At 69.2% G+C, this 115,343-nt stretch carries 88 protein-coding genes and 7 pseudogenes (2 of these 95 only partly in view); 45 read left to right on the top strand and 50 right to left on the bottom strand.

Going from position 1 to position 115,343, the window contains the following annotated elements; translation table 11 throughout:
• The 3 genes from ACIQCH_RS03825 to ACIQCH_RS03815 form a co-directional block, all read right to left on the bottom strand.
• Positions 1–1,367, bottom strand: the 5' portion of a protein-coding gene (locus tag ACIQCH_RS03825) for a SulP family inorganic anion transporter (RefSeq protein WP_402577575.1). Its footprint begins 361 nt before the window's first position; 1,367 of the gene's 1,728 nt are visible here — the first part of the coding sequence; its start codon is at positions 1,365–1,367; the stop codon falls past the left edge of the window.
• The gene (locus ACIQCH_RS03820) at positions 1,364–1,705 is read right to left on the bottom strand and encodes an ArsR/SmtB family transcription factor (protein ID WP_402577573.1); all 342 of its coding nucleotides are present in this window, start codon (positions 1,703–1,705) and stop codon (positions 1,364–1,366) included. The genes ACIQCH_RS03825 and ACIQCH_RS03820 overlap by 4 nt, the downstream gene beginning before the upstream one ends.
• Before the next feature lie 200 nt (positions 1,706–1,905).
• Positions 1,906–2,622, bottom strand: a complete 717-nt coding sequence (locus tag ACIQCH_RS03815) for an SDR family oxidoreductase (protein ID WP_402577571.1) — start codon at positions 2,620–2,622, stop codon at positions 1,906–1,908.
• Positions 2,623–2,765: 143 nt separating this feature from the next.
• On the opposite strand from ACIQCH_RS03815, the gene ACIQCH_RS03810 reads away from it, so the two are divergent.
• On the top strand, positions 2,766–3,713 hold the full coding sequence (locus ACIQCH_RS03810) for an AraC family transcriptional regulator (protein WP_402577569.1): 948 nt from the start codon (positions 2,766–2,768) through the stop codon (positions 3,711–3,713).
• Positions 3,714–3,781: 68 nt separating this feature from the next.
• Here ACIQCH_RS03810 and ACIQCH_RS03805 read toward each other — a convergent pair whose 3' ends face one another.
• Positions 3,782–4,177 (bottom strand): hypothetical protein, encoded by a 396-nt coding sequence (locus tag ACIQCH_RS03805; protein WP_402577567.1) that lies wholly within the window; start codon positions 4,175–4,177, stop codon positions 3,782–3,784.
• Positions 4,178–4,250: 73 nt separating this feature from the next.
• Positions 4,251–4,670 carry a hypothetical protein gene (locus ACIQCH_RS03800; RefSeq protein ID WP_402577565.1) on the bottom strand — a complete coding sequence of 140 codons (420 nt, stop codon included), beginning with the start codon at positions 4,668–4,670 and terminating at the stop codon, positions 4,251–4,253.
• A 327-nt stretch (positions 4,671–4,997) separates the two neighbouring features.
• Between ACIQCH_RS03800 and ACIQCH_RS03795 the strand changes: the two genes are divergently transcribed.
• The 3 genes from ACIQCH_RS03795 to ACIQCH_RS03785 all read left to right on the top strand — a co-directional run bounded on the left by ACIQCH_RS03795 (position 4,998) and on the right by ACIQCH_RS03785 (position 6,766).
• Positions 4,998–5,792 (top strand): MarR family transcriptional regulator, encoded by a 795-nt coding sequence (locus ACIQCH_RS03795; protein WP_402577563.1) that lies wholly within the window; start codon positions 4,998–5,000, stop codon positions 5,790–5,792.
• A 126-nt stretch (positions 5,793–5,918) separates the two neighbouring features.
• Positions 5,919–6,329: a roadblock/LC7 domain-containing protein gene (locus ACIQCH_RS03790; RefSeq protein WP_402577561.1), complete on the top strand. Its 411-nt coding sequence runs from the start codon at positions 5,919–5,921 to the stop codon at positions 6,327–6,329.
• A gap of 32 nt (positions 6,330–6,361) precedes the next feature.
• On the top strand, positions 6,362–6,766 hold the full coding sequence (locus ACIQCH_RS03785) for a hypothetical protein (RefSeq protein ID WP_402577664.1): 405 nt from the start codon (positions 6,362–6,364) through the stop codon (positions 6,764–6,766).
• A 435-nt stretch (positions 6,767–7,201) separates the two neighbouring features.
• On the opposite strand, the gene ACIQCH_RS03780 is transcribed toward ACIQCH_RS03785, so the two are convergent.
• The 3 genes from ACIQCH_RS03780 to ACIQCH_RS03770 all read right to left on the bottom strand — a co-directional run bounded on the left by ACIQCH_RS03780 (position 7,202) and on the right by ACIQCH_RS03770 (position 9,350).
• A complete protein-coding gene (locus tag ACIQCH_RS03780) occupies positions 7,202–7,951 on the bottom strand; it encodes an anti-sigma factor (RefSeq protein ID WP_402577559.1) in 750 nt (249 codons plus the stop codon).
• Entirely contained in the window at positions 7,948–8,535 is a 588-nt protein-coding gene (gene sigK, locus ACIQCH_RS03775) for an ECF RNA polymerase sigma factor SigK (RefSeq protein ID WP_402577557.1), read from the bottom strand. The genes ACIQCH_RS03780 and sigK overlap by 4 nt, the downstream gene beginning before the upstream one ends.
• Before the next feature lie 404 nt (positions 8,536–8,939).
• A complete protein-coding gene (locus ACIQCH_RS03770) occupies positions 8,940–9,350 on the bottom strand; it encodes an ATP-binding protein (RefSeq protein ID WP_402577555.1) in 411 nt (136 codons plus the stop codon).
• Between the two features lie 238 nt (positions 9,351–9,588).
• On the opposite strand from ACIQCH_RS03770, the gene ACIQCH_RS03765 reads away from it, so the two are divergent.
• The 4 genes and pseudogenes from ACIQCH_RS03765 to ACIQCH_RS03750 all read left to right on the top strand — a co-directional run.
• A complete protein-coding gene (locus tag ACIQCH_RS03765) occupies positions 9,589–11,169 on the top strand; it encodes a molybdopterin-dependent oxidoreductase (RefSeq protein WP_402577553.1) in 1,581 nt (526 codons plus the stop codon).
• 68 nt (positions 11,170–11,237) lie between these two features.
• Positions 11,238–11,855, top strand: a complete 618-nt coding sequence (locus ACIQCH_RS03760) for a fasciclin domain-containing protein (protein WP_402577551.1) — start codon at positions 11,238–11,240, stop codon at positions 11,853–11,855.
• Between the two features lie 454 nt (positions 11,856–12,309).
• A pseudogene (locus ACIQCH_RS03755) lies at positions 12,310–12,468 on the top strand (molybdopterin-dependent oxidoreductase); the annotation flags it as partial.
• Positions 12,432–12,899: pseudogene (locus ACIQCH_RS03750) on the top strand (hypothetical protein); the annotation flags it as partial. The pseudogenes ACIQCH_RS03755 and ACIQCH_RS03750, both read left to right, overlap by 37 nt.
• 45 nt (positions 12,900–12,944) lie before the next feature.
• On the opposite strand, the gene ACIQCH_RS03745 reads toward ACIQCH_RS03750, so the two are convergent.
• From ACIQCH_RS03745 to ACIQCH_RS03725, 5 genes are all read right to left on the bottom strand, one after another.
• A complete protein-coding gene (locus ACIQCH_RS03745) occupies positions 12,945–13,898 on the bottom strand; it encodes a sigma-70 family RNA polymerase sigma factor (protein WP_402577549.1) in 954 nt (317 codons plus the stop codon).
• Positions 13,899–13,912: 14 nt separating this feature from the next.
• The gene (locus ACIQCH_RS03740; RefSeq protein WP_402577547.1) at positions 13,913–15,127 is read right to left on the bottom strand and encodes an NAD(P)/FAD-dependent oxidoreductase; all 1,215 of its coding nucleotides are present in this window, start codon (positions 15,125–15,127) and stop codon (positions 13,913–13,915) included.
• Between the two features lie 125 nt (positions 15,128–15,252).
• Positions 15,253–16,044 carry a hypothetical protein gene (locus ACIQCH_RS03735; protein WP_402577545.1) on the bottom strand — a complete coding sequence of 264 codons (792 nt, stop codon included), beginning with the start codon at positions 16,042–16,044 and terminating at the stop codon, positions 15,253–15,255.
• Between the two features lie 297 nt (positions 16,045–16,341).
• Entirely contained in the window at positions 16,342–17,286 is a 945-nt protein-coding gene (locus tag ACIQCH_RS03730) for an NAD-dependent epimerase/dehydratase family protein (protein WP_402577543.1), read from the bottom strand.
• Positions 17,287–17,336: 50 nt separating this feature from the next.
• The gene (locus tag ACIQCH_RS03725) at positions 17,337–18,281 is read right to left on the bottom strand and encodes an alpha/beta hydrolase family protein (protein WP_402577541.1); all 945 of its coding nucleotides are present in this window, start codon (positions 18,279–18,281) and stop codon (positions 17,337–17,339) included.
• 291 nt (positions 18,282–18,572) lie between these two features.
• Between ACIQCH_RS03725 and ACIQCH_RS03720 the strand changes: the two genes are divergently transcribed.
• The gene (locus ACIQCH_RS03720) at positions 18,573–19,163 is read left to right on the top strand and encodes a TetR/AcrR family transcriptional regulator (RefSeq protein ID WP_402577539.1); all 591 of its coding nucleotides are present in this window, start codon (positions 18,573–18,575) and stop codon (positions 19,161–19,163) included.
• Positions 19,164–19,418: 255 nt separating this feature from the next.
• On the opposite strand, the gene ACIQCH_RS03715 is transcribed toward ACIQCH_RS03720, so the two are convergent.
• Both ACIQCH_RS03715 and ACIQCH_RS03710 read right to left on the bottom strand, forming a co-directional pair.
• Positions 19,419–20,015, bottom strand: a complete 597-nt coding sequence (locus ACIQCH_RS03715; protein WP_402577537.1) for an NADPH-dependent F420 reductase — start codon at positions 20,013–20,015, stop codon at positions 19,419–19,421.
• 46 nt (positions 20,016–20,061) lie between these two features.
• Positions 20,062–20,880 carry a 3'(2'),5'-bisphosphate nucleotidase CysQ gene (locus tag ACIQCH_RS03710; protein ID WP_402577535.1) on the bottom strand — a complete coding sequence of 273 codons (819 nt, stop codon included), beginning with the start codon at positions 20,878–20,880 and terminating at the stop codon, positions 20,062–20,064.
• Positions 20,881–21,019: 139 nt separating this feature from the next.
• Here ACIQCH_RS03710 and ACIQCH_RS03705 point away from each other — a divergent pair, with 139 nt between their 5' ends.
• Complete coding sequence (locus tag ACIQCH_RS03705; protein WP_402577533.1) at positions 21,020–21,925, top strand: LysR family transcriptional regulator; 906 nt, start codon at positions 21,020–21,022, stop codon at positions 21,923–21,925.
• Between the two features lie 66 nt (positions 21,926–21,991).
• Here ACIQCH_RS03705 and ACIQCH_RS03700 read toward each other — a convergent pair.
• Positions 21,992–22,156: pseudogene (locus tag ACIQCH_RS03700) on the bottom strand (pirin family protein); the annotation flags it as partial.
• A gap of 93 nt (positions 22,157–22,249) precedes the next feature.
• On the opposite strand from ACIQCH_RS03700, the gene ACIQCH_RS03695 reads away from it, so the two are divergent.
• Both ACIQCH_RS03695 and ACIQCH_RS03690 read left to right on the top strand, forming a co-directional pair.
• Positions 22,250–23,404, top strand: a complete 1,155-nt coding sequence (locus tag ACIQCH_RS03695) for a tyrosine-type recombinase/integrase (RefSeq protein ID WP_402577531.1) — start codon at positions 22,250–22,252, stop codon at positions 23,402–23,404.
• Positions 23,405–23,646: 242 nt separating this feature from the next.
• Complete coding sequence (locus ACIQCH_RS03690) at positions 23,647–23,964, top strand: nucleoside triphosphate pyrophosphohydrolase (RefSeq protein ID WP_402577529.1); 318 nt, start codon at positions 23,647–23,649, stop codon at positions 23,962–23,964.
• A 227-nt stretch (positions 23,965–24,191) separates the two neighbouring features.
• On the opposite strand, the gene ACIQCH_RS03685 is transcribed toward ACIQCH_RS03690, so the two are convergent.
• The 3 genes from ACIQCH_RS03685 to ACIQCH_RS03675 are packed head-to-tail and all read right to left on the bottom strand — an operon-like array spanning position 24,192 to position 27,067.
• On the bottom strand, positions 24,192–25,445 hold the full coding sequence (locus ACIQCH_RS03685) for an MFS transporter (protein WP_402577662.1): 1,254 nt from the start codon (positions 25,443–25,445) through the stop codon (positions 24,192–24,194).
• A complete protein-coding gene (locus ACIQCH_RS03680; protein WP_402577527.1) occupies positions 25,442–26,806 on the bottom strand; it encodes an NAD(P)-binding domain-containing protein in 1,365 nt (454 codons plus the stop codon). Before ACIQCH_RS03680 ends, ACIQCH_RS03685 begins: the two co-directional genes overlap by 4 nt.
• Positions 26,807–26,857: 51 nt before the next feature.
• Positions 26,858–27,067 carry a hypothetical protein gene (locus ACIQCH_RS03675; protein ID WP_402577526.1) on the bottom strand — a complete coding sequence of 70 codons (210 nt, stop codon included), beginning with the start codon at positions 27,065–27,067 and terminating at the stop codon, positions 26,858–26,860.
• Positions 27,068–27,172: 105 nt separating this feature from the next.
• On the opposite strand from ACIQCH_RS03675, the gene ACIQCH_RS03670 reads away from it, so the two are divergent.
• The gene (locus tag ACIQCH_RS03670; protein WP_402577525.1) at positions 27,173–28,264 is read left to right on the top strand and encodes a flavin-containing monooxygenase; all 1,092 of its coding nucleotides are present in this window, start codon (positions 27,173–27,175) and stop codon (positions 28,262–28,264) included.
• 4 nt (positions 28,265–28,268) lie between these two features.
• The gene (locus ACIQCH_RS03665; protein ID WP_402577524.1) at positions 28,269–28,634 is read left to right on the top strand and encodes an ArsR/SmtB family transcription factor; all 366 of its coding nucleotides are present in this window, start codon (positions 28,269–28,271) and stop codon (positions 28,632–28,634) included.
• Positions 28,635–28,941: 307 nt separating this feature from the next.
• Here ACIQCH_RS03665 and ACIQCH_RS03660 read toward each other — a convergent pair whose 3' ends face one another.
• From ACIQCH_RS03660 to ACIQCH_RS03650, 3 genes are read right to left on the bottom strand one after another with little or no spacing between them, the layout of a single operon-like run.
• The gene (locus ACIQCH_RS03660) at positions 28,942–30,000 is read right to left on the bottom strand and encodes an ArsO family NAD(P)H-dependent flavin-containing monooxygenase (RefSeq protein ID WP_402577522.1); all 1,059 of its coding nucleotides are present in this window, start codon (positions 29,998–30,000) and stop codon (positions 28,942–28,944) included.
• Positions 29,997–30,791, bottom strand: coding sequence for an aquaporin (locus ACIQCH_RS03655; protein ID WP_402577520.1), 795 nt, complete (start codon positions 30,789–30,791; stop codon positions 29,997–29,999). Before ACIQCH_RS03655 ends, ACIQCH_RS03660 begins: the two co-directional genes overlap by 4 nt.
• Before the next feature lie 34 nt (positions 30,792–30,825).
• A complete protein-coding gene (locus ACIQCH_RS03650; RefSeq protein ID WP_402577518.1) occupies positions 30,826–31,140 on the bottom strand; it encodes an ArsR/SmtB family transcription factor in 315 nt (104 codons plus the stop codon).
• 83 nt (positions 31,141–31,223) lie between these two features.
• Between ACIQCH_RS03650 and ACIQCH_RS03645 the strand changes: the two genes are divergently transcribed.
• From ACIQCH_RS03645 to ACIQCH_RS03630, 4 genes are all read left to right on the top strand, one after another.
• The gene (locus ACIQCH_RS03645; protein WP_402577516.1) at positions 31,224–31,637 is read left to right on the top strand and encodes an arsenate reductase ArsC; all 414 of its coding nucleotides are present in this window, start codon (positions 31,224–31,226) and stop codon (positions 31,635–31,637) included.
• On the top strand, positions 31,634–32,587 hold the full coding sequence (gene trxB, locus ACIQCH_RS03640) for a thioredoxin-disulfide reductase (RefSeq protein ID WP_402577514.1): 954 nt from the start codon (positions 31,634–31,636) through the stop codon (positions 32,585–32,587). Before ACIQCH_RS03645 ends, trxB begins: the two co-directional genes overlap by 4 nt.
• Before the next feature lie 31 nt (positions 32,588–32,618).
• A complete protein-coding gene (gene trxA / locus ACIQCH_RS03635; RefSeq protein WP_402577511.1) occupies positions 32,619–32,945 on the top strand; it encodes a thioredoxin in 327 nt (108 codons plus the stop codon).
• Between the two features lie 191 nt (positions 32,946–33,136).
• Positions 33,137–33,673: a DinB family protein gene (locus ACIQCH_RS03630; RefSeq protein ID WP_402577509.1), complete on the top strand. Its 537-nt coding sequence runs from the start codon at positions 33,137–33,139 to the stop codon at positions 33,671–33,673.
• Between the two features lie 58 nt (positions 33,674–33,731).
• On the opposite strand, the gene arsM is transcribed toward ACIQCH_RS03630, so the two are convergent.
• Positions 33,732–34,535, bottom strand: a complete 804-nt coding sequence (gene arsM, locus ACIQCH_RS03625; protein ID WP_402577507.1) for an arsenite methyltransferase — start codon at positions 34,533–34,535, stop codon at positions 33,732–33,734.
• 138 nt (positions 34,536–34,673) lie between these two features.
• On the opposite strand from arsM, the gene ACIQCH_RS03620 reads away from it, so the two are divergent.
• Both ACIQCH_RS03620 and ACIQCH_RS03615 read left to right on the top strand, forming a co-directional pair.
• Positions 34,674–34,994 carry an ArsR/SmtB family transcription factor gene (locus tag ACIQCH_RS03620; RefSeq protein ID WP_402577505.1) on the top strand — a complete coding sequence of 107 codons (321 nt, stop codon included), beginning with the start codon at positions 34,674–34,676 and terminating at the stop codon, positions 34,992–34,994.
• An 11-nt stretch (positions 34,995–35,005) separates the two neighbouring features.
• Positions 35,006–35,482: a GNAT family N-acetyltransferase gene (locus tag ACIQCH_RS03615; RefSeq protein ID WP_402577503.1), complete on the top strand. Its 477-nt coding sequence runs from the start codon at positions 35,006–35,008 to the stop codon at positions 35,480–35,482.
• 123 nt (positions 35,483–35,605) lie between these two features.
• Here ACIQCH_RS03615 and ACIQCH_RS03610 read toward each other — a convergent pair whose 3' ends face one another.
• From ACIQCH_RS03610 to ACIQCH_RS03575, 8 genes and pseudogenes are all read right to left on the bottom strand, one after another.
• Positions 35,606–37,534: an ABC transporter permease gene (locus ACIQCH_RS03610; RefSeq protein ID WP_402577501.1), complete on the bottom strand. Its 1,929-nt coding sequence runs from the start codon at positions 37,532–37,534 to the stop codon at positions 35,606–35,608.
• Positions 37,535–37,617: 83 nt separating this feature from the next.
• Positions 37,618–38,021 (bottom strand): annotated as a pseudogene (locus ACIQCH_RS03605) (TOBE domain-containing protein).
• A 79-nt stretch (positions 38,022–38,100) separates the two neighbouring features.
• Complete coding sequence (locus ACIQCH_RS03600) at positions 38,101–38,925, bottom strand: sulfite exporter TauE/SafE family protein (RefSeq protein ID WP_402577499.1); 825 nt, start codon at positions 38,923–38,925, stop codon at positions 38,101–38,103.
• Complete coding sequence (locus ACIQCH_RS03595; protein ID WP_402577497.1) at positions 38,922–39,947, bottom strand: substrate-binding domain-containing protein; 1,026 nt, start codon at positions 39,945–39,947, stop codon at positions 38,922–38,924. Before ACIQCH_RS03595 ends, ACIQCH_RS03600 begins: the two co-directional genes overlap by 4 nt.
• Before the next feature lie 702 nt (positions 39,948–40,649).
• The gene (locus ACIQCH_RS03590; protein ID WP_402577495.1) at positions 40,650–41,651 is read right to left on the bottom strand and encodes an arsenic resistance protein; all 1,002 of its coding nucleotides are present in this window, start codon (positions 41,649–41,651) and stop codon (positions 40,650–40,652) included.
• 83 nt (positions 41,652–41,734) lie between these two features.
• Positions 41,735–42,016, bottom strand: a complete 282-nt coding sequence (locus ACIQCH_RS03585; protein ID WP_402577493.1) for a hypothetical protein — start codon at positions 42,014–42,016, stop codon at positions 41,735–41,737.
• Positions 42,013–42,795, bottom strand: a complete 783-nt coding sequence (locus ACIQCH_RS03580; RefSeq protein WP_402577491.1) for a MerR family transcriptional regulator — start codon at positions 42,793–42,795, stop codon at positions 42,013–42,015. Before ACIQCH_RS03580 ends, ACIQCH_RS03585 begins: the two co-directional genes overlap by 4 nt.
• Positions 42,796–43,377: 582 nt before the next feature.
• Positions 43,378–43,542: pseudogene (locus ACIQCH_RS03575) on the bottom strand (pirin family protein); the annotation flags it as partial.
• Positions 43,543–43,635: 93 nt separating this feature from the next.
• On the opposite strand from ACIQCH_RS03575, the gene ACIQCH_RS03570 reads away from it, so the two are divergent.
• A complete protein-coding gene (locus tag ACIQCH_RS03570) occupies positions 43,636–44,790 on the top strand; it encodes a tyrosine-type recombinase/integrase (RefSeq protein ID WP_402577489.1) in 1,155 nt (384 codons plus the stop codon).
• A gap of 467 nt (positions 44,791–45,257) precedes the next feature.
• On the opposite strand, the pseudogene ACIQCH_RS03565 reads toward ACIQCH_RS03570, so the two are convergent.
• Positions 45,258–45,461, bottom strand: a pseudogene (locus ACIQCH_RS03565) (transposase); the annotation flags it as partial.
• Between the two features lie 296 nt (positions 45,462–45,757).
• A complete protein-coding gene (locus ACIQCH_RS03560) occupies positions 45,758–46,894 on the bottom strand; it encodes an SDR family oxidoreductase (RefSeq protein WP_402577487.1) in 1,137 nt (378 codons plus the stop codon).
• A gap of 265 nt (positions 46,895–47,159) precedes the next feature.
• Between ACIQCH_RS03560 and ACIQCH_RS03555 the strand changes: the two genes are divergently transcribed.
• Positions 47,160–54,686 (top strand): SDR family NAD(P)-dependent oxidoreductase, encoded by a 7,527-nt coding sequence (locus ACIQCH_RS03555; protein WP_402577485.1) that lies wholly within the window; start codon positions 47,160–47,162, stop codon positions 54,684–54,686.
• Positions 54,687–54,734: 48 nt separating this feature from the next.
• Here the strand turns inward: ACIQCH_RS03555 and ACIQCH_RS03550 are convergent, their stop codons facing one another.
• The gene (locus tag ACIQCH_RS03550) at positions 54,735–56,930 is read right to left on the bottom strand and encodes an MMPL family transporter (RefSeq protein ID WP_402577483.1); all 2,196 of its coding nucleotides are present in this window, start codon (positions 56,928–56,930) and stop codon (positions 54,735–54,737) included.
• 405 nt (positions 56,931–57,335) lie between these two features.
• Between ACIQCH_RS03550 and ACIQCH_RS03545 the strand changes: the two genes are divergently transcribed.
• Both ACIQCH_RS03545 and ACIQCH_RS03540 read left to right on the top strand, forming a co-directional pair.
• A complete protein-coding gene (locus ACIQCH_RS03545; protein ID WP_402577481.1) occupies positions 57,336–57,743 on the top strand; it encodes a hypothetical protein in 408 nt (135 codons plus the stop codon).
• Positions 57,744–57,999: 256 nt separating this feature from the next.
• The gene (locus ACIQCH_RS03540; RefSeq protein ID WP_402577479.1) at positions 58,000–59,283 is read left to right on the top strand and encodes a WS/DGAT domain-containing protein; all 1,284 of its coding nucleotides are present in this window, start codon (positions 58,000–58,002) and stop codon (positions 59,281–59,283) included.
• Positions 59,284–59,336: 53 nt separating this feature from the next.
• Here ACIQCH_RS03540 and ACIQCH_RS03535 read toward each other — a convergent pair whose 3' ends face one another.
• The 4 genes from ACIQCH_RS03535 to ACIQCH_RS03520 all read right to left on the bottom strand — a co-directional run bounded on the left by ACIQCH_RS03535 (position 59,337) and on the right by ACIQCH_RS03520 (position 71,265).
• Positions 59,337–60,851, bottom strand: coding sequence for a class I adenylate-forming enzyme family protein (locus tag ACIQCH_RS03535; RefSeq protein ID WP_402577477.1), 1,515 nt, complete (start codon positions 60,849–60,851; stop codon positions 59,337–59,339).
• Positions 60,852–61,033: 182 nt separating this feature from the next.
• The gene (locus ACIQCH_RS03530) at positions 61,034–61,582 is read right to left on the bottom strand and encodes a nitroreductase family deazaflavin-dependent oxidoreductase (protein ID WP_402577475.1); all 549 of its coding nucleotides are present in this window, start codon (positions 61,580–61,582) and stop codon (positions 61,034–61,036) included.
• Positions 61,583–61,623: 41 nt separating this feature from the next.
• On the bottom strand, positions 61,624–63,642 hold the full coding sequence (locus ACIQCH_RS03525) for an SDR family NAD(P)-dependent oxidoreductase (RefSeq protein ID WP_402577473.1): 2,019 nt from the start codon (positions 63,640–63,642) through the stop codon (positions 61,624–61,626).
• Positions 63,643–64,059: 417 nt separating this feature from the next.
• Complete coding sequence (locus ACIQCH_RS03520) at positions 64,060–71,265, bottom strand: LamG-like jellyroll fold domain-containing protein (RefSeq protein WP_402577471.1); 7,206 nt, start codon at positions 71,263–71,265, stop codon at positions 64,060–64,062.
• A gap of 384 nt (positions 71,266–71,649) precedes the next feature.
• Between ACIQCH_RS03520 and ACIQCH_RS03515 the strand changes: the two genes are divergently transcribed.
• Positions 71,650–72,786, top strand: a complete 1,137-nt coding sequence (locus ACIQCH_RS03515; RefSeq protein WP_402577469.1) for a cytochrome P450 — start codon at positions 71,650–71,652, stop codon at positions 72,784–72,786.
• A 579-nt stretch (positions 72,787–73,365) separates the two neighbouring features.
• Here ACIQCH_RS03515 and ACIQCH_RS03510 read toward each other — a convergent pair.
• Positions 73,366–73,536, bottom strand: a pseudogene (locus tag ACIQCH_RS03510) (pirin family protein); the annotation flags it as partial.
• Between the two features lie 89 nt (positions 73,537–73,625).
• Here ACIQCH_RS03510 and ACIQCH_RS03505 point away from each other — a divergent pair.
• The 4 genes from ACIQCH_RS03505 (at position 73,626) to ACIQCH_RS03490 (ending at position 77,391) form a co-directional block, all read left to right on the top strand.
• Complete coding sequence (locus ACIQCH_RS03505) at positions 73,626–74,780, top strand: tyrosine-type recombinase/integrase (protein ID WP_402577467.1); 1,155 nt, start codon at positions 73,626–73,628, stop codon at positions 74,778–74,780.
• Positions 74,781–74,874: 94 nt separating this feature from the next.
• On the top strand, positions 74,875–75,063 hold the full coding sequence (locus ACIQCH_RS03500; RefSeq protein WP_402577465.1) for a helix-turn-helix transcriptional regulator: 189 nt from the start codon (positions 74,875–74,877) through the stop codon (positions 75,061–75,063).
• A gap of 412 nt (positions 75,064–75,475) precedes the next feature.
• Positions 75,476–76,258: a tyrosine-type recombinase/integrase gene (locus ACIQCH_RS03495; protein ID WP_402577463.1), complete on the top strand. Its 783-nt coding sequence runs from the start codon at positions 75,476–75,478 to the stop codon at positions 76,256–76,258.
• 359 nt (positions 76,259–76,617) lie between these two features.
• Positions 76,618–77,391: a serine/threonine protein kinase gene (locus tag ACIQCH_RS03490; protein ID WP_402577461.1), complete on the top strand. Its 774-nt coding sequence runs from the start codon at positions 76,618–76,620 to the stop codon at positions 77,389–77,391.
• A 95-nt stretch (positions 77,392–77,486) separates the two neighbouring features.
• Here the strand turns inward: ACIQCH_RS03490 and ACIQCH_RS03485 are convergent, their stop codons facing one another.
• Entirely contained in the window at positions 77,487–78,443 is a 957-nt protein-coding gene (locus ACIQCH_RS03485; protein WP_402577459.1) for a tyrosine-type recombinase/integrase, read from the bottom strand.
• A 920-nt stretch (positions 78,444–79,363) separates the two neighbouring features.
• On the opposite strand from ACIQCH_RS03485, the gene ACIQCH_RS03480 reads away from it, so the two are divergent.
• The 3 genes from ACIQCH_RS03480 to ACIQCH_RS03470 all read left to right on the top strand — a co-directional run bounded on the left by ACIQCH_RS03480 (position 79,364) and on the right by ACIQCH_RS03470 (position 91,248).
• The gene (locus ACIQCH_RS03480; RefSeq protein ID WP_402577457.1) at positions 79,364–82,321 is read left to right on the top strand and encodes a helicase-related protein; all 2,958 of its coding nucleotides are present in this window, start codon (positions 79,364–79,366) and stop codon (positions 82,319–82,321) included.
• Positions 82,315–86,175 carry an Eco57I restriction-modification methylase domain-containing protein gene (locus ACIQCH_RS03475; RefSeq protein WP_402577455.1) on the top strand — a complete coding sequence of 1,287 codons (3,861 nt, stop codon included), beginning with the start codon at positions 82,315–82,317 and terminating at the stop codon, positions 86,173–86,175. The genes ACIQCH_RS03480 and ACIQCH_RS03475 overlap by 7 nt, the downstream gene beginning before the upstream one ends.
• Before the next feature lie 138 nt (positions 86,176–86,313).
• Positions 86,314–91,248, top strand: coding sequence for a DEAD/DEAH box helicase (locus tag ACIQCH_RS03470; protein ID WP_402577453.1), 4,935 nt, complete (start codon positions 86,314–86,316; stop codon positions 91,246–91,248).
• A gap of 37 nt (positions 91,249–91,285) precedes the next feature.
• Here ACIQCH_RS03470 and ACIQCH_RS03465 read toward each other — a convergent pair whose 3' ends face one another.
• Both ACIQCH_RS03465 and ACIQCH_RS03460 read right to left on the bottom strand, forming a co-directional pair.
• A complete protein-coding gene (locus tag ACIQCH_RS03465; RefSeq protein ID WP_402577451.1) occupies positions 91,286–91,723 on the bottom strand; it encodes a hypothetical protein in 438 nt (145 codons plus the stop codon).
• Between the two features lie 597 nt (positions 91,724–92,320).
• Positions 92,321–93,168 (bottom strand): IS5 family transposase gene (locus ACIQCH_RS03460; protein ID WP_402577449.1). Its coding sequence is split into 2 segments (ribosomal slippage): positions 92,321–92,806 and positions 92,809–93,168, totalling 846 coding nucleotides; the frame shifts between segments, so codons are not numbered across the junction.
• A 223-nt stretch (positions 93,169–93,391) separates the two neighbouring features.
• Between ACIQCH_RS03460 and ACIQCH_RS03455 the strand changes: the two genes are divergently transcribed.
• Both ACIQCH_RS03455 and ACIQCH_RS03450 read left to right on the top strand, forming a co-directional pair.
• Positions 93,392–93,859 carry an NUDIX hydrolase gene (locus tag ACIQCH_RS03455; RefSeq protein ID WP_402577447.1) on the top strand — a complete coding sequence of 156 codons (468 nt, stop codon included), beginning with the start codon at positions 93,392–93,394 and terminating at the stop codon, positions 93,857–93,859.
• 537 nt (positions 93,860–94,396) lie between these two features.
• Positions 94,397–95,638, top strand: coding sequence for a hypothetical protein (locus tag ACIQCH_RS03450; protein ID WP_402577445.1), 1,242 nt, complete (start codon positions 94,397–94,399; stop codon positions 95,636–95,638).
• Positions 95,639–95,681: 43 nt separating this feature from the next.
• Here the strand turns inward: ACIQCH_RS03450 and ACIQCH_RS03445 are convergent, their stop codons facing one another.
• Both ACIQCH_RS03445 and aspS read right to left on the bottom strand, forming a co-directional pair.
• Positions 95,682–96,455 (bottom strand): glycosyltransferase family 2 protein, encoded by a 774-nt coding sequence (locus ACIQCH_RS03445; protein ID WP_402577443.1) that lies wholly within the window; start codon positions 96,453–96,455, stop codon positions 95,682–95,684.
• A gap of 261 nt (positions 96,456–96,716) precedes the next feature.
• Positions 96,717–98,033, bottom strand: coding sequence for an aspartate--tRNA(Asn) ligase (gene aspS / locus ACIQCH_RS03440; protein ID WP_402577441.1), 1,317 nt, complete (start codon positions 98,031–98,033; stop codon positions 96,717–96,719).
• Between the two features lie 487 nt (positions 98,034–98,520).
• Here aspS and ACIQCH_RS03435 point away from each other — a divergent pair, with 487 nt between their 5' ends.
• A complete protein-coding gene (locus tag ACIQCH_RS03435; RefSeq protein WP_402577439.1) occupies positions 98,521–99,477 on the top strand; it encodes a hypothetical protein in 957 nt (318 codons plus the stop codon).
• Between the two features lies 1 nt (position 99,478).
• On the opposite strand, the gene ACIQCH_RS03430 is transcribed toward ACIQCH_RS03435, so the two are convergent.
• Positions 99,479–99,988 carry a GNAT family N-acetyltransferase gene (locus ACIQCH_RS03430; RefSeq protein ID WP_402577437.1) on the bottom strand — a complete coding sequence of 170 codons (510 nt, stop codon included), beginning with the start codon at positions 99,986–99,988 and terminating at the stop codon, positions 99,479–99,481.
• 1,224 nt (positions 99,989–101,212) lie between these two features.
• Here ACIQCH_RS03430 and ACIQCH_RS03425 point away from each other — a divergent pair.
• Positions 101,213–102,220: a hypothetical protein gene (locus tag ACIQCH_RS03425; RefSeq protein ID WP_402577435.1), complete on the top strand. Its 1,008-nt coding sequence runs from the start codon at positions 101,213–101,215 to the stop codon at positions 102,218–102,220.
• A 306-nt stretch (positions 102,221–102,526) separates the two neighbouring features.
• Here ACIQCH_RS03425 and ACIQCH_RS03420 read toward each other — a convergent pair whose 3' ends face one another.
• The 5 genes from ACIQCH_RS03420 to ACIQCH_RS03400 all read right to left on the bottom strand — a co-directional run bounded on the left by ACIQCH_RS03420 (position 102,527) and on the right by ACIQCH_RS03400 (position 107,644).
• Positions 102,527–103,090 carry a peptide deformylase gene (locus tag ACIQCH_RS03420; protein WP_402577433.1) on the bottom strand — a complete coding sequence of 188 codons (564 nt, stop codon included), beginning with the start codon at positions 103,088–103,090 and terminating at the stop codon, positions 102,527–102,529.
• 1 nt (position 103,091) lies between these two features.
• Complete coding sequence (locus ACIQCH_RS03415) at positions 103,092–103,943, bottom strand: DUF1932 domain-containing protein (RefSeq protein ID WP_402577431.1); 852 nt, start codon at positions 103,941–103,943, stop codon at positions 103,092–103,094.
• Positions 103,940–105,307 (bottom strand): hypothetical protein, encoded by a 1,368-nt coding sequence (locus ACIQCH_RS03410; protein ID WP_402577429.1) that lies wholly within the window; start codon positions 105,305–105,307, stop codon positions 103,940–103,942. Before ACIQCH_RS03410 ends, ACIQCH_RS03415 begins: the two co-directional genes overlap by 4 nt.
• A gap of 375 nt (positions 105,308–105,682) precedes the next feature.
• Entirely contained in the window at positions 105,683–106,171 is a 489-nt protein-coding gene (locus ACIQCH_RS03405) for an SAM-dependent methyltransferase (protein ID WP_402577427.1), read from the bottom strand.
• Positions 106,172–106,243: 72 nt separating this feature from the next.
• Positions 106,244–107,644 (bottom strand): Tat pathway signal protein, encoded by a 1,401-nt coding sequence (locus tag ACIQCH_RS03400; RefSeq protein ID WP_402577425.1) that lies wholly within the window; start codon positions 107,642–107,644, stop codon positions 106,244–106,246.
• 209 nt (positions 107,645–107,853) lie between these two features.
• Between ACIQCH_RS03400 and ACIQCH_RS03395 the strand changes: the two genes are divergently transcribed.
• The 9 genes from ACIQCH_RS03395 to ACIQCH_RS03355 form a co-directional block, all read left to right on the top strand.
• Complete coding sequence (locus ACIQCH_RS03395) at positions 107,854–109,293, top strand: SAM-dependent methyltransferase (protein WP_402577423.1); 1,440 nt, start codon at positions 107,854–107,856, stop codon at positions 109,291–109,293.
• Positions 109,287–109,877 (top strand): hypothetical protein, encoded by a 591-nt coding sequence (locus tag ACIQCH_RS03390; protein ID WP_402577421.1) that lies wholly within the window; start codon positions 109,287–109,289, stop codon positions 109,875–109,877. Before ACIQCH_RS03395 ends, ACIQCH_RS03390 begins: the two co-directional genes overlap by 7 nt.
• Complete coding sequence (locus tag ACIQCH_RS03385) at positions 109,874–110,203, top strand: hypothetical protein (protein ID WP_402577419.1); 330 nt, start codon at positions 109,874–109,876, stop codon at positions 110,201–110,203. Before ACIQCH_RS03390 ends, ACIQCH_RS03385 begins: the two co-directional genes overlap by 4 nt.
• A gap of 179 nt (positions 110,204–110,382) precedes the next feature.
• Complete coding sequence (locus tag ACIQCH_RS03380; RefSeq protein ID WP_402577417.1) at positions 110,383–110,850, top strand: hypothetical protein; 468 nt, start codon at positions 110,383–110,385, stop codon at positions 110,848–110,850.
• Between the two features lie 35 nt (positions 110,851–110,885).
• Positions 110,886–111,335, top strand: a complete 450-nt coding sequence (locus tag ACIQCH_RS03375) for a GntR family transcriptional regulator (RefSeq protein WP_402577415.1) — start codon at positions 110,886–110,888, stop codon at positions 111,333–111,335.
• Positions 111,332–112,240: an SAM-dependent methyltransferase gene (locus tag ACIQCH_RS03370; protein ID WP_402577413.1), complete on the top strand. Its 909-nt coding sequence runs from the start codon at positions 111,332–111,334 to the stop codon at positions 112,238–112,240. Before ACIQCH_RS03375 ends, ACIQCH_RS03370 begins: the two co-directional genes overlap by 4 nt.
• 278 nt (positions 112,241–112,518) lie before the next feature.
• Positions 112,519–113,535 carry a radical SAM protein gene (locus ACIQCH_RS03365; protein ID WP_402577411.1) on the top strand — a complete coding sequence of 339 codons (1,017 nt, stop codon included), beginning with the start codon at positions 112,519–112,521 and terminating at the stop codon, positions 113,533–113,535.
• Complete coding sequence (locus tag ACIQCH_RS03360) at positions 113,532–114,938, top strand: B12-binding domain-containing radical SAM protein (protein WP_402577409.1); 1,407 nt, start codon at positions 113,532–113,534, stop codon at positions 114,936–114,938. Before ACIQCH_RS03365 ends, ACIQCH_RS03360 begins: the two co-directional genes overlap by 4 nt.
• A gap of 82 nt (positions 114,939–115,020) precedes the next feature.
• On the top strand, positions 115,021–115,343 hold the 5' end (the start) of the coding sequence (locus ACIQCH_RS03355) for an LD-carboxypeptidase (RefSeq protein WP_402577407.1). Its footprint extends 634 nt past the window's final position; only the first 323 of its 957 coding nucleotides appear in the window; it begins with the start codon at positions 115,021–115,023; the stop codon falls past the right edge of the window.

The raw sequence follows: 115,343 nt of genomic DNA, 5'->3' as shown, positions 1-115,343 counted from the left end.
CCGTCGAGGCGGTAGGCGACGATGTGCTCGGCCAGCAGGGCGTGCTCCTCGTCGCCGTGCTCGCCCGGCAGATCCGGGCGGAGGTCGACCTGGTCCATGCGGGCCTGGGCGGCTACGGCGCGCAGGGCGAGGGCGCCGGCGACGGCGAGGCCGACGATCACCGCGTAGACGAGGTCGAGCACGAGGGTGGCCACCGCGGTCAGGACGAGCACGGCCGCGTCGGGACGGGTGGCCCGGGCCATCGCCCGCAGGGATCCCACCTCGACCATCCGGACGGCGGTCGCCAGCAGCACGCCGGCGAGCGCGGCGAGCGGGATCTCCGACACCAGTGGCGCGGCGGCGAACACGATCAGCGCGAGTACCGCGGCGTGCGTCAGCGCGGCCAGCCGCGAAGAGGCTCCGGTGCGGACGTTGACCGCGGTGCGGGCGATCGCCGCGGTGGCCGGGACGCCGCCGAACAGCGGGGCCGCAAGATTCGCGATGCCCTGCCCGAACAGCTCCCTGTCCGGATCGTGCCGCTGCCCGACCGTCATCCCGTCCGCCACCGTCGCGGACAGCAGCGACTCCAGCGCCGCCAGCGCGGCGACCGCCACCGCCGGAGCGAGCAGCGACCCGACCGCCGAGAGGTCGAGGAACGACCATGAGGGCGCGGGCAGGCCGGACGGCAGGTGGCCGATCGACGCCGCCCCCCGCAGGCCGAAGACCTGCACGAGCAGGGTGCCGGCGACGACCGCGACGATCGAGAACGGCACCGTCGGTCGCCAGCGGGCACCCAGCAGCATGACCGCGGCGACACCGGTGGACAGCCCGACGGCGGTCCAGTCGGGCTGCGCCGCCCACTCCACCACGGCCCGCCAGGCCACCAGCAGGACCTTCTCGCCCTCGGGCCTGTCCACCCCCAACGCGTTCGGGACCTGCTGGAGGCCGATGACGCACGCGATGCCGAGGGTGAAGCCCTCCACGACCGGCGCGGGCACGTAGCTCATGTACCGGCCGGCCCGCAGCAGCGCCAGGACGACCAGCAGCACGCCGGCCAGCAACCCGACGGTCAGCACGCCGCCGGGTCCGTACCGCGCCACGATCGGCACCAGGACCACCGTCATCGCCCCGGTCGGCCCCGACACCTGAAGGTTCGACCCGCCCAGCAGCGCCGCCAGCGCACCCGCGACCACCGCGGTGGCCAGACCGGCCCGGGCACCCAGCCCCGAGGAGACGCCGAAGCCGAGGGCCAGCGGCAGGGCGACGATCGCGACCGTCAGCCCCGCCAGCAGGTCCCGCCGCGGATCACGGCCCATCACCGCGAAATCGGCCCGGGTGGGCAGGACCGCCCGGGCCCGGCCCGCCGCCCGGATCAGGAACGGATTCACCGGGCCCGGCCCTCCGGCTCGCGCAGCTCGGTCAGCAACTCGGTCCGACCGGCCAGCACCTCCGTGAGGATCCTGCGCGCCGCGAGCATCAGCGCCGCCACGTCACCACCGGCCAGCTCGTACACGACCGTCGAGCCGTCCCGGGTCGAGACCACGATCCCGGACCGCCGCAGGGCGGCCAGCTGCTGCGACAGCGTGGACGGCCCGACCTCGATCGCCGCGAGCAGCCCACGCACCGGCAGCGGTCCGTCCCGCAGCAGCTCCAACACCCTTATCCGCACCGGATGTCCGAGCATGCGGAAGAAGTCGGCCTTCGCCTGATGCAGCGGAACCGCCACCGTCTCGCACCCTTCAGCTCCCGGAATCGCCAGGCGCCGCACCCACAGGCCACCTGGCACCCGGCACCCGGCCATCTGCGGACACAACAGCAATAGCATCTATTGAATTGCAGATATTTGCAATTCAAGAAGCCATGACCCCTGGACCGGTCGGCCTCGCCTCGCCGACGCCGCGGCAAGGAGCGCGTCGCCCGCGCGCATCACACCAGTGCCGCGCCACCGTCCACCGCGAGCGTGGTGCCGGTGACGTAGGCGTTGGCCAGGACGAACAGGTAGGCCGCCGCGGCTTCCTCTGCGGTGCCGACACGCCGCGTCAGCAGCTCGGACCCGGCACCCTGGAGGAAGGCCTCCGGATCCGGGACACTGCCGTCCCACAGCTCGGTGCGGATCACACCGGGCTGGATCACGTTGACGCGCAGAGGGGCGAGTTCGACGGCGAGCGCACGGGACAGGGCCTCGATGCCGCCGGTGATGCCTGCCGTGAGTGCGGTTCCGGACAGCGGGCGGATCGCGAGGACGCCGGAGCTGAACGTGATCGAGCCGCCGTCGCGCAGTCGCGGTGCGGCGTACCGGGCGGAGAGGAACGCGCCCCAGAACCGGCGCTCGAAGACGGCCCTGGCCTCCTGCGGGGTGGTGTCGACCAACGGCTTGATCAGCAGGGATTCGCCCGCGGTGTAGACGAGGTGGTCGAACTCCCCGACCTGCTCGAAGAACGCGGCGATGGCGTTGCCGTCGGCGACGTCCAGGCGGCGGCCTTCGGCCGGCGCGCCCAACCGCTTCGCCGCGGCGTCCACCCGGTCCTGATTGCTGGAGGCGACCACGACGTCCGCGCCGGCCGCCACGGCCTGTCGGGCTACGGCGAAGCCGATGCCGGAGGTTCCACCGATGATCACGATCTTCTTGCCGGCCAGAGACATGGGATCCGCTCCTTCGTCGATGCGGTGCCGGGGTTCGGCAACCGCCACGCCACGAACGTACGTCTCCGCCTCGAGACGTTGAATGGCCGAAGATCTCGATTCCCTGTCAGATCGTCTCGCCCCGCAAGCCCTAGAGTGGCGCCATGGACATCCTGAGCGACACCCTCGAAGTCCTGCGTACGGGACGCCCGATGGTGACTCGCACCGACGCGCACGCCCCGTGGGCCCTGACGTTCCAACCCGTCTCGGGCGCCGGATTCCACGTGGTCGTGGAAGGGCACTGCCACCTGCTGCCACCGCACGGCCGACCGATCGCGCTCGGACCCGGCGACATCGTGTTCCTCCAGCGCGGCAGCGGACACACCCTGTGCGACGTGCCGGGCCGCGATCCGGTGGACTTCGTACCGGACCGTGTGGACCGTTCCTCGCCGATCGGCCAGGTCACGGTGGACGGACCGGGACCGCACACGGTGCTGGTGTGCGGCGCGTACGCGATCGACGTCGACCGCCCGCATCCGCTGTTCGGCGACCTGCCGGAGGTCGTCCACCTCCCCGCGGTTCCCGGCCGCCACCCGGTGCTGCGCTCGGCGGTCGATCAGCTGTGCGCCGAGTTCCACACGCCGCAGCCGGGCTCGGACGCGGTCGTCACGGCGCTCGTCGATCTGCTGCTGCTGTACATCCTCCGGTCGTGGTACGCCGAACTACCGAAGGAGCGGACCCGGGGCTGGGCGGCCGCGCTGACCGACCCGGCGGTCGCCCCGGCCCTGAAGGCGATCCACGACGATCCCGGCCATCCCTGGACCGTGGAGTCCCTCGGCACCCGCGCCGGGCTGTCCCGCGCCGCGTTCGCCCGCCGCTTCGCCTCGGTGGTGGGCGAGCCGCCGTTGACGTACCTGACCAACTGGCGGATGGCCACCGCGGCGCGGTTGCTGCACCGCTCGCCGACCCCGCTGAGCACCATCGCCCAGCACACGGGGTACGGGTCGGAGTTCGCCTTCGCCAAAGCGTTCAAACGACACTTCGGATCGCCACCGGGGGCCTACCGCAAGCAGGCCAGGACGGCAGGCGACGAACCACGGGGACACGACTGACGGCGAGTCGTCGGTGTCGTCGGTGTCGTCAGTGTCGTCGGCCACCACCCACCCACCGACCGGACGGCTCAGGGCCCGGACGAGTCCTCCGCGCCGGGCCGCTGCGGGCGTTTGACACCGCTGCACGCCAAGAGCTCGGTCCCGGTGGCGTCGAAGTACAGATTGAAGAACCAGACCCCGTCCGCTGGTTTGACGGTCCCGGCACACAGTTGCTCGCCGCGGTGCCGTGCAAGGATCTCGACGGTCTCCTCGAGCCCGACGGTCTCCTGCAGGCCGCGGGCCGACGACCGTCTCAGCCTCGTCGCGGCGATCCCGTGGACCATCCACTGGGGCACCGACTCGTACGAGACCTGCACCTCGGCGCCGGCGGCGACGGCCTCGCGCGCCGGCTTGCACGCGCTCGTCTGGTCGGTGAGCATCGCGGCGATGTCGGGCCGGCTCGGGGGCTCGTCTTCGGTGGCCATGCGGTGACTGTAGGGACTGGGCGTGGGCGTTGCCGCACCGCGGGCAGCGAGACGGCGACCCATCGGACTCCCCCTAGTCGTAATCCGCCTCGAACCGGGCCAGCGCGGGCCAGTCCAGCGGTCGCACGATCTCGGCCAACCGGCCGAAGGGGTCCTCGCCGGGGTGCTGGAACCACACCACCGACAGCTCGGTGTGCCCGTCGTCGATCACGCCGTCGGGCAGCCAGTACGCAGTCAGCCTCGCCTGCACCCTGACCCGCGGCAGCCAGGTGTCCACCCGCGCGGCCGCATCGGCCCGAATGCCGTCCAGGTCGTGGACGTACAGACCCCGCGACGCCGCCAGCCGCTTCTCCAACTGCCTGATCCTGAACCGACGGTGCAGGTAAGGCGTGCCCTCGATCATGCCCTCGAGGTCGTCCTCCATGTGCAGCTCGCGCAACTCGGCGTGGATCTCACCCACCCGAAACGTACGCAGCCCAAGATCCCCGTTCACGGCGCGCAGCCTAACAACGCGGCCGGGCGGCGTACCCGCCGGGAAGGCGCACCCCGCCGGCCCGTGGCGGACACCCCGGGAGGCGCAGGCCCTCCGATCAGAGAAGACAAATCCGAAACCAAGAAGATTTAAACAGATCGCAACAGTTCACTTGCCGCGAATAAACGGACGTCAAGCCGCCCGCCGAGCATTAATCCTTTAGGCTGACTATCTCTTCCCGGGCTGACGCATCAGGATTTTCAGTTACGGGCGTCCATGGAAAGCGCGGCCGATTGCAGGGGAATGTCAGAAATTGATGTACCGGCCTTCAGGAAACCGTCGCACGTGATGGGGCTGGAACTCGCCAGGGCTTTGACCGAGGCGCCGCTGGACCGGATCTCCGGCACACTGCAGGTGGCCGGGGACCCCGGCGGATCCTTCCATCTCAGTGGCGGCGCCATCGTCGAGGTGGTCTCTCCGGGTGCGCCCGGGGCGGAAACCCTGCTCCTGCGATCCGGCCGTCTCAGTGAAGCCGACTGGGCCTCCGCCACGAGGTCCGGTACCGCAGGACATGCCATCGGAGCCGAGCTCATCGCCCGCGAACTGGTCGGTGCCGCGGAATTACAGCTGATATGCGTGGCGGCCGCACTGGACGGAGCCCTCGCCGTCGGAATGGGCAGGATCGACGGTTTCAGCCTGGACCGAGACGCATACGGCTGTCGACTGGCCGCCCCCCGGGCCATCGAAGCCGACTGGCTGGTACTCGAGGCGGAACGGCGGATCCGGGCCCTCGTCTCGCGCCGCCACCCCTTCTCACCGTTCCGCACCCGGCTCTGCCGGACCGAGTCCGGCACCGCGGCGCTGGACACCGCGGCCGCCGGAGAGCGTCGGGAGGTCCTGCTCCGGCTCAACGGCCGGCGCAGCGCCAGGGACATCGCGTTCCTCCTCGGCCGCAGCCTGTACGCCGTCGCGGTGGAGGTGTCCCGGCTGCTGATGGAGGGGCTGGTCGAAGCGGTGGTCCCCGCCCGGCCCGGGCAACACCTCGTCGGACCCGCCACCACCGCGGGCGGCCTGCCGCGCCGCCTCCCGGGGGCGAGCGGCGTCAACGACGTCCTGCCGCTCCGGCCGGCGGCCGGTCACTAGGGCCTCCCGCGGCGCGCCGCGCAGGACGTACCGGTGGCGGGCCCCGAGCGCCATCGGCGGCACACGCACATGAACGAACACGACAGGAGAGCAGTGACAACCAGGAAAGCCCAGCTGGTAGCAGAGGTGAGGACACTGAGGGACCAGGTCGTCGGCGTCACCGACGTCGTGGTGGCCTCGGTCGACGGCCTGCTGATCACCGCGGAGACCGACGACACCGCGGAACCGGAGAGCCTGGCCGCCCTCACCGCGGCGACCCTCAACATCGCCCGCCGGGCGGGTTCCATGACCAGCAGGGGCGTGCTCCACCACACGGTGTCCCGGTTCACCGACGGCTACCTCGTCACCCACGCCCTCGGCGAGATGGCCCTGATCGGGGTGCTCGGGGACGCGGGCATGGACCTCGCCCGCCTGCACATCGAGGCCCAGGCCTCCGCCCAACGCATCACCACCCTGCTCACCGAACCCGAGGTGGACGCGGCCGCTCCGCGGTACCGGGCGGCAGGACAGACCGACGGAACCGGAGAGGGAGCATGATGAGCGGGTCGGAATCGAGAGCACCGCAGACCATGGCGGGGCGGGTCTCGAGCATCGTCAAGGCCTTGCGCGCCGAAGTACCGGACTGCGTGGCCGCGGGAGTCATCGACATGTCCACGGGCATGCTGCTGGCGGTGGAGACGGTCGACTCGCATCCGCCGGAGGTGCTCGACATGCTGGCGGCAGCCACCCTCGACCTGTTCCAGGGCCGCAACGTGCTGATGATCGAGGGCATCTTCAAGGAGCGCCGCGGGGTCGTCAGCGACCGGCACTACTTCCAGGAGATCCTCGTCAACAGCGACAACCTCGCGCACCTCTTCCTCAGGGTGGAGAGCGACGACGAGGTCGTGGCCGTGGTCGTCTGCCGCAAGACGGTGAACGTGGGCATGCTCTTCGCCCAGGCCCGCCGCGTCCTCAAGGACCAGGGACAGCTGTGACCGGCCCCGCGCCCGCGAGCGCGTTCGGCGCGGCCCACCGCCCCTGACGGCACGTCCGTGCAGGGCCTCCCGACGCCCGTCGACGTCCCGTCGACGGGCGTCGGGAGGCCCGCACCCTCCTCCGGACCGCGGCGGGCCCAAGGATCCGCGGTGAGGGACCGGGGTGCCGCGCTGCTCCTCCGCGCCTCCGGTGAGCGGCGGGACCGGGCCCCGGGAGCCGCACGTCCACGCTCGTCCTGCGGACTCGTCCAGGAGGGTACGGCCGACGGCTCAGCGTGGGCAGGCGGGACGGCCTTCCGAGCCGGTCGTCCGCCTCGTACAGCGTGACCCGACACGAGGACGCGAGTACGTACGCGGCGGCCAGGCCCGCCACCCCCGCGTCTACGACGGCCACATTGCGGGGACGCGCGGAGCCTGTCCGGCGGGGCCTGCGTGTCAGGTGGGAAGGGTCATCAGGAGCAGGGGGACGGTGGTGGGCCGGGGTGATCCTCCGGCGGGTTCGAGGGTGAGGCCGACCGCACCCGCGTCGGCCGGGTTCCCGCTGAGGACGACCGTGCCGTCGTGGTCGATGAATCCGGCCGGGCGCATGGTGCCCTCCTGGGCGAGCCACAGCTGGTAGGTCTTGCCGACTCCGGGTGCGGGAAGGTTGCCGGCGGTGAACACGGCCTTGTTCCGGCGGTCGGATGCGACGACGGTGGTCAGGGCCCCGTTGGCGGCCCGTCCGTGGACGGTGCGGGCATCGGGCGCGGCCAGGACGCTGCTGACCTCGTCCAGTTGCTGCTGCGCCTGGCGGGCCTGCCGCCTGAGGTCCTCTCCGTTCTGCGCCTGCCACAGCGCGACACCGCCGAGGGCGGCAGCGGCCACACTGGCCGCCAGCGCCAGCGGCAGGGCCCCGCGGCGCAGCATGCCGCCGACGGCGCGTGCGGAGGCAGTGGAGGGGACGCGCGGGGGCAGCTGGCGTACGCCGTCGATGGCGGCCATGACCTGCGGCTTGACTGCCGCGGGCGGCGGCTGGGAGGCCGCAGCTCCCAGGCGTGCCGCGGTCGCCCCGAACTCCGCGGCCTCCTGCCGGCACGCCTCGCACGCCTCCAGGTGGGCTTCGAAGTCCTTGCGTTCGGCGGGGTCGAGGGCGCCCAGGGCGTAGGCGGCGGCGAGGGTGTGTGCGTCGGACGTGTGGTGGTTCATGTGGTCACCCCCATGCAGTCGCGGAGCCGGATGAGCCCGTCGCGCATGCGTGTCTTGATGGTGGGAAGCGGTGTGCGCAGGGCTTCGGCGACTTCACGGTAGGTGAGCCCCCGGTAGTAGGCCAGGGTCACCGCCTGTCGCTGGAGTTCGGTCAGGCCGCGCAGGCAGCGCCGGACCTGTTCGCTCTCCAGGCGGGTCTCGACCTGCTCGGCCACCTCGTCGAAGGCGGTGGTGTGCTCGCGGGCGGCCTGGGCCTGTTCGCGGTCGGTGGCGGCTTGGGCGGAGCGGACCCGGTCCACCGCCCGCCGGTGGGCGATGGTCGCGGCCCACGTGGTGACGCTGCCCGCGTCGGGCCGGTAGCGGGCGGCCTGCCGCCACAGGTCGATCATGACCTCTTGGGCGACCTCCTCGGACTGGGCCCGGTCGCGTACGACTTTGGTCACGATCCCGAACACCAGGGGCGCGAGGGCGTCGTAGAGGACGGAGAAGGCCTGTTTGTCGCCGTGGGCGACGTCTCGAACGATCTCGACCAGATCACCGCGCCCCGCTGCGGGGCCGGCGCCGAAGGGGACCGGTTGGTTCACCGGCGCTGCTCCGGTCGTGGCGAGAGGGCGAAGGGGCGGCCGGGTGCGGCCGTCGGGGGGCGGGGTGTCCATCGCATGCCGGTCCTTGACTTCTCGCGCTCAGACAGGGCCGGACCGTCCCGAGGGCGTCCCGGCCACCGGAGCAGGTGGGCGTGTCAGCTGTTCTTCGTAGCGGACGGGGGTGCGGACGGGAGGGCATTTCGTCACCCACGACCCGGACGGTTACCCCGTGCGAGGGAACCGTGACGCATCGGCCCAGCCGACGGGCGCGCGGCGGCGAAGGCACGGGGGAGGGAGCCGCAAGGCGTTCGGCGGCTCCCTCACGCGCGGGCAACCACGGGCCAGGGCGGCTGCGGGTGGCTGTCGGCACAGCCACCCGCAGCGCCTTCTGGCCCGTCGCCCCGCTACCAGGTGAGGACCGCGATGACTTGCTTGCCGCGTTCACAGGGGCTGACGAACAGGTCCGCGCCCAGGGCCCGGATGATGTTCAGCCCGCGCCCTCCTTGCCCGGACCGCGCCTTGCCACTGCGTCGCCCGGAGAGTTCGGCTGATCCGTCGCTCACGGCGATTCCCGCCCGCCCCTCCTCCAGGCTGAACGTCAGCGCGTAGGGGCCATCGGCGTGCAGGACCGCATTGGTGACGAGCTCGGAGACGATGAGCACGATGTCCTCGGCGACCGGCCGGGGGCAGGCCGCCGGCCGCAGGGCCATGATCCGTGCCGCCGTTCGACGGGCGTGGAACGCTGCCTGCCCGCCTGGGGGGAGCGGGATGTGCAGCGTTGCCGGACACCCGCAGGATGCGATGGCGGTGTCCATGATGCTTCCTCGTGGTGAGAGCGGCCCCTGTGACAGCAGGCCGAGCGGAGGGGGTGGAACGGGGTTCCGGTGATGCCGGAGGGGCCTCGTACGGAGGATTCGCGCTGGAGCGCCCGACGGATTGCGCTTTCTCACAAAAAGCACCGGCCGTTGGCATCCACTCCCTTGCCCTGGGCACGCGAGGCGAGCGGGTCACTCTTTCGGGTGAGGAACCAATCCGCCGGGCGGATGCCGCCGAATGCCGGGTGTGAGTCCCTTCCGCACCACCCTTCTCCGCGCCGCGGCGGGCGCGCTGGCCGGCCTCCTTGCCGCGTTCACGGCGCTCGCGGTCTCCGAGCTGGTCGCAGGGCTGCTCCGGCCGACGGCGGGTCCGGTGACCGTGGTGGGCGGGGCGGTGATCGACCGGACGCCGGCCGCGGTCAAGGACTTCGCCATCCGTACGTTCGGGGAGAACGACAAGGCCGTCCTGCAGCTCGGGATCCTCGTCGTCCTCGCCGCCATCGCCATGGCTCTGGGCATGCTCGGCCTGCGCCACCGCCGCGCTGCCGCCGCCGGCGCCCTGTTCTTCGGGATCGTCGGCGCGGCCGCGGCCCTGAATCGGCCGGACTCCACCGGTACCGGTGACGCGCTCCCCTCCCTCGCCGGAGGGGTTGCGGGCGCCTTCGCCCTCGGCTTTCTGGTGTCCAGAGCCGCCCCCGTGGCGGCCGGAGGCGAGAGCGGCGGGGCCGGATGGAGCAGGCGGGGCTTCCTGACAGCGGCAGCCGTCACCACCGTCGCGGCCACGTCCGCGGGTGCACTCGGCCGGTTCCTCGTCAATCGGCAGGGCCGGGGCGCAGTTGCCTCCCGTGACGCCCTCGTCCTGCCGGCACCCGCCTCTCCGGCCGCTGCGGTCCCGGCAGGGGCCCAGCTGAAGGTGCCCGGCATCAGCTCCTTCACCACACCGAACCGGGACTTCTACCGCGTCGACACCGCCCTGGTCGTTCCCAGGGTCGACGCGGGCACCTGGCGGCTGAGGATCCACGGAACCGGCGTCGCCCGACCCCGTGCGTACAGCTTCGACCAGCTCCTCGCCCGTCCGCTGATCGAGCGCGACATCACCCTCACGTGTGTGTCCAACGAGGTGGGCGGCCCCTACATCGGCAACGCCCGCTGGCTGGGCGTCCCCCTCGCCGCCCTGCTCGCCGAGTGCGGCGTCAGGCCGCCGTCGAAGGGCGGATCGGCCGACCAGCTGGTGGCCCGCTCCGTGGACGGCATGACCCTCGGCTCACCGGTCGAGGACGTCATGGACGGCCGCGACGCGATGCTCGCCGTCGGCATGAACGGTGAGCCGCTGCCGTTCGAGCACGGCTTTCCCGTCCGGATGCTCGTACCGGGCCTGTACGGCTACGTGTCCGCCTGCAAGTGGATCAGCGACATCGAGGTCACCACCTTCGACGCGTACGACCCGTACTGGGTCAGGCGCAAGTGGGCGCGCCGGGCGCCGATCAAGACCCAGGCCCGCATCGACACCCCCAAGCCCTTCGCCCGCCCCAGCGCCGGCACCGTCGTGATCGCCGGCGTCGCCTGGGCCCAGCACCGCGGTATCACCCGCGTCGAGGTCCGCATCGACGACGGCCCCTGGCAGGACGCCGACCTCGCCGTGCAGGACACCGTCGACACCTGGCGGCAGTGGTCCCGTCCCTGGCGTGCCGCCCCCGGCGGACACACCATCACCGTCCGCGCCACCGACGGCACCGGAACGGTGCAGACGGAAGAGCGCGCCCGCACCATCCCCGACGGGGCGAGCGGCCGGCACAGCGTCTTCGTCACCGTCCCCTGACCACCGGACCTGCCCTCAGGCCGGCCCGTTCGCATCGCCAACAGAAACCACTTCAAGGAGAACTCGCCATGAGCAGCATGAAGATCCGCCGTACCGCGATCGCCGTCGCCGCAGCCGCCCTGCTGCCCTTCACCCTCGCCGCCTGCTCCGACTCCGGCAGCGACACCGAGGCCGCCTCCACCACGGCTGCCGGGGATCGGGCCAAGACCGGTGAGCAGCCCTTCGGCCCGGCCTGTGCCGGCGTGCCCAAGGAGGGCGCCGGTTCCTTCGACGGCATGGCCAAGGACCCCGTCGCCACCGCCGCCTCCAACAACCCGGCCCTGTCCACCCTGGTCGCCGCGGTCAAGCAGGCCGGTCTCGTCGACACCCTCAACAATGCGAAGGACATCACCGTCTTCGCCCCGACCAACGACGCCTTCGCCAAGATCCCGAAGGCCGACCTCGACGAGGTCCTCGCCGACAAGGCCACCCTCACCAAGATCCTGACTTACCACGTCGTCGGCCAGAGGCTCGCCCCCGAGCAGCTGGAGAACGGCTCCTTCGAAACCCTCCAGAAGGGCATGGTCACCGCCGCCGGCTCCGGCGAGGCCTACAAGGTCAACGACACCGCTTCCGTGGTCTGCGGCAACGTGAAGACCGCCAACGCCAACGTCTACATCATCGACACCGTCCTCATGCCGAAGTAACAGCTGTCGGCTTCCGCCCCCGTCGCCACGCTTCGGTCAAGCCTTCTCGCCGGCGTCGCCATACCCGTACGAGCCGATCGAAACGACCTGCTGTCGGCTCGTCGGTATCCGGCACCAGACAGCCGGGGCACCCTCTCCGGTTAGTCCGGGAGAGTTGCCCCGGCGCACGGGTGTCCGTCGAAGAGGGCCGGCGGTCGGCACGGCGGGCAGGATGAGCCCGAGGCGGCGAGCACCGATGGGGCCGCCGCCGGGCTGTGGCCGCCACCTCTTCTCGCGGCCACAGCCCGTCACACACCGCCCGACCACTGCCACCTCGGCAGCCGCCTCTCGGAACCACCCTCCAGGACGCATCTCGGTGCTGCGCATCCGGGCCGCCCGGGCGATCCGACGACCAGCGCACGGTCGTCGCCCAAGGGAAGCGGCGGGTCGTTCAGTTCCGTCGTTCTCGCCTCCCAACCAGGTACGCGACGCCCGCTCCCTGCTGGCGGTGGAGGTCAACGGGGCGGTGCTCTCCCGCGACCACGGCTATCCGGCCCGGATCATCGTCCCCAACGCACCCGGTGTCCACAACACCAAATGGGTGGGCCGCCTCACCTTCGGGGAGCCGGCGTGAACCGCTTCCGTGCCCGCTACGGTGCCTCGCCCCTGCACCTCGCCCTGACCCTGTGCTCCTTCGCCCTCGCCCTCTATGCCGGGGTCCGGCTCCTGGACGGCGACACGTGGGGCGTGGCCATGTGGTTCGTCGGTGCCGCCCTGCTGCACGATCTCGTGCTGCTGCCCCTGTATTCGTTCGCGGACCGCGGACTTCAGCGGCTCTTCCCCCAACGGGGCCCCTCCACGGCCGAGCGCCCGACGGCGCTCGGGATCAACCACGTCCGCGTCCCGGCGTTCGTCTCGGGCCTGCTGCTGCTCGTATGGTGGCCACTGGTCCTCGGCCGGGTGGACCACTTCACCGCGGCGACAGCGCTGCCCGCCGACGTGTTCCTCGGCCGCTGGCTGCTGATCACCGCCACGCTCTTCGCCGGCTCGGTGCGGTCATGGCTACGGATGTGGGATGGCAGCGCACGGAGTGCGCCGGGCTCACGGCCGTCACCACTGGGCGATGAGCGGCGTGTCCGGTCCGTCTTGCCGCCAGGCTTCGGTGAGGCGGACGAGGCGGGCGGGGGCGGCGATGCCGCGCACGGTTGCGATCCTTCCGCCTGCGATGTCGAACGTCACGGAGCCGGCGACCCGGTCGCCGACCACGAAGAGGAGTGCGGGAGCTCCGTTGACGACCGCGTAGTGGAGGGCCGGTGTGCCGCCGGCAAGTCGCCGTTTCGCGGGTGTGGGTGTCAGGCCGGCCCGTACGATCGCGGCGATCCGCTGCGGGGTGTCGTACCGCAGCAGCGTCTTGGCCAGACCGCCGGCGCCGTCGGAGATCGCGGTCGCGTCGTCGGTGAGCAGCGCCACCAGGCGTTCGGTGCGGCCCGAGGAGGCGGCGGCGAGGAATTCCTCGACGATCCTGCGGGCGGACGCCCGGTCGACTTCGCCGCCGCCGCGGCGCGCGGCGGTGATGCGCTGTCGGGCCCGGTGGAGGTGCTGCTGGCTTGCGGACTCGGTGATGTCGAGGATCTCGGCGATCTCGGCGTGGCCGTAGGAGAACGCTTCGCGCAGGACGTAGACGGCCCGCTCGTGGGGTGGCAGGCGTTCCATGAGGGTCAGCACGGCCAGGGAGACCGATTCCCGCTGCTCGAAGGTGTCGGCCGGGCCGAGCATCGGGTCGCCGTCGAGGAGCGGTTCGGGCAGCCAGGCACCGGCGGTGCGTTCGCGGCGTACCTGTGCGGAGCGTAGCCGGTCGAGGCACAGGTTGGTGGCGACCTTGGTCAGCCAGGCTTCCGGCACCTTGATCCGCAGCCGGTCGGCAGCCTGCCAGTGCAGGAACGTGTCCTGCACCACGTCTTCCGCGTCGTTGGCGGAGCCCAGCAGCCGGTAGGCCAACGAGGCCAGCCGGTTGCGGCTGGCCTCGAACCGACTGGTGCCGAAGCGATCGATGGTGCTGTCCACGCGGATCACCCTAGTTATCGCCTACGCGGCCACGCGACCGCGTTCTCGTTCGACGCATCCGGTACGGCGGCAAGGCGGTGCTTGCCCTTGGGGAGGCCGAAGGTCGGGTGCGAGGTGGCCCCCAGCGACATCCTGACGATGCCCGCCTTGATCCGCGCGGCCTTCCGGCCGCCCATGTACCTCGGCTTCGCCTGCGCTTCGCCGTCGACCATCTGCAGGATCCCGTCCCGCCGCCCGAGGCCGATGTGGTTGCCCACGTACTCCAGCTTGGTGTGCGCGATCTCGCGGCCGGTCAGGTGTCCCACGATCGCGTTCACGGCCTGCCGGCCGGTGTAGCCGGCCGATGCGCAGGACATCGGCAGTGGCCGGCCGTTGTCCCCGAGGGCGTAGGCGCTGTCGCCGGCGGCGTAGACGTTGCCGTGGGAGACGGACCGCATGGTGCGGTCGACGACGATCCGACCGTCCCGGGTGACCGCCAGCCCGCTCATGGCGGCGATCGGGGTGACCGTGAACCCGGCCGTCCACACGGTCGCGTCGGACGCCAGGACGGTGCCGTCGGCGCACAGCACCCGTGTGGCTCCGACGGCTTCGACGCTGGTGTGCTCCCGGACGGTGACGCCCAGCCGGTCACAGGCCCGGCGCAGGTGGGCGCGGGCGCCGGTGGAGAGCGGGGCGCCCAGCTCGCCGCGGGCGATCAGTGACACCGACAGGCCGGGCCGGGATTCGGCGACCTCGGTGGCGGTCTCGATGCCGGTCAGCCCGTCGCCGACGACCACGACGCTCCCGCCCTCGTCCCGCTTGCTCAGGTCGTCCAGGCGCTCTCGCAGGCGCAGCGCGGCCGGACGGCCGGCGACGTCGAAGGCGTACTCGGCCACTCCGGGGACGTCGTGGTCGGCGCCGTGGCTGCCGAGAGCGTAGACCAGCGTGTCGTAGCCGAGCTCCCCGCCGCCGTCGGGGTCGGCCACGGCGACGACCTGGCGCTCGGGGTCGACGGCGGTGACGCGGGCCAGGCGCAGCCGTATGCCCGTGCCCGCGAACACGTCGGCGAGCTGGGGGGCCTCGATCTCCTGGCCGGCCGCGAGCTGGTGCAGCCGCAGCCGCTGGACGAACTCCCGTTCGGCGTTGACCACGGTGATCTCCGTGTCCGCCGGGGAGAGTCGGCGGGCCAGGGTTCCGGCCGCGTAGGCCCCGGCGTAGCCGGCGCCGAGGACGACGATGCGGTGCTTCATGTGACGCTCCTGTCGGTCCGTTCACTTGCTCTCGGTGACTTGAGCGGAACAGCACCCCGATTCCTGACAGGAACCGCATGTGACGTGGGTCACGGGATCGCAGGGGGTGTCGCCCCCCCTTCTCCTCAATCGGCTTCGGCGCGCGCCTCGACGTCCTCGATGCCCGAGGGGCGGCCGACCCGGACCCAGCGCGCGTAGAACCCGGCGGCGACGGCGAGGGTGGCGGCCAGGGACAGGACCGGCCAGCCGCGCAGCAGGTTCACCAACAGGGTGAAGGCCACCGCGGCGGCCGCGAGGCCGTTGACCCATGCCAGGGCGGTCTTGCCCTCGGTGCGGGCGAAGCGGGTCATGGCCAGCAGGCCGACGAAGAAGCTGACGAACACCGCCACCGCGTAGAAGAGCACCAGCTCCTGCTCCTCACCTGCGGCCGCCACGATGATCACGGCGGCCGCCCCCAGGTAGACGACGACCGACCAGTACGGGGTGTGGTGCCGGTTCACCCGCCCCAGTGCGTTCGGCAGGACACCGGCTCCGAATTCCGGGCCCGCCAACGCTTTGAGCAGCCCGGGTCCCGCCTGGAAGGAGGAGCTCGCGGCGGCCAGCAGGAGCAGGGAGCGCGGCCCGAAGGCCCGCCCGGCCGCGGCGGCCGCTCCGCCGCCCTTGGGGAAGCGGCGTACGAGCTGCCAGTAGTTGGCGGTGACGACCACGACCAGGCCCACCACCAGCGCCATCGTCGGCAGCAGCAGTGCGAGGTCGCCGTGCAGGGCGCGCAGGGCCGCCTCGATGGCGTACGCGACCGAGGACACGGGGTCGGCGATCACCGCGAAGGCGAAGGCGAAGAAGAGGATCGAGCGGCGCGGTCCGCGCCGGGCGCCGGGCCCCGGAACGGGCGCGGGGGGCTGCTGTATGGCGGTCACGGGGATGCCCTTCAGGCGAGAGCCGGGCTCATGGACCAGCCCATGCGCACCCGGCCGCCGACCAGACTTCCCGGCACACCAGGCGCTAAGAGTACGTCAGAACCACGTCAATGAATATCCGAAATGCACTGCCCTCCAGGGGAGTCAAGGCACGAAACGACGGGGCGCCCAGGAAACATGCACGGATCGCGGCCCACAGCCACCACGATCCCCGGCAGCCCCCTCGCGGACCCCGCACCTCCCAGGCAACCTGCGGCGTGGCCCTGTGGGACGCGGCGGGCCGGCCATCCGCGCCCGTCAGCTGTCGTGGCCTGCGCGGAGCCAGGCGATGTAGTCGGCGGCGGCTCGTTCGGTGTCGTACTCGGGCTGGTAGCCGGTGTCTTCCTCGAGGCGGCTGATGTCGAGGACCAGGTGGGGCGTGGTGCCTCCGGTGGGGAGGTCGACCCGGGCGTCGGGGACCGTCTTCTTGATGGCCCGGCTGATCTGGGCGTTGGTGGTGGCCCGGCCGGATCCGACGTTGTAGGTGCGGTGGTTCAGGGTCTCCGCGAGTTGGAGGAGGGCGATGGCCCGTCCGGTGTCCTTGACGTAGGTGAGGTCGAGCCCGTCCTCGGCCGAGGACGGGTGAACCAGGTGGGTGAGGTCCGGTGTGGTGCCGCGGGCGGCGGCGTGGACCAGGGCGGGCGCGGCGAAGAAGGGGTCCAGGTGGCCGAGCGGGCCCCAGGTGCCGGAGATGCGGTAGTTGACGATGTCGAGGCCGGTGGTGTCGGCGAGGAAGCCGCCGAGCATTTCGCCGACCTTCTTGAAGGTGGGGATGGAGACGGCCGCGGTCATCGACAGCGGGGCGTCCTCCCGCAGCAGTCCGTCGTTCGCGGCACCGAAGTACACGCCGATCGTGCTCGCGACGCCGAGGCGTCGTACGCCCCACTCCTGCGCGGCCTCGGCGATGTTCAGCAGCCCGCCGAGCGCTTGCCGGGTCGCCTCGACGGGCTCGTCGGGGACGGGTGGCCAGGGGTAGGAGCCGGCCAGATGGACGATGCCGGTGATCTCGTGGCGTCGGCCGACGGCGAGCAGGGCCTCACGATCGGTGATGTCCGCCCGCTCGACCTTCACCGGTTCTCCGGCGAGCACGGGCGGGAGTTCGTGGGCGCGTCGCTGAACCACGACGCAGCGTTCGCCCTGGTCGAGCACGGCGCGCACGGTGTGGGATCCGATGAAGCCGAGGCCTCCGGTGACGAGGATCATCAGGCGTCCTTATGCGAATCGGCGTCGATTGTCGGTGGCTGGGCGGTTGTTCACTTGCTCCGCAGCTCCCCCAGCGGCGCGGGGTCTTCCTCCAGGGCGGTGGCTGCCGCCTTCCAGCCGGCGTCGTCGCCCAGCAGGGCCTTGCGCAGGAACGCCGTGGTGAGGTGCTGGATCAGGGCGACGCGGGCCGGGTTCTCGTCGGTGGTCTCGGCGACCTCGTGACCGGGGATGCCGCCGAGCGAGTGCTGCGCGCCGAACAGGGTGAGCAGGCTCTTGTCGGCGGGGCTGTGGGTGTAGGGATCGGTGAACCAGTCCGGTCCGCGGGTGGACAGGTGGGACTGGTCCTGGTCACCGGCGACGATGAGGGCCGGGGCGGCCATGGTGTCGAACGACGGCTTCATGAAGGGGAAGTGCTCGGCGGCGAACGGCGTCAGATCGTCACCCAGGCCGGTCAGCGCCAGCAGCACTCCCGCCGTGACGCGGGGGTCGGACATGTCCTCGCCGGGCGTGCCGTCCGCGTCAAGGACGCGGGCACCCAACAGGGCACTGACCGTCTGGGCTCCCCAGGAGTGTCCCGCGACGGCGATACGGGTCCGGTCGACGCGCCCGGCGAGACCGGGGACGGACGCCTCCAGCACGTCGATGCCGTCCAGCACGCGCACGACGTCCTCGATCCGGTGGCGCCAGATCCGGGGAGTTCGCGGGTCCTCTGCCGGGATGCCGAGCGTCCGGGAGTCGAGGTGGGTGGGCTGGACCACCACGAAGCCGCGTGCGGCCCAGTGGTCGGCCAGCGGGGCGTAGCCGTCCATCGACCAGCCGAAGCCGTGCGAGAAGACGACGACGGGCAGTTCATCGCCGACCGCAGGGGCTGAGGCGCGGACCTGGAGGTCCTCACCCCGTGCGCCCGGGGCGGGCAGGACGAGCGGCTTCACGGACAGCACCGCGGTGGGCGCGCCGGCGGAGTCGTGCGAATCAACATGGATCGAGTCGGACACGAGAAAGCCTTTCGATCAGATTTCGAGGCTTGGTCAAGCGAGTGCCGGCGTGTGGCGGTACCGCCGACGCTGCTGGGGGTGAGAGGGCAACGCGCGGGTTGGGCGGCAGCGTTGACGCCGGGCATGGAGTTCGCGCACTCCCCCGGATTTCCGGCGGAGCACCCGAAGCGACGGCGGCCTGGCCGCCGACCACCCGGTCTGGCATCATGAATGAAACGGAACGTTGTTCCACATACGATACGGAACATGGTTCCGGTTCGCAAGGCCGGTTTCCTTGAACGGAGTGCCAGAGTGACCGCCAGCCAGCAGCCCCCGGGAAGTTCGGCCGGGTCGAAGCGCAAGGACGCCCGCCGCAACCAGCAGACCCTGCTGGAGGCCGCTGCCGAGGTCTTCGCCACCTCGGGCGTGGACGCACCGGTACGCGAGATCGCCACGAAGGCCGGCGTCGGGCTGGGCACCATCTACCGGCACTTCCCCAACCGGGCCGACCTCGTCATCGCCGTCTACCGCCACCAGGTCGACACCTGTGCCGAAGCCGGACCGGCCCTGCTGGCAGCCGGCCCGACACCCTTTGCCGCCCTCGAAGGCTGGGTCGACCTCTTCGTCGACTTCCTGGTCACCAAGCACGGCCTGGCCGCGGCGATGCAGGCCGACAGCACCGGCTTCGAGACGCTGCACGCCTACTTCCTCGACCGCCTGCTGCCGGTGTGCACCCAGCTCCTCGAAGCCGCAGCCACTGCCGGCGAGACCCGCCCCGACCTCGACGCCTACCACCTCATGCGCGGCATCGGAAACCTCTGCATCGGCACCGACACCGACCCCCGCTACGACGCGCGCCGCCTGGTCGCACTCCTCCTCGCAGGCCTGCGGCAACCGCGCTGACCACCACGCCCCCAACCATGGCGGACCAGATCGTCGCCGTCGCATGGACCCCGGTCTGCTGGAGGCGGCCACCACCGCCCGTCCGGAGTGGCTGCGCGGGTACCGGGACCGTTTCGGCATCCCCCGCCTGGTCCTGCGCCGAACATCGCGGCGTGGGTCCTCTGCTGCCGAGCTTTCCGATCTCCTCGGTTTCCGACAGGGTGCGACGATCGTCGAGGGCGTGCGCGCGTCCGATGGGGGATGCCGGGTCCGGGGTCAGCGGGTGATCGAGATCGCGAAGGGGGCGAATCCGCTGGAGCGGATCACGTCGGGAACGAACAGGATCGCGGCCTCCGTTGCGCGGGCGGTCCGGATCCCGCCGAGGTCGGTGATCCATTCGTCGTGCCAGCCGAGGTCGGTGAGGAGTTCGCGGACGGTCTGCTTGGCCCGGGGGTCCTCGCCGGAGAGGAACACGGTGGGCGTCTGGGTGAGTACGGCCGGGGCGGTCATCACCGGGAAGAGCATGGTGTTGAGGGTCTTGACGACGTGTGTTTCGGGAAGTGCCTCCTGGAGTTGCTCGGCGAGGCTCGAGCCGGGGTAGAGCAGGTCGGCGGGTAGGCCGTCCGGTCCGTCCGTGGTGGCGTTGGAGACGTCGACGAGGAGAGTGCCGCGCAGTTCGTCGCGCAGGGCGGCGAGCCGCTCCAGGGAGCCCGCGCCCGGGGTGGCGTTGATGACGATCCGGGCGCGTCGGGCGGCGTCGGAGGCGGCGCCCGGTGTGCGGTCCGCGACGGTCACCTCGTGCCCTGCGCGGGTGAGGGCGGCGGCCAGATTGCCGCCGACGCGGCCGTTTCCGAGTACTGCGATCGTGGTCATGAGGGTGTGGTCCTTCGTCGCGTGTGCGGGGTGGGGCGGTGTTCGGTCAACGTGCGAGGGTGGCGACGGCCTGGGCGTGGACGCCGGGCGCAGCGGCCAGGAAGCCTGCGCTCTGCGGGGTCCAGGGGCGGCCCTCGGCGTCGGAGATCCGTCCGCCGGCCTCGGTGACGAGGAGCGCGCCGGGCAGCAGGTCCGCGCGGGCGCCCGCGAACTGCCAGAAGGCGTCGAGCCGGCCGGCTGCCACGTTCAGCAGGTGCAGGGTCGCGGGCACGGCGACGCGGACGACGAGTGCGTCGAAGAGCATCGCGGTGATCGAGGAGCCGACGCGCCGGACGACGTTCTCGTCCTCGTCGGGCCGGGCCTGGCTGGTGGCCACGACGCTCAGGCCGAGGTCCGCGGTCTGGGAGACGTGCAGGGGCCGGCCGTCGAGGTGGGCGCCCGCGCCGGTGAGCGCGGTGTAGGTCTGGTCGGTCAGCGGCAGGTGGACCGCGGTGAGCACCGGCCGGTTGTCGCGCACCAGGGTGGCGGTCACCGCCCATTCGGGCAGGGCGTGCAGGTGGTTGACGTTGCCCTCGGCCGCATCCACGACCCACCACTCGCCGGACGGCAGCGCGCCGCCGTCCAGCTCGTCCTCCACCCAGCCGGCGTCCGGGCGCAGGCTCGTCAGGCGGGGGCGCAGGATGCCGAGGGCCGTGTCGTCGTTGGCGGCGAGCGCACTCATCAGCTCTTCGCGGGTCTGGTAGGGGACCACCTCGCCGAACCGCTCGCGCAGTGCCGAACCGGCCTCACGCACGGCGGCCGCGGTCTGGTCGAGCAGGTCGGTGTCGGAGACGGCGACGTCAGCGCTCTGCAGCGTTTCGGACATGGCGGAACTCCCGTCCAGGAAAGGGGGGTTGAAGAGGGCTTCGGGCCGGGCGGGCGTTCCGCCCCGGGCCGTGGTGACGACGCTACGCACCCCATCCGTTAACATCAAATGCATGTCAAGCACGCCTGGGATTACTCCCATGCAACTGGATTTGAATCTGCTCACCGCGCTCGACGCGCTGCTGGAAGAAGGCAGCGTGGCCGGGGCGGCCGCACGCCTGCACGTCACCGCCCCCGCGATGAGCCGGAGCCTGGGGCGGATCCGGCGCACGACCGGGGACCAGATCCTGGTGCGCACCGGCCGCACCATGACCCCGACGCCCTACGCGGTCGCCGTCCGGGAACAGGTGCACGAGCTGCTCCACCAGGTCCGGGGCGTACTGGCACCGAGCCGTGAACTCGATCCGGCAACGCTGGAACGCACCTTCACGCTCCGCTGGCACGATTCCCTGGTCGCCCTCGGCGGCCCCGCACTGCTCGCGGCCGTACGCGGACAGGCGCCGGGCGTGCGACTGCGCTTCGTCGCGGAATCGAGCACCGACACCCCCGAACTGCGACGCGGCGAGGTCGACCTGGAGGCGAACGCCAACCGCCCGAGCGCACCCGACATCCGCGCCGAGCAGGTGGGTGAGACCCGCCTCGTCGCCGTCGTGAGGCAGGGACACCCCCTCACCCGCGCCCGAACCGTCACCGCGCAGCAGTACGCCGCCGCTGAACACGTCACCGTCTCGCGACGCGGAAACCTCGGGAACGCCGTCGACGACGCCCTCGCTCGGCTCGGCCTCACCCGCCGCGTGGTGGCGGCCGCCCCCACGGAAGCAGCCGCGCTGGAGTTCGCGCGCGGCACCGACCTCCTGATCACCGTCCCCGAGGTCACCACACGCACCGCGGCCGCCGACCTCGGCCTGGCCGTGCTTCCCGTGCCGCTCGAACTCCCCTCGGCACCGGTGTGCCTGTCATGGCACCAGCGCTACGACACCGACCACGCCCACACCTGGCTGCGCGCGCTGGCGCGAACCGCACTGGCCACCTGCGGAGCGTCGTAGCCGAACCAAGAGCGGAGGGCTGGGCGCAAGCACCGCACCCACCCCCGAGTCCCACAAAACAGCAGGTCAGCGCACCCTTCCTCTGGGCTTCAGGTGAGTCGGAGGCAGCTCGGGGGCAGGAAGCGGAGGGCCGTCGTAGCCCTTCACCTCGCCGAATCGGGTCCCGTTCATCCAGTCGTCGCGGGCCTGCGCGATGTCATCGTGTGACCGTCCAATCCAGTTCCAGAACATTTTTCGACCCGGGCGTGTTTTCGCAGGTCAGAAGGCTACCGGATGGCCGACAGTCAGCAAACTGTCAGCATTGGTCCGAGGAGCTGCACGACGATGGCAACCACGATCCTCCCCCACGGCATGGGCAAGGTCTTCAAGGAGTGCGGGCACTCGGAGTCGTACTGGCCCCGCTGCCAGCATCCGTACAAGATCCGCTACCGCAACGCCAGGGGCCGCCAGCAGGAGGAATCCGGGTTCGCCAACCAGGACGCCGCCATAACTCGCTTGGTGGCCATCTACAACGAGCGAAGGTCGACACCGACGAACCAGCCGAAGGCGGAGCGGATCGCGAAGTACGGCCCCATGACCTTCCGCGCCTACGCCAAGGAGTGGAAGCAGGGACAGCGCCACCTCGCGCCGGCGTCGCTCATCCACCTCGACTCCCTCCTCCACCACCATCTCTTCCCGGCCCTGGGCACCCGCCGCATGGACTCCTTCGACCACAAGGTCGTCGAGTACTTCATCCGCACGATGGAACGCAGTGGCACGGGCCTGGCCACCCAGTCCAACGCGTTCGACAAACTCAAGGCCATCCTCCTCGACGCCAACCGCCTCGGCCTCTACCCCGACAGCCCCCTCCTCGGCGTCCAGGCCCCCGTCTACGACCCCAAACGAGCCGTCATCCCCACCCCCGAGCAGCTCCGCGCGCTGCGGACCGCCGGCGACGACACCTTCGAGTTGGTCGTCGACCTCATGAGCGGCTGCGGACTGCGCAACGGCGAAGCAGCAGCCGTCAACCTCAACAACATCGTGGCCGACGACACCTACCGCGTCACCGAACAGGTCAACCGCACCACCAAGGACTACGACCGCCTCAAGCACCGCAAGAAGGGCGAGTACCGGGACGTCCCCCTCCCTCCCCGCGTGAGGGAGACCATCGAGCGATACGCCGAGACGCACGGGACGGTCGACGGCTACCTCATCCGCCATCCACAGGACCGAAGCCGGCCCTACCCCACGTACCTCCTCAACAACCGGTGGCAGCAGCTCAGGCGGACCCAGACCCTCGACATGCCCGAGGGTTTGGTCCTCTACAGCTTCCGTCACTTCTTCGCCTCCAACTGCCTCGCCCACCACATCCCCATCACCGACGTCGCCGAATGGATGGGCCACAAGACCCTGGAGATCACCTTCAAGATCTACCGCCACCTCATGCCCGGCTCCATCGGACAGGCAGCAGCAATTCTCAACACGACTCTGGCGGCTTGACCGGGATCCGGAGCAGGAGCCGCGCCCTGCACATTCGACTTGATGGTCGTGACGGGAACGAGGCTCTGGGCCGAAGACGCGCTGCGGCAGGTGACCACTGTCGTCGGGAGTGAGCGCCCGGGTGAATGCATCGGGTGGGATTTTGTGGTTCTCACGGCGGCGCACGAGGCGCCGTCTCTAGGCTCCGACAACACGATGGTGGGCAAGCTGCCTGCCACAGGCGAACTGGTGCGGGAGAGAACGTGCTGCTCGAAGGCAAGCTGGTCCGGGACCGAATTCCGGAGATCATCCGCGAAGACGGATTCGAGCCCAAGGTCTACGTGGCGGAGCCGGCGGAATACCGGGCCCGTCTCCACGCGAAGCTGTCCGAGGAGGTCCGCGAAGTCCAGGAGGCGGACGCGACCACAGCGCCGGACGAGCTCGCCGACGTCATGGAGGTCGTCTACGCCCTGGCCGCCGACTACGGCATCGACCAGCAACAGCTGGAGAAGATCCGCCAGGACAAGGCCGACCAGCGCGGAGGCTTCGCCGACCGCATCGTCTGGACAGGCAACCGCTGATCGAGCGGCCGCCGCCCCAGACCGGCATCAGCCCGCCAACGTGCCGAGCAGCACATGGCTCACCCCGAACAGCCAGAGCCTCGGCGCCTCGACCAAGCTCTGCACATCTGCCTCAGCGTCAGCCAACCTCGGTGTGACCTCGCTGACGCCACCTGTCGTGTGGAACAGCTTCAGGCTCGACACCCCCTTGTCTCACGTGCCGGGGTGCAACGACACGAGGCCCAGGGCTATTTCCGCCGCAGTCCGTCCGAAGTACGCCTTCGGGGCTGTTCCGTGCCGGCCCCGAAAGCTGTGACGGCGGCGGTAACGGAGAGGCCGGTCAGCAGGAGGAACAACGCGGGGTATCCGCCGAGCGGCTGCGCGAGGAGGGCGCCGGCGAAGGGGGCGAGGGCGGCAGCTGCGTGGGCCGGCGCGCCGAGGAGGCCGGAGAGCCGCCCGTAGTGGGTGGCGCCCCAGCGATCGGTGACGGCAGTGGCCTGCAGGAGGGTGAGGTTGCCGCGGACCACGCCCGCGACGACTGATACGGCGACGAGTAGGGCGTAGGGGCCGACCACATTTGCGAGTGCGCCAGTGGTGAGGGCACCGAGGGCGATCAGGGTGACGGTGCGGGCGGTGACGCCCAAGTGGCGGGCGAGGGCCGCGTACAGGGTCCGGCCGAGGGTCTGGCCGGCGCCGCCGAGCCCGAGGGCCCATGCGGCTTCGGTGGTGGTGTAGCCGCGCTCCAGGAGGAGGGGGACGAGGCCGATCACGACGGCGTACATCGCGAACGCGGACAGTGTGAAGGTGACGGCCAGCATCCAGAACGCCCGGCTGCGCACGACGTGCTCGTGGCCGCCGGTGACGTGCGGCGGGCTCGGCGGGGCCGGCGGCCACGGGGCTTTCAGGGCGAAAGCGTGGGCCGGGACGGTCAGGGCCGCGAGGATGCCTGCGAGGACCACGTACGTGGCGCGCCAGGACATGTGGTCGGCGAGGATCGCAGTCAGGGGCGCGAAGACCGTGGATGCCAGCCCGCCTGCGAGGGTGACGACGGTCAGTGCGCGGACGTGGTCCGGGGCCCACCAGCGGGTGAGGGCGGCGAAGGCGGGCTGGTAGAGGATCGCGGCCATCGCCATTCCGGCGAGCAGCCAACCAGTGAAGAAGACGGCCAGGTTGGGGGCTGCGGCGATCACGAGCAGGCTCAGCACACCGAGGACGGAACCCGCGGTCATGACGATGCGGGGCCCTCGGTGGTCCAGAACACGCCCGACGTAGATGCCGGCGACGGCGGAAACGACGAGCGCCGCGGAGAACGCGGCGGTTGTCGCTCCGGTGCTCCAGCCGGTGTCGGCGGTAATGGCCGGATTCAGGACGAGGAAGGCGTAGTAGACGATGCCCCAACTGGCTATCTGGGTGAGGCAGAGGGCGGGCAGGACGGCCCGTGGCCGCGACCGGACCCCCGTTCCGGTCGCGGCCACACTGGCCTGGGTGTCGGGCACGTTCAGCAGCCGCCGGAGGCAACGGGCGCGGCGCCGATGGTGAGGGTGGCCGGGGCCGCGCAGCAGCCGCCACCGGTCTCCTCCGCGGCTGCGGGCTCGTCGAAGAGACCCGCACCGCCGCACACGCCCGTCTCGGGAAGGGTGAGTTCGACGCGCTCGGCGGCTTCCTGGTCACCGGCGAGGGCGGCAGCGATGGAGCGGACCTGCTCGTAGCCGGTCATCGCGAGGAAGGTCGGGGCGCGGCCGTAGGACTTCATGCCGACGAGGTAGACGTCCTTCTCCGGGTGGGAGAGCTCGATCACGCCGTGCGGGTAGACCGTGCCGCAGGAGTGCTGGTTCGGGTCGATCAGCGGAGCCAGCTCCACCGGGGCCTGCAGGCGCTCGTCCAGGCCGAGGCGCAGCTCGTCCAGGAAGGACAGGTCGGGGCGGAAGCCCGTGAGGACGATGACCTCGTCCACCGGGTCGAGGCGGCGGCCGTCCTCGCCGATGAGGACCACGCGGCCGTCTTCGGTGCGCTCGAAGGCGTCGGTGCGGAACCCGGTGACCGCGTCGGCATACCCGCCGTCGACCGCCGCCTTGGCCGCCAGGCCGAGGGCGCCGCGGGCGGGCAGCTGGTCGGCTTCGCCGCCGCCGAAGGTCGACCCGGAAATACCGCGGCGCAGGATCCACGTGGCGTGCGTGCCCTTGCCGTCCTCGGACTTGGCGAGGTCGGCGAGGTAGGCGAGCGCGGTGAAGGCGGAGGCGCCGGAGCCGATGACCGCGGTGCGCTTGCCCGCGTACCGGGCCCGGACGGCCTGGTCCTTCAGGTCCGGGACGCGGTAGCTGATCCGGTCCCCGGCGGCCTTCTCGCCGAGGGCGGCCAGGCCGCTGCCGCCGGCGGGGCTGGGGGTGGACCAGGTCCCGGAGGCGTCGATGACCGCGCGGGCGAAGATCCGCTGCTCGTGGCCGTCGGCGTTCTCGTAGTGGACGACGAAGGGCTGGCCCTCGCGGTCGGCGTCGACGATGCGGTCCCGGCCGGTGCGGGAGACGCCGGTGACGCGTGCGTCGTAGCGCACCTGCTCGCCCAGGACGTCGGCCAGCGGCTGGAGGTACTGCTCGGCCCAGTCGCCGCCGGAGGGGTAGGTGTCCTCTTCGGGCTTGACCCAGCCGGTCGGGGCGAGGAGCTTCTCGGCGGCCGGGTCGACGACCTCACCCCAGCGGGAGAACAGCCGCACGTGCGCCCACTCACGGACGGCGGATCCGGCGGTGGTCCCGGCTTCCAGGACGAGGGGCTCCAGGCCGCGGTCGACGAGGTGGGCGGCGGCCGCGAGTCCGGCGGGGCCGGCCCCGATGACGACGACGGGCAGCTCGGTGGTGTTCTCGCTCATGACAGGTCTCCGGGTCTTCTTACAGGCAGGTGGACGGGGGCGGGGAGCGGGTCAGCAGCAGCCGGCACCGGTGGCGACGGCTTCGCGCTTGGCCTTCGGGTCGCAGCAGGCTCCGGCGGCTTCCGCGCCCTCGCTGGTGCCACAACACGGTGAGGACTCGGCGGGAGCCACCTCTGCGGTGGGCGCGGCCGGCGCGGGGCCGCAACAGGAGCCCGCCGCCTCGGCGTGGCTGGGGCCGGTGGGGGTGACCGGCTCGTTCATGACGACTCCCTGGTGTTTCGACGTTCGTCGATGGCTTGCGCGATCAGCATGACACCTGTATCGATAGACGTCAACATAGACATTCATCGAAACGGAAGATCGTTGATGGAACACGCAGATGTTGTCGTAATCGGCGCGGGTCAGGCTGGACTCGCCACGGCACACGCCATGCTGAGACGAGGGCTCAAGCCGGTCGTCCTGGAGGCATCCGACCAGTCGGCGGGGTCATGGCCTCGGTACTACGACAGCCTCACGCTCTTCTCCCCGGCCCGCTTCAGCTCCCTCCCCGGGCTGCCTTTCGGCGGCGGGAACCCAGACCGCTACCCGCACCGGGACGAGGTCGTCGCCTATCTGACCGCCTACGCAGCGCACCTCGATGCCGACATCCGCACGGCCACCCGGGTCACGGAGGTTCGCGAGGACGGCAACGGCTTCGCGGTCGCCCTGGAGAGCGGTGAGAGGCTGGCGACCCAGGCAGTCGTGGCGGCCTCGGGGAGCTTCGGCAGCCCTCACAGGCCCGCACTCCCGGGAATCGGCCGGTACACGGGGCAGGTGCTGCACTCGGCCGACTACCGCAGTCCGGACTCGTTCGCCGGCCGGCGGGTGATCGTGGTGGGGGCCGGGAACACGGCAGTGCAGATCGCCTTCGAGCTGGCCTCTTCGGCCAGGGTGACGCTGGCCAGCCGCAACCCGATCCGATTCGCGCCCCAGCGCATCCTCGGGCGCGACATGCACTTCTGGCTCGTCCGCTCCGGCGTCGACTCGGCACCTGTGGGCCGTCTCCTCCGCACACCTCCCACCCAGCCGGTCTTCGACACCGGCCGCTACAGGGCCGCGGTCACCGCCGGCGCGCCGGACCGCCGCCCCCTCTTCGCCTCGGCAGACGGCAAGGACGTCACATGGACGGACGGAAGCGGGGAGGAGGTGGACACGATCATCCTTGCCACCGGCTACCGACCCCACCTGCCGTACCTCGCCCCGCTCAATGCGCTCGAAGCCAAGACGGCCCGCCCTCTTCACCGCAACGGAATCTCACGCACGACCGCCTTGCGTTCGCAGGCCTGGAATGCCAGCGCACGCTGTCGTCGAACTCCCTGCGCGGCGTCGGACGGGACGCCACACGGATCGCGCATCGCCTGGCCGCTGAGCTCAGGCGCTGAGCGCCTGGGCGCATTGGTTCGACGTGTGTCAACATAGACGTATGTCGAATGTGAACGTGCTGCCGCTGCTGGAGCCGGAGGCCGTCGTGCCGTGCTGCCCGCCGCTGACCGAGCGCCCGCTGACCGCGGCCGAGGCGGAGCGCACGGCCACGATGTTCAAGGCTCTGGGCGACCCGGTGCGCCTGCGCCTGTTCTCGGCCGTTGCCTCCCACGAGGGCGGAGAGGCGTGCGTCTGCGATATCTCCGACGTGGGCGTCTCGCAGCCGACGGTGTCCCATCACCTGAAGAAGCTGAAGGAAGCCGGACTGCTCTCCTCCGAGCGGCGCGGCACCTGGGTGTACTACCGCGTGGAGCCCTCGGTCCTGGCAGCGATGGCCCAGCTGCTGTCCCGCGCAGCAGGTAACTGACGACCCCAGCTTTACCCCGACCCGATCGAACGGGCCCAGCTCCGACACGCGAGCTGGGCCCGTTCCCCTTCCTTCCAGCGTCTGCCGGTCGCATTCGCCCTACGACTGCGGAGCCGCCGTGTGCGTCAACCATGCACGTGTGACCGCACACGCGGTCGGGCGTCGACCTCTTCTCCCGCCGCCGAGCGAGAAGCCCGCGCGAACCGTGCACTGCTTCCAGTGCGCCGCGGCCCGGACCCGCTGACAGGCCCATGTACGTGAACTGCGCCCCGGCGTCTCCCCATGAAGAAGACGCGCGGGGTGCGGTTCACGCGCTCAGCAGCTGGGCGATCTCGCGGGCGGCTTCGCGGGCCGGGCGGCCGACACCGATGAGGGTGGCGGAGGCGGGGCCGGTCCAGTCACCGTAGCCCAGCAGGTGCAGGCGGGGCTCGTCGACCGCGCGGGTGCCGATCGTGGCGATGTGGCCGCGGGTGCCGCGCAGGCGCATCGAGGCGAAGTGGGCCAACGCGGGGCGGAAGCCGGTGCACCAGATGACCGCGTCGGCCGGCGACTCCGTACCGTCGGCCCAGACGACACCCTCGGCGGTGAGGCGGGTGAACATCGGTGAAGCGGCGAGGAGTCCAGCGTCACGGGCCGCGCGCACGGGCGGGACAGCGACGATGTCGCCGAGCGAAGCGACGCCACCGGTGTCTGTGCGGCCGGCGTCCAGCGCCTGGCGGCGGGCGGTTGCGGCGTCGAAGAGGGCGCGGCCGTCGATCTCGTCCGGGAGGTAACGGGGCGGCCGCTGCGTCACCCAGGTCAGGTCGGCCGTACCGGCGAGATCAGCGGCGATCTGGGCCCCTGAGTTGCCGCCACCCACCACGATCACGCGCTGCCCGGCGAACTCGGCCGGGTTGCTGTACTGGACGGTGTGGAGCTGGCGCCCCGCGAACTCGCGGCGCCCGGGCACGGCGGGGAGGAAGGGGCGCGTCCACGTACCCGTGGCGCTGACGACAGCGCGGGCCTGCCAGGCGCCGGAATCCGTCTCGACCCGCAGGAACACAGCGTCACGGTGGACCGCCTCGACCCACACGCCGCGCTGGACCGGGAGCTCGTACCGCTTCTCGTAGTCGGCGAGGTACGACACGACGTGCTGCGCGTCTGGGTAGACCTCGTCGGCCTGGACCGGCATGAGGCGGCCGGGCAGGGACGAGTAGGCAGCCGGGGAGAAGAGGCGCAGGGAGTCCCAAGTGTGCTGCCAGGCTCCTCCGGGCGCCGTCTGGGCGTCCAGGATGACGTGCTCGACGCCCAGGCGGCGCAGGTGGTAACCAGCGGCGAGCCCGGACTGGCCGCCGCCGATCACCACCACATCCGTGCGCTGCGTCATGCGGCGGGCTGATCCTGTTCGGTCTTGCCGCGCATGAAGATGACGGCCACCAGCGCCAGGCCCACCACGACGCCGACCAGCTGCATGCCGATGAAGCCGGCCACCGAGGACGGGGCGATGCCCGCGAAGGTGTCCGTGAACGCGCGGCCGATCGTCACGGCCGGGTTCGCGAAGGACGTGGAGGAGGTGAACCAGTACGCGGCGCCGATGTACGAGGCCACGGCGACCGGGGCGAAGCGCAGGCGGTCCGTCCGCGCCAGGCCGAAGATCAGCAGGATCAGGCCGGCGGTCGCAACGACCTCGCCGAGCAACAGGTTCCCCGCCGAGCGGTCGTGGGTGGACCACTTCACCAGCGGCTCGCCGAACATCGCGTCGGCCAGGATCGCGCCCGCGATCGCGCCGACGATCTGCGAGGGGACGTACACGGCCAGCTCGCGAACGTTCACGCCGGCGCCGCCGCGGCGGGCGGTCCACCACTCGGCCAGCGTGACGGCCGGGTTGAAGTGGGCGCCGGAGACCGGGCCGAGGAGGGCGATCAGAACGCCGAGGCCGAACACCGTCGCGGTGGAGTTGGCCAGCAGCTGGAGGGCCACGTCCTGGGTCAGTTTCGTGGCCTGGATGCCGGAGCCGACCACGATCGCCACCAGGGCGGCGGTGCCGACGATCTCGGCGGCCGCACGGGCGATCAGCGGGGTACGGGGCGGGGTGGCACCAGGCGCAGGCTGGGGCGCGTCGGCGGCTATGACGGTCTCCGCTGCGGGGGCGGTGCCGACGGGCTCGGTGACGGACAACGGTTCTCCTCGGGCAGGTGAGGCTAAAAGCGGGTTATGGGCAGGACCGCTTGAGGTTCGCTTCGGCGGTGGCACGCGCGGTCTGGGCGAGGTCGGCGAACTGACCGGCGATGCCTTCGATGACTTCCGGGCGCAGGCGGTAGTAGATGAATCTCCCGCATGGCTCCGTCTCCACGATCCCGGCCTCTCTCAGCACCTTCAGGTGGTTCGAGAGGTTGGTCTGCTTGGCACCCGTCTCCTCCACGAGGTGGGTGGTGCAGAGCGTCTCCTTGGCGAGGAGGGTCACGATCTGGAACCTGAGCGGGTCTGCCAGTACCCGAATCAGTTCAGTGTCGACTGACGTCATCATGGGCTGATACTCTCACATCAGTGGTGGCTGACACCACCCGGTGCTGATGCGCGCCGCATTTCTGCCTTGAGAAGAGACCTGCCGTGTCCGACAAGCCTTCTGTCCTGTTCGTCTGCGTGCACAACGCCGGCCGCTCCCAGATGGCCGCTGCCTGGCTGTCCCACCTGGCCGGGGACCGTGTCGAGGTCCGCTCGGCCGGCTCCGCCCCCGCCGACTCGGTCAACCCCGCCGCCGTCGAGGCCATGCGCGAGGTCGGCATCGACATGTCCGCAGAGACCCCGAAGATCCTCACCGTCGACGCGGTCAAGGCCTCCGACGTCTGCATCACGATGGGCTGCGGCGACACCTGCCCCGTCTTCCCGGGCAAGCGCTACCTGGACTGGAAGCTCGAGGACCCGGCCGGCCAGGGTGTGGAGGCCGTCCGCCCGATCCGCGACGAGATCAAGAAGCTCGTCGAGGGCCTGATCGCGGAGATCGCCCCGGAGCCGGCGGCGTGAGCGCGGCGGGGGGCATACGCAACGTCATCATCATCGGCTCCGGCCCCGCGGGGTACACCGCCGCCCTCTACACGGCGCGCGCGAACCTGGAGCCGCTGGTCTACGGTGGTGCGATCTTCGTCGGCGGCTCGCTGACGACGACCACCGAGGTCGAGAACTTCCCGGGTTTCCCCGAGGGCGTCGACGGCCCGGTCCTCATGGAGAACATGCGGGCCCAGGCCGAGCGCTTCGGCGCCGAGATGATCGACGACGACATCGTCTCGGTCGACCTGACCGGCGACATCAAGACGGTCACCGACTCCGAGGGCACCGTCCACCGGGCGAAGGCCGTGATCATCGCGACCGGCTCCGGTTACCGCAAGCTCGGCCTACCCAAGGAGGACGAGCTCTCCGGACGCGGCGTCTCCTGGTGCGCGACCTGCGACGGGTTCTTCTTCCGCGACCGCGACATCGTCGTGGTCGGCGGCGGCGACACCGCCATGGAGGAAGCCACCTTCCTCACCCGCTTCGCCCGCTCGGTCACCGTCATCCACCGGCGCTCCATGCTGCGGGCCTCCCAGGTCATGCAGAACCGCGCCTTCACGGACGACAAGATCTCCTTCATCTTCGACAGCGAGATCACCGAGCTGGAGGAGAAGGACGGCAAGCTCTCCGGGCTGACCGTGCGCAACAACATCACCGAGGAGCTCCGGCACCTCGACGTGACGGGCCTGTTCATCGCGATCGGGCACGACCCGCGTTCGGAGCTGTTCACCGGGCAGCTGGACCTGGACTCCGAGGGGTACCTCAAGGTCCAGTCTCCGTCCACGCGGACCAACCTCCCCGGCGTGTTCGCAGCGGGCGACGTGGTCGACCACACCTACCGCCAGGCCATCACCGCAGCCGGATCCGGCTGCTCCGCCGCACTCGACGCCGAGCGGTACCTCGCCGCCCTCGCCGACGCGCGGTAAGTACAACCACCCCACGAGAGGAGGCCGCATCATGGCCCTCAAGAGCGTGACCGACGCGTCCTTCCTCGAGGACGTCCTGCAGAGCGAGACACCCGTACTCGTCGACTTCCGGGCCCCCTGGTGCGGCCCCTGCCGCCAGCTCGCCCCGTCGCTGGAGGCCATCGCCGCCCAGCACGGCGAGAAGATCAAGATCGTCAAGCTCAACATCGACGAGAACCCGGAGACGGCCGCCGCGTACGGCGTCCTGTCCATCCCGACGATGAACGTCTTCGTCGGCGGACAGGTCTCCAAGACCATCGTCGGCGCCAAGCCGAAGGCGGCACTGGAGCGCGAGCTGGACGCCTTCCTCAACGCCTGAGGCGCAGCAAGGCCGCTGCCCCTTGATCCGCGACGGGTCCAGGGGGCAGCGCCGCTCTCGCCCTGCAGAGGAAAGCTCCTGTTCGCCCCCGTCGAGTGCCCGGCATACTCGATGTGGAAGTGATCGCGTCATCCCCTCGGGAGCGGACACCCTGGCGAACGCGCCACGTAGCAGAGGGCAGGAGGGCGATCATGACGGACACCCATGGGATGGACCGGGATTCAGTCCACCGCGACTGCGAGCGCGTCCGCCTAGCCTTCCACCGCCTGCTCGACACCGCGACCGAGGCGGAGCTCGCGAGACGTACCGACGACACTCGCTGGACCAACAAGCAGTTGCTGTGGCACATGCTCTTCGGCTACATGGTCGTCCGAGCGCTGATCGCCCTGACGTACGTCTTCGGGCGGCTCCCCCACAGCTTCAGCAGGGTCTTCGCCCACCTGCTGAACGCAGGCACCGTCCCGTTCGACCTGATCAACTACGCCGGCCCCTGCGGCGCGGCCAAGATGTACAGCCGTCGCCGGATGGGTGCCGCGTTCGACCGCATCATCGCCTCCCTGCACCGGCACCTCGACGGCGAATCCGACGCCGAACTGGCCCGCGGCATGCACTACCCCACCCGCTGGGACCCGTTCTTCAAGGACTGGATGACCCTCGCCGACGTGTACCGCTACCCCGCCCAGCACTTCGACTTCCACTACGACCAGCTCACGTTGGGCGGGAGCTGACCTTCCGGCCGAACAGCGACGGCCGTGGTGCCCGTACCGGCGGACGGGCCCCGCCCGGTCAGCCGCAACAGGATGCCCCAGTCGGGGCGTTCGCCGTGACGATGGGAAGCTCGGCGTGGGCCGGCTTCACCGCGCGCACGATCGCCGAGTGCATGCCGTCGGCAACCGAGTGGGTCGGGGTGATCTCAACACCAGTGAAGCCTGCGTCCTCGAGGCCCTGGCGGTACTCGGCGAACGACAGCGCTCCGGCGATACAGCCGACGTAGTCGCCCCGCTCCGCCCTCTCCGCGGGCGACAGCCGGTCGTCGGCCACGACGTCCGAGATCCCGATCCGGCCACCGGGCACGAGCACCCGGTACGTCTCGGCGAAGACCGCGGGCTTGTCGACCGACAGGTTGATCACGCAGTTGGAGATGACGACGTCGATCGTGCCGGCCGGCAGCGGGATCGCTTCGATGGTTCCCTTGAGGAACTCGACGTTCTTCGCTCCCGCCTTCCGGGCATTGGCCAGTGCGAGGGCGAGCATCTCCTCGGTCATGTCCAGCCCGTAGGCCCTGCCGGTCGCTCCCACCCGGCGGGCGGACAGCAGCACGTCGATCCCGCCGCCTGAACCGAGGTCGAGCACGCGCTCCCCTTCGTGCAGCTCGGCGACCGCGAGCGGGTTCCCGCAGCCCAGGGAAGCCGCGACGGCTTCGGCAGGCAGCGATTCTCGTTCCGACTCGCCGTACAGCCCCGACCCGAAGTTCTCGTCGATCTCCACACCCCCCGAGCCACAACAGGCCGTGGCGCCCTCGCCGACCCGCAGGGCAGCCGCGGCGTAGCCGGCACGGACGGTCTCCCGCAGGTCGGAGTCATTGGTCATGATGCGCCTCCTCGATGAACTGATTCGACATCTACGAAATCAACCCTGCGCCTTAAATCGACGAACGTCAACTTAGAGATCCATCGAAACTATGACTTCCACCCGCTGAGCTCATTCATCGACTATCGTCGACTATCGATGGAAGAGACTGCACAGCACGCGCGCGTGCTGACCGACGACGACGCCACCACATATGCAGGCTGGTTCAAGGCCCTCGGCGATCCCATGCGGGTCCGGCTGCTGCACCTGCTCGCGTCCGAAGGACGCCCGATGGCCGTCGGCGAGATCACCGACCGGCTGCCGATCGGCCAGTCAACGGTGTCACACCACCTCAAGGTGCTGGCCGAGGTACGCTTCGCGCTCCCCGAGCGGAGCGGAACCAGCAACCAGTACGCGGTCAACGCCGCCTGCCTCGACTGCTTCCCGGCAGCCGTACGAGCCATCCTGGGGCAGCCGTGAACATCACCGCTATGACCGCGAACCACGCCCAGCAGGTTCTGGCGATCTACCAAGCCGGCATCGACGAGGGCAACGCAACCTTCGAAACCCGAACGCCCGGCTGGGCGGCGTTCGACACGGCCAAACTCCCCGAGCACCGCTTCGTCGCCACGGACAGCAGCAGGGAGCAAGTCCTCGGCTGGATCGCGGCCAGCCGCGTCTCCGATCGCTGCGCGTACTCGGGTGTCGTCGAGCACTCCGTGTACGTGCATCCAGCGGCCCGCGGCCAGGGCGTCGCCCGCGCACTCCTCGGCGTGCTCATCTCCTCCACCGAGGCAGCCGGCATCTGGACCATCCAGTCCGGCGTCTTCCCCGAGAACACCGCCAGCCTCGCCCTCCACCAGCGCGCCGGCTTCCGCGTCATCGGCACCCGCGAACACATCGGCCTCCACCACGGCCGCTGGCGCGACGTCGTCCTCCTCGAGCGTCGCAGCCGCGCCATCACCTGAGGCCCAAGCCGGAATCTGCATGGATGAGGGCCCGCACCCGATGGCTTACCCAGGTGCGGGCCTCATCCCATCGGCTGCGATCTAGTCGACGAGTCGGGCCGTGTAGTCGCCCGCCGGGCGCGGTCAGAGTTCCACGAGGTTGATCTCGGTGGCCTTGAGGCTTGCCCAGATGTCCGTGCCGTCGGCGAGGTTGAGGTCGGCGGCGGCCTGGGGGGTGATCTCGGCGATGAGGTCGGGGGCCTTCTCTGAGGTGATCAGGATCCGCAGGCGGCTGCCGACGGCGGTGATCTCGCGTACGGTGCCGGGCCAGACGTTGCGGGGGCTGCCGGTGGGCTGGTCGCGGTGCAGGGACACCGATTCCGGGGCGATGATCGCGAGCCCGTCGGCGCCTTTGGGGAGCGCGTCGGCGGCGATCAGGATGCCGCCGTCTTCGAGGCGAAGACCGTCGGGGGTGGCGGTGCAGGGCCAGGCGTTGCGACCGAGCATGCGGGCCACCCACGGCGAGCGCGGGTGACGGGTGACCTCGGAGGGTGGGGCGTCCTGGAGCGTGCGGCCGTCGGCGAGGACGAGGACACGGTCCGTCAGCGAGACTGCCTCGACCGGGTCGTGGGTGACGATCAGGCAGACGCCGCCGAAGCCGGCGAGATGGCGGCGCAGGGTGTGGCGTACGTGGGCGCGGGTGGTCCGGTCGAGGGCGGCGAGGGGTTCGTCGAGGAGCAGCAGGCGGGGCCGGGCTGCGAGGGCGCGGGCGAGGGCGACGCGTTGGGCCTGGCCGCCGGAGAGTTCGGCGGGCTTGCGGTGGGCGAGGTGGCCGACGCCGAGCTGGCCGAGCCAGCGGCGGGCCTCGATCCGTGCCTCGGCCTTCGGCATGCCGTGGGCGCGCAGCCCGTAGGCGGTGTTGGCCAGCGCGTTGAGGTGGGGGAAGAGGGCGCCGTCCTGCGGCACCCAGGCGACCTGGCGCTTGTGCGGGGGCAGGGCGGTGACGTCGAGGTCGCCGAGCTTCAGCGCGGCGTGGGAACGGGGGGTCAGGCCGAGCAGAGCCCGCAGCAGGGTGGTCTTGCCTGCACCGTTCTCGCCGACGACAGCGATGGTGGTGCCCGGCTCGGCATCCAGGGTGAGCTCGTTGAAGCCCGTCACGGTCGCGTGCAGCGGCCAGGGCTCCGTCTTCCGCGCGGGTGCGGGGGGTTCGTCGGTGGTCGCCAGAACCGCGCCGGCGGGTTCGGGCTTGGCCGTGGTGGTGCGGGGGCGGCCGGCCTGGCCGGTCCAGCGGCCCCGCAGGCCGATCAGGACGGCCATGGCGATGGCGAGGAGGAGCAGGGAGACGGAAGTGGCAGCCTCGGGGGCGTCCTGGAGGAGGAGGTAGACCTGGAGAGGGAGGGTCTGGGTGGAGCCGGGCAGGTTCCCGGCGAAGGTGATGGTCGCCCCGAACTCCCCGAGCGCGCGGGCCCACGATAGGGCGGCGCCCGCGGCGAGGCCTGGGGCGACCATGGGCAGGGTGACAGTGAAGAACACCCGCACCGGGGTGGCGCCGAGGGAGGAAGCGGTCTCCTCGTAGGAGCGCTTGAGACCGGCGATGGTGCCTTCGAGGCTGATGACGAGGAACGGCATCGCCACGAACGTCGCCGCGAGGACCGCGCCGGAGATGTGGAAGGGGAACACGATCCCGAAGGTGTCCTCCAGCCACGGCCCCAGCAGTCCGCGCCGTCCGAACCCGAGGAGCAGGGCGACACCGCCGACAGTCGGGGGCAGCACCATCGGCAGCAGCACCAGCGTCCGTACGAACGCCTTCCCAGGGAAATCGACCCGGGCCAGCAGCCACGCCAGCGGGACGCCCATGAGCAACGACAGACCGAGCGCGGCGAAGGAAGTGATCAGCGATAGCTTGAGGGCTTCGACCACACCGGGGCTGCTGAGGTGGGTGCCGAGGTCGCCCCACTGGGTGCGGACCAGGATGCCGACGAGCGGGACCAGCAGGAACGCGACGGCCAGCAGCGCGGGCAGCACCAGGGCTATCGAGGGGCGGGTGCCGCTTGTCGGGCGACCACGGAACATCACAGGCAGTCCTTGGCAGAGATCGGATCGGGTGCGCCAGGGCGCGTAGAGAGTTGAGGTCTGGGGCTTGGGGGTGGCCCGCGTCAGCCGTGGTCGATGTGGACGCTGGTGGACTTGATTCGGGCGGTTGCTTGCATGCCCACCTTCAGTTCCATCTCTTCGACGGCTTCCCGGGTCAGCAGGGAGACCAGGCGGTGGGGGCCTGCCTGGATCTCCACCTGGGCGGTCACGTCGCCGAGCTTGACGGCGGTGATGATGCCCGGGAACGAGTTCCGCACGGAGCTGTGGACCGCTTCATCGTCATCCGGTGCGCGGTTGGCGAGGTCGACGGCGAACGCGGCGAGGTCGCGGCCGTCGATGAGGCGTCGGCCCGCGCCGTCGCCCCCTTCCCGGTGGGCGGGGAACTTCCCCGCGTCGGCCCAGCGCGGGCGGTGTCGGGGCTGACCCCCAGCAGGCGCGCGGCCTGGCTCAACGTGTAGTGCGGCATGTGCCGTTGCCTTTCGCTCCCCGCCGCAGACCAGGGGTGCCCCGCACGGAGGCACCTCTCTTGCTCCTACGGGCTGGGCCTACTTGTGGCGGGCGACCTTGACGGCCGAGATCAGCAGGATCAGCGCGAGGCCGGGGATCAGGACGACGTCCGGGATCACTCCGAGCAGGAGCCCACCGAGAAGCGCTCCGGCGATGGAGCCGCCGGCCATGAGGGCGGCGAAGCGCAGGTTGGAGCCCAGGACGGCGAAGCTGCCGTCGCGGCTGTAGCGGGCGAACGCGACCAGCATGGTGGGCAGCGACACCAGCAGGGACAGGCTCCCGGCGAGCTTGATGTCGGCGCCGAACAGCAGCACGATCGTAGGGATCAGCAGCTCGCCGCCGGCGACGCCCATGATGGCCGCGACCACGCCGATGCCGAACCCGGCCACCACGCCCGCCACGATTTGGACCGGGCCCGGCAGGTCCAGGGTTCCGACGGCGGTGGTGTGGGTGATCACCAGGGCGGCAGCCATGGCGACCATGAGGACGGCGAGGACTTTGTAGAGGGTGGCGGAGCGCATCCGTACCGCCCACGAGGCTCCGGCCCAGGCGCCGAGGAGGCTGCCGGCCAGGAGGTTGACCGCGATCGACCAGTGGGCCCCGAGGTCGGCGAACGAGACGGCGGCGAGCCGCGCGGGCAGGGCGGTGATGACGACGACCAGGCTCATCGCCTTGTTCAGGATGACGGCCGACAGGGCGGCGAAGCCGAACATGCTGATCAGCAGCGGCAGCCGGAACTCGGCACCGCCCAGGCCGATCATGCCGCCGAGCACGCCCACCATGGCGCCGGCCCCGAAGACCAGCGGTGCCGACCGCGACCGCGCGGCCCCGGCCAGTGCCTTGTCTGATGCCACGTCGATCACGCGTTCACCTCTTGTCCGGCGCCGGTGAGCGTGTATCCGCCCAGTCGGCGCAACTGGGCACTCACCCGCGGCGAGCACCACACCTGCAACAGCGTCGACATACCGGGGTGTTCGACGAACCGCCGGTCCACCCACAGCTGCACGACGTGCTCCTCCCACGGGGAGAAGTCCAAACCGACCGACGCCGCGGCGGCGGCCGTGGTGATTCCCGCCGCCACCTGCCCGGCCGCAGTCATCCGCGCCGAGGCCAGGTGCCCCGACACCACGGGCCCGGCTACCTGGTCAGGAGCACCGGCGGCGGCCAGGGTCCGCAGCAGCGCCTGCTCGGAACCGGCCTGCGCGTCACGGTGGGCGACCGGCACGAGGCCGGTACCGATCGCGGACAGGGCAGGCGCGGGCCCGTCATGAGCGAGACCCACCGGCCAACGCGCAAGCTCCCACCGCGCCACGCCCTCAGGCACCGGCGGGAGTTCGCCTGCCGGGCCGTGAACGACCGCAGCGTGCGCCCGGCCGGCGGCGAGCGCGGCCATCGACCGGCCTGAGGAAGCGTGCACCACCACCAGGCGCCCGGGACCGCGGCCGGGAGCCGCAGCAGCGGCCATGCCGAGCGCGGGCTCGCAGCCCGCGACCACGAATCCGTCGACCGACGCACCGTCCAGCAACTGCGGCCCGCGCTCGGCCCAGACGGCGTCGGCCAGTGTGAATCCGTGCCCGTCGCTCTCACCGAGCGGCGCCCATACCTGGTTCTCACCGACCCGGGCCACCGCCAGCGGCGTACCCACCTCCGGCCGGCCTTCGTCGGCCATCACCGGGGCGAAGGTGTCCGGCGCGGACGGGGCGAACAGCTCCTCCACCGTGCAGCCGAACGCCGCAGCAAGCCCGAGCGCAGCCGTTACCGAAGGAACCTGCCGCCCGGACTCCACCGCCGCGACCGACTGCCGCGACACACCCGCAGCAGCCGCCAACTCCTCCTGCGACCAGCGCAAAGCCAGCCGCCGCTCACGTACCCGTTCACCAGCCATGCCAGGAAGATAGCGGCCCGCCACCATCCGAGCACAAGAGGGCAGATCCAAATTCGGCGACTCCCACACAAGCTCCGGAAACACCCGGCCGAGAATTAGGAGGAAAACACCGACGAGGGGGGACACGAGCCGCTGGCCTGCCCATACGCGACGTCACTCCACGCCGAAGGGCTCGCAGACCGCGAGATGCAAATCGTGACCGCCAAATCATTCCCGGTGATTCGCACCGCAGTTGCGCAAGAAATCACCAAAGCAGCTGGCTTATGCGATCGCTAATGCTCAATATGACTAGCAATTGCAGGATGATCTGCGATCTGCCCAGCCAGGTGAGTGAGCAACTCCGCGTGCGCTCCGGGCAACGTCAGGAGGGCGCCGGGGCAGCACCTCGGCGGCCACCCTCGCCGCATCGGCGGGTACGTCCACCTCCCCGAGAGCAGGTATCCGATCCGGATCGCAGAGCCAGCCGTCCGCCCGGGTCACGCAGGCGTGGTCGAGCACTCCGTGTACGTCCGCACCACCGTCAGCAGCTGCGGTTTGGCGCGCCAGCTTTTTGCGGCTCCACTGGAGTCGGCTCGGGCGGCGGATCCAGTCCGGGCTCTTCCCTGAGAACTCCGCCGGCCTCCCTCTTCATGAGCGTGCGGATCGGCGGCCACCACGGCATCTAGCGGGGCGTGGTCCTCCTTGAGCGTCGTAGCCCACGGATCAGCTGACGCCGACGGGCGTGGCGGTGTCCGCGGGCACAAGGCGGGGAACGAGGCGTACGTAGACCACCATGACGATGACCTCGACCAGGGTCTGGGTGACCACGACGACGGCGGCGGCGACCGCAAGGTCGTCGGGCAGCGCGAGGGCCAGGGGCAGGACGACCAGGGAGTTGCGGGTCGCGCCGGTGAAGACGACCGCCCGTGCTGCGGGTGCTTCGAGGCGGAAGAGGCGGGCGACGCCCCGTCCGGCGAAAGCCATGATCGCGAGGAACGCGGCGTAGAAGGGGATGACGGCGGCGACGTCGCCGAGGCTGCCCCCGAGCTTCGGGATCTGGGAGGCGACGACGGTGATGAGGGTGGCGGCCATCAGCGGCACCATCCTCGTCGTGCCCGCGTCCGACACTTTCTGTCCGGCCGGTGCGCGTCCCGCCCAGGCCTGGAGGGCCCAGGCCAGCGCGAGGGGGATCACGATGAGGAAGAGGAAGGCTTCCAGGAACGGGCCTACCTCGACGATGTCGGCGAGGTCCGGGCCCAGGAACAGATACAGCAGGCCGGGCAGGAGCAGCATCTGGGCGACGAGCAGCAGCGGGCTCGCGGCCAGGAGGCGCCAGCTGTCACCGCCGGCCAGGCCGCTGAAGACGATCACGTAGTCCACGCACGGGCAGAGCAGCACCAGCAGGACGCCGATGCGTACGGCCTGGTCGGCGGGGAGGAAGGTGAACATCGCGGCGACGACCAGCGGGACGACGGCGAAGTTCACGACCAAGGCCGCGGACAGGAACCGGCCGTCACGCAGGGAGCGGGACAGGTCGGCGGCCGGAACCTGGAGGAACGTCACTACCAACAGCGCCCCGAGGACGGGGTTGATGGCGTGCTCGAGTCCCGGACCGGCGGAGGGCGCTGCCCAGCCGAGGAGCGCACCCAGGGCCATGGCACCGAGGTAGATCGCAATCTGGTGCTGCTCCATACGTGCGACCAGACCCTGCGGTTCCTGCGGCACCCTGCTGACTCCTTGCGGTACGTCCGTGCTGATCGTGCGACGGCCCTGGCTGGGCCTGGTCATTGTGGCAAGCGGGCGCGCCCTTACCTGGGCGGCGGAGTGGGCAGGCCCAGGTCCACCGGGCCCGGCGCGGTCGTGCACGCGGCAGCCCGGCGGCGCCGACGCAGTACCCACACCGCGGCGGCAACGGCAGCGACGGTGACGGCGGCCAGAGCGGGTACCCACAGGGCGCCGATGGCGGAGAGGACTCCCAGCCCGCCGAGGAAGGCCATGATCGGGCCGATGCAGCAGGCCGCGCAGGCCAGAGCGGCGAGGCCGCCGACTCCGAGGAGGGACTTGCCGGAGGACTTCGTCTCGGGGTTCATACAGTAGCTCCGAACAGCTCGGCGAGCAGGAAACCTGCCGCTTCGGGCGCCCGCACCGTCAGCGTCAGGCGGGCGGGGGCGAGATTCAGGGTGAAGTCGAAGAACGCACAGCAGTCCTGCTCAGCCGCCGCGAGGGCGGCGAGTTCGGCGGCCACCTCCGGGGCGCTGGGGAAGACCAGGCGCACCCCGTCGGTGATCTCCTCTCGGCCGGTGGCCCGCGTGATCAGTGCCTGCCACTGGGCGGTGCGCTCGCCGAGCTCGGCCCCGTCGAGCGTGCAGGCCACTGGTGCCTCGCGCCACGGCTCGTCGGCCGCGTCGGCGTTGGGGCGGGTAGGTGAGAGTTCGACCAGGACGGGCCCCGCTGCCGGGGCCTGCTCGGTGGTGGTGCAGCCGCAGCCCGGGCTGCACCCGCCGGACGGCGCCGGCCCGGACAGCTGCCGGTGAACATCGGCGAGTCGGGCGGAGAACGCGGCCAGCTCGGCCGCACGGCGGTCCGCGTCCGCGATCCGTCCGGCGACCAGGGGCACCATCCGTGCCCGCACCGCGGCGCACACCCCCTCGTCCCGTACATCAAGCAGGTCGCGAATGTCCTCCAGCGCCAGCCCGAGCAGCTTCGCGGAGGAGATGAACGCCAGCCGCTCCACCGCGTCCGGCCCGTACTGTCGGTAGCCGGACGTCGTCCGCTCGGCGGGCAGCAGCCCGGCCGTCTCGTAGAACCGCAGCGTGGAGGCCGGTACGCCGGAGCGTTCGGCCAGCTGCGATATGCGCAGTGTGCTCATGCCTCGAACGTAAACCTTCAACCCGACTCGAAGGTCAAGCCTGCGGCTCACAGCTGTCGACGCCCAGGACCGCGTCCGGGCGCGGTGGGCGCGGTCATGGACAGTTCAGAGGAAGGCGGAGATCTCGCGTGCGGCGTCGCGGGCGGGGCGGCCGACGCCTATGAGGGTGGCGGAGGCCATGCCAACCCCTCACCCGACATCACGCTCCCGCCCTGGCAATTGTGGGAATCCGACAACGGGGCGGGGCGCCTCCCATCCGAGCGTTGCCCGCAGCTCCAGCGGCACAGGAGCCAGCTCACGGCGCCACGCGGGGAAGCCGGGCCACCACCCCGACGGCCACGCGCGGCACGATCGGATCAGCAACTGACAGCCACTGCCACGCGGGGCCAATCTTCAACTGAAAACTCAGCATCGGGTCAGCATCGGTTTCCCCACACTGATCGCGAACTGCCAGAGGCGAGAACGACACGGACGTTCTCTAAGCGCTCGAAGTGCGATTGACCTGCATCGATCGCCCCAACATGCAGAGCCCTCTCCGACTGCGACGAGGTGCCCCACACCGATCCCCGACTCAAAACATGGTCATCGCACACGACCCCGCGGCTTCAAGTGAGTTGGGGGAATCTCGGGGGCCGGGATCGGCGGCCCGTCATAGCCCTTGACCTCGCCGAATCGGGTCCCGTGCATCCAGTCTTCGCGGGCCTGAATGACCTCTTCATGATCTCTCAGGACCCAATTCCAGAACATTTTTCGACTCGGACGTGTTTTCGCAGGTCAGAGGGGTATCGGATGGCCGACAGTCAGCAAACTGTCAGCATTGGTCCGAGGAGCTGCACGACGATGGCAACCACGATCCTCCCCCACGGCATGGGCAAGGTCTTCAAGGAGTGCGGGCACTCGGAGTCGTACTGGCCCCGCTGCCAGCACCCGTACAAGATCCGCTACCGCAACGCCAGGGGCCGCCAGCAGGAGGAATCCGGGTTCGCCAACCAGGACGCCGCCATAACCCGTTTGGTGGCCATCTACAACGAGCGAAGGTCGGCGCCAACCAACCAGCCCAAGGCGGAGCGCATCGCAAAGTACGGCCCCATGACCTTCCGCGCCTACGCCAAGGAGTGGAAGCATGGACAGCGCCACCTCGCGCCGGCCTCACTCATCCACCTCGACTCCCTCCTCCACCACCACCTCTTCCCGGCCCTGGGCACCCGCCGCATGGACTCCTTCGACCACAAGGTCGTCGAGTACTTCATCCGCACCATGGAACGCAGTGGCACGGGCCTGGCCACCGAGTCCAACGCCTTCGACAAACTCAAGGCCATCCTGCTCGACGCCAACCGCCTCGGCCTCTACCCCGACAGCCCCCTCCTCGGCGTCCAGGCACCCGTGTACGACCCCAAACGAGCCGTCATCCCCACCCCCGAACAGCTCCGCGCCCTGCGCACCGCCGGCGACGACACCTTCGAGCTGGTCGTCGACCTCATGAGCGGATGCGGACTGCGCAACGGCGAAGCGGTAGCCGTCAACCTCAACAACATCGTGGCCGACGACACCTACCGCGTCACCGAACAGGTCAACCGCACCACCAAGGACTACGACCGCCTCAAGCACCGCAAGAAGGGCGAGTACCGGGACGTCCCCCTCCCGCCGCGCGTGAGGGAGACCATCGAGCGATACGCCGAGACGCACGGAGCGGTGGACGGCTACCTCATCCGCCATCCACAGGACCGCAGCCGGCCCTACCCCACGTACCTCCTCAACAACCGGTGGCAGCAGCTCAGGCGGACCCAGACCCTCGACATGCCCGACGGCCTGGTCCTCTACAGCTTCCGCCACTTCTTCGCCTCCAACTGCCTCGCCCACCACATCCCCATCACCGACGTCGCCGAATGGATGGGCCACAAGACCCTGGAGATCACCTTCAAGATCTACCGCCACCTCATGCCCGGCTCCATCGGACAGGCAGCGGCCATCCTCAACACCACCCTCGCCGCATGACGAGCCCATGAAGCCGGCGAACGACCGCGTTGGCTGCCGCCCGCCCTTCTGAGTCGGACACCAGTCGATGCCGAATCGTCACACTGAGTATCGACGGGAACTGATCAGCCAGGTCTCCCGGACCAGTGACGGACCAGATTCCGGCGGGTGACACGACCGAACGGGAAGGTCGCCGGGTCAGGCATAGCAGGCTCCGGGCGACAGGGTGGGCGTCGTTGCGGGCGGCCAGCCCCGATACCTGCCAGAGGCGACGCAGGCACGGATCTGTCTCCGCCCGCACCCCGGCGCCGGCCCGCGAACCAGACTGACGGACCCAACGCCATGAACCGCAACTAGCCTTGGCCTAAGGCTGGTTGTGATGCGGAGAATGGATTCGTCGGTTCGCGGGAGCTGGGTGCGGGGAACGGATCAGGTCACGTCCGCTGGAGTGGTGTATCGACGGCCACTCGGTGATCTCGTCTTTGAGGCTATGCGGTGAGTTCGGTCGGGATGGCGGGTTCGTCGGTTTCCGAGTCGATCGGGTGGAGGCGGGTCTTGGCGAGGAGTTCGCGGCCCATGTGGCGGCGGGCCTCGGTCCACTCGTCGTTCTGCTCGGCCAGGACCGCGCCGATCAGCCGGATGACGGCGGTGCGGTCGGGGAAGATGCCGACGACGTCGGTCCGGCGGCGGATGACGGGGATGCCGGCGTGCTTGGCTGCCATGATGGCCGGGATCAGCGGCTTCTCCTCGCGGGGCGACAGGAAGATCAGGTCGACGCTCGCGCGATCATCGACTTCACGTCCGCGACCTGCTTGGCCGCGGAGCCCGGGGCGTCCGTGTACACGAGCTGGTAGCCGAGCTTCGCCCGCCTCATCCAGCATGCTTTCGACAGAACCGCTGGCGTGTAGCGGACAGCCTCGATGTGGCCCCTTGCGGTGCAGCTCCGTCGGCCATACGGACGGTCGGCATGGTGTGCGCCTGGGTGGTGTCATGCATTGACAGCGCCGACGGGTTGCAGGGCGCGTAGGAGGTAGTCCTCGTCGATGGGCTTGGGGTCGGCGAGGCCGTGGGTGGCTTCGAGCAGGTGGGTCCGGTCGTAGGTGCGGCGCTGCGTGAAGTAGCCGAGGAACGGACCCGCCTGCTGGGTAGAGAGTGCCTCCACCCGCGTCGGGTCGGGGATCTCGTCCACCGGCAGCACGGTCATGAAGGGGAAGCGGCGTTCGATGGCGCCCAGGAGAGTCCTCAGGGAAGTGTTCTGAGGATGCGTCAGGTGCAGGGTGCGCACCGGTTGCTCGCCGAGTGGGCCCTCGGCGGCGCGGACCATGGCGTGGGCGGCGAAGTCGGCTTGGAGCAGATTGAGGGATCCATCGGGGTCTGCGAGGAGGCGCACGTGCAGGGTGTCGCCGCGTCCCCGGCCTTGCCCGGTCCCCGTGGTGAAGCCCCTTGTACGGAGCGGCCACGAGTGCGTCTGAACCTCGATGAGGTGGGTGAGGGTGTCGAGGGGCTGGCGGGGCAGCCCCTCAGGCGTGGGACGGTCGGCGGTGAGCAGGCTGGGCCGCAGGATCAGTGCGGTACGCGAACGGATGCGGGCCCAGGCGTGAACAGCGGTCTCGGCAGTGTACTTGGTCTCCTCGTAGGCGCAGTGGAAGCCGTCGTCCTCGCTCAGGTCGTCTTCGAGGATGTGGCCGGTGCGCCGCCGGCCCGCCACGTACGCGGTGCTGACGTGCACCAGGCGGGCACTCGGGGCGTGGTCGGCAAGGTCGAGGACGTGGCGGGTACCCAGAACGTTGGTGCGGTGCAGAGGAACCGGATCGCCGTCGAGGTGGAGCAGGGCGGCGCTGTGCCAGATCTGCGTCAGCCCGTCGGTCACCCGGTCCCGGGTGCCCTGCTTCAGGCCCAAGCCGGGCTTGGTGATGTCACCGCTGACGAATCGCAGTCGTCCCAAGGCGGCCTGCGGCAGGGGCGGTGCGTCGAGCCAGGCGATCGCGGCTTCGGTGCGGGCGCGCAGGTCGGCCTCGGTGCCGCGTCCCAACACCGTCACCGGTTCGGTGCCCGGGCGTGCCAGGAGTTCGCGGACGAGACGGCAGCCGAGGAATCCGGTGGCACCGGTGATCAGGATGGACAAGGTGCCTCCTCGGCACGAGCAGGAGCGAGACGTCGAGAGTGGTGACGCTACGTGCTTGCGGTGGATGAGGCGCCGTTCGATGCCGCGGTAAGTCGGCGTTCACCCGAACGTGCAGTTGGGGTGGCCAGTTCGAGGCGCCACCGGATGGGGTGAAAGGAATCGGCCCGGGCCGAACGATGGGGTTTTCCGTCCTGGACGCACCTCAGGTGTCGTTACGGTGCGTACCGGTTCGTTGGTTTGCCGGTTCTGCCCAGGAAGGCGCTTCATGTACCAGGAAACGGCCGCTCATGACGAGCGTGCGATCGCTGTCGTCGGAGTGTCCTGCCGTCTGCCCGGCGGCATCACCGGGATGGACGAGCTGTGGGGCGCCCTGCAGGAGGGGCGGGACCTGGTCACCGAGATGCCGGCCGACCGGTTCGACACCGATCGGTTCCTGGACACCGAGATGCCCCGTGTGGGCAAGACGTACACGGCGGCGGGCGGCTTCCTGGAGGAGATCGCCACCTTTGACGCCGCTCACTTCGGTATCTCTCCGAAGGAAGCCGCGCACATGGATCCTCAGCACCGGCTGCTGCTGGAACTGGCGGCCGAGGCACTCGACGACGCGGCGGTCGCTCCGCAGCGGCTGGCCGGAACGGACACCGCGGTCTACATCGGCATCTCCGACGCCAGTTACGCGAGCCTCCACCACTCGAACGCGAGGGGCATGAACGCCTACACGATGTCCGGCGGGGCATCGTCCATCGCGGCCAACCGGATCTCGTACACCTTTGACCTGCGCGGCCCGAGCATGGCCGTCGACACCGCCTGCTCATCTTCGCTGGTCGCCCTCGACCGGGCCTGCCGCACGCTGTGGGACGGCAGCAGCCGCACGGCGCTCGCCGGCGGCGCGAACGTGTTGCTCATGCCGCATCACTACGTGGGCTTCTCCCAGGCTTCCCTGCTGTCCCGGCGCGGCAGGTGCGCGTCGTTCTCCGCCGATGCAGACGGGTTCGTCCGGGCCGAGGGCGGTGCCATGGTGCTGCTGAAGCGCCTGGCCGACGCCCGGGCCGACGGCGACCGGATCCTCGGTGTCATCCTGGGCAGCGGCACCAACTGCGACGGGCGGACCATGGGTTTGTCACTGCCCAGCGCCGAAGCGCAGGAAGACCTGCTCCGCCGGGTCTACGCGCAGGCGGGGGTGCATCCCAACGAGCTGGTGTACCTGGAGGCCCACGGCACGGGGACAGCGGTCGGTGACCCGCTGGAGGCCAGGGCGATCGGACAGGCGCTGGGCATGCGCAGGTTCACGGGGCCGCTCCCGATCGGCTCGGTGAAGAGCAACCTGGGGCACCTGGAGCCAGCCTCCGGCATCGCCGGGCTGTGCAAGGCCCTGCTCGTCCTGCGGCACCGGACGATTCCCGCGTCCCTGCACTCCGAGAACCCCAATCCGGCGATCGACTTCACCGGGCTCGGCATCGACCTCGTCACCGAGAACCGGGCCCTCGCCGAGGCAGCGCGGCCCGTCGTGGGGGTCAACTCCTTCGGCTTCGGAGGAGCGAACGCGCACGTCGTCGTCACCGCGCCGCCCCGGCAGCCGGATCCGGGCTCGGCGATCCGCGTGCCGCCGGAAGGCCTGCCGGTCCTCGTCAGCGCCCGTACGAAGACGGCGCTGGCAGAAGCGGCCGTCCGGATGGCGACCCGTTTGCAGGGTGCCGGCGCCGAGGAGCTGTACGACATCGCCTACACCTCCTGTCGGCGGCGAGGACGGCACGAACAGCGGGCCGTCGTCCTGGCCGCGACGGCCGCAGAGGGCGCACGGCGGTTCACCGCGCTCGCCGAGGGCAGCGCAAAGGAGTCAGTGGCGGCCGCGGTGGGTGGGCGGGTCGCTTTCGTGTACTCGGGAAACGGCTCGCAGTGGGCCGGCATGGCCGCGGACCTGATGGCCGGCAATGAGGTCTTCCGCAGCGCTGTGCGAGGTGTCGATGCGGAGCTGGCACCGCTGCTGGGCTGGTCGGTCGCCGACTACCTCACGCTGCCGGCCGGGCAGTGGCGGCTGGCCGCGACCGAGATCGCCCAGCCGCTGCTGTTCGCCGTCCAGGTCGGCCTCACCGAGATGCTCCGTACGCAGGGTGTGGAACCAACCGTCGTGCTGGGCCACAGCGTCGGCGAGGTCGCCGCCGCCCACGCGGCAGGAGCGCTCACCCTCGCGCAGGCGGCCCTGGTCATCTCGGCCCGCAGCCGGGCGCAGGCGGCCACGGCCGGAACTGGACGCATGGCCGCCGTCGGCCTGGCCCCCGACCGGGCCGCCCGACTGCTCACAAGGTTCGACGGGAAGCTGGAGATCGCGGGCGTCAACAGCGCTTCGGACGTCACCGTGGCCGGAGACGCCGAGGCACTGGCCGCTCTCGGCAAGGAGTTGACCGAGCAGGGCGTCTTCTTCCGTGACCTGGGTCTGGACTACGCCTTCCACAGCCGCGCCATGGACGCGCAGCGCGAGCCTTTGACGGCGGCGCTGAAGGACCTCATGCAGCACCCTGCCGACATCGCCTTCTGTTCCACCGTGACCGGGGCCCGCATGCCCGGCGGTGAACTGGACGCGAACCACTGGTGGGACAACATCCGGCGGCCCGTCGCATTCGCGCAGGCCGTCGAGGGGGCGGTCTCCGAGGGCGCGGACATCTTCCTGGAGATCGGCCCTCACCCCGTGCTGCGCACCTACCTGCGGCGGATCACGGACGAACGCCCGGAACTGCCCACGGTCGTCGTACCTACGCTGCACCGGGACGGCAACGGCCCACGGGCCATGACCACCGCCCGGGAGGTCCTCCTGGCCGCGGGCGCGCACACCGACTGGTCCCGCTACTTCCCCCACCCGGGACGGGTGACCGACCTGCCCGCCTACCCCTGGCAGCGGGAGCGGCACTGGACCGTACCCAAGGAGCGGCTCCACCCCCCGCTGCAGCACCCGCTGCTCGGCAGCCGCGTACCGGCGCCGACCCCGCTGTGGTCCGCACGCGTCCAACCCGCCCTCACCCCCTGGTTGGCCGACCACCGGGTGGGCGGCAGCGTCGTCCTACCCGCCGCCGGGTACGTCGAGATGGCACTGGCAGCCGGCCGGCTGCTGTTCGACGCACCGGCCGAGGTCGAGCACCTCGACATCCACACCGCGCTGATCGTGCCCTGGACGGATCCCGGCGCGCTCACGGTACACACGTCCCTCAGCCCGGACGACGGCACTCTTTTGGTCGCCTGCACCGACGACGATGCCGGCGAGCCCCGCACGCACGCCCGGGCCCGAGTGCGTCGACTCCTGGCCTCACGGCCCGGCCCGCTGCCCCTCGACGCATGGCGCACGCGCTGCAGCAGGGAAGTGACCGCCGAGGAGCACTACGTCGCCTGTGAGGACTCGGGCCTGACCTACGGGCCGTCCTTCCGCGTCCTGACCCGGCTGCACGCGGGTGCCGGAGAGGTCCTGGCCCAGTACACGCACCTGGCACCCGCAGGGCCCTACCACGTTCACCCGTCCCTCCTTGACGGCGCCCTGCAGGCCGGTCTCCCCCTGCTGGCCGACCTGGTGGCCGAGGGGCAGGCCTACCTCCCGGCCGCCGTGGACGCGGTCCGCGTATGGTCCACCCCTGCTCCGGACGGCGTCATCGCGGTCCGGGAACGCTCGCGCACCGGCAACGAGGTCTGCTGGGACGTCACCGTGGCCGACCCGGACGGCACCGTCACGATCCGGCTCGACGGCTGCCGCCTGCGCCGTTTCACCGGTTCCCGCTCCCATCCGGTGGCCGTTCAGCACACGGTCCTGCGCGCCGCACCGCACAACGCCGACACATCCCTTTCCCCCATGCCGCTCCCCTCTCGCGTACTCGAGGCCTGCGCCGCGCGGATCGTCCAGGCCCGATCGGCCTGCCGAGAGCTGCGCTACGCGTCGTTCCGCGAAACGACCAGTGATCTGTTCGCCCGCCAGATGGCCGCGGCGGTGGCTTCCCTGCTGCCCGATCCCGCTGCGTCGTTCACGTTCGACGATCTCGTCACACACGGAGCCCTGGATCGGCACCGGCAGCTGTGGGAAATGACGGCGCCGATGATGGAGCGCTACGGCATCCTCGACCGCGGCCTTGACGGCCGTCACACGTTCACACCGGCCCCGCCCACAACAGTGGCTGCACACCTCACCTACACGGACGGATTCCCCCATGACGTGATCTCGCACGCGTGGATCGCCCACAACGGCGCCCACCTGGCCGACGTTCTGCGCGGTGGCTGCGACCCGCTGGAGTTGCTGGTGGACGAGGGCGTGTCCAACGTGGTGGAGCAGTTCTACAACATCGGGCCGATCTCCCGCTTCTACGGCCGCCTCGCCCGGACACTGCTGGAGCAGATCGTGTCCGAATGGCCCGAGGACCGGCCCCTGAGGATCCTCGAAGTCGGCGCCGGCACGGGCAGCCTGACTGCCGCGCTCCTGCCCGTGCTACATCCGGAGCGGACCCGCTACTGCTTCACCGACACCTCGCCGTTCTTCTTCGCGCGGGCCCGCACCCGATTCGCGGCGCACGACTTCCTCGACTACCGGACCTACGACCTCGACCTCGATCCGGCCGAACAGGGCTTCGCCGCCGGTTCGTTCGATCTCGTCGTAGCCGGGTTCTCCCTGCACACCGCCACTGACCTCGCACCGGCCCTGCGGCGGCTGTCCGGTCTGCTCGCCCCCGGCGGAGCCCTGCTCGCCACGGAGATGCACACCCCGGAGGTCTTCGCTCCGCTCTTCGGCACCCTTGAGAGCTACTGGAGCAACACCGACACCGCCCTACGCCCCCACTCCGTGCTGCTGCCCCGCGGGCAGTGGCCCGGTTTGCTGCGCCAGTGCGGCTTCGCCCATGTCGAGCAGACCGGAGACGACCAAGCCCCCGCTCGCGATGACATCTCGGTCCTGCTGGCAACCGTCGCCACCGGACCGGACCGGGTGGCCCCCGAGCCCTCGCGCCCCACGACGCCGGACGCCCTCTTCCTCGTGACCGCGGAATCCGAGACCGAGCTGCCCCTCGCCCAGGCGCTCACCGGCACCCTCACCTCCTGGGGAGGACGTACGGCTCGGCCCGTTCTCGCACCCGACACCGCTCAGGCTTGGGAAGCGCTGCTGGAGACCACCGACGGCAGGACACCGGCGATCGTCCTACTCCTCGCCGAGAAGGCTGCCCGTCACCCTGACGACCTCGTTTCCGACGCCGTTCAGCGAGCGGAGACCCTCCGGGCCTGCGTCGCCGCCCTGGACCGGCGGAACCCCGGTAGCTCGAGGGCCCGGCTGTGGCTGGTCACCCGGCCCAGCGGGGCCGTCGAGTCCGGCTGCGACATCGAGCAGCCGGCCGATGCCGCGGCCTGGGGCTTGGTGCGCTGCCTGGCCAACGAACATCCGCAGACCCAGTACCGGCGCCTGTCCCTCGCCCGCTGCGCCGATACCGGCCAGGACGCCCGCCGTCTGGCCCGGGAACTGTGGACGCCCACGGACGAGGACGAGATCGTGCTGACCCGTCAGGGCCGATTCGTGGTCCGCGAACAGGTACGGCCCTCGACACGACCGGCGTCCGAAGGCCAGTCGTACACCCTTGAAGTCCGCAGTCCAGGCCTGTCCTATGAACTCGTCTGGAAGGAGAGGGCGCGGCCCCGGCCCGGCGCCGGGGAGGTCCTCATCGAGGTCCGAGCAGCCGGCCTCAATTACCGCGACGTCCTGCGGAGCACCGGTCTGATGCCGGCCGAGGACGCCGAGGGCCTCGCATCCCGCGGCTACGGGATGGAGTGCGCGGGCGTGGTCGTAGCCGCGGGCGACGGTGTGACGCGGTTCCAGCCGGGTGACCGGGTCGCCGGGCTGGCGTTCGCGTCCCTGGGCTCCCACACGGTGGCTCCGTGCGAAGGGCTCTTCCCGCTACCGGATCACGTCACCTTCACCGAGGGGGCCACCATGCCGGTGGCCCATTCCACCGTCGCCTACAGTCTGGGCACCCTGGCACGACTCCAGCCCGGCGAGACCGTCCTCGTCCACGGCGCGGCTGGCGGCGTCGGACTCGCCGCCATCCGCTACGCCACCGCCCGCGGCGCCAAGGTCATCGCCACAGCAGGCAGCGAGATCAAGCGCAACTACCTCACCGCACACGGCATCGAGCACGTCCTCGACTCCCGCACGCTCGCCTTCGCCGAGCACGTCCGCTCCCTCACCGAGGGCCTCGGCGTCGATGTCGTTCTCAACTCCCTGGCCGGAGAGGCCATCACACGCGGCCTCGAACTCCTGCGGCCCGGTGGACGCTTCCTCGAGCTGGGAAAGCGCGACTTCTACGAGAACAAGCCCCTCCTGCTGAAGCCGTTCAAGAGTGACATCGCCTTCTTCGGCGTCAACCTCGACAAGGTCGTCTGTGATCCGGTCCGGCTCGCAGAACTGGTCCACCTCCTCAACGACCCCCGACTGCAGGACGCATTCCGACCCCTGCCCCACTCCGTCTTCCCGGCCGCCAGGGTGAAGGACGCCTTCACCCTCCTCCAGCACTCCCGCCACATCGGCAAGGTCGTGGTGTGCTTCGACCCGCTTGACGAACCACCGCTGGTCGAACCGATCGCCCGCACGCCTCGCCTCGACGGCGAGGGCACCTATCTGGTAACGGGCGGCACCGGCGGATTCGGCGCGGCGAGCGCCGCATGGCTCGCCGATCTCGGCGCCCGGCACATCGCCCTGGTCAGCCGGCGCGGGCCGGAGGCTCCCGAAGCCGAGAGGGTGCTGGCCTCATTGCGGGCCAAGGGAGTGGACACCACCGTCCACGCCGCCGATGTCGCCGACCTCGCCGCCATGACCGCGATCGTGGACGGCCTCGACAGGCAAGGGCATCCGCTGCGCGGTGTCGTCCATGCCGCCATGCACCTAGACGACGAACTCCTCGCCGATCTGGACCGCAGTCGCATCGATGCCGTTCTGCGGCCCAAAATCGGCGGCGCGATCGTGCTGGACCGGCTCACCCGCGGCCGTCCGTGCGACCTGTTCCTGATGTACTCGTCCGTAGCCGCAGTGATCGGCAACTACCGGCAGGCCCCCTACGCCGCCGGCAACCTCTACCTGGAGGCACTGGTCCGCAGCCGCCGCCGGCAGGACCTGCCCGGCATGGCGGTGGCCTGGGGGATGCTGGGAGACACCGGATACGTCGCCCGCAACAACCTGGCCGACACCTTCAAGCAACTGGGCACCCGGCCGCTCTCTCCCGCGGAGGCGTTCACCACGAGTCAGGCTCTGCTCCAGGCGGACGCCGACGTGGTGTCGGTGAACCGTGTGGACTGGTCCCGTACGGCCGGGCTGATCAACCTGTCCGCCAGCCCGCGCCTGGCCCCCCTGGTACCGGCTGGAGGCAAGATCGACAGCGGGCGCGAGGCACTGGGTAGCCGTTTGCGTCGGATGTCTTCCAGCGACTCCCTGACCTGCCTCACCGAGAGCGTTTCGACGCTGATCGCCGGTGTCCTCGAGATGGATGCCCGCGAGATCGACGCACACCACAGGATCGACGACTACGGTCTGGACTCGCTCATGAGCACCCAACTCCTCGTCAAGCTCCAGAACACCTACAACATCGAGATCCCTCCCATGGAGATGCTGCGGTACGTCGGTGGAACCATCGCCGACCTCGCCCGAGCGCTCCACCTGCGTCTCGGATTGGAGCACGGCGTGGAAACCACCCTCGCCGCCCGGCAGGACGATCAGCCGGAGAGCTCCGCCCGTCTTCCCCAGCAGACGCAACCCTCCTTCCGGGACACGACACCAGCCGCGTTCTGAACCCGGCTGCTCGGTGCCGTCCTCAGGTGAACGGCACCGAGCACGGGCTCACCCGGCCTTCTCGTCCACAGGGGCCGGCACCTGGCGACCTTCGGCATCCATCCGTGCGAGAGGGAGGAACGTCGCCGGCGCCGGCTCCACCCGGGACACGGCACCGGTGCGGCGCTGGTGCCAGCGGGCCATGGGGGCGGGGGCCCACCAGTTGGCCCTGCCCAGCAGGCACATCACCGCGGGTACCAGGACGCCGCGTACCAGGGTGGCGTCGACGAGGACCGCGAGGGCGAGTCCGAGGCCAAGCATCTTGAGAATGGTGAGCTGGGAGGTGATCAGCGGGAGCAGGGCGAGGGCGACCAGGAGGGCGGCGGCCGTGATGACGCGTGAGGTGGCCGCGACGCCCGTGACGACGGCTTCCTTCAGAGGCCGTCCCTGGGAATGCTCTTCGAGCACACGGGCCAGGAGGAACACCTCGTAGTCGATGCCGAGGCCGAAGGCGACGCAGAACATGAGCAGCGGGACGGGGAGGATGAGTTCACTGGTGGGGGTGCTGCCGCCGATCAGGCTGAGAAGGTGCCCGTCCTGGAAGACCGTGACGAGGGCACCGAAGGTGGCGCCGAGGCTGAGCAGCCCGACGACGACAGTCTTGAGCGGCAGGACCAGTGAGCCGGTGAGCAGGAACAGCAGCAATACCATGCCGACGACGATCCAGGCGGCCGCGAGGGGCAGCCGTTCGGTCAGGGCGGTTTCGGTGTCCGCCTGGCGCGCGGGCTCCCCGGTCACCAGGTGGTTGTCCGGTGAAGGTGTGGCACGGAGCAGGTCGGTGAGCGCGGCGTGCCGGTCTCGCGACTCCGTGGCCACGACGGCGAGCCAGGTGACGCCGGGAGCGGTGTAGAGGGCGGCCGAGGGTCCGGGAGGGGCGAGTTGCCGCCCGTCGCGGTAGCTGCCTGTGGCACAGTCCACCAGGTCGACGTCGGGCAGCCCGGAGAGTCGGCGGGCGTAGGCGTCCACTTGCGCCTCGTGGTCGAACGCGTCCGTACGGGGCAGCAGCACTTGCAGGGTGCGGTTCCAGGGCACGTCGAACTCGCTGCCGATCTGCCGGGACACCTTGTGCGCTGCGGCCTCGGCGGGCAGGACGCGGACGTCCGCCGGCCCGAACCGGATGTGACCGAACGGCAGGAGAAGGCACAGGAGCAGCCCGGCGGCGCAGCACGCGGACAGCGCGGGGCGCCGGGTGGCGGCGCGTGCCAGGCGGGCCCACGGGAGGGCGGGCCGCGGGCGGATACCGGCAGGGCGTGCGGGACGCCGCAGGCGCTCGCCCAGGAGCAGGAGGGCGGGCGGCAGGAGCAGAAGTGTCGCGGCCGCGGAGAAGGCGACGACGAGCATGCCGGCGAGGGCGATGGACCGCAGGAAGGTGAGGGGGAAGAGGAGCAGCGCGGCCAGGCACGTGAAGATGGTCGCGGCGGAGTAGAAGACCGCTCCGCTGGTGGCCCGAACGGCGGCGGCCGCCGCGTCGCGCACGGAGGCGCCGGCGGCCAGTTCGTCGCGGTGCCGGGCGACGACGAGCAGGGCGTAGTCGACGGCCAGGCCGAAGCCCAGGGCAGCTGCGAGGTTGGGGGCGAACACCGAGACCGGGTAGTGGGGGGCGACCAGCCGCAGGGTCGCGAGGGTTCCGGTCACCGCGAAACCCCCGACCAAGGCCGGGAGCAGAGCGCCCGCGAGGGAGCCGAAAACCACGAGCAACACGAGTACGACCAGGGGGAAGCTGACGAGTTCGGCGGTGAGCAGGTCCGACTTGCTGAGCTCGGAGACCTGGACGCTCACCCAGGAGGCGCCGGTGGCGGAAACACTCAGCGGCCCGTGTTGTCCGACGAGTTGGGGCACCAGCGACCGGGCGGTGTCCACGGCCTGTGCTTCGCTGCCCGCCAGGTCGACCATGACAAGCGCCGTGTGGCGATCACGCGAGAGCAACCGGGCGTCCTGCTCGCTCCAGTAGGAGAAGACGTGCTGCACCCCCCGACGGCCCGCCACGTCCTCGGCGAGGCGCAGCCCCGCGTCGGCGACGGACGGGGCGTCGGCGTCCACGGCAGTGCGGACGCGCAGCACCACGTCGGGGAGCCCGGACCCGAAGCGCTGAGCCAGGAGCTCGTCGGCCCGAGTGGCCTCGGTGCCCTGGGCCACGTAACCGCCGGGCGACAGGCCTGGTGGCATCAGCAGCAGCACCGCCCCCATGAGCAGAGCGGCGAGCAATCCCGAAGCAGCGGCGCGACGCGGATGGCGCAGCACGGCGGCCGTCAAGCGAGCGACGGGGCCGCGGGCCCGCGTGCGGCTGTCTGCCGTACGGGGTGACGGGTGCGGAGTAGCGGGCTTCACGTGGCTGTCCATCCCTAGACTGGCATCACTGTTAGCGTTCATTCGACTTCATGGAGTGACGATATGGGCTGGAAGAGCCACCCGGCCAACGGGGGCGTGCGAAGCCGGGGGTGGACTGCTCGGACCCTGCTCCGAGCCGCACGGGCAGCGGCCGCCGGAGGGCTCGCGCTGCTGACTGCCTTGGGCGGCCAGAGCGCGACCGCATCGCCCTCGGCGGCTCCCGTCCGGGCGGCCGCGGCCGCAGATCTGACGTGCGCCGTACGGACGGTGCAGGGCAGCCCGGTGCGCTTCAGTCCCGCCGTCTCCGGACGGGCCCGGTCCGTCCGGGCCGAGGGCACGGTGGCACTGGAACGCTGCTCCTCGCCCAACGGCAGCCGACGGGCGGTGCAGTCGGGGCGGCTGACGTTCCGCGGGACGGGCACCGCCACCTGCACCAGCCTGCGCGACGTACGCGGCTCGGCGACGGTGACCTGGTACGACGACCGGGGCCGAGAGCTCGGCACCTCCACGCTGACTCCGCGGGCCGATCCGGGAACTCCGCTGAACGCACTGGTCTCCGCCTCCATCACCGAGGGCACGATGGCCGGCCGACAGGTCACCGGCCGCATGCAGCCCACCAGTGACGTGCGCAGCTGCGGCACCCGCGGCCTGAGCAGTACCCACAGCCGCGGCAGCCTGACCATCGGCTGACCCCCGCCCGGACGCCCGTGACCGCAGCCCTCGAACGACGTTCACCGGGCATGAAGAGAACCGTGACGCGTAGGGAACCGGGCCTCACGATGCCGGCTCCGGCCGTCCGCATCGCGTTGAACGACCTCGACTGCCGCCGGAATGACGCCCCATGCTGTTGTCGACGCACAGCCGACCGTCACCACGGATTCACCCGGAGGCCGGGCACCCGGCCCGGCGATGACCGCGAGGCCGTCGCACGCGACAGGCGAGGCCGATGACCGGCATGGACCAACGACGGAGAGGTCTTCCCCGTATCTCGCCGCTCGACTGCGCCTTCCTCAACTACGGCCACATCCACGGCGCGAGGCAGACCTCTGCCGGATTCCTGCTGCTGATGGACGGCGAACCCCCAGGGCGGAGCGAGCTGATCCGTCACGTACAAGAACGGGTGGACCGGTATCCCGCGCTCTCCCTGGGGTTCGGCCTTGACCGTCCGCGGCTGCTCCGCCCCCGCTGGCAGCAGATCCGGAACGTGGATGCGTCACGCCTGGTCTTCGAATGCCGCACCACTCCCGCTGTGCCGATGCTGCAGGACCTGGCCGGCCGTTGCATGGGGGAACTGCCGACCGCCTCGGATGTACCTCTGTGGTCTCTGGGACTGCTGCACGGCACGTCCGGGGAATGGGCGTTGCTGTTCAGGTGCCACCACGCCGCCTATGACGCCGCCCATACGCAGCGGGCGCTGCGGTGGCTCCTGGCTCCGGATCCGGTGGCCGAGGAGAGGGGTGGCGTCACCCGTCCGGCCTGGTCGCCCATGGTGCGGCAATCGATCCGGGGACTTGTATCGATGGGGCGGGGCCTGCTGCGGAACACGGCGCCACAAGTGCCAGCCCTGCGGGCAGGAGCCGAAGAGCCGTGCCGGATCACCTGGGCGCACAGTCCGCTGGCCACCTTTCGTGACATCGCCCGCAAGCACGACGTCACCGTCAACACGGTGTTCCTGACCGCCTTGACCCTGGCCCTGCGGCGACACTTGGAGGCCGGGGGCAGTTCCGTACCCGACGCCGTCATCGCCACGGTGCCCATGATGCTGCCGGGGAACACTTCCCGCCTCCCGGTCGGGAACAACATCGCCTGCACACGGCTACGGCTTCCGCTCCGTCTCACCGACGCGCACGAGTGCCTGCGGCACCTGCACGAAATGAGCACCGTCGCCAAGAGGAACGGTCACCGCGAGGGAGGCCGCGCCACGGTCCGGCTCGGCCACATCCTACCGGCACGCGCGGCCGGAGTTCTGCTGACTGCCGCGGTGCATCCCCGATGGAGCAATCTCGTGGCGACGAACGTGGGCATGGTGGAAGGTCCACTGGCCTGTGGGCGCGCCGAAGTCCGAGCGGCGGTCGTCACCACAATCCGCCCACCGGGCGGGGGGCTGACCGCCTCCGTCGCCACTTATAAAGGCACGGTCACCGTCGCCTTCACCGTCGACCGCCGGACCGATCCGCACCTCGACCTCCCGCGCCACTACGCAGCGGCGCTGGAGGAACTGCGTCGATGAAATCGGTCAAGCACCAGCACAGGGGGCGTGAGGAACTGCGGCGCGAGTGGCGGTCATGAGCCGGGCAGTCCTGCGGGGACGGGGCCCGCGGTGGCGCTGGGGCGGACCTCGGCCCGTAGCGCCTTGCGGTCGAGCTTGCCGGTGGGTGAAATCGGCAGACGGTCGGTGAAGTCCACGGTGTGCGGCAGCTTGTAGCGGGCCAGTCGTGTCCGGCAGTGCGCGAGCAGTTCCTCGGCCGAGACCCGGCGATCCTGCCGTACGATCACCAAAGCGTGCGGGACCTCGCCGCGCCCGGGGTCCGGCCGACCGAACACCGCAGCCTCGGCGACCGAGGGGTGGGCCCGCAAGGCTTCCTCGATCTCGCCCGGGTGGACGGTGTAGCCGCGGGTGAGAATGACGTCCTTGCTGCGCCCGGTCAGCGTGACACAGCCGTGTGCGTCACGCCGGGCCAGATCACCGGTGTGCAGCCAGCCGTCCTCATCGCAGAGCGACTCCAGGGCACCGGAACCGGTGCGGCGACCCGGGGTGACCTGGGGGCCGCGGACATGCAGTTCGCCCTCTGCGCCGGGCTCTGCGAGGGTGCCGTCCGCCTGCACCAGGCGCATCTCCAGGCCGGGGACCGCCGCTCCGGCGCTGCCGGGGCAGCTGTCCGGCAGCGGACCCAGGCCCGGGCCCGCCAGCTCGGTCATGCCCCAGCTCTCCCACAGGCGCACACCGGTCCGCTCCTGCCAGGCACGTCGCAGCTCGGCAGGCGCCTGCTGGCCCGAACTCAGACAGTGCCGCAGTCCGACCGGCAGGGCACCCGCGGTCAGGAGCCGGCCGTACACGGTGGGAACTGCCTCCACGACCGTGACCCCGTGGCGGACCATGCGTTCCGTCCAGCGTCCGGCGTCGAACGCCTCGGGCGTGACGACGAGGGTGGCACCGGCCAGCAGTGTGGCGGCGGTGACGAGGTGCCCGTAGGCGTGCGCCATCGGGAGGGGCAGCGCCACCATGTCGTCCCGCGTGCGGTGCAGCGCCTGCCAGTATGCGGTGGTGCGGTGCAGGGCCCGCTCGGTCTGGACGACCGCCTTGGGTGCACCTGTCGTCCCCGAGGTGTGCATGAGCAGGCACGGCGCTCCCGGCGCCCGCTCCGAAGGCGGTGCGAACGGCATCGGACCGGCACCGACCGCGGGCGGGATCGGCCCGACGACATGCACCGCTGGACGTTCGGGACCCAGCCGGGCGGCCAACGCCAGCAGGTCCTCCTCGCGTTCCGGCGAGCACAGCACGGCGCGGGGACGCAACTCGTCCAGGACCCGCGCGATTTCGGTATCGGTGAGGGCGTCGTTCAGAGGCGCCCCGACCAGGCCGGCCTTGAGTACGGCCAGGTGCGCTGCGAGCCAGGGGGCGCCGTTGGGCAGCAACACGACGGTGTTCCCCCGGCCATCCGCGGGAAGAGCCGTGGCAAGGGCCGTCGACCAGCGGTCGAGGAGTGCGTACGACACGGTGGCGAGGTCATCGACGACGGCGGGGCGGTCACCTCCCTCTGCCACGGCTCCGAGCAGGGCTCGGCGAAAGGCACTCACGTGAAACTCCTTTCCCGGCGAATCCCGGCCGGGGCGAGTGGCGGTGGGGACAGGTCCTGCGCAAAGGACACGATCACCCAAAGGTCGCCCTGTGTGATGATGGAGGGACTCTACGTGACCCTTGGGGGGGGCGTGACGGACGTTGGGCCGTTCGAGATGCCACCAGGTCCGGCTGTCCGTGCTCACTCTTCCGGCACATGGCCATCACGCCGACCGGGGTCGAGGCGGAAGACCCGGATCTCGCGATGAGCTGCGCGGGCAGCGTAGTCGCCGTAGACGGGCAGGAGGGCCAGCAGCGTTGGCCACACGGTCTGTTGTTCCTCCGGGTCCAGGAGGCGGGCGGTGACGGGGTGGCGTCGGTCGTTCCAGGTGAGGTGCGCGTGCGCGTGGTGGAGAAGGTTGGTGCTCCAGGCGGGATGGTGCGGACGGCCGAAGTTGGTCGCGGCGACCAGCCAGCCGCCACCGGGGAGGGGGTGCGCGCACACGGGCACGGCACGCGGGCGGCCGCTGTGGCGTCCGGTCGTCGTCAGTAGAACGGTGGGCAGGACGAGTTGGGACGGCAGCCATCGCCCGCCTGTCAGCCGGTGCGCGGCCAGGTCGCATACCGGAAGCCACGGAGCTGCCGCCCGCAGGAAGAGCCCGGAGGCCCCGATGCGGCACACGAGCCGACGGGCCTTGGCCGGGAAGCGGGCGGCGGTCGCATCCGAGTGGGTGTCAGTGGGCGCGGGCAAAGGGGGTGCGATCGCGCGCCGGGACGGGTACGGGCCGGCCATCAGGCGACACGGCCGCGGTGGACGGCGGTCGTGCACAGATCCCGGAGGCCGTCGCGGGCCGGTGTAGCGGGCAGATGGTCTTCGGCCTGCACCCATGCCTCGTTCACCAGGCGGTCGGCTTCACGTACGCACCGGTCGAGCGCCCCGGACGCCTCGATCTCCTTCACCACGCGGGCCGCGCCGGCTTCGTCGAGGCCGGACGTGATCTGCCGCCACAGCGCGATGGCGTCGCGGCGGGGCAGGAGGGCGGCGGCATGCGCGAGGGGGAAGGTCACGCGGGCGTTGTACAGGTCCTCGGCCACCCGCTTGGTCAACACTCCTTCATGGCGCACGCCTTGGAGGTCGGCGATGTCGTCGGTGATCTGATAGCCGACACCGACCGCCTCACCCAACACGGCGAGCGCCTGCCGCTGTGCCGGAGTGCCGCCCGAGACCAGGGCAGCAATCTCGAACATCGCCCCGACAGCCGCGCCGGACTTCAGACGGTGCGTGAGCGTCAGAAGCTCCAACACGACATCGACGTCCCCCTCCCGCAGAGCGTTGTCCATCTCCAGGTGGTGGCCTTGCAGATCGAGGGCCTGCCCAGCGTGCGCGGCCCGCAGCCCGCCCAGGTACACCTCGTAGACCGCAGTGCGCAGCGGCGGGTCGTCGGGCAGGGCCAGCCGGATGGCCCGGTCCATACTGAGGTATGCGGCCGTGCCCGCGTTGATGACCGTGGCGGCGCCGTGAACGAGGTGGGCCGCCCGGCGGCCACGGCGGAGCGGCGCCTCGTCCTGGATGTCATCGATCATCAGCGAACCGGTGTGGATCAGCTCGCACGCCGCCATCAAGGGCCCATACCGGTGGCTGTCCGCGCCCAAGGCCTCGATCACCGCGGCCATGAGACGGGGCCGCCACCGGCGGCCGCCACCGTCCAGCAAATGCCGCACGGGGGCGACCAACGCGGCGTGCAGACGCCGCTCCAGCCGCGCCGCGGCGTACGGCCCGCAGGGCACGGTAGTGGTGGCGAGCAGTTCGGCACTCAGACCCGGCCGGGGGCGGCCCGGGCAAAGTCGCTCGATGTCCTCGGCGAGTGTCGGCACAGCCGTTCCGGCGGAGGGTGCGGGGGCCGGCTGCCGCACCCGGAGGGCGGCTGCGGCGTACTCCGTCAGGTGCTCGCGGTAGGCGGCCCGCTCGTCCTCGGCGGGCGCGTGCCCGATCGCATCGAGGGCGAGGAGGTCGTCGGCGAGGTCCCGCAGCCGCTGCGGGAGCAAGGCGGCACCGGCCAACGCCCATCCCAGCCGGCGCGGCACGACCACCCGCGCCCGCGGCCGATCGACCACCCGCACCACCATCGCGGCCACCTGCTCCGGCTGTACGGCCCGCAGCAGACGGGCGCGCAGTCCGGCGGCCGCGGAGGTGTCCACCAGGTAAGGCAGGACAGCGGACACGTGCACCCCGCCGGCCCGCCCCTCACGGCGCAGCGCCTCGGACAGCGCCAACACCCCCGCCTTCGTCGCGCCGTAGACGGCCAGCCCGGCGAGCGGCTTGAGGGCGCACACGCTGGCGATGTTGACGATGTGCCCACCCCCCTGGGCGTGCATCACCGACCACGCCGCCCGGCACCCCGACACCACACCCCGCAGGTTGACGTCGAGGGTGTGGTCCGAGTCCTGGACCGGCTGCTCGCCGAAGGGCGCATCCGCGATCACCCCGGCGTTGTTCACCCACACGTCGAGACGGCCGAACTCCTCCAGCGCGGTCCGCGCCAGCACATCCGCCGCGTCCGAACCACGCACGTCCGCGACCACCGCCCGTGCGCGCGGGCCCGAGACGGCGACGGTCGCCTCAAGCGCCGCCGCATCGCAGTCGCCGAGCACAAGACCGAACCCTGACGTGGCGAAAGCCCTGGCCACCGCCTGGCCGATGCCGCGGCCCGCGCCGGTGACCACCGCGACCCGCCCTTCGTATCCGACCGCAGACCCGCTGATCGCCCAGCCTCCCCGTCGCCCGTCCCAGCGGCCCACCGCGCCGGTCACATGCCCAACGCGGATCAGGTGCGGGAGGAAACCGGTTGCACCGCCACGTCACCCCAGTGGGGCTCCCACCGCGGGCCGCCGGTCCGAAACCACCATGTCACCCCCTCGCACTGCCGGCGCAGCCGCTCCGGGTACGGGGCACGAAGCAGGGAGTCGGCGGATCGTCCCCGCGGGGCATGGGACATGCGCGCCTGTCTGCGTGGGCAGGGAAAGGCGGGGACGCCAGCCGATGTCTGCGCGGCTCCAAGGGGCCGCACCCCGGCCGGTGGCCGACAGCTGGGACAGCCGGCTGTCCGGCTCTGCGACGGGCCTGCGGTGCGCATGCCGCGCGCGGGCCGCCACGCCCGGTCCGCGAAGGGATTCCGGGCGGGCGGCCCGAGGTCACCTCACCTCAGCCGACGCCGGCCGCGTTCGCGGTCAGTGCACGTTGCGGTAGTCCGCGAACAGGCTGACGATCGTGTCCTTGTGCACCACCAGGTCCGGAAGCGCCTGCCGGATGCCGGCCTCCACCTGCCGCCGCAGCTCCTCACGCTTCACGACCGCCGGGTCCACGTACGGGTCCAGCCGCCGCACCAGCTCGAAGTTGGAGCCGATGTCGGCGCCGCGCATGGCCTTCTCCAGCACCCCAGTGATCTGCTCCTCCTCGGGCGGCAGCTTGCGGCTGACGAAGGTGACCCGGTGCAGCACCCGCCAGCAGGGCGGCTTGTGGTCCGACTGTTGCGCCTGCTTGAGGGCGAGCGCGTTGCGGTCCCCGGAGTCCAGCCACTCGCCATCCACGACCTTGCCGTAGAAGTCTTCGAAGTTGGCCCGGTCCGCGTCCAGGTAGAAGGTCATGAACCGGTACGCGTCCACCCGGCCAGGGATCTCCACCGCGTCACCCGAGGGCTTGAAGACCGGCTCGTAGTCCTCGTCGTACTTCTGCATGTCCCCGGGTGTGTCGAGGGAGACCTCCAGGCTGAAGGAGCGCGTGGACTCCTTGCTCCTGGACCGGCTGCTGCTGATGGAGCCGCCGAACGACGCGTCGTACTGGAAGCCGACGCCCACGCCGAAGATCTCGAAGCTGGTGGACATGCCCACCGAGGCCAGGCCGTTGAAGTGGTACGAGCCGCTGTTCGTCTCCGTCACCACGTCGGTGGTACCGGTGCTCTCCGCGAAGAACCCGCCGTCCGCCGACCACACGTAGGTGTTGACGATGTCCCGGCGGGACAGCCCGGCCGCGTCGCGCCGCTGCTTCTCCTCGTCCTTGCGCGGCCCGGGGATCGGTCCGGTGAACCGGCTCAGCAGTTCCCGGGCCACCGCCGCCGTCGGGTCGGCGTACCCCTTGGTCGGGTCGACGGCCTCGTAGAAGGCCTGCCGGCGCTGCTGGTCCTCCACGATCCGCCGCTTCAGCCGGTAGGCCTCCCTCGGCTTGTAGTAGCTGTACTCGCCGTAGTCGGCGGCGTCCTGGTAGTCGGAGTCCAGCCGCCGGTTCCAGCGCTCCCCGTCCTTGGAGTACCCGGCCTTGCCGTCGAGGGTGCCCTGCTTGACGTACCTCGGGTTGATCTTGAAGGGAATCAAGTTCCAGTCGCGCGGGATGTCTGGGTTCGGCAGCATCCGGTACGAGACCACCGCCCCGCTGTGCGCGACCCGCAGCGCGAACACGTCGGCCGTCTCCGACTGCACGAGCGCGTAGCCGGTGTTGGACGGGGCGAAGCGCCTACCGCCGTTGTCGATGAAGGCCTTCTTCTCCGCCTCGTCCGTCGGCTCGGCCTCCCAGCCCCCGCTGAGCCCGATCATCGTGGCCCGCTCGGTCGACTGCCCCTGGGAGACGGCCGTCTCGTCGCCCCACCCGTCCGAGAACTCCAGGCTGCCGCCGCCCTCGACGTCGAAGTCCGTCTCGACGACGGGCGTGGCCGTGCCGAAGCCGAGCGGCGCGGTGATCATCAGGGTGTCGGGGCCGCCCTGGCTGGAGAACTTGACCGCGTGCGCGTGGTCGAGAGTCTTCTCGCCGCCCGAGGTGAGCGTCTGCACCACCTCGTCGGCCTGCTTGAACTCGACCGTGGCCGCGTTGATGTAGGTCTGCGCCCCCGCCGCCCGGGTGGCGATCAGGTTCTCCGCGGGGATCGGCGGCGCTCCCTCGATGTAGCCCATCAGCTGGGGCGCGAACTGCGCCTGACCGACCCACTCGGAGACCAGGTCGCCCAGCTTGTAGCCGGTGATCAGGTTCCAGGTGCCGTCCTGGAGGTACGCGTACGCCCGCTTGAGCACGCCCCGGGTGGAGCGGTCGGAGAGCCGCTGGAGGTCCGCGTACTCGCTGACGGCCGGGGTGGCGCCGATCGTCTGCACGAACCGGTCCTGCGCGGTCACGAAGACCGGCCGCACCTCGGGCGTCTCGGAGGAGATCGGCGCGGTGGACATCAGCGGATCCGGGCGCCCGTCCGCCCCCGGGGGCAGCGCCAGGTGCAGGGCGCGCGGGCCGTGGTCGCGCAGCTCCGCCGCGTCGGCCGTGGTCGACTCGTCGTCGAACGGGTAGTAGGCGAGCAGGTCCGCTGCCTCGCCCGTCAGCCGGCCGAACATGCTGTCGAGGAGCTGCTCCTCGCTGCGGGCGGTGCGCCAGATGCGCACCTCCTCCAGCACGCCCTGGTAGCGGTCCACGGCCCCGGAGGCGTCGGAGCGGCCGCCGAGGCTCATCTGGGCCGGCCCGTAGTCGCCCGCCGCGGGTGCCTTCGCCGCAGGGGTCGGAGTGGCCTCGGTGGCCCGGCCGTCCACGTACAGCCGGAACCGGCTGCCCTTGGGGTCGGGGTTCTTCGTCCACTTCGCCCCGTGCAGGCGCGCGGGGTGGCTGCCGGATTCGTCCTGGGCCGCGTTGCCCTCGTTCTCCTCGAACCGCCAGTGCGCCACAAGGCCCTCGGGGCGGACAGCCCCGTCGATCGGACCCGGTTCGGCGGAACCGGCACCGGATGCCTCGGGGGTGAACGGGATGTCCACGCCGAGGTCCTCGGCGGCCCGGGCCACGTTCCAGATCCGCACCTCGCTGATCTCGCCCGTGAAGGACTCGACGGCCGAGCCGTGCCGGACGCGGCCGATCTCCAGCGGGCCCGGGTGTGAGAGGTCCGGGGCGTCGTAGTAGCGGGATGTACCGGCGTCCTGCCCGTCGATGCGGAAGGAGATCTCGGTCCAGCGGCTGACGACGATCGATTCGATGACGTCCATCACCACGCTCTGGGACTTACCCCCGACCTTCATGTCCGCATTGCGGGTGCCCTTCTTCTCCTCCCGGGAGTCCCCCAGCCTGCGGACGACCGCGATCCGGTGGAAGGTGTCCTTCGTGACCGCCTTGTCGGAGGTGTGGACGACGCGTGCGCCGTCCCGGCCCTCGAAGGAGAAGACCAGCTTCCCGTCCGTCGCGATGCCGAGTTGGTAGGGCACCTTGCGGCCGCGCCCGTCGTCGATGCGGCCCTTCGACAGGACGCCCTGCGGCTTCGACAGGTCGCCGGTCCGCAGGAACGCCTCCAGGGTGAGGTCACGGCCGATGTTCAGGTCCGATGCGTGCGGGGCCTCGGCGTACACGCCTTTCGCGAACTTCAGCGCCCAGGACTGCTCGTACGCGGCGGCGACATGCGTCCAGCGGTCGACGGGGACGGTGGCGGCGGAGGTGACGAACCGGTCGCCGACGCCCGCGACCAGCACCCTGGCCCCCGACGCCTGCCGGCCCGCGGCTGCGCCGAAGGCCAGCGTGAACTGCGTGTCGGCGCTCGCCGGACCGGTGTTGACGTGGACGATCCGCCGGGTGTCCTCGGCGGTCGTACCGGCGGCCGGCTTCACCCACGCCTCGACGGTGAGGTTGTCGGCCAGGCTGACGGCGGACAGCCCGCTCTCCGTGTCCGCCAGCGCGGGCGGGGTGGTGCCGGCCGCGAAGGTGAGGGCGCGGCCGGGCAGGTCGCTCCACCAGGACGGCAGCCGCGCCGAACCGGCGGCCTGCGCGGTCCCGTCGGCCACGGCGCCGACGGCTGTGCCGGCCTTGTTGGCGAGGGTCGCGGTCACGTAGCGGGAGCCCAAGCGGGCGTGCCCGCCGGGCCGGGTGTGGGAGACCAGCGCCGGGGTGTACGAGACCAGGTGCACGGAGGCGTCGGCCGCGATGGCGGGAGCGGGGACCGGCAGGTGCAGCCGGATCTCGGTCGCGCCGGCCTCCACCTCCATGGCGACGGCGTACGCGGCCTCATCCACGGTCACGAGATCACCGGCGGCGAGCGAGACTGCGGCTCCGGCCTTCACGGTGAGCACGTTCTCCTTGGCGGAGGCCACGGTGCCGACGGCCACCGGCTGGAAGCGGCGGCCGTTGAGGGCTGCGGCGAGGCTCTCGGCCTTGCGGGGCAGCAGCCGCCAGGTCTCGGTGTCGAGCACCTTGCCCGGTACGGCCCCGCCCCCGGTGCCCTTCTCCGGGGCCTCGCCGATCTCCCGGAGGGTCAGGGTCAGGGTGCACAGCCCGGGCACGGGCGGCTCGGAGGCCGTGACCTCGATCGTCACGTCGGCCAGGTCCACGCCCGCGTCCCGGGCGGTGAGCAGGACGTCGGTGTCCTGGGACGCGGTGAGCTTCTTGGTCGAGCGGTCCACGTTGGTGTCGTAGAACAACCCGGTCAGGGCCTGCTTGTCGTCGCGGTAGTAGAGCCCGAGGTGGCCGGTGCCGCCGGAGGCCAGGAAGGGGGACCCGGCGGCGGCGGAGAATCCGAGAAGCGCCCCCGACCAGCCCAGACCGAGCCGGTCCTGGCCCAGGTTCACCATCGGCAGGGACTTGGTGCTGCGGCCCTTCGTCCCCTCGGTGATCTGCCCGAGGCGCGCTTCCTTCTGGGCGATCTCGGTCTGGATGCGCTGGATCTCCCGGTCCCACGCCGCCCGCGCGGTCTCCTCGTCCTCGATGGCGCCGAGACGCTTGAGCGCGGCGTTCACCTTGGCGGCTGCGGCGGTTTCGGAGTCGCCGGTGGGGGTCAGGGGGACGAGGAACAGGGTGGTCCGCGAGGAGGCGTCCCCTACCCGCCTGAGCCGATGGAAGAACGACGTGTCGGCGAGTGTCATCGACGACCCGGTCCAGGTCAGGTGCCGGTCCGTGCCTTCGACCTGCCACGTGTTCTCCCCGATCTTCTTCCGGGGGGTGAACTGCGCTCCGTACAGCGAGAGGCCGTCGGCCGACGTGCTGAATCCGTCCGGGCTGAAGAAGACGGGCGCCTCTCCCCCGAGCGTGACCGTACGGGAGTCCTTCGCGGTTCCGAGGGACTTGGCGGCTTCAACGTTCTTGACGGTGGCCCTGTCGGGGACGCCTTCGCTGTCCGACCACCCCTTATAGGTGATCGTCCACTGGTCCTGTCGGTCCGTGGCATCAGCGGAGCCCGTCACCAGGACCGGGGTGAACCCACCCCCCTTGGCGGCCTGCTTGGCCGTCAGATGGTGGAAGGACGACTCCGATGTCCCGACCTCCGGTTCGTCGGAGTCGTACTCGTACCCACGGGCCTGCCCGCCCTCCGTCACCTCCGCGTACACCAGGCAGTCCGTGGCCTTGTCCGGGCTCAGCGTCAGGCTTGTGGTCTTCTCCAGTGCCTTGCGGAGGTCGTCCCAGACCCGGGACGGTGTGGCGATGTCCGCGTCGAGACCGGCCTTGGCCTCCTCGGCCTCCTTCACCTGCTCGCGGAGCGCGACCAGCTCGGCCTTGAGGCGGTTCTCCTCGGCCGGGTCGACCTGCTCGGCCGTCGCGCCCACGACCGGCAGGTCGAGCACGTCCGGGAGCTGCACGAGCCGCCCGTCGCGGCCGATCGCCAGGTCCAGCGCGGCGATCTGCCCCGCGGCCTCCGCCTCGTCGCCCCCGGCGTTGCTGCGCCAGGTGAGCAGGACCCGAGCCTGCCGCTGCAGGGGGCGGACCGCCCCGCTGCCCGTCGTGCCCCGCTCCTGCTGCTGGTAGACCGCAGCGGACAGCCCGCCCGAGACCGTGCGGCCCGTGACCGCGAAAGAGTCGCGGCGGATGCCGGGGGAATCGGTGATCGGGGCGCCCGAGGTCACCCACTGCGGGGTGCCGCCCTTGAGCGTGGCGTGCGCGGCGTGCGGCCCCTGGTCGTAGGCGGTGGCGCCGGTCGACTCGTCGAAGCGGTAGTAGGCCACGAGCTCCGGTTCGTCGCCGATCAGACGCTGCCACATGGTCTCGGCGATCCGCGTGGTCTGCCGGGCCCTGGACCAGACGCGGACTTCGTCCAGCGTGCCGGAGAACGCCCCTTCCGTGGCGCTCTTCGCGCCGAGGACGAGGGTCGTACCGGCCTTGGCCACGGCGGCGAGGGCCGCGCTGGTGACGGGGTCGCCGTCGACGAAGAAGGCGGCCTTCGCGCCGTCGTACACGGCCGCCACGTGCATGTATTCGCCGGCCGGGACCAGGCCGTCCGGCGTCGTGACCGTGGTGGCGCCGTGGGCCAGGGTGAGCGCGCCCGCCGCGGTGACGGCGAAGGTGATGCCGGTGGCTCCCGTGGACAGCAGGGTGCCGCCGGCCGCGTCCCGCTCAGTCCACGCCTCGACGGTGTAGGCGCCGGTACCGAGCCCCGCGGGCGCCACCGCCTCGCCGCGGAACGCGTTCTCCGAGCCGGGGAAACGCAGCGCGGACTCGGCGAAGTCCGGCTCCGGCACGACGGGGATCAGAGGGTGGTCGGTGAACGGGCACTTGCCGGGCTGCCGTTCGAGGACGGAGTCCTCGTGCTCCGGCTCGGGGCTGGTCCACAGCTGCCCGCCCTGGGTGTCGAAGAGACCGTCGTCCGCCTGCCCGACGTTGACGGCGTCGATCCGCCCCGAGGCCGCGTTGTGGACGAAGAACTGCCAGCGCCGGGTGTCGGCGATGATCGTCGGGAGCAGCAGGACGGAGAACCGTCCCTCCGTCGGCGTGCCGGCGAAGCCCACCTCCTGCGTGGGCTCCTGGAACGGCTTGTCGTCCATGTCCACCGTGCCGAGCGAGTCCTTCGCCGTCGCCGGCCGGGTGCGGTGCCGGCTGCGGCGGTAGCGGACCTCCTTGACGGGCCGCAGTTCGGAGCCCGCGAGGACGAACCGGTCGCACAGCAGGGCACCCGCCGCGACGGCCGCGCTCTGCCCGTCGTCCGTGGCCGGGGCACCGGTCAGACGGCCCTTGGCCGTGCGGTACACGGCGTCCGCGTGCCCGGCAGCCACGGCCTGCCGGAACACGAACACGTGGCGGCCGTCCGAGACCACCTGGAACGGGACGGCGGCGGTGAGGCGGCCCGTCCCCGAGCGGAACGGATCGACCTCGTCGTCCGGAACCACCTCTTCCGGCCCCAGCTCGACCCGGCCGCCGAGACGCACCCGCGGCAGCGGCTCGGCGCCGATGACGGAGGCGCCGGCGCGGGTGATCTCCGTCGGGAACGGCACGGGGCGGGGGTCGTCGGCCCAGTGGCGGACGTCGAGGTCGGCGTGGCCGATGCCGTCGTCGTCATGGGCCGGGGCGACCTTGGAGTCGAGGTCGAGGACGCTGTAGTACAGGCGCCGCTCGTCGTCGAGGGCGAAGGCGATCACGGTGCCCTGGTGCCGCACCATCGTGGTGTGGACATAGGTCCGGTCGCTGTACGTCTTGAGCCTGTTTCCGGCTGGGCGTTCGATCGACACGTGCGGGAATTCCCTCCTGGAGGACCACGCGGCCCTCTCGCCCGCCTCCCTCCCCCATGACACGCGCCCCCACCGGGCCCGGACCGAGGTTGGCGGGAAAGATCCACTGCTTCCGGCGAGAGTGCGCGCCGAACCAGGGGGGACGCTGCAAGGTTGGCCGAAGTGCCTGTCATCCGAACGGGTCACCTCGGGTTTGCGTCACCTTGTCGGCAGGAGGGACGGGGTAGGAGGTCTCGCCGCCGACTTCCCGTACGACGGACGAAGGGCAGGGCCGGTCGGACCATGCCCGCTTGGCTTCGGACATGCGCGCCTGCCTGCGTGGGCAGGGACGGGGCGGGTACGCCGACCGCCGTTCCCGAGGCTCACACAGGGAGAAGCAACCACATGGACAGGACCTTCGCCGACGCCACCTCCGTCGACCCTTCGACACCGCCTCGGAGAAGGCTCGCGGCGGATGGTTCGCCGTTCTGGCTGGTCACACGCTACGCCGATGTCCGGGCCGCGCTCGTCGACAGTCGGCTGACCGTGAACAGGTCGTACGCCGCACACGCCCACGGCGGTTTCCACCTGCCCCGTCCGCTGGACGGCAACTTACTCGGCCGCGACGGTGCCGACCATGCCCGGTTACGCCGCTTCGCCGCCCCGGCCTTCGCCGCTCGCCGTACCAAGGCACGGCACCACCAGGTGGAGGCCGCCACCGGGCGCCTGCTGGCCGGCCTCGCAGGACGGCAAGCCGTCGATCTCGTGGCCGACTTCGCCCTCCCCTTGCCCCTGACCGTCGTGGCCGACCTCCTCGGCATCCCCTCATCGGACCGGCCCACGCTGACGCGATGGACCCAGACCATGCTCACCCACACCCGGCACGAGGAACTCGCCGCCAGTGTCGACGGCGTCCACCACCTACTCGCCACCCTCATGACCCGGTACCGCCACCGGGGAAGCGGCCTCGTCTCACACTGGGCCCGCGCCCGCGAGGCGGACAACTCGGTCAGCGACGGTGAACTCACCGCCCTGGCCTTCCAGGTCTGGTGGGCCGGCATCGAGAACATCACCCACGCCATCAGCCACGGCACTCTCTTGCTGCTCGCCCACCCCGCCCAGACTCAGCCCCTACGTGACCACCCCGAACTCCTGCCTGCGGCGGTGGAAGAGGTATTGCGACTCACCACCCCCACGGCCACGGCCACACCCCGCTACGCCCGCGAGGACCTCACCATCGCGGGCGTGACCGTTCGGGCGGGCGACGCTGTCATGCTCAGCCTCCACACCGCCCATCACGACCCGCACCGCTTCCCCACACCCCAGCACTTCGACCCCACCCGCGCGCCCAACCATCACCTCGCCTTCGGTCACGGCCCCCACCACTGCCTCGGCGCCTCCCTCGCCCGAACCCAGCTCCGCATCGCCTTCACCCACCTGCTCCGCCTGCCCCGCCTCAAGCTCGCCGTCCCCGAACGCGACCTGAAGTGGAGGACATCCCTGCGACTCCACGCACCGCAGGCGCTTCCCGTCACCCTCTGACGGACCAAGATCCGGACCATATCCGGACCAGCTCCCGGTGACAGTCCCCACCGACTGCCATTCCTCCTGGTCAGCATGGGTGCAACTGCTGTACCACCAGGAGACGAAGAATCTGCTGGTCGTCCCGCGAGGCAAGACACCTACGACTCCATCCCCACCGCGCCCACACCCTCCATGCCAAGCCCTCACCCGACATCACGCTCCCGCCCTGCCAATTGTGCGAATCCGACAACGGGGCGGGGCGCCTCCCATCCGAGCGTTGCCTGCAGCTCCAGCGGCACAGGAGCCAGCTCACGGCGCCACGCGGGGAAGCCGGGTCACCACCCCGACGGCCACGCGCGGCACGATCGGATCAGCAACTGACAGCCACTGCCACTCGGGGCCAATCTTCAACTGAGAACTCAGCATCGGGTCAGCATCGGTTTCCCCACACCTGATCGCGAACTGTCACAGGCGAGAACGACCCGGACGTTCTCTAAGCGCTCGAAGTGCGATTGACCTGCATCGATCGCCCCAACAGTCAGGGACCTCTCCGACTGCGACGAGGTGCCCCACACCGATCCCCGACTCAAAACATGGTCATCGCACACGGCCCCGTGGTTTCAGGTGAGTTGGGGGAATCTCGGGGGCCGGGATCGGCGGCCCGTCATAGCCCTTGACCTGGCCGAATCGGGTCCCGTGCATCCAGTCTTCGCGGGCCTGAATGACCTCTTCATGATCTCTCAGGACCCAATTCCAGAACAATGCAATGCTCAGGGGCATCTGCGCAGGTCAGACGGGTCTCGGATAGCTGCCGGTCAGCAAACCGTCAGCATTGTGATCCGAGGAGTCGCGCGGACATGGCAGCTACGACAACCGCCCACGGCATGGGCACCATTTTCAAGGACTGCGGGCACGCGTCCTCCTACTGGCCGAAGTGCCCCCACGGCTGGAAGATCCGATACCGCAACGCGGCCGGGAAGCAGGCCGAGGCATCGGGCTTCGCCTCACGGGACAAGGCCGCGGAGCGCCTGTCGGCTATTCACAACGAGAAGCAAGCGAAGCCGGCCAACCAGGCGAAGGCCGAGCGCATCGCGCGTTACGGTCAGATGCGCTTCGACGAGTACACCGAGGAGTGGAAGCAGGGCCAACGTCACCTTGCGCCGGCTTCGCTCAGCCACCTCGACTCGCTTCTGCAGCACCACATCTTCCCGGCACTCTCCAGTCGGCGCATGAACACGTTCGACCACAAGGTCGTCGACGGCTTCATACGCACGATGGAGCGCAACAGCGTAGGACTGGCGACGCAGTCCAACGCCTTCGACAAACTCAAAGCGGTCCTGCTTGACGCTCATCGGCTCGGCATCTTCGAGGACAACCCGCTTCTTGGTGTGCAGGCGCCCGTCTACGACCCCAAGAAGGCCGTCATCCCATCCGCCGAGCAGCTACGGGGCCTGCGCGCCGCTGGCGACGACACCTTCATGCTCTTGGTCGACGTCATGAGCGGCTGCGGACTCCGCAATGCCGAGGCGGCCGCGGTCAACATCAGGAACATCGTGGCCGACGACGTCTATCGCGTCACCGAGCAGGTCAACCAGACCACGAAGCACTACGACCGCCTGAAGCACCGCAAGCTCGGCGAGTACCGGGACGTACCGCTGCCGGCGCGGGTGAAGCAGACCATCGAGTGGTACGCCGACAAGTATGGCACCGTGGACGGCTACCTCCTGCGCCATCCACACGATCGCGATCGCGCGTACCAGCCCTACTTGCTCCAGAACCACTGGCAAAGACTTAAGCGAGCCGGCGCCCTTGATGTCCCCGAGGGCATGGTGATCTACGGATGCAGGCATTTCTTCGCGTCGAACTGCCTGGCTCATCGCATCCCGATCACCGACGTCGCGGAGTGGATGGGCCACAAGAGCCTGGAGATCACGTTCAAGATCTACCGGCACCTGCTGCCGGGGTCCATCGGACAGGCAGCCAAGATCCTCAACGTGAGCCTAGCCGCTTAACCCAATCCACATACCACGGGATCCCCGGTCAGCCAAACCGGGGATTTCCTCGGACCATGGACACCTGCCATAGCGCTTCACACAAGAGGTCCGGGTGTCGAACGAGTTCATCTCCGCAAAGCAGTTGGCTGCCCAACTGAGCATGTCCGTGTCATGGGTATACAGGGAAGCAAACCGGTCAGGACTGATCAGTTACAGATTCGGGGTCGGGCGTAGCGCAAAAATCCGATTCAAAGTATCCGAGGTGAATTCCTGGATACGACAGCGTAGGCAAATTTCCTAACGCCACTCCACCCCGAATAATTCAGCAAGGCAGGTCAGTGCCCACGAAATCCCTTCCCCGAGGCATGGGGACAGTATTCAAGCGTTGCGACGACCCGAGCGAAAAGTGGTCACGATGTCCGCATGCATACGCGATCAGATACCGCAGTGCGAGCGGACGCCAAACAGAGGAAGGAGGATTCCGCACCCAAACTCAGGCTACGTCACGACTTTCGCAAATTTACGCCTCGAAGACCAAGGCGTCAGCAAGTGCAGGCTTCAGATACGAACGCGCCGAGAAATACGGCCAAATGAATCTCAGCGAGTACGTAGAACTGTGGAGGAAGGGACAGCGCCACCTGGCAGCCTCCTCGGCTCGACATCTAGATTCACTCCTCGAGCATCACATTATCCCAGCCCTGGGCAGTCGTCGCATGAACTCATTCGACCACAAGGTCGTCGACGACTTCATCCGAACCATGGAAACCATGGGCACTGGCACAGCAACGCAATCCAACGCCTTCGATAAACTGGCCACCATTTTGCTCGACGCACAACGGGTAGGAATTTACGACTTCAACCCACTGGACGGCGTCAGATCGCCACAGTACACGCCAATGCGAGCCTCAATCCCCGCACCTGCCCAGTTGCGGGAAATACGGGAAATCGGTGACGAGAAGTTCCAACTCCTCTGCGACCTGATGAGCGGGTGTGGGATGCGGAACGCTGAAGCGGTCGCAGTAAATATCAACAACATCGTTTCCGATAACACCTACAGGATAACCGAGCAGGTTAACCAAACAACGAAGGTGTGCGGGCGTCTCAAACACCGGAAACCAGGCGAGTACCGGGATGTGCCACTTCCTTCACGGATCAAGCAGGCAATCGAATATTACGCTCAAAAACACGGCACGATTGACGGCTACCTCCTAAGGGATCCACGTGACCTATCAAGACCCTTTCAACCCTACTTGCTTCAAAATCAGTGGCAGCGGCTGAAGCGAGATCACCCTTCCATCATTCCGGAAGGGATCGTGCTGTACAGCTTTCGACATTTCTTTGCATCACAATGCCTCCAGCTTCGCATACCGATCACTGATGTTGCGGACTGGATGGGCCATAAGAGCCTGGACGTAACGTTTAAGGTCTACCGGCACCTCATGCCCGGCTCGATTGCAAGCGCAGCATCGTCTCTGGATCTCGCCTTGGCCGCATAGGAGCTGCGCAGAATCGCATTAACGGGTGCCTGCTCACGCTGCCGAATCACTCCCAAAATCCCTTCAAATGGGGAGCCCGGTCACCGCGCACGGCAGTGCGCGGTGACCGGGCTCGACACACTGCGAACGCCTCCGACGTGATGTCGCGGTGGACGTTGTCCTCGATGAATGCCGTCGCCCCTGCGCGGGGCGTCGCGGCTGGCACCGCCTATGGAGGTGTAGGGACAAGGTGTCTGGTACACGGCCGCCAGGTGCCGGGGGCGATCATCAGAAGCATGGGGCAGGCGCGCGTCACCCATATGCCCGGAACCCGTGAATCTGGCTGCGGAGCTGGCGGAGGGGGTGACAGGATTGGGGCAATGACGACCCAGCCGCTCATGGCCGTAACGCACGTTGTGGCGCTCGAGACCTTCCTCAAGGGAGTGGGCGCCGTATTCCGGAAGTTCGACGATCAGGACTCCGGCTCCATCTCATACGGCCTGGAGGTAGCTGGTAGCCGCTGGTTCGTAAAGGCTGCCTCGAAAACGACTGACGTCTGCTCTCTACGCCGCGCAATCTCCGTTCACCAGGCCGTCTCCCATCCCTCCATCGTGCCGTTGGTGCACTCCTTCACCACGGACGAGGGCCTCGCGCTCGTCTACCCATGGGTGAGCGGCGAGGTCCTCTATCACCCGACCCGATCTCGCCAGGGCGGACGGGCCGCTCCCGACAGTCCCATGGCAAGGTTCAGGACTCAGCAGCTCGCCCAAATCAATATCGCCGTCGAAACTCTGCTCAGCGCCCACCTGGCTGTCGAGGATGCCGGATACGTGGCTGTCGACTTGTACGACGGCTGCATGCTCTACGACTTCGACCAGCAACGCATGATGCTCTGCGATCTGGACGAGTACCGCCCCGGCCCCTTCACTCTGGAGGCGGACCGGCTCCCCGGCTCCAGCCGCTACATGGCGCCCGAGGAGTTCGTCCGCGGCTCACTCATCGACATCCCACTACGGTCTTCAACCTGGGCCGGGCACTGCGTCTCCTCCTCGACGCCGGCGACGAGGAGACGCAGTGGCGCGGAACCCCGGCCCAACTGGCTGTCATCGCGCAGGCGACCGCACCTGAGCCGGAGAAACGGCTGCCGTCCGTGAGCGCCCTCGCCGATGCCTGGGCGGCAGCAGGAAACCGACCTGACTGACCGGCGCCCACGCATCGCTGCCTCGGAACCAGACCACTGCCCGCCTGATCACGCCGAGCTGACACCGGGCATTACCGCGCGCGCTGGGACCACCAACTGGGAGTCCAGTCGTTCCCAGGCCCCCATGACCGCCTGGTGAGCACCTGGAGCGAGGTGCGCGTACCGCTGTGTCGTCTGGTAGCTCTCGTGGCCGAGTAGGTGCTGGACGTCGTAGAGCGAGACGCCCCTCTGGACGAGCCACGACGCACATGTGTGGCGGGTGGAGTGCGGCGAGTACTGCGGGACGCGCACAATCGCACCGTCGGCGTCCATGGAGTGCGCCCGCCTCATCGCGGGCCACCATGTCTGGGCCCGCCAGTTGGCGTCGTCAAGGAGCCGGCCCGACCGTCCCTTTGTGACGGTGGTGAAGACGACGCCCTCACGGTCGCGGCCATGCATGTGACGGGCCAGCGCGTCGAGGACGTGATCAGGAATCGGAACCTCGCGGCAGCTCTTGGAGCTCTTCGGATACTCCTTGATCCCCGATTTCGTATTGACTTCCACCACGAACAAGCGGCCGCGCCGCCAGTCGACGCGATGCCCGTGCAAGCCGGCAAGCTCGCCCCACCGGAGGCCGGTATAGAAGGCAAGCAGCACCATCGTCTGCCACGGCTGGTCAAGCTCGTCCAGGATCGCCTGGGCCTGCGCGACCGTGAACCACTGCGGCGGCCTCACTGCCTCCGGTGGCAGAGCGATACGCCGGCATGGCGTCACCGTGATGAGGTCTTCGTCCACCGCCGCTCGCATGATGGAGGACAACAGGTTGTACGCCCGCCGGATGGCCGAAGGACCTTTCCCGCCTACGACAAGCCTCCGGACCCAGGCCTGCACGTCCAGCCTCGAGATCGCACGGACTTCCCAGTCCGACCAGTACGGCGTGATGTGAGTGCGGATGCACGAGGCATCGCCCCTCTGCGTCTGAGGCTCGACCAACCGGGCCTCCCACCAGCGGTCGTGCCACTCCATAAACTTAATCTTGCCTGCCCGGGGATACGGAGATGCGCCCCGCCCGACCTTCTCTTCTTCGTCCAAGCCCCAGCCGCGGGCCTGCGAGCGCGAAGGGAACGTTTGACTGAACCGCTTGCCAGCACGATTCCTGACCGTGGCCTGCCAGTTTCCGGATGGCAGCTTCCGCAAATAGGGCATATCTAGCCTCCGTTGCCTTCGGCGTGTGGAGCCGGCGCGAAGCGCGGGGAGCCGCAATCTCCAACACTCACACCCTCGCCCCTCACCTTTGACACCCAGGAAGTTGCCCACCATCCCAGCCGCCCCATCCCTGGAATAGGACACCGCAGGCCACTGGACGGCCAGGGCACGGCGGGCGGGGCTTACATCGAGGAGGCCAAGGTCACTCCTCCCCTGCCCCTACCTGAGCAAAGGACGAGGCGTGAGATCCGCACAGCATTGCTCCCCGCGCACCCTGATCAAGCCGAAAGGTCCCCGCCCTGGCCTTTCGGGCGATTGGAGTGGTGCCGGACGTAGAGCGCCGATCGAGTCAGGCGCAGCGGAAGCCTGTCAGACGATCACAGCTCCCCGGACCTGAGCCCGTGGCACTGGGCCAAGAAGTTAAGCCCGCCCCAGGCCCTCGCCGACACCGGCGGCACTGAGCAGCTGGCGGCCCACGACCAAGTTGAGTTCACCATCATCGCCGGCCCTCGCTTATAGCAGCTGCGGCCCTGGACACGTCGACAGCACGGTTCATCATGTTAGGTGGTCGATCGGTCGCGGAGTGTAGCCATGCAGAGAGGCTCACGAGCCGACGTCCGGATAACTCGCACCTTCCATCTCCGAGCGGGCAGCTCCACGCAGCTGGATCCGGCCTCAGCTGCGCCAGTCCCCCGGTAGCCTTCCTAGTGTTGATCAGTAGGTAGGGAGACTCCACAATCATGTACGAACGTGGGATGCGGGTCCGGCTCCGAGACCGTTTGTGGGAGGTCGAAGGTGTCCGCGGGGCAGGAAGCGAGGCGTTCCTCGACCTGCGCCGTGCTGACGAGCGTCCCGGCCCGCGGCGCCTGACAGTGTTGCCGAGCCAGGAGCCGACGCTCCGCCCGGAAGCAGCGACTCGACTGCGCTTCGAGCCCGGCAACCCAATCCGCCTCAACGAACTCCATGATGCCCTTGCACTCACCATGGCCCATGGCCGCGGAGACCTGTTGGCGGTCGAGCATGGCCGGATTGACGTCGAGCCCTACCAGCTCGTCCCCGTCTTGATCGCCATGCGCCAGCCCCGAGTGCGCTTGCTCGTCGCGGACGACGTCGGTCTGGGTAAGACCATCGAGGCTGGCCTGGTACTGATGGAGCTGGCCCGCCGCGGGCGTGCCGACCGCGTCCTGATTGCCTGCCCCGCCGGCCTGCAGGACCAGTGGGTCGAGGAGATGCGGTTCCGTTTCAATCTCGACTTCACGAAGGTCGACAGCAAAAAGTGGCTGGAGGTCCGTCGGGACAACCCCACCACTGTCAGCCCGTGGACCGCAGTACCCTACGCGGTGTCGTCCATCGACTACCTAAAGAACAACATCACTGCGATTCAAAGCGCTCCTCCCTTCGACGTGGTGATCATGGATGAAGCGCATCATGTAGCACGCGCCTATGCAGGGGAGGGACGCTCCAGCGCCACCGACCGCAGCCGTCTGGCCCGCGCCCTGGCCGACCACAGTCGGGAGATGCTGCTGCTTTCGGCCACGCCGCACAACGGTTACCAAGAGTCTTTCGCCAGCCTGCTGCAGCTCCTGTCCCCGCACCTAGCCGCCGACGACGGTCGGCTGGACCCTGACCTGGTCCAGCCGTATATCGTGCGGCGCCTCAAGGACGAGGTCACCCGCGGTGAGCCGCCGCAGCCGATCAGCCGCCGCTTGCCGCCGAAGCCCATCGAGGTGCGTCCGACCAGCCGGGAAAAGGAGATCCACCAGCGGCTTCGCGGGCACAGCAAGCGCGTTCTGCACGCCCTGCGCGACACCGACTCCTATTACGTCCAGGCGTTCGCCCTGGAAGTGCTTCGCAAGCGGGCCCTGTCCAGCCCGTACGCCCTGCTGCAGAGTCTGCGTCGCCGGGCAGAGAACCTCGGCATCCCGCCGGTCGAGCACACCGGCCGGCGCCGCATGGATGTCATGCAGCAGTACCGAGGAGACACCGCACTGCCCGAGGAAGACCTGCGGGCCGCTGAGGAACTTGCGCTGGAAGGCGTGGCCGCCCACCTCCCGGAAGACGACCTGCGCGAGGAGCAGCGCCTGGTCAGCAAGCTCCTGGAACAGGTCGAATCCCTCAGCCCTGGCGACGACAGCAAGCTCACTCGCTTGCAAGGATGGCTGGAGGGCTTTCGGGCAGGAAGGCGCGGCGAGCGCGTCATCTTGTTCACCGAGTACCGCGACACCCTGGACTACCTGGAGAAGAACCTGGGCCACGGCCCGCTGCTGCGAGTCGACGGCACCATCCCCCTGGCCAAGCGCCGCGAAGTACTGGATCGCTTCTCCCGCACTCCGGGGGCGATCCTTCTGGCGACCGACGCGGCAGGCGAGGGTTTGAACCTGCAGGACGCCTGCCATGTAGTGGTCCACTACGAATTGCCGTGGAACCCCAACCGGCTCGAGCAGCGCAACGGCCGCGTCGACCGCTACGGCCAAGAGCACGTTGTCGAGATCAGCTACCTCTACCTGGCTGAGACCCGCGACGAGGAGATCCTCCAGCGGCTGCGCGACAAGCTGTCCACCATCACCAAGCAGCTCGGCTCCAGCAGTGACGTCCTGGGCGTGGCGGGCCGCAGCGACGTCATCGACGGCCTCCTCGAAGACGCCTCCGCCCAGGATCTAGAGGAGCGCCTGGAGCGCGCGGTCCAGCAGGTCCGCGACTACCTCGAACGCAGCGGCGCCCTCGTCCTGATGCAGAGCATGCGGAATGAGAAACAAGTCGAGGACGAAACCGTGGCCGCCCGGGAGCAGGCCCGCTGGCTGCTGCCGGACTTCGAGGAATTCCGGAAACTGGTGACCTCCGTGGTCCGCCAATGCGCCGGCCAGGTCACCGGCAACGGCGACATCGTTACCATCGAGCCGGGACCGCTCCTCAAGCAGTACCCTCTCGTGCCTCAAGAGGCATTTCAAGCCACATTCAGCCGTTCCGTCGCCTTGGAGCCGGAACACCGCGGGATCGCCTTCCTCACCCCCGCCCATCCCCTGGTGCGCGCGGTCCTCCAGCGCGTCCGCACCCGCCTGTACGACGACGGAGACGGCGGCCGTGTTGCGGTCCGTCCTGTCGCCGATGGCGGCAGTGGCTGGTTGTTCACCTACGTTGGTCGCATCACCTCCGACGACAACCGCGTCCTGGAAGAGCCCCTGGTTCCTGTCTTCGTCCTGCGCACGGACGCAGGCGCCCCGGCTGCCCCCAGCCAGGACGCATCCGCCGACCTGCGCCGACTGCGACAGCGGCCCGCCCCCACCGGCAGCCTCGACCCGGTCGAGAAAGCCCGCCAGGAACTGTCCGCCGGATTCGAGGCCGCCGTCCTGGCCGGGCAGCAGGAAGCCTCCCGCCGCATCGCCGAACGAGCCGACGAACTACGAGTACAGTTGACCGCCGAATCCCAACGCCTCCACGCCGACCTGGACCGCTGGCACGCCGCCGAACTCGCCGAAGCAGAACGGCGCTTCGCCAGCGGAGCCGGTGAGACCGTTCAGCTCGGCCTCTTCGCCGACACTGGACACGGCGCCTTCCACACCGTCGACGAAGCCCGCGCCGCCGTCGACGCCGAATTCGACCGACGCCGCAGGGCACTCAGCCGGGGCTTCCAAGTCGCCGAGGTCACATCCGGCGAACCGGTGGGCTGCATCGTGTGCGTGGAGGTGCCCGCATGCTGAATATCACCGTCGCCGGCACCACCCTGTCGACGTACTACCTCTCCGATCCTGCCCTTTTCCTCCGCGAACAGCGTGATCGCATCGGGGCAGAGGACGCCACAGATGGCATCCGTCACGCCAAGCGCGAACTGCGCCGTCTGGTCGCCGACATCGACGAAACCAGCACCGCTGGCGATACCCGCAAGCGCATGCTCAGCTGGCTCTCTTGCTTCGGCTGGACTTTCCCCGGCAGTCTCCCTGCCATAGAGGAACCTGTCCTTGGCTGCGCACACAGCGCCGATGGTGACCTTGCGCCAGGGGACCTCGTTTCCGTGCTCATCACCCCGCCTGGTCAGCACCTGGACGCCTCCCCCACTGGCCGCCGGGTCGGCAACCTGCGGCCCCAGCGCCAGGCCGAAGTGTGTGCCCGCGAGCACCGGCTCCCTGCCGTCCTGCTCAGCAATGGCACCGAACTGCGGGTGATCCGCCGCGACCCGGGCCTCGGCGGCGAAGCCAGCTACCTCTCGGTCGATCTGGCCGGCCTGGCCGAACTCGGCGACGAACACGAGTGGCGCGTTCTGTGGGCCCTGCTGCGCCCCGAAGCGTTCATTCCCGATGACGCGGGCGAAATCCTGTGGAAGCGCGTAGAGGATGCCAGCTCCGATGCCGCCACGGCCGTCAGTGAGAATCTCTCCGGCGGTGTACGCACCGCCATCAGTGCCATCGCCAACGGCGCCCTGCACTCCTTGCGTCAACATGACAAGTCAGTACCTGAGCCCCGCCCCCTCTTCGCCGACGCCCTGAAGGTCGCCTACCGCCTCCTGTTCGTCGCGTATGCCGAAGACCGTGGGCTCCTGCCCGTCGGCACGCCTTCATACGACCGTGGCTACTCGCTGCGCGCCCTGCGTAAAGCCATCCTCACCGCCGACGCGGCCTGGGAACCCGACGGAGGCTTCCTTTGGAGCTCTCTGCGCGCCCAGTGGGCACTGCTGCGCGACGGCGTCGACGCGGGCGAGCTCCAGATCACTGGCTTCAACGGCGGCCTCTTTGACCCGGACAAGTGCGAACTCCTCGACGCCGCAGATCTGACCGTCGGCGACACCTTCGTCCGAGAGGCCATCGAAGCCCTCTCTTGGACCGAACCAGACCGCAACACCAGCAAGAGCAAGACCTCCGTCGGACGCCGACCAGTCAATTACCGCGAACTCGGCGTTGAGCAGCTCGGCAGCATCTACGAGGGCCTACTCTCCTTCGAGCCGCAGATCGCCGACACGCCCAAGGCCCTCGCTCGCATCGGCCGCGGCCAATCAGCCTTGGTGCAGGTGCTGGACACCAACCAGCTACCAGAAAACGCCGAAATCGTGGAAGCCTACGAAACTGGCACCTTCTACCTCTTTGAAGCCAGCGGCCAGCGCAAGGGCTCCGGCTCCTACTACACCGCCCGCCCCCTCGCCCACTTCGTCGTCGGCGAAACCCTGCGCCCGCTCGTCCAAGACGCCACGCCCGAAGAGATCCTCAATCTCCGCATCTGTGACCCCGCCATGGGATCGGGAGCCTTTCTCGTCCCCGCCGTTCACCAACTGACCGAGGCGTATGGTGAAGCCCTGGCCCGAGCAGGCGAAATGCTCGACCATAAGCTCGACGACAGCGAGCGCGCCGCCTACCGACGCCTGATTGTCGAACGCTGCATCTACGGCGTAGACCTCAACCCCATGGCCGTCGAACTCGCAAAAGTATCCCTTTGGCTCACCACTGCCGCAGCAGGCAAACCGCTGTCCTTCCTCGACGCCCACATGCGCTGCGGAAACGCCGTCGTGGGCGCCGCTATCGGCAGCTGGGCTGGCGTGCCTGTACCTGCACAAGGAGGCCGCGTTCAACGCAGTGCAGCCGGTATCGACGACCTGCAGGACTCCCTCTTTGCCGTCGAAGAGCCTGATCTTGCTTCTCTGGTCCGAGCGCGCAAGGCCCTCGCCCACGACCCCTCCGAAGATCGCCTGCAAGTCCGCGCCAAGGAAAAGCGCTTCACGCGACTACTCGACAGCGACGACTTCACCCGGCTACAGGACATGGGGGACTGGTGGGTCGCACCCTTCTTCTATACCGATGCGCTCAGAAGCAATAGCGGACAATGGATTGCTGGCCACGACGCACTCAAATGCGGCGAACCACTTCGCCAGCACCTCGCCGACATTCCAGCCCAGGTACGAAGTGAAATCCGCCCATTCCACTGGGAAGTTGAATTCCCCGAGGTATTCTTCGACGTCAAGGGAGAACGTCGAGACGATGCCGGATTCGACGCACTGATCGGAAATCCGCCCTGGGAAGGCATCACATTCAAGGCGGCAGAGTTCTATGGGCGATTCGACCCGTCCTACACCCTACTGAAGAAGAAGGACGAAAAACTCGAGCGGCAAGCCGAGCTGGAGCTTCGCGACGACGTAACTGAAGCAAAGATCGACGCGGACAGATCCCTAGCCGGAGTCAAGGCTTTCATCAAGTCATCCGGCGTGTACCGAATGCTTTACGGCCACGGAATCGCATTTAACTACTATCGAACTTTCCTCGAGCGTGAACTAGCCCTGCTCGCGCCTGGCGGCAGGCTCGGGCTCGTCATCGATTCTGGCGTCGCAAACGGTGCATCCACCGCCGATCACCGCAGAGAGCTCCTGGACCACTGCACCATCGACCATTTTGTCCTCTGTGATAACTCCAACGGAATCTTCCCTATCCACCGAAGCGAGCAATTCCTCCTCCTCGTCGCAGAGGCGGCAGGGTCGACCGATCCACTTCCATTCACCAGTGGCGTCTCGTCACTAGACGACCTTCTGGACCTCGATAGAAGAACTCTACCGATTTCACGCCAGACCCTTGAGGCCCTCGATCCGGATTCGCTAGCGGTCCCCGACGCCCGCGACCCGCAACTACTCTCCCTACTGACTTCCGTCTACAACTCGCGACCCCTGTTCTTGAGCCCAATGCCGGAGGGGGGTTGGCAAATCGAGTGGGGTCGAGAACTCAATATTCACGACGATCGACAGTCATTCTCCCCAACTGGCACCGGAATCCCTTTGCGTGAAGGGAAAAACATTCACCAGTACGTACACGACTTCTCGGAGCCCACATACCATTTGATTGACCCAGACGGGGACAACGCTCTTATCGGGCGTGCGGTAAAGCGGGCCAAGCTGCCTAAGAAGCGCACGTCACCCTGGCCTCGGCATCGAGGGGAAAAGCCCCTACTCCAGGACGGCGCCCGCAAGGAACGCGTAGAGATCCCGGCAGACCAGTATCGTCTTTGTTTCCGCGAGACGGCTCGCGCCACCGATGAACGCACCTTGATCGCCGCAATCATCCCACCAAATACAGCCATCTCCCATAAGCTGCATTTCTTCTACAGGTCGAAATTCGATCACGCAGCAAACGGGTACCGTACTGTGCTGAGCGCTGCCGCCATGACCTACGTCGCCGCCTTGCTCAACAGCCTCGTCATCGACTTCGTTGTACGCAGGAAAGTTTCAAGCTCAGTCAGCAAGACCCTCATGTCCACTCTCCCGATCGCCGACATCCCACTCGATCGAGGCGTCGGCGAGGAGATTGTCCAGCTCTCCGCCCGACTGACTTGCCGCAGTCCCGAGTTCGAGGAGTTGGCGGAAGTGCTTGGGGTAGCATGCGGTCCGCTGACTAAGGACGAGGAACGTAGCCTGCGAGCCGAACTGGACGCCCGGGTAGTTCATTTGTACGGCCTGTCCGCTTCGCAACTAGAGCTTGTCCTAGGCGACTTTCGACAGAGCGCTGACACGGACGGCAGCCCCGTCCGCCCCAATGAGGAGTACAAGCAACTCGTGCGTGAGCACTTCGCACGCCTGGGTGGCTGATCTTCACCGTCACTGGAGGCGGCGTTGTCAGTACCCCCCGCTAGGCTCGCTGTTCGAGTGCTACGCGGGCCTCCACAACACACTGGAGGCCCGCGCACGCACCTAGATGATCGAAGACGGGCGTAGGAGGAGTACGGGATGAACCCGCTGGAGCTGGCTGACCGGTTGCGCGAGGACTACCGGCGGTTCACCTGGACCACCTACCCGATTGCCGATCCGGGCTTGCGCTCCCGTCTGGAGCGGATGGTGGATGAGGATTCCCTGCTGTGGAACGGCCCTTATCTGTCTGTGCAGCCGCGCTACCAGCTGGAAGCGACGCTCGCCGAGCTCGCTGCCAGCGTCGGCCTGCCGACGGAGATCACCGAAGCGTTTCCGCGGGTGGAGCGTTTGTTCAGGCACCAGGTCACGGCGATCACTCGGATCCGCCAGGGCCTGAACACCCTGGTGGCCACGGGTACCGGCTCGGGTAAGACCGAGTCCTTCCTGATCCCGGTCATCGCGCATGCCTTCGACAACCGGCACCGGCCAGGGGTCAAGGCAATCGCCCTGTACCCGATGAACGCCTTGGTCAACGACCAGGAGGACCGCGTGCAGGCCGCCTGCGAGAAGCTCGGCCTGACCTATGGCGTGTACACGGGGGCCACTCCGCAGCACGAACGGACGCGGATGCAGGAGACGCCGCCGGACATCCTGCTCACCAACTACTCGATGCTGGAGTACATCCTCACCCGCCGAGATGACCGGGAGTTGTTCCGCAACGGCATGCTGCGCCATCTGATCCTGGACGAGATCCACACCTACCAGGGGGCGCTGGGTACCGAGATCGCCGGCCTGGTGCGGCGCCTGCGCGGCCACGTCGATGATGACGGCCTGGTGTGCGTGGGGCTGTCCGCGACCGTGAGCGCCGGGGGCGACCACGACGTGGATCTGCAGCGCACCGCGGAGTTCGCCAGCAGCTTGTTCGCCGCTCCGTTCGACGTGGATGCCATCGTCGAGGAGACGGCCATCCCGCAGCCGGAGCCGGACCACAGCGCGATCGGCCCGGCCCCCGACCGCGATCTGCTGCGCCGCGCCCTGGCTGACGGCGGGGACACCCAGAGTCTGCGGGCCGTGCTGGGTGACCCGCAGGCCAGCCCGGTGCTGGACCTGCTACGCGCACACCTGGCCCACCCCAGCACCGTTGCCGAACTTGTGGACACCCTGGCGAGCCTTCCGCGGCGCGCCGATGCCGACCGGGATGCCTTGGAGGATGAGGTCGCCGGATGGCTGCTGCTGGGCGCCGACACCCATACGCCGGACGGCCCGCCCGTCCTGGAGGCCAAGGTCCACCTGTTCCTGCGCAGCTTGCCCACCCCCGTACGCTGCGTCGGCAAGGCCGAGCACCTGCTGCTGGACGGTGCAACGACCTGTCCGCACCCAGAGTGCGGCGCACAGGCCACCATGTCGCTGGGCGTATGCCTGGGCTGCGGCCAGGACTACGACCTGGAACGCGACGACCCCCACGGCCCGGTCACCCGTTACGTTGCTCGCCGCCTGACGGCCGAGGAGCCTTTGGAGGTGCCGCGGACGGGCAACAGGAACTGGTACCCGGCGCGCCGGTGCACGCGCTGTGGCAAGGACGCCAACGGCACGACCTGCCTGGGCTGCGGCACCGCCACCCGCGAGGTTGTCGTCGCGGTTCCCGAGCCCGACCGTCCACTGACACGCTGTCTGGTCTGCGGCTACCAGCGCTCGTCGCACGGCGCCGTTCAGGAGTTCACCGCCCGCACTGCCGCGGCCGTCACCGCCGCCGCGTTCAGCCTGCATACCGGGCTGGCGGCACAGAGCGACGACGAGATGCTGCGCCGGCTTCTGATCTTCGCCGACTCGCGGCAGGACACCGCGTTCCAGGCTGGCTACTTGCGCGATCGCGCCCGCGCTGTGCAGGTGCGCCACCTCGTCGTGGACAGCGTCACCGACCGTGTGCGTGCCGGGGATCCCGCCGCGAGTTTCAACAGCCTTGTCGAGGATGTCTTCCGGCGCGGTCAGGTATCTGGGCTCTACGACGATCCGGCAGGCCAGGACGCCCGTCGGCGCGCCCTGCGCGTTTGTGAATGGGACCTGCTGGGTGAGTTCGCCAGCGATGAGCGGCGTCCCCCGACCCTGGAGCGCCTGGGTCTGATCACGATCGGCTACCCGGGTCTGGAGGCTCTCAGCGAAGAAGCGCTCAAGCCGATCACCGACATCCTCGGCGGGGACGCGGCGGCGGCCCGGTGGCTGCTGGCACGCATGCTCGACTTGGTCCGCACCCGCGGCGGACTCGGCCACGACCTGCTCAACAAGCGTCTGGACGCGAAGACGGAATCCGAGCTCATCGACGCCGGCGCGACCATGGGCATGGGCCACACCGTCACCGGCTACGGAGAGACCACCGTCACGGTGGCCGGAGCCAACCCGTTGGCCTTGAGCTACCGGGGCGCGGCCGCCCGCCTGGTGAAGACGGCGTTCCCACTGGTAACGAATTCCGACGCTCGCGAGCGCGGCGTGCGCAAGGCCGTAGACCTCCTGGCCGAACACAATCTCCTGGCCAGCACCCAGGTCGGCACCGGCAGGTCCCGCATTCAGCTGCGCCAGGTCCCGCCTCAGGCCATGGAGGTGCGGCCTGCTTCCGAGACGATGTACCGGTGTGGCGCGTGCCGTGCCGTACAGCCCGGCACCTCACCGCAGAACAAATGCGCCACCTTCAACTGCAAGGGCACCATGGCGGCCTGGCAGGGCGACCCGGACGACCACGAGCGGCTGCTGGCCGCCAGCGAGGCCCCCCTCATCGTCAAGGCCGAGGAACACTCCGGCCAGGTACCGCTCGAGAACCGGGAAGACATAGAGGAACGGTTCAAGAACGGCGACCTCAACCTGCTGGTGTGCACGATGACGCTGGAACTGGGCGTGGACCTCGGCCAGCTTCTCGCCGTCATCTTGCGCAACGTGCCGCCGCGCCCGAGCAACTACGCCCAGCGCGCTGGCCGCGCCGGCCGCCGCGAGGAGCGGGTCGCGCTGATCGTCACCTTCGCCGGCGGCATGCCGCACGACAGCTACTACTACGCCCGTCCAGTGGAGATGATCCGCGGCGCCATCCGCCCGCCGGCGTTCCTGCTGGATAACCAGCGCGTCCTCCAGCGCCACGCCCGCGCCATGGCCCTCGAACTCTGTGGCCAAAACCTCCCCCAGTGGATGCGTGGCCTGGTCACCGAAGACGCAGACGGACAGCTGCACGGCATCGACGAGGTCAAGGCCGCCCTTGCTGACGGGCGGGATCGCATCTCGGCCCAGATTCATGCGGCCTTCCGCCTCGGCCTGGCTCCTGATGACCTTCCCTGGCTCACCGAAGACTGGGCCCGCGCGGTAGTCGACAACTGGATCACCGACCTCGACGAAGCCGTTGAGTCCTACCGCCTCCGGCAAAAGAGCCTGCTGGAGGAATGGACCCAGGCAACGAGCAAGCCGGGCAACAAGGAAGCCTCCCGCGCCGTCAGCAGTATCAGCGCCAGCCTGGAAGCCATGCGCAGTGGTGACCGTATCCGCGCCTATGTGCTCTCCTATCTCAGCAATGTCGGATTCCTGCCCTCCTACGCCTTCCCCACCGACACCACCACGCTCTCCCTGCAGCGCGAGACGGCCGAGCTGTCCCAGGACTCCGTCCAGGCTCTCAAGGACTACGCCCCCGGCCAGCTCGTCTACGCCCGCGGCGACAAGTGGCTCGTCGACCAAGTCGACTTCCGTCGGGCCAACCTCGTCAACTCCGACGGGGTTGGCGCACTGGACTCCATCAACCTGTGCAACCGCTGCGACACCGTCAACGACTCCACCAGCGCTCACTGCCTGTCCTGCGACAGCGACGACATGACCCCGCAGCACAGTGTCCCGATGCGTGCCATGCGCGCCTCACGTCGCCAGCGGATCTCGGCCGATGAAGAACACCGCTCGCGTTCCCCATTTGAGGTCACCCACCACCTCGGAGCCCCCAACACCTCCGAGACGTACCTGTTCGAGCGCGACGGACTGGTCCTTCAGTGGGAGCGCGGCGCAGAGCTGACCATCCTCAACCGGGGCCGCATCGTCAGGAACCAGAGCAATAGCGAACGGTTCATCGTGTGTACCAGCTGCGGGCTGTGGTTCGACGCCATCCCTGGTCCGACCCCCACTCGCGCGCAGCGGGACCGCCAGAAGTTCCATGACACGATCTGCACCAACCACCAGCTCGTTCCCAGCATCCTCCAGGTCGAACGGCGCGTGGACTGCCTGCAGGTCCTCCCCGACCTGGAAGCACTGGATATCCGCCCGGACAACCTCGAGGAATTCCTGTCCAGCACCCGCGCCGCCCTGGACCTGGGCTGCCGGGTCATCCTGCAGGCTGGCGACGACGAAGTGGCTGGCTTCGACTGGCCCCGACCCGACCCGGAAAGCGAAGACGCCACTTTCCGCCTCGCCGTCCTGTACGAAGAGGTCCCCGGCGGCGCTGGCTATCTTCGCCAACTCGCCGCCCGCTTCGGTGAAGTCGCCGCCGCTCTGGTCCCGGTCCTCGACGACTGCTCCTGCGAGCGCTCTTGCTACGCCTGTCTGCGCTCTTACGGAAACCAGCTCGAAGAGGACCTGCTCGACCGCCGCATCGCCGCCGACTTCCTGCGCCGCTTCATCAAAGCGCCGGAGGTCGAAGGACGTCGGGTGCCCAGCTACGCCGATGCCTTTCATGGCCGTCCTCGCTCCGCCATCGAGCGGCGCCTCGCCATCGCACTCATGACGATTGGAGCTCCGCGCGGCGTGGCCCAGCACTCATGGGGTGACCGTGGATCCACCGATGGCACGCCTCGCCCGGTCACCATCGCCGACTTTGCCTGGCCGGAGCAGAAGGTCGCCGTCTTCTGTGACGGCTGGAAGCACCACCACACTCCCGAACGCCAAGCGTCCGACAAGACCAAGCGGGATGCCATGCGTGCTGCCGGCTGGACCGTCTTGTCATTCTGGGGTGGCCAAATCGTCCGGAACGCCGATCAGTGTGCGCGGGAGATTTTGGCGCACCTCACCGCCGAAGGCTAACGGTTCCAAGCGCCTCCGGGTCGGCCATGCTGGCGGCCTACTCGGAGGCGCCAGGATTGGTGTTGGCAGAGCTCGGAGAGTGGGCGGCGAGAACCAACGGCACCTGCTCTCCGATGTTTTCAACCAGGCCCTGGACGCGAGCGAGGTCGTCGAGAATGTGTGCCACCGCTTTTATAACCGTGCGCACGGCGGAGATCCTCTCGCCAAAGGCGTGCACATAGTACGGATAGCCGTCAGGGCCGAACTTCGCGTCGACGGCCCACACTCGCTCACCCTCCAAGCGCGATAGGAAGTAGGTTACGGGTTCCCCTGTGCTAGCGGCAGCAATTTCCAGACTGACACGCAGCCCTACAGTTGGCCCGAACACAGTAAGTTCGTCTCGCCGGACCATGCTCGTCACCGTCACTGACAGGACGTTCCCTTCACAATCCTCGCCGGAGGTAACGGTGTAGTTCTTGGGGTGGGAGTTGGGCAAGAGTTTCCTCCGTAGGTCATGGGCTGATCGGAGACAAAGGGCGCCAGCAAACGGCAGAACTGCAAGATGTAGTACTTTGACATGCGCGACGCCACCTATCCAGAGTTCTCGACATTAAGGTCCATCTGCCCGCAGCGAACTACCGATCGGCGTTCTCACTCGCGCTGCCCGCTACCGACCCAGATCGTTTTGCAGAAGGCTGCGGGGTGGGCATTTTCCTTATGTGGGGTGTTCTGCGAGTCTCCGACAAACCAGGCTGCCGAGCGGTGCGATCTTTCGCAGCAGTCGACTGGTCAGCGTTATCGCGAGCGAAATGCCATGGCCGTCGACGATCAGGTGATGTTTGCTGCCCGGTCGATCGGGCTGTGGCTTGGGCCACGAGCGGCCCGGCAGCGGGAGGGAGTCGATCGGTGCAACTTTTCCGCGATCCACAGTTGCTTCAGCTGCACCCTGCCGGTTTCTTTTCACGTCACCAGACGCCGCCAACAGGTCATGCCGACACCGAAACCCAGCTCTGGCGGTAGGGCTCCAGGTATGCAGGACGAACGAGGTCCTGCACAAGGCATGTCAGCCGGGAGGCTGGCCCCTCTAAGACTGCTATCGCAATGACTTCAGGCGTCGCCAGCAGATGAGTGAGCACGCGAGGCTGAGGAAGGCTTCGTGGATGTCGTCGCGTACTTCCCAGCGGATCCGCAGGCGGCGGAACCAGTGGAGGTGGGCGAAGGTGCGCTCGACGACCCAGCGGTCGGTGCCGAGGCCGGATCCGTGTGGGACACCGCGTCGCGCGATGACGGGTTTCACGCCCAGGGCCCAGGACAGGCGCCGGTACTTGTCGTGGTCGTAGCCGCGATCTCCGAGCACCGTGTCGGGGCGTCGGCGGGGCCGGCCGCGCTTACCGCGGACCGGCGGGACGGCCTGGAGCAGAGGGATGAACTGCGTGACGTCGTTGCGGTTCCCACCCGTGAGAGTGGCGGCAAGCGGAATGCCTGTGGCGTCGGTGATCAGGTGGTGCTTGCTGCCATTCCTGCCCCGGTCAACGGGGCTTCGCCCTGTTTTGGAGCCCCCTTTAACGCGCGTATGTGGGAGCCGTCGACCACGGCCCGCGAGAAGTCCAGGGCGTCGGCCCCGCGGAGCCGGGCCAGAAGGCTCTCGTGCAGCCGAGGCCAGACGCCGGCATCGGACCACTCCGCCAGACGCCGCCAGCAGGTCATGCCCGATCCGAACCCCAGTTCCTGCGGGAGGTGTTCCCACGAGATCCCGGTGTGCAGAACGAACAGGATGCCCTGGAACACCAGCCTGTCCGGATGTCGCCTCCGACCAGGATGACGAGTCCGACGCTCCACCCGCGGCAGGAGCGGTTCGATCACCGCCCAGAGTTCATCGTCCACTTCCCACGGCTTCCGCCGAGCCACCCCGCACCCCCAGATCCACGTCCTCACGGCCATCCAACCAGCCCAAAGATCATTTCGTTAGGGGTTGTAAGCCAGGGCGCGCCCGACGGTCACTCGTGGACAGAATCCGCTAGCGCCTGTCTCCTTGGAAGACATCTCACGGAGCTCACTCAAGAGGTATGACGGCACAAGGGTGGTTCGAGGACTACGCTCAAGGCTTGGAAGCGTCTGGCCGCCGCACGGCCACGGATTCCTGACCAGGAGGGGACCGCCGCATATGGGCAGGACTGAATACTACAACGACCCCGCCGCACCCAAGGCGAACACCCTCATCCCCGCCAGCAACCTGCTTGTCGTCGACGACAATGGCGCCATCCTCTTCCAGCGCCGCCGCGACACCGGCCAGTGGGCCCTGCCCGGCGGAGCCCAGGATATCGGCGAGACGGCCGCCCAATGCGCGGTACGCGAGTGTCTGGAGGAGACCGGCATCGTGGCCGAGATCACCGGCTTCCTCGGTGTCTATACCAACCCGAAACACATCGTCGCCTACACCGACGGCGAGATCCGGCAGCAGTACGAGAACACATACATCGGCCGCCCCATCGGCGGTACGCCCACGATCAACGACGAAGCCGACGGTGTCCGCTTCGTTCAGCCTGCCGACCTCGACCAGTACGACATCCACCCCAGCATGCGCCAGCAGATCGGCGACTACCTCGCCGGCACCTACCCCTTCCTCGGATAGCGCGGCAGCACCGCCTTCACACGCTCCACAGCGGCAACACAATCTTCGGCGACGCCCTGTGGATGAACCGACCCACCGCGCTGTCAGCGGTACAGCAGCTTCCTCCCGCTGTTCCCCTGGTTCGACCTTGCCAGCCGGCAACTGCCACGAGAGGCTCCCCTCCGCGGCGGAAGGCAGCCCGCTCGGCCGTGCCGCCGTCCAGCAGCTGCCGGGCGGAGCACCGCACCAGAATCTCGATCGGCAACGTCAAAACCCGCTGCAATCGCCCAGCCCCCGACCAGCACGCGCCGAATTCGGCATCGACTGGGCCGACTCTTGAGAGCAGAGTGCGACCTCAGGCACGCCCCGAGCGCGCTGTCGTACCCACGTGCGAGGGTTGCCAACGGCCTTGCCATCGAAGTCACCTGGGAGAGCAGATTGTGGAAAGCGTCAACGATCTGCCAACGGGGCGGTGATCGGACGCAAGGGCGGACATGTTGATCACGCGTATGCAGGCAATCACCACAAGCCAGGCACCCTGGGGGGAATGTGGCAGACGTGAACGTCGACAGCCTTCGCGGAAAGGATCTCGCGGAGTACATCGTGACGACCTACGGCTTCTCGGTCTACCCCGTGCAATCAGACGGGACGCCGCTGCAGAACTGCGAGACGTGCCGTTCCAGAAGCGTACGGTATAGATCCGGTTCGTTGTCATGCACAGCCTGTGTCCAGGGGTTTGGGGAGGCTCCCGAGCCGGTCAAGCACTTTGTCTCGGCCGAGACGATGTGGTGCCACGGCTCTCACTCGGCCACGGCCAGGCCGGACAGAGTCAAGGACTTCTGGCCCACCGACGCGCCCCCGGCTGTCGCTCTTGCTCCCTCCGGGCTGCGAGTTGTCAGGGTGTCGCCGCAGATGGAGGAGCGGGACCTGTCCGAGATCATCGACTACGCAGGCATGGAAAGGACTCTGGTCCTAGGACACCCCGATGGGACAAGATCCATGATCTACATGGGGTACGGTCCAGCGACGACCTCGGGACCGACCGCGTCTTACGTACAGCTGATGCACACCTGTTCGGCATTTTTATGGGATGGAAGGATCGTCGCCGACTATCCCGTCTCGCACATGAAAAAGGCCGTCTATGGGTCCCTGCAAGAGTGCGACAGTCTCCTCGGTCCGTGTAGCTGTTCTGTCGACTACGACGACAGGAATCAGTACCGGTACAGCTGGCAGCACTGCCCCCAGTCAGCGGACACCCATCCAGGGATCACAAACTGCCGGGGCGGCGCCCAGGTGACAGACGATGTACCACGGTTCGAGCGAGAGGCCGACTTAGTCGACTGGCTCGTCCGACAGCTCTCCCCCTATTTCATGATTCATCGTCAGGTCTCAGGTAAGTCCATTCACGGGAAGACTGTCCGCTTGGACCTTCTCCTGACTCCGCGTGACACGACAGGCTGGAAGAAGACCGATGTGGTCTTCGGGCTGGAGGTGAAGCAGCCGAGCAGTGATCCGGCGAAGCTGATAGCCCAGGCCATCGACTACTCCAACTCGACCTGGACCGGGCATGGGCGAATCCCGGTACTGATGTACCCACTCGCATCCGAGTTCCGGAACGAACCGAGCTTCATGCACTTCCTGCGTACCCTGGCGGCGGAGTTCATGGTTGGGGAGCTGTCGCGCGACAACGCGTTGGGCTGGACCATCACCATGGGAGGTGCTCCGGTCTGGCACGCCTCCAGGGGGCCAGCGGCCGTGGGCAGAACCAGCTTGTTCAGGATGAGGGATGGGCACCGATGAGGTCACGGGCACGGCAGCGCAAACGACGACGTAGAGGAAGGGCCTAGATCCGCGAGTTGCGCAGCGACTGCCACACCGCACCGGTCAGCGCCCGCGTCGCCCGGGGGACCGACAGCCCCTCATGCTGGCGGTACAGCTCCCAGTTGTACGGGACCAGCGAGAGCTTGTTGGAGGACAGTGAACCCGCCTGATGGGACCTGTACACCGCAAGCGGCTCGGCCAGGCCCCGGGCGTCAGCGCCATCCCGCATGATCGACAGCCACAGGGCGTAGTCCTGCCGCTTCCGCATCTCCGGCATCAGCCTCGTGCCCAGGACATTGCGGTCGTACATGGCGGTCAGAGCGCCGATGTAGTCCCGCACCAGCATCGCGCGGTAGTCCACGTGTTCCCGCGCGCGGACCACCCGTCCGTTCGGGATGAAGTCGGCGCTCTCGCCGTCGTAGTCGGCGTCCATCTTGTAGTAGGAGGTGAACGGCAAGGGCGCATCGCCCGTAGCAGCGAACTCGATCTGCCGCTCAGTCTTCTTCGGGAGCCACAGGTCGTCGCTGTCGAGAAAGGCGACGTAATCCCCCCGGGCCCGCTCGATAGCGAGGTTGCGTGCCCGGCCGGCACCCCCCTGGTCCGGTGCCGACTCCGGCTTGACGCGCTCGTCCTGCCGGGCGAACTCCATGAGCAGGTCCAAGGAGCCATCAGAAGACTTGTCGTCGGTGACCAGCAGCTCCAGGTCGCTGTGGGTCTGCGAGAGCACCGACCGAACCGCTGCGCCGAGCGTCGCTGCCGAGTTGTACACAGGCATCACGACGGACACCAGGGGCACAGCGCTTCTCCTTGCTCAGTCAAAGACGACATCCCATTCAAGCACTGGAATCGTAGTGGGGGCTGCCATGCATGTTGGGTTGCGTGCCTGGTCCGGGCGGCCAGGCCCACGAACTCGGGCTCCCGGTGCAGGATCGCGTGGTACGACATCGCAGCACGACATCGACCAGCGGCGCCAGCCCGGTGACGCCTGGCACTGAGCCATCCCTGCTGTCCCACCACCAGGCCGGCGGAGGGACAGCAGCATGTGGTACCCCTGCGCTCAGGGGGTGAGGCGGTTCGGGCCGCGGAACAGGAACGCGGCCTCGCGGATCGAGTCCAGGCCGAGCATGACCATCAGGATCCGGCCCAGGCCTGCGCCGAGGCCACCGTGCGGCGGGCACCCGAAGCGGAAGATGTTCATGTAGTCCCGCATCGGCTCGGTGTTCATACTCTTCTCCTCGGCCTGCTTGAGCAGCACGTCGGAGCGGTGCTCACGCTGGGCCCCGGTGGTGATCTCCAGGCCCTTCCAGAGCAGGTCGAAGCTGAGCGTCAGGTCCGGTCGGTCCGCCGGACGCATGTGGTAGAAGGGCCGGATGCTGGCCGGGTAGTGCGTAATGAACACGAACTCGTGGCCCGTGAGCTTCTTCATGTGGGCGGCGATGGCCCGCTCACCCTCCGGGTCCAGGTCCTCCTTCAGCCCTTCCGGGTCCCAGCCTCCGGCCCGCAGGATGTCCCGTGCCTCGGCCATCGTGATCCTGGGGAACGGAGCCTCCGGCACGACGACCTCGACGCCGAAGACCTCCCGGATCGCCTCATCGTGGACCTCGGCGACCTTCGCGATGGCGTGGGCGAGCATCTGCTCCTCGAACGCCATCACGTCCTCGACCTCGTCGATCCACGACAGCTCGACGTCCACGCCGGTGAACTCGGTCGCGTGCCGGGAGGTGAACGACGGCTCTGCGCGGAAGACGGGACCGATCTCGAAGACGCGGTCGATGCCGGCGGCCACCGCCATCTGCTTGTAGAACTGCGGCGACTGCGCGAGGTAGGCCGAGCGGTCGAAGTACCCAAGCTTGAACACCTCCGCGCCGGACTCCGAGGCGGTGCCCATCAGCTTCGGCGTGTGCATCTCCGTGCAGCCGTTCTGCATGGCGTACTCGCGCAGTCCCTGCTCCAGGGTCGTCTGCGCGGTGAACACGAGCTGCGCGGTGGTTCGCTTGCGTACGTCGAGGAAGCGCCAGTCGAGGCGGTGCTCGGGGCCGGTGTTCTCGTCGATCGGCAGGGGCGTCTCCGCCAGGTTCAGCACCTCGACCGTTACGGGGACGATCTCCAGGCCGCCCAGCTTGACCTGGGCCGCGTCCACGACGTGGCCGGTGATCCGGAGGGCGGATTCGGGGGTGAGCGATTCGAGGATGGCTTCGAGCGGTCCGCCGTCGCGCTTGTGGGTCACCTGGACCATTCCGGAGTGGTCCCGCAGGATGACGAACTGCATCTTGCGTTGCAGCCTTAGTGCGTTCGCCCAGCCCGAGACGGTGACGGTCTGGCCGAGGTGTGCGCGTAGGTCAGAAGCCAGAACGCGGCTGGTGGTGTGGATCATCGCAGCCCTCCAGGGGCGTCGTCATGATCCCTTGGGGGCGTGGGCGAGAAGGGTACTCGCGGTGCCACCACGCCTTTGCCACCGCTAGGCAGCGGCGGCCTCGTTCAGCCCGATGACGGGGGCAAACCGGCGGGGCATTGGGCCCGGGGGCCGTTCCTCCCCGCGCTCGGGAGGGTCTTCACCACGGGTGCGAGTCCGCCTTCACAGCTGCCGGCGGCTCTCTCTGCTCGCGTGGTCCGTGGCTACTCGTCTCCGTCGACGCGTTGCCCACGAGAATATGGACCTCGCAAGTCTCCCGCAACGCAATCACGGCAATGGCGCACGACGTGGCCGAAGGACGCCCTCGCCGAGGCCAGGTACGACACGCAACACATTGCGGCCGAGTTGGCCGGCGTCAACCTCTTGCTTGGACTCCGGTGCAGGTGGCAGTGCGAGGTGACGGTAGGAGATTTCTTGCTACCGTCGCGTTCGCCCTCAAGGAGGTCTCATGGCATCGTCTCTGCCCGCTGCGGCTGATGTGGATCTGAGAGTTCAGCCGATTGACGATGTGCTCGAACGTGTGGACCAGGCCTTGGGGGTGCGGCTGGAGCGGAACACGGTGGTGCGTAAGCGCCGCACCATCGGGGGACAGACCGATCACGGTACCTGGGTACGGATCGAGCGTCGCGGGTTCGACAGGATCAGCGAGCAGGGTTGGAACGGTATCGAGGCCGCGGTGGTCCTGCGGGACGTGATCATGCCGCAGTGGTATCGGGGGTTTGCCTGGCGTGAGCGGGAACAGCCGGTGATGTGGCGCGCTGACGAGCTGGAGCTGATCACAGCCGCGCCCGTTGGGAAGGGCGCTCTGGTGCTCGACGACCCCAGTTTGCAGGATTCGTGGTGGGTGTCGTTGAACGCCTCGCTCGATGCCCTCGCCGCGCACCGTACTCCCCGCATTGCCACGCCCGACACCGTGATGATCACGCAGGACGTGGTCACCTCGACGATCAGTGCCGTCTTCCCTGAGGTCACCGACACGACCGTGAGCGACTGGGTGCCGGCACACGCGGACCTGACGTGGGCGAACGTGATGGGGCCCGAGTTCTGCGTGATCGACTGGGAGGACTGGGGGATGGCGCCTCGAGGGCTGGATTCCGCGACCCTGTGGGGCAATGCGCTTGCCGTCCCAGCCCTGTCCAGGCGGGTAGTCCACGAACGACGTCGGGACCTGGAAAGCCGGGACGGCAAGCTAATGGCGCTGTTCTTCTGCGCGAAGATCGCGGGCCCCCACGCGTATGTGGAGGACCCCCTCCTGAACCCCGCCCGCAGAGAAGCGGCGAGGCTTGTAGCGGAGCTTCAGTCGCCAGCGCGGACTATGCAACCGGCTACCTCGGCGACGTCGCCTGAGCACCACGATGGCCAGCGCGTCCTACCCGACCAAATCCGTCCACCCAGAATCACCTAGCTCAGATCGCGTCCGACACCGTGAACCGGTAGCGGACTTCGGACAGCAATGCTCCGCCGTATTCGTCGACTTGAACGGCGCCATCAGTGGAGTAGCCCGCCAGTTCATAGAAGCGCCGCGCCCGAAAGTTGTCGCGAAAGACCCACAAGAGCAACGTGTCGAAACCACGAGCCGCAGCATGGGTGTTCACAGCGTTGAGCAGTGTGCGGCCAACTCCTGTCCCGATGAGCGAAGGCTGGACGTAGAGAGCATAAAGCTCACCCAGAGCATGGTCCGCCTCCGCACCACGGTAGGGCCCGTGGCAAGCCCACCCCACAACTTCTGAATGATCATCAACCGCTACAAGATCCATCACCTGCCCGCCCGACAGCGCAAAACGTCTCCGGCACCGCTCGGCATCCTTCTCGACCCTCATCCCGTCCAGGTAGGGCTGAGGCACCATGCCGGTGTACGCCGCCTGCCAACCGGCCACACGTATTGCCGAGACAGCTGCAATGTCGGCTTCCTTCATGAACCGGACGGACATCATCTCGGCACCATAGGTGACCCTTTGCATGACCGTTTGAAATTTACGGCGAACCATCCGACCTCGATGGGCTTGCAGCAACGAAGACTTCGCCGGGTACCCGCCTGTGTGCGCTGTGCGGTACCGCGCAGGTTCTGTAGCCGCGAAGCTGTTGTAGTGGGCGGGTGCTTGTTGCTGAAGAGAGCCATATGGTCGCCAACCCAGTTGGTCGGCACGTATCGGTACGACTTGGAACGCGGCCTCGACCGCGCTGCCTGAGCATTTGTCCACGGCGCCTGATCTGCGGTCGTGTGTGGAGGGGCTCGGCGGGCGGCACGGGCAGCGGATTCTCCTGGGCCCGGACGGGGCGCCGGATCTGCGGGTGAACGCGTTCTTCGCGTCACCGGCGATGAGGAATCTGTCCGACCTGACCCACCGTGACTACGCGTAATCGCTGGTCTTGTGGCTCAACTTCCTGCTGGTCCTGGGCCGAGGTTGGTGGGAGGCGACTGAGGAAGACGCTGCGGAGTTCCAGTTCTGGCGGCTGACCGACCCGAGGAACGATCGGACCGTTCGAACGTCGTTGTTCTTCCGGAACGTGGCGGGCTGCAAGAAGTTCTACCGCTGGGTGGGGAAGCGTGATCAGGTGGTAGACCCGTTCGACGAGCTGCAGTACAGCCGAGGTAGGCGGCAGTAGAACGTGAAGTGGCTCGATCCGGCGGCGATCCGGCGCTGGGCTTGCGGGTACGCGGCCGCGGCCTGGACGACCGGGTGGATCAGCGGTGGCGCGGCCGCAACGGCCAGCGCGACGCCGCGTTCCTGAACGGTCTGCAGGGCACCGGCTTACGGCCGACGTAGTGGGCGAGCGTCGTGCTGCCCGAGCTGCCCCGCAAAGCGCCGGGCCGCGGGTACTTCACCTGCTCGCTGGCCGATCAGTGCGCCAAGTGCAGATACGGCTACCCCTACTGGATGCCCAGGTCGGTGGCCGCTAGGGTGCCCACCTACCGTGAGGGTGCACGGGCCCGGGCAGTCCGGCGGGCCCGGCTCTCCCAGCGGAGCAAGGGCGCCGAGATCCCGGACGGGAAGGGCGGCTGGAGCGTCCACGCGTGGAGCGAGCGTTCTGGAGGAAGCTCGCGGAATCCCCGTGCAGCCCGTTGCCCGCCGCGCGTAGGCTGGCGGTGCCGCGGGCCTGACCGCATTCCCCGCCCGGCCAACCCTCAAGGACCTCACGTGAGTACGTCATTCCCCTTCCTGCAGGGCTGGATGGACAAGACCCCGCAGGATCACCCGCTGGCCGACCTGATCACCGAGGCCACAGGGAACAACCCCGCAGATAGCTTCGCCTCCACCACCGTCACGGCCTTCGAGAGCATCATCGAGGCCCTGGAGAGGGCGCAGCCCGAGCGTCTTGCCACCGTACGCCGCGACTTCCGCAACGCCCGCACCTTCAACGATGACCTGATGATTGTGCGGGCCGAACTCGTCGCCGGCGCCAAACTCGCGCGTGCCGGGATTCCCTTCGACTTCGGCCGGCGCAACGGCGCCACCGATCCAGACCTGGTGCTCCGCGAGATGAACCTGGGCATCGAGGTCAAGGCCCGCCGCCTGGACGGCCTGCGAGACCTGCACGACGAACTCAAGGCCGCCCTCGCCGACATCGACCCCCCGGTCCTCGTACACCTCATACCCGACTCTCAGCCGCTCACCATCAAGCCCGACAAGCGGGCCGAGGTAATCGCCGAGACCGTTCAGCGGGTGCGCAACGGTAGCCTGGGCACCGCGGTGAAGGAGATAGACCAGCCCTGGTCAGCCCGCACGCGCCTTCTACTTAAGATCGGGATCTACCAGGGGCACGATCTGCCGAGGGGCTCGCTGGTCACCGTCACGAACGCCTTCTGGGGCAGCGAGCCGGGCCCCCACCTGGCGGACGTGGAGGACCAGGTGCGGCTCGTCCTGCAGGACGAGCAGAAGGTCCGGCAGGCCGAGTCCATGCCGACGATCCTCCTGGTCGACGCGGCCCGCACTGGCTCCGCGTATATCCGCTCGCCGAAGGTCTGGGCGCGGCGCCTGGAGATGCTGCTGCCCGACACCACCCCGTTCGTCGGTGCCGCCGTGATGACCCCCACGCTCGACGACCCTGACGTGGGCATCTCCCTGGGCCTCCGCGCGAACCTGTCCGACCAGGACCAGGCTGCCGTAGACGAACTGACCCGCCGCCTCGGACTCACTGTCGCATGACACGACCGACGACCACCCACCGCGCCGTAGCCGGCGACGGCAGGCCGCCGTTGAACCCAGCATCGCGTCGATGCCCCCCGCAGATACGCGAGCGAGCCCGGACCAACGGGTCCGGGCTCACGAGCTGTTCGGGGCACGGCTGCTAACCCTCGGACGGCGCCTCCGGGCCGGGGTCGCGCGCTGGGATCTCGCTACCGCAGTCCTTAAGGATGGGAGATAGCCCACGAGCTGGAACCCCTCCTGCGCGGCTTCGACACCATCGGCGAGGGCGAGCGCCTGGGCTCTCCCGCGTGATCGCCCGCGGACTCAGTAGCTCCACACGGTTCCTGTCTGGCGGTACTCCTCGACCGAGATGGGGGTGACGCCGTCGCGCATCCGGTCTTCGTAGAGATGACCGTCCAGATGATCGATCTCATGGTGGATGAGTCGCGCCATGCCTTGGCGGTACGTGCAGACCGTGGTGCTGCCGTCGAGGCCGGTCTGCTCAACGGTGATGGCCAGGGGCCGGGGGACGAGCCCTCGAACGTCGAAGAACGACAAGCACCCTTCGAACTGCTCGTCCGTCTCGTCGGAACGGCTGATGATGCGCGGGTTGAGCAGGGTGATTGGGGCGGCGCCTGCTTCGGCCGGCTGCACGATGGCGGCGGCCCGGTCGATGCCGATCTGCGGGGCCGCGATCCCCATCCCTTTGGCGAAGGGGTGGACCTCAGCGATCCGGACGGCCGCCGCGAACAGCTGGTCGAGGACCTGCTCGGCGACATCGCGCTCGGCGGGAAGGGCGAAGGGGCGGGTCGGCTGGCGGAGGATCGGGGCGTCCGCCTGGATGACGCCGAGGTCGCGCATGGTCTCGCTGGGGCGGGCGTCGCTCACCTTAGCTCCCCACCTTCGCGCCCTCACCACGCAAGTGAGTCAGGACGGCTGGAACGGGCAGGTCGTATTGATCCTTGTCTTGCTCCCAGCGGGACAACACGGCAGCAGCGGCCTCGGCCATGTCCATTGGAAGGCTGGCCGCCCGGAGGGTTTCGGCAATGTCCTGCATCTCAGGCGCCCAGCGCCAGGCCCGTGCCGCCACGCTCGGAAGGTAGTCCGGGTCGGAGAGGATGTTCGACGCCATCACCTCTGCCTCAGCGGTCAGCTCCGCCCCAACTCCGTGCGCGGCGGCAAGGGCGTGAGCGACGCCCGCGAGGGTCCGAGCTGCCTTCTGGTAGCTAGCGAACGCCATCTTCAACGCGGAGGCGGACCCGATGCCGCCGCTCGCGCGCCGCGGCTGGAGGTGGCTGTCCTTGAAGAGGCCCTCCACTAGGCCGACAGCCTGTTCGTCGCCGGCGAGGTAGAGGCGTGCCGTCCTCCGACCGCCCGGTGGCGGTCCGAAGATGGCGCCATCGAGTACGGCCGCGCCCGGGCGGATCGCCTCTGCGATGTGCTGCATGCGCTGTGGATTGATGGCGTTGGCGTCCACGTAGACCCCGGAGTAGTTGTGGCCGGCAACCTCCGCTGCCACGTCCTCGGCCGCCTGTGGTGGGCACACGGAAAGGACCACAACGCTGCGCTCCAGCGCTTCAGCGAGTGTGTCCACCGCCGTTACTCCTGCTTCAAATGCCCGTTCCCGCGTGGCTTCGCTGCGGCCTTCAGGTACCCAGAGCACCTCGTGACCCGCCGCCGCGGCCTGGGCGGCGACGGCTGCGCCCATGGAGCCTGGGTGCAAGACGGTTACGGTGGTCACGAGCTGCCTCCTGGTGGAAGTTCGGCAATGGGGCGTTCCTGGTGAGCAATGATCGATTCCCGAAGGCCGATCGCAACAGGGGCACCAGCTCCGGGGTGGACGGCGAGCTGTCGGCTGAAGTGCCCGATCCGTCGGTCCACGCTCTCCGTTCGACGGCGTGCGTTGGTCTCGAGGACGGTGTGGATCTGATCCGCGGCGCCGTCGAGGTCGCCTCGGCCCAGACGGGCCATCGCCAGGTCCATGCGGGCGAGGGACATCTCACCGAGCCGCTGTCGTCCGGACTGCGCTGCCTGGAAGATCTCCACGGCCTCGTCGGCCCGGGCCTCCGCGGCCGCCAGGTGCTGGGGTCCCGCCAGCCAGAGGTGGGTGCTGCTGGCGTAGAAGAGCTGTTTCTCCACGGGGAAGGCCATCATGCCGCCGGGCATATCATCCTCGGCCGCAACTCCTTCGCGGAGGTGTTCAGCACCAGCGAGGGTCGCAAGGGCCTCGCTCCCGCGGCCCAACTGTCCGTATGCACGTGCCTTGATGCTCTCAAGCCGGATGAGCGCGGTGCCGGACTCCGGCGTGTACGCCGCCCCCGACTCCGCAAGCCGTACGGCTTCCGCCGGCCGACCATCCCAGTACGAGATCAGCGCCTGGAGTCCGCGTACCCACACCCGGAGGCCGTTGTGGCCGGCAAGCTCGCCGAGGAGGAACGCCGTACGCGCTTGGGTGTCGGCGGCGTCGTAGCGTCCAAGGTCGAAGCTGGCGTTCGCAAGCACTCCGCACAGGACGCCGGCGCAGAAGTAGAGGTCGCGGGTGTACTGCGGTGGCTGGCGACCCTCCAAGAGTTCGAAGGCGTGGTCGCGCAGGGCGCGGACCTCTCGAAACACGGGTCCTACCGGTCGATTGGGGTACGTGTCGACTATCCGACGGATGTCGGCTTCCAGCTGCTCCATCGTGTGCGGTCCCACGTTGCTGCTCTCCGCCCGGGCCGCGAATCGCGCCGACTCGTTAGCTGCGGCGGTCACCACGTCCTCAAGGCCATGCTCGAATGATTCCCCTGAACTGCGCCGCTCCGCCCCCAGGACAGGCGGTGACGCTTCCGGCCCGGAAGACGCGGGTTCGAGAAGACGAGATGCCGGGATGCCGGGAAACATAAATTCCAGGACCCGTCGAGCCGCGGTCTGCGGAGTACGGACCTCACCGTGTGCCCATCTGAAGAACTGCCGCTTCTCGATGGTGGCGGTCGCGATCGACGGGTCCTCCTCGACCTCCGCCAACTGCTTGGCTGCCTGCTCGTACCGCTTCTTGAACACCTGGTAGTCCTGCCAGCCCCGCTGGTTGATAAGGGTCTGGAAGAGCGTCGGTCCTAATGGGCTCATGGCCGCTCCTCGCTTCGGCGCCTTCTCGGCCTCCACGCTAGATCTCAACAGCGACTAAACGTAGATCACTTCGGCAGAAATGACGCCGCCAGAGCGAATAGACATGGGTTGGACGCGAAAAGACCGCGTTTGGCTCCGGTTAGGCCCTCGTTCAGGCAACCCCAAGGCGAAACACTCCGACTTCGCCCGCCTCCCGACGGCGCAATGCACCTGCCTGCCAGCACTGCCCCCTGTGTCGCCGGCCTCAGGAGCACCTGCCACGGAGGTGTCCCGACCGCCGACTTGCCGAGGCTGACATTGCACACGAACCAAAACGGGACCCCGGGATGCCCAGCAGACAAAGCGGGCCCTTTCCAGCAATCCCGACGTCAGGTCCTACTCAGGTCGTTTGGCCGCGGGGTCCCAGTAGTTCGCCAGCATCACCGCTGGCCAAGCCGGGGCTGTGACGGGGCCTCGGGGCCCCATCTGCTCGAAGTAGGGACCAAGATCGTAGATCGGGGTTCCGTTCACAGCGTCGAGGTCGGTGACGTGCAGGTCCCTGCCGTCGACTTTGAGCAGCCGGGGAAAGGACGTCGCCATGCGGTTGGGGCGCCTGTGGTTTCGGTGCACGAAGGTGCCGGTGGGCTCCCAGTCCGGGTTGTTGCGGGGGCTGCGGGCTCCGAGGTGGAGATCGGCGTCGGAGCCCAGGTGGAAGTGCCAGGTGACGATCAGGTGGGAGAACTCGTCGAGGCCTTGCAGGGTGTCCAGCGGGAAGTCCGGGCGGAGGCGGATGATCGATTCGACTCCGCCCTGGTAGTCGTCGGCCGGCTTCTCGTGGCCGCCGACGACATGGCCGATGGCTTCCAGCGTGATCGGGTCGTGCACGCAATCCTCCCCTGCGACTACCGGTGCGGCCTGCGGGCCTCCCCGGTACGGGCCAATGGTGTGATGGCGCGGTCAGCGTACCCGGCCGATCACCGCACGAGCGCGGTCGTCCAGATGCGCCAGCGCCGTCCCTCCGCGCCCCCGGTACGGGGACAGGGACCGGCGCATCTGGACCACGGTGTCCAGCGCCCGGCCAGACTGGACTCCCTGCATGGTGTCCAGGGCCTGGGACCAGGTGGCGCAGGCCTGGTCGACGGCTCCTCGCTGTATCTGCACCGCGCCCAAGAGGCCGAGGGTGACCGCGTGGGTGCGGGCGAAGGGCTGGGCGCGGCGGGTGCGGACGCTGCGCTGGAACTCGCGCTCGGCTCCGGGGAGGTCTCCGAGGACCTGCAGGGTGCGGGCTGTCTCGTGGGCGAGGGATGCCTCGGAGAAGAAGAAGACCCGGGCGGGCTCGTCGTCTCCGCGCTCAGCGTGGCGCAGGTCGTCCTCGGCCCGCAGGAGGGCCGCGATGGCCTGCTGCTTGTGGCCGGCAGCCGCCAGGCTGCGGGCATGTACGACTCCGAGGAGGGAGCGTTCGCGGGGGCTCGCATCGGTGTATCGGCGGTGGGCGACGGAGTTCTCAGCCAGTTGGAGGGCCTGGGCGGGGTGGCCGAGGTCGAGGGTCTGATGGGCTTGGGCGCGGAGGATGTGTCCGGCCAGTGGGGCGTCGTCGGCTTCGGCGGACAGCCGAAGGGCGACGTCGAGCCACTTCTGGGCGAGGGCGTGCTCGGAGGAGTCGAACGCTGTCCAGCCTGCCAGGTAGGCGAGTTCGCCGGCGGCCGTGAACATCTGCGCGCGCGTGTGCTGGTCGGGGAATCGGCCGCCGAGATAGCCGGCGACGTCGGTGCGGAGGTAGGCCACGAGGGCGGATCGGCCGTCGCCGCCCCCGCGGCGCTGTTCGCGCTGGGAGAGCAGTTGTGTCATTTCCCGTACGGCGGCCACGTCGTCCGGGCCGACCTGCCACCCGGCCGACGGCTTCCGTGCCTGAGAGGCAGTGACAGTGTCCTGCCACCAGCGGTCGGATGGCAGGAACATCCCCGCGAGGGAGAAGGCTGCGCCCTTGAGGGTGCGGCGGCGCTCCGGGTCCAAGTCGGTCCCCCCGAGATCGACAAGCTGTGCGATTGGGTCGCTGTCCCTTCGGGCCGAACCTGCTTGTCCATCGGGGTCCTTGAGCCCGATGTCGGCAGCCGTGACGACCCGGTGGATCCCTCGGCTGTTCAGTCCTCGCGACAGCGCTTCGCACAAGATACGGGTCGCCGGCGGCGCCGGGTGCGATCCGCGGACCCACTGGTTGACGTGCGAGGCCGACACGGCCTTCAAGTCGTCGGCCCCGACCTCGGCCGCCACGCGCTGCAGATGGCGGGCGGTGGTGGCCTGCGACCAGCCCAGTTGCTGCAGCAGGCCCTCCAGCAAGGTGTTGCGCTCACGCGGCACCGGATACTCCCGTCCACGAAACGATCTTTACGCGCTTTACGCAGCACCGCGCAGCCCATGGGATACCCACGCCGGGTGAAACGCGGTTCGCTGAGCGTAACGGTAGCCCCAAGGGCCACTCTCCTGGCCGCAGTTCAGCCATCCTCCGCATCCAGCAGAACGCTCCGGCATGAGCGTCCACGACTGCGGAAGAGGAACGAGGTGAAGCGATGAACCCCCACCAGATCACGCGCGGCGACCTGCTCGAAGCACTGGCCTCCCCCACCGCCCTCTCGGCCTGCATGACGCTGCCCAGCCGCCCGGAATCCGTAAAGACCGCACGGGACTTCGTCGCGGACCAACTGGCCCAGTGGGGCCGTCCGGACCTGGAAGACTCCGCCACCCTGGTCTGCAGCGAGCTGGTCACCAACGCCGTCACGCACACCACGCCGGACTCCGCAGCGAGCGGATGCACGGTGGCCCTCACTCTGATCCCCGGGGAAGCATTGATCACCCAGGTCGCGGACCCCGATCCTGCGCCCCCGATTCCGAAGGTCACTCTCGCCGGCGCCCTGGCGGAGGACGGCCGCGGGCTGTCCATCGTCACGAAGCTGTCCGCCTACTGGAGCGCCTCCCCCAGACCCGACGGGAAGGGGAAGGTCGTCAGCGCGTACCTTCTGACGAGCCACGACACCGCCGGACCGAGCGAGACCGTGGCCGTGGAACCGTTCCTGCCGGACCGCACACCGTCGGCCGACCAGCCTGTGCAGACCCCGTCGGCACGCACCCCGGCATCGGAGAGCGAGCCCGAGTTACCGAAGCTCGACCTGTGCACGCCGTCCGAAGCGCGTGTGTGCGACTTCATCACCGGCGGTACGGACAACTACTCGGCGGACCGCGCCCTGGGCCGGCCCCTGCTCGCCGCGGCGCCGTGGCTGGACCGGGCCGCGGCCTCGGCCCGCGCCCACGGGCAGGAGACCGTCGCACGCCTCGCGGCACAGGGGATCACTCAGTTCCTTGATCTCGGGTGCGGCCTGCCGCAGCGCCACGGACGCAACACGCACGACGCAGCCCAGCGCCACCAGCCGGAGGCCACCGTCGTCTACGTCGACCGGGACCCGATGGTTCAGGCGCACGTCCGCACGTGGCTCGCAGAGACTCCACGCGAGCTGGACCTGCACGCCGACATCACCCGGACTGCTCACCTGCTCGACCAGCCGGCCATCGCCCGTCTGGACCGCGCACGACCGATCGCCGTGCTGCTGCATGAGGTCCTGCCTTGGATCAACGACGGGAAGGCCGAGCATCTGCTGGAGAGCCTGCGGAACTGGCTGCCTGCTGGCAGCGTGCTGTCCGTCGTCCACTCGGCCGCCGACAGCCATCCGGAGTCCACGCCCGTCCTCGTCGGCCTCTACCGGAATGCGGGCATCCTTTACCGGCCCCGGAGCCTGAAGCAGTTACTCGCCCTGGTCCGGAGCTGGGACGTGGACGACCCGGGCATCACCGCTGTTCCGTTGGGCGGGCTCCACGCCGTCGGCGGCCGAGCACCGTTGTACAGCTCGTACGCCTTCGTCGCGCGCGCACAGCATCTAATTGTGCCCCGGATTGGCCAGGACGCCGCGGCGGGGGAAGCAGCTGTAGGCGGCGCGGGCGTCGAGGTCACATGGTGATCGCCCCCTACTGCGTGCGCGCCCTGACCCCCGTCGACTTCCCGCACGCGAGCCGCTTGCTGGCCCGGCGCTGGTCGCGCGAGGCCGACTGCGGGCGGCCGGTCGACCATAAGCAGGACTACGCCTTGATCCTGCCGCTGCGCACAGGGGACCACCCGAAGCTGCACGGCCTGTTCGAGGACGAGGGGCTCGTGGCGATGTGGGAGCTGGATCCCACATCGCCGGGCCCCGGGTGGAGCGCCGCCGAGCGGCAGGAGCGCAGCGTCTGCCTGTTCGTGCTCTACACCGACCCCACCCACCGCAACGCGGGGCGCCTGGTTTCGCTCTGGCTCGCCGACCACTTCGCCCGCACTCCTCGGCCACCGGTATGGCTGCGCTGCAGCATCCCCGATGGCCGCCTGGCGGCCCACATCTCGGGGACGTGGGGCTGGCAGGAGGTGCGCCAGGAAGGTGGCCGTCACCTGCTGCAGCGTCCGCCGGAGCTCAAGCCGCATCTGGACCTGCTGATCGCCGGACAGCCTGCCTCCGCAGCACCCGGCGAAAGCCCTCGCCCGCTCGCACTCGCCAGGACCGATCACTCATGACGCTGACCGACTACGACGATGACGCCTTCTGGACCGGACCTGAGGACTACGAGCCGGACCCGGCACACGACCCCTTGTTCACCCGCACGGTAGGCAATGCGCCGCCGGGTGACGTCTGGGCGGCCTCGCCTCGGGAGATCAGGGTTGGCGACTGGCTGGTCCTCGGCGGCACGGCGTACGAGATCACCAACATGTTCTCCCGGGGCTACGACGGCTCCGTGAAACGCGTGATCCTGCGCGGCCACACCCCACAGGTGGTCGAGACCCGGCACGAGATCGTGCGCCCGCACGCGCCTTCGCACCGTGCCCCGAGCCGGCCCTGGTAGCCAGCGGGCTCACCCGTCCGGCGCCGACACCCCCGATATCCCTTTCCCTGTCCGAGGAGTTTTCCGTGGGCCCGTCGCTACCGATCCCCACACCGCAGGTCTGCTTACCCGATCCGCCTTCATGGCCGGGGGCGGGCGTTCCTGCCGGTGTCCCGCCCACTCCTCCCGAAGCGGAGGAGGTGGCCTGGCGTTTGTTGCGCGCCCTCGCGGTCTCGCGGCACGAGGACATCACGAGCGAGGAAAGCGGCCTCTGGGACGCACTCAACCACGTCCTCGACGATGCCGTGGGCGCGCCCGACGTCCGGCCGCTGACCTCCAGCCTGGCCGTACACCTCGGCTCGCTGACGGACCGGGCCTCCCGCCACATCCAAACTGGGCTCACCGAACAGACCCGGTCGCGAGCACGCATCCTCTTGCACGAGGTCCGCGACCGGCTGCGCCTCGACACCCAGGACATCGGCCTCCTGCGCCGTCTGGCCTGGATGACCGAGGAGGTCGCCGACGAGGCCCTGAACCAGGCTTCGTCCAGAGCGGCCTCGGCGCTGGCCGCAGCCCGAACGCCCTCGTACTCCCCCGCGCCCACGGGGCGGGCCGGACAGTGGTCCAGAGGGCTTGCCCCTGCCACGTATCCGGCGGTCTCGGCATGACCGGCGTAGGCTCCGCTGCCACGAGGCCCGAGAGCATGCGAGTCCTGGACCGTGCCTGCGTCATCGTGCACCAGCACATCACCACTGCGTGCCCACCGGGTGCTTCTATTCCGAGCACCAAGCAACTGGCCCGGGCCTTGCGGCTGCCAGAGAAGCACGTGCACCAGGGACTGCTGCGGCTGGACAGCCTGGGCGAGATCGCGCTGCACACGGGGAACCGGCCGGTCCGGCTGCGCACGCGGGAACCGCACCCCCGCGACCGGGCCCTTCACGGTGCCGTCCGAGACCGGATCCGCACCGGCCACTACCGGCCGGGGCAGGCTCTGCCTACCGGGCTACTGGGCGAAGAGTTCGGTCTGCTCCCGCACCACGTGCAACGCGCGCTCCGGTTCCTCACAGCCGAGGGGATCCTCCGCTACGAGGAGCAGGGTGCCTACGGGCCGGGTCACTACGTCCCTGTTGCCGTTGCGGAGGCCACCTCGTGAACCCGACAGGATCCGCAGACTTCCCGGACACCGAGTTGCTCCCGGTGGAAGCCCGGGAGTGGCTGAACCGACCGCGCGCGGCCCGTGTCGCGACGGTGTGGCAGGACGGTGGCCGCGACGCCTACCCCGCCGACCTGAAGATGGCGAAGCGGGTGGTGAAGGTGTTCCCCCGGCAGGCGGACGCGGCGGCCATCAACCGCGAACACGGACAGCTGATCGCACGCGAGCTGGTCGACCGGGGCATCGGTCAGTTCCTCGACCTCGGGTGCGGATATCCGCTGCTCGGGCACATCAGCGAGCCCGCATTACGCACGGAGATCGACGAGATCGTGCACGAGGCGAATCCCCTCGCCAGGATCGTGCACGTCGATGTCGACCGCGGAGCGGTCGCGCACAGCCGGGCCATCCGTACGGCCCGCGCCGGAGCGCCCGGCCCGGCAGTGCTGAGCGGGGACATCCTCGACACGGCCAACCTCCTGGACGCCGTCCAGGACCAAGGGCACCTGTCTCTCGACCATCCCGTCGGCGTGTTCGTCCACGACGTGCTGCCCTGGGCGGCCAACGACGAGCGGGTCCAGGAGGCCATGGCCTGCCTTCGGCGGTGGCTTCCGGTGGGCAGCGTTCTGTCCATCACGCACGCCAGCCCAGAGGTCGCCGGAGGGTGGCTGACCGGGGCCGAGCGGGTCCTGCGGCAAGCGGACATCCCGTACCGGCCACGGCCGCGTTCCTTAATCGCCGCCCTGTTCGGTGACTGGACCGACCTCGACGGCGGCCCACTACGGCTGGTACCGACCGCACAGCACCACGACGAGCACAGCGGCCGGAGTGCGCCGTCGGCCTCGTCCGCCGCGTACGCCGGCGTCGCCGTCAAGCCGCTGTCCATCGACTCGGGGGCGACACGGTGAGGGCGGGGCAGCGCCGCAGGCTCCGACGGCTCCAACAGCTGGCCGTGTTCCCGGTAGTGGGTCCGGTCGCGGCCCTGCTGGCTCGTGCCTACAGCAAGCGCATGGTCCGGCAGATGCTCTCCCGGGCCCGACTTCGTGAAGACCGCACCGGTGTCGGGGTTTCGTGCCTCGGCGCCACGCAACCCCGACATCGGGATTGACCGATGCCGTTGCTGATCAAGAGAGAGGACCGAGAGGCTGTGACCTCGACGAAGACGGCCAACCCTGGGGAGAGCACGATGCTGGTACCGCAGTGGCGCGTCACGGTGAACTCCCGCTGCAAGCGGGCCTGCGGCTACTGCCGCCCGTCGGGTGAAGCCGTGTCCACGCCGAAGGACGTCGCGCTGAACCCTGATGACCTCCTGCGGGTCGCGCACGCGGTGCGGGCCCGCGGCCTCACGAGTGTGAAGCTGACCGGCGGCGACCCCGCCCTGTACGAGCCGCTCGTGGAGACGGTCCGCCGCCTCCGGGACGAAGCCGGGTTCACGGAGATCGAGGTGATCTCCCGGCACCCGCGCATCGGCGAGCTCGCCGAGGACCTGGCGAAGGCGGGGGTGACACTCTTCAACGTCTCCCTGGACACGCTCGACCCCGTGCTGCACCACGAGATCTGCAACGTCGACGACCACGGCCAGGTCGTAGACGCGATCAAGCAGTGCGTGGCCACGGGGATCCCGGTCAAGGTAAACGTCGTGGTCCTGGCCGGGATCAATGACACCGAGCTCCCCGCCCTGGTGCAGATGTGCGAAGACATCAGCGTGGCCAGCGTCAAGCTCCTCGATGTCATCAAGGACCTCGACCAGGGCGCGGAGTCCTACAGCCGCCGTCTGCTGACCAAGCGCGGCAAGACCTTGCCGGACACCTATCTCCCGCTCGGCGAGATCACCGAAGTCCTGCGCGGCCAGGCGGTGCGCGAGGAGACCGTGCAGCAGGGGGGCCTGGGCCACCCCATGACCGTGCTGACGCTCGCCTCGGGGATGCGGGTGGTGGTGAAGGACTCCACCGCCGGCGCCTGGTACGGGTCGGTGTGCCGGGGCTGTCCGTTCTTCCCCTGTCACGACGCGCTCATGGCGCTGCGGCTGACCGCGGACATGCGGTTGCAGTTCTGCCTGCTGCGCGAGGACAACACGGTCGACCTGGCCGCGGCGGCAGCAGAGTCCGAGACGGCGCTGGAGCACGCAGTCGAGGCCGCCTTCGAGATGTACGCCGACGCCTACTTCCGCAGCACCGCCCCGCAGCCGGAGGCCGTCCGATGACCGTCATGCTCGGCATGCCCGCGCTAGCCACCCCCGCCGAGGATGCGCCTTGCGGCCCGGCCGCAGCTGGCAACCGGCCGGTGGTCATCCTGGCTTACCCCAAGATCGACCACGAGAAGAACTACGTCTACTTCTGGATGCCCTTCGCCCTCCTGACGCTGGCCAAGGCGCTGAGGGACTCCGGCATGGTCGACGTCGTGCTCTTCGACGGCAATCAGCAGGACGCATCCGCGTGGGAGAAGCTCCTCGACGAGGAGCTGGAGCGCACGGTGTGCATCGGGGTGAGCATCATGACCGGCGGCGGCCAGATCGGGCACGCCCTGGGCATGGTGGCCTCCGCGAAGGCCCGTCCCTACTGCCCGCCGGTCGTGTTCGGCGGGCCCCACGTGAACGTGCTAGCTGAGCAGACCGCCGCGCATCCGCTGGTGGACGCCGTGCTGCAGGGCCCGGGCCAGAACTCCATCACCGCGTACGTCGCTTCGCTGCTGGGACGCACCCGCCGCCAGGACGTACCTGGTTTGGTCACTCACCGGTGCGGTCAGACGCTGAAGGGGCTGGTCAACCCGCCACGCACGGGCGCGATGGGCGCTTACCCCTGGGACTTGCTCGACATTCCCCGGTACATCCGCGATGACCCGACGGTGGCCGAGCGGACCCTCAACTACATCAGCAGCCAGGGCTGCGTCTACATCTGCGACTTCTGCTACGAGCTGGTCTACCAGCGCAAGTACTCCGCCATGCTGGCCGGCGATCTGCTGCGGGACATCGCCGACCTCAAGGCCCGGTACGGCATCACGGGGGTGAAGTTCTACGACGCGGACTTCTTCGTGCACCTCCAGCGGGCCATGGGCTTCTGCGAAGGGCTGATCGAGCAGGGCCTGGACCTGAAGTGGGCGGCGTCCATCAACCCCAACGACATCCTCAAGGCCCGCAAGAAAGGCATGCCGCTGCTCCAGCGGATCGCGGCCAGCGGCTGCACCCGCCTGCTGATGGGCATGGAGTCCGGCAACGACCGGGTCCTGGACGAGGTCGTGAAGAAGCAGATCAACCGCGAGCGGCTGCTGGACGTCGCCCGGGAGATCGCGGACAACGGGATCCTCGGCTCCTACACGTTCATCGTCGGATTCCCCGGCGAGAGCGAGGCGGAGATGGAGGACACCTACTCCCTCATCGAGGAACTCCGCGGTCTGTCCCCCACCCCGGAGACCCGGGTGCACCTGTTCGCCCCCTACCCCGGCACCGGCTTGTACGACACGGCCCTTGAGCACGGCTTCGTACCGCCGGACTCGCTGGAAGGCTGGTCGCACTTCGACTACTACACCTCGCTCACCCCGTGGACCAGTGAGGCGACTGCGGACCGGGCCCGGGACGAGACGCGAATGCGACTGGCCCCCACGCAGTAACCCCCCTACCGTCACCCTGTGTGCCGGGGAGGCACCTCCCCCGTTACCTCCCCGGCACCGACCTGCCAAAGGAGCACTCCTCTTGAGCACGACACCGCTTCTCCCCGCGCCGGCCATCAAGGGCGACCGGATCGGCATTGTCACCGTCTCCGCCCCCGAACCCGCTGCGGACCCCGGCATCTTCGACCGCGGTGTGGAGGCCCTCGCCGCCCTCGGCTTCGAGCCCGTCGTGGCACCGAACGCGACCGGACAGAGCGGATACCGCGCCGGCAACAGCCGGACCCTCCTGGAGGACTTCCACTCCCTGATCGCGGACGACACGGTCACCGCGGTGGTGTGCGCGGGCGGCGGAAAGAGCGCCAACAGGCTCCTGTCCGGCCTGGACTTCAACCTGATCCGGCGCCA

The organism is Streptomyces sp. NPDC093225 (assembly GCF_044753805.1).
Classification (GTDB): domain Bacteria; phylum Actinomycetota; class Actinomycetes; order Streptomycetales; family Streptomycetaceae; genus Streptomyces.
The sequence above is the reverse complement of the archived record's forward strand: the minus strand, read 5'-3'. Positions and strand labels throughout refer to the sequence as shown.

Coding starts and splice junctions, on each gene's coding strand:
- aspS (WP_402577441.1), bottom strand. CDS start 98,033: ATGATCCACACCACCAGCCGCGTTCTGGCTTCTGACCTACGCGCACAC.
- ACIQCH_RS03675 (WP_402577526.1), bottom strand. CDS start 27,067: ATGAACGAGCCGGTCACCCCCACCGGCCCCAGCCACGCCGAGGCGGCG.
- ACIQCH_RS03760 (WP_402577551.1), top strand. CDS start 11,238: ATGAGCAGCATGAAGATCCGCCGTACCGCGATCGCCGTCGCCGCAGCC.
- ACIQCH_RS03710 (WP_402577535.1), bottom strand. CDS start 20,880: ATGTCCGAAACGCTGCAGAGCGCTGACGTCGCCGTCTCCGACACCGAC.
- ACIQCH_RS03515 (WP_402577469.1), top strand. CDS start 71,650: ATGGACAGGACCTTCGCCGACGCCACCTCCGTCGACCCTTCGACACCG.
- ACIQCH_RS03495 (WP_402577463.1), top strand. CDS start 75,476: ATGAACTCATTCGACCACAAGGTCGTCGACGACTTCATCCGAACCATG.
- trxA (WP_402577511.1), top strand. CDS start 32,619: ATGGCCCTCAAGAGCGTGACCGACGCGTCCTTCCTCGAGGACGTCCTG.
- ACIQCH_RS03680 (WP_402577527.1), bottom strand. CDS start 26,806: ATGAGCGAGAACACCACCGAGCTGCCCGTCGTCGTCATCGGGGCCGGC.
- ACIQCH_RS03360 (WP_402577409.1), top strand. CDS start 113,532: ATGACCGTCATGCTCGGCATGCCCGCGCTAGCCACCCCCGCCGAGGAT.
- ACIQCH_RS03695 (WP_402577531.1), top strand. CDS start 22,250: ATGGCAACCACGATCCTCCCCCACGGCATGGGCAAGGTCTTCAAGGAG.
- ACIQCH_RS03660 (WP_402577522.1), bottom strand. CDS start 30,000: ATGACGCAGCGCACGGATGTGGTGGTGATCGGCGGCGGCCAGTCCGGG.
- ACIQCH_RS03815 (WP_402577571.1), bottom strand. CDS start 2,622: ATGTCTCTGGCCGGCAAGAAGATCGTGATCATCGGTGGAACCTCCGGC.
- ACIQCH_RS03785 (WP_402577664.1), top strand. CDS start 6,362: ATGGCGGGGCGGGTCTCGAGCATCGTCAAGGCCTTGCGCGCCGAAGTA.
- ACIQCH_RS03365 (WP_402577411.1), top strand. CDS start 112,519: ATGCTGGTACCGCAGTGGCGCGTCACGGTGAACTCCCGCTGCAAGCGG.
- ACIQCH_RS03765 (WP_402577553.1), top strand. CDS start 9,589: ATGCCGGGTGTGAGTCCCTTCCGCACCACCCTTCTCCGCGCCGCGGCG.
- ACIQCH_RS03430 (WP_402577437.1), bottom strand. CDS start 99,988: ATGAAGGAAGCCGACATTGCAGCTGTCTCGGCAATACGTGTGGCCGGT.
- ACIQCH_RS03595 (WP_402577497.1), bottom strand. CDS start 39,947: ATGGCTGGTGAACGGGTACGTGAGCGGCGGCTGGCTTTGCGCTGGTCG.
- ACIQCH_RS03610 (WP_402577501.1), bottom strand. CDS start 37,534: ATGTTCCGTGGTCGCCCGACAAGCGGCACCCGCCCCTCGATAGCCCTG.
- ACIQCH_RS03615 (WP_402577503.1), top strand. CDS start 35,006: ATGACCGCGAACCACGCCCAGCAGGTTCTGGCGATCTACCAAGCCGGC.
- ACIQCH_RS03410 (WP_402577429.1), bottom strand. CDS start 105,307: ATGAGCCCATTAGGACCGACGCTCTTCCAGACCCTTATCAACCAGCGG.
- ACIQCH_RS03470 (WP_402577453.1), top strand. CDS start 86,314: ATGAACCCGCTGGAGCTGGCTGACCGGTTGCGCGAGGACTACCGGCGG.
- ACIQCH_RS03480 (WP_402577457.1), top strand. CDS start 79,364: ATGTACGAACGTGGGATGCGGGTCCGGCTCCGAGACCGTTTGTGGGAG.
- ACIQCH_RS03780 (WP_402577559.1), bottom strand. CDS start 7,951: ATGAACCACCACACGTCCGACGCACACACCCTCGCCGCCGCCTACGCC.
- ACIQCH_RS03395 (WP_402577423.1), top strand. CDS start 107,854: ATGAACCCCCACCAGATCACGCGCGGCGACCTGCTCGAAGCACTGGCC.
- ACIQCH_RS03670 (WP_402577525.1), top strand. CDS start 27,173: ATGGAACACGCAGATGTTGTCGTAATCGGCGCGGGTCAGGCTGGACTC.
- ACIQCH_RS03665 (WP_402577524.1), top strand. CDS start 28,269: ATGTCGAATGTGAACGTGCTGCCGCTGCTGGAGCCGGAGGCCGTCGTG.
- ACIQCH_RS03770 (WP_402577555.1), bottom strand. CDS start 9,350: ATGGACACCGCCATCGCATCCTGCGGGTGTCCGGCAACGCTGCACATC.
- ACIQCH_RS03570 (WP_402577489.1), top strand. CDS start 43,636: ATGGCAACCACGATCCTCCCCCACGGCATGGGCAAGGTCTTCAAGGAG.
- ACIQCH_RS03585 (WP_402577493.1), bottom strand. CDS start 42,016: ATGAACCCCGAGACGAAGTCCTCCGGCAAGTCCCTCCTCGGAGTCGGC.
- ACIQCH_RS03705 (WP_402577533.1), top strand. CDS start 21,020: ATGCAACTGGATTTGAATCTGCTCACCGCGCTCGACGCGCTGCTGGAA.
- ACIQCH_RS03435 (WP_402577439.1), top strand. CDS start 98,521: ATGGCATCGTCTCTGCCCGCTGCGGCTGATGTGGATCTGAGAGTTCAG.
- ACIQCH_RS03650 (WP_402577518.1), bottom strand. CDS start 31,140: ATGATGACGTCAGTCGACACTGAACTGATTCGGGTACTGGCAGACCCG.
- ACIQCH_RS03730 (WP_402577543.1), bottom strand. CDS start 17,286: ATGATCCTCGTCACCGGAGGCCTCGGCTTCATCGGATCCCACACCGTG.
- ACIQCH_RS03715 (WP_402577537.1), bottom strand. CDS start 20,015: ATGACCACGATCGCAGTACTCGGAAACGGCCGCGTCGGCGGCAATCTG.
- ACIQCH_RS03580 (WP_402577491.1), bottom strand. CDS start 42,795: ATGAGCACACTGCGCATATCGCAGCTGGCCGAACGCTCCGGCGTACCG.
- ACIQCH_RS03390 (WP_402577421.1), top strand. CDS start 109,287: ATGGTGATCGCCCCCTACTGCGTGCGCGCCCTGACCCCCGTCGACTTC.
- arsM (WP_402577507.1), bottom strand. CDS start 34,535: ATGACCAATGACTCCGACCTGCGGGAGACCGTCCGTGCCGGCTACGCC.
- ACIQCH_RS03620 (WP_402577505.1), top strand. CDS start 34,674: ATGGAAGAGACTGCACAGCACGCGCGCGTGCTGACCGACGACGACGCC.
- ACIQCH_RS03805 (WP_402577567.1), bottom strand. CDS start 4,177: ATGGCCACCGAAGACGAGCCCCCGAGCCGGCCCGACATCGCCGCGATG.
- ACIQCH_RS03740 (WP_402577547.1), bottom strand. CDS start 15,127: ATGAAGCACCGCATCGTCGTCCTCGGCGCCGGCTACGCCGGGGCCTAC.
- ACIQCH_RS03795 (WP_402577563.1), top strand. CDS start 4,998: ATGGGGCTGGAACTCGCCAGGGCTTTGACCGAGGCGCCGCTGGACCGG.
- ACIQCH_RS03385 (WP_402577419.1), top strand. CDS start 109,874: ATGACGCTGACCGACTACGACGATGACGCCTTCTGGACCGGACCTGAG.
- ACIQCH_RS03555 (WP_402577485.1), top strand. CDS start 47,160: ATGTACCAGGAAACGGCCGCTCATGACGAGCGTGCGATCGCTGTCGTC.
- ACIQCH_RS03810 (WP_402577569.1), top strand. CDS start 2,766: ATGGACATCCTGAGCGACACCCTCGAAGTCCTGCGTACGGGACGCCCG.
- ACIQCH_RS03455 (WP_402577447.1), top strand. CDS start 93,392: ATGGGCAGGACTGAATACTACAACGACCCCGCCGCACCCAAGGCGAAC.
- ACIQCH_RS03630 (WP_402577509.1), top strand. CDS start 33,137: ATGACGGACACCCATGGGATGGACCGGGATTCAGTCCACCGCGACTGC.
- ACIQCH_RS03490 (WP_402577461.1), top strand. CDS start 76,618: ATGACGACCCAGCCGCTCATGGCCGTAACGCACGTTGTGGCGCTCGAG.
- ACIQCH_RS03475 (WP_402577455.1), top strand. CDS start 82,315: ATGCTGAATATCACCGTCGCCGGCACCACCCTGTCGACGTACTACCTC.
- ACIQCH_RS03375 (WP_402577415.1), top strand. CDS start 110,886: ATGCGAGTCCTGGACCGTGCCTGCGTCATCGTGCACCAGCACATCACC.
- ACIQCH_RS03485 (WP_402577459.1), bottom strand. CDS start 78,443: ATGGAGTGGCACGACCGCTGGTGGGAGGCCCGGTTGGTCGAGCCTCAG.
- ACIQCH_RS03540 (WP_402577479.1), top strand. CDS start 58,000: ATGACCGGCATGGACCAACGACGGAGAGGTCTTCCCCGTATCTCGCCG.
- ACIQCH_RS03505 (WP_402577467.1), top strand. CDS start 73,626: ATGGCAGCTACGACAACCGCCCACGGCATGGGCACCATTTTCAAGGAC.